This window comes from Chelativorans petroleitrophicus, assembly GCF_025398195.1.
GTDB lineage: Bacteria > Pseudomonadota > Alphaproteobacteria > Rhizobiales > Rhizobiaceae > Chelativorans > Chelativorans petroleitrophicus.
Genome location: NZ_JAODNV010000005.1, coordinates 1 through 112,602 on the forward strand (window position 1 = coordinate 1; position 112,602 = coordinate 112,602).

Genomic DNA, 112,602 nt, shown 5'->3' on the forward strand with positions numbered 1-112,602 from the left:
ACTACGCTATGCTCGAAGAGCCGGCCATGGCAGCGTGACTCAAACCAAAATGCCTCCGGCAATCCCGGCGCGGTTCAGCCCGTTGGCCGACTTTTCGAGCATCACGCTCGCCCGCGAGCCGCCGGATAGGGTGATCGGGCTGCCCGGAACAAGACCGGCCGTAAGCCGGCTTACCACATCCTGCAATTCGTACCGGTACTGATAGCCGGTCATCAGGACGAGCAGGATGAGCATCCAATAGGCGAGGTCGCGCAGGGAGTGGGACAGGCCTCGCCTTGAACCCAGAACCCCGACGACGAGCACCGACGCCCACAGGCCGAGATAAAGCAGCGAGGCGAAAGCGTTGTTCTCGATGCCGAAGACGCTGCCTGCGTCGTGATTGGCGACAAGCAGGATCAGACCGGCTCCCAGGACAGCGAGGCTGATCCAGAACAGCTGCATGGCCTCAAGACCTCTCGGTACGCTCGCGCGCCAGCCGGGCGCGGCGCGTTTCCCTGCGCGGCCGCCGCTCGACCTGGACAAGGCGCGCGGGAAGTTCCTCCATGACGGCGCGCCGCTCTGCGGGCGTCATCGTCAGCCAGGCGGCGATCTCCGCCCGCGTCCGGCCGCAGCCGAAGCAGTAGCCGGTCTTCTCGTCGACCGAGCACACGAGAATGCAGGGAGATTCGATCATCGTCATCGCGTTCCACATGGGACGGTTCGCGCTGGAACGCAAGTGCCGCATCGGGGCGGCATTGCCAGCGGCGGCAAGCACCGTTATGCCGTGAGCTCGGATGAAGCAGGTATCATGACAAGCGGTCTTCCATTCGATGATTTTCGCGCGCTGGCCGGCCGCCCGCCGCCGCCGGATGCGTCTGCGGCGGATCAGGTGCGTGCCGATCTCGCGCCCGAGGCGCTCGGCCGGATCACGGATATTGCGGCATGGTTCGCGGCAGCTACGGGGCACGTGCCCGCGCGCGTGGCGAAGCCGGTCGTGGCGTTGTTTGCCGGAACGCATGCCGTTTCCCGCCGCCTCGGCGGGGGCGACATAGGCACATTGCAGGCGAGAATCGAGGCCATCGCGGCCGGCGCTGCTCCCATCAGCAGCCTATGCGCGTCGGGCAATCTCGGCCTCAACGTGTTCGATCTGGCGCTTGAGATTCCCGTTGAAGACATCACGCAGGCCCCCGCACTCGATGAACGGGCGGCGGCCGCGACGATGGCGTTCGGGATGGAGGTTCTAACGACCGGCGCTGACCTCTTGTGCCTTGGCACCGTGGACGGCTCCGGCGACGTCTCGGCCCTTGCGCTGCTCTCAGCGCTTGGCAGCGGCAAACAGGAGGGATGGGAGGATGCCGGAGAAGCCGGGCGCGCGATCATCGCAGAGGCGTTGAGCGTCCACGCCAATCATCTGCGCGATCCGCTTGAGGCGATGCGCCGACTCGGCGGCCGCGAGATCGCGGCGATCGCAGGTGCCATCCTCGCCGCGCGCACCCAGAAGGTCGCCGTCATCCTCGACGGACTTTCCGCGACCGCCGCAGCGGCGGTGCTCCACGCGCTCGAACCGGCTGCACTTTCGCACTGCCTGCTTGCGGGCGTCACCAGCCCGTCGCACAGGCGGGCTGCCGCCCGGATCGGCCTCGAGCCCGTTCTGGATTTCGGCATACCCGGTATCGGCGCTGCCCTTGCGGCAGAACTCGTTAAGGCCGCTGGCGAAATCTCCGCCGGTGCGGCAGAGGCGCGTCTTAGGCAGACTTCTGGGCTTAGCGCTCGCACATAAATCAGGCGCGGGCGCCGCCCGCCGCGTGCGCGGTGGGCATGGCCGGCAGTTCCTCCATCACACGGGTTGCCGGAAAGGCCACGATCGCCTCCGTGCCTTCGCGCAGCTTCGATTTCAGCTCCAGTGTGCCGCCATGGAGCGCGGCAAGTCCTTGGACGATGGGCAGGCCCAGCCCCGTGCCCTGCTCGGCGTTCTTGATGGCGATTGATCCCTGACCGAAGGCCGAAAGCACCACCGGCAATTCTTCCTTCGGAATGCCGGGGCCGTCATCCTTTATGGCGAGATACTGTCCTCCGCCCGCCGTCCATCCGACGCGCACGCGTACCTCACCGCCTGATGGGCTGAACTTGATGGCGTTCGAAAGCAGGTTGAGGGTGATCTGGCGCACAGCGCGCTCGTCGGCCAGCAGCCGTGGCAGCACCGGCTCGAACTGCTGGACAAGCCGGATGTCCTTCGAGCGCAGCTTGAGCGCCATCATGCGGCAGCATTCCCGCACCACCTCGGCTAAATCGAGCGGTTCTTCGTTGAGCTGGTAGCGCCCCGCCTCGATTCGAGAGAGATCAAGAATCTCGTTGATGAGTTCGAGCAGATGCTTGCCCGATTCATGCACGTCGTTGGCGTATTCGCGATAGGTCTGGTTGTTGATCGGCCCCAGAACCTCCTTCGCCATCACTTCGGAAAAGCCGAGGATGGCGTTGAGAGGCGTGCGCAGTTCGTGGCTGATGGAGGCCAGGAATCGCGACTTCGCCAGGTTGGCTTCCTCCGCGCGCCGGCGCGCCTCGTCGGAAACCGCCTTGGCCGTCTCCAGTTCGGCAATCAGCGCGTCTTTTTCGCTGCGGTATGAGAGCAGGCTCACCGAGACCTGATTGCGGTGATGCGCCACATAGCTGAAGAAGGGCAGGGACACGACGAGAAGCACCGCAAGGATCGACTCCACGTCGAGCGGCAGAGCGGCATGGAGAACGGCATAAGTTGCCACAGGCAGGGCAAAGGTGACGATGGTCGCGCCGCGCAGCGAGGAAGCGATGACTGCGGTGGCCGCAATCGCCATCAGAAGCACGATTGCAAGGAGGGCGGGAAAATAGGCGACGCTGCAGTGAGGGCAGTCCAAGGCCACCAGATAGGCCCAGCCGATGCCGCTGAGGAAATGGAAGGCTAGGTACTGCATCTGCAGCCTTTTCGCGTCCATTTCAGCGAGCGCGAGCCTCTCCACGCGCCGGGACAAAAGGAACAGGCCGGTAAAGCTGCCTCCTATCAGGAGGGCCCAAACCAGCATGTCGGTAAGCAGGCCGAAGGCGAAGCCCGCCCCTCCGATTGCCAGAACCAGAAGCAGAATGGCAGGGGCGCTTGCAATGATCGCGCTGGCGTGAATTTTCATCATTTCTCGGTCGAAGTCGGGATTGCCGACCGTCTGGGAAAGGCGGTCGCGCGTACGCCGCACCGTGCGGATCACTTCCCGGTCGCGATGCGCCCTGGTGCGATCCACTATAAATTTGTTCACCGTCTGGCCGGTATTGAGCGACATTGCCCGCTTCACGACGTCTCTGCGATCAAGAACTTGTATGACCGAATGCTTAAGAGACCCTTCAGTCAGGTGCAGAAAAGGTCAGGACGCGTAGATAGCCGGCAAAGAAAAGGTCGTTTCCATCACATTGCCGATCTGGTGCTTGCGGTGGCGATTCTTGCGCTTCTTGCGTTGGCGACAGAGCGGCTGGACAGGGCTGCCCTGCAGCAGATCGCGGGGAGGGCCGTTGTCGCCGACGGAGACAGCCTGACGATCCTGGATGAGCGTATCCGGATTCGCGGCATCGACGCGCCGGAGCTTGCGCAGGAATGCACGAGACATGGCAATCGATATGCTTGCGGGAGGGAAGCACGGTCCGCGCTGGTGGCCCTGATCTCAGGCGAGACGGTCATCTGCACCGGCCGGGAGCGTGACCGCTACGGAAGGCTGCTGGCGCGCTGCGAGGCGGATGGGCGGGATCTCGGCCGTATGATGGTGGAAGCGGGTTGGGCGGTTGCTTATGGTGACTATGAGGATGCCGAAGTAAGAGCCAGAAGCGCGGCGAAAGGATTGTGGGCTGGCAGCTTCCAGGCGCCAAGCGACTGGCGGGCGGACAACCGGGCGCCGGAGGAAGCGCGCCACGATTGGCTTATGCGGTTGCTGGGTTTGCTGCGGCAGCTCCTTTGGGGCGGCGGCCTTTCCTGAGAGGGGGTGGTCGCTGCGAACCATGTCGTTGTGCAGCGAAGAGGAAGGTATAGGCGATGAAGCTTTATGATGGCGGCCGGGCTCCGAACCCGAGGCGTGTGCGCATTTTCCTTGCGGAGAAGGGAGTGAGCGTGCCTCTGGTGCCGGTGGATATGGGCAATCTGGAGCATCGCGGAGAAACGATCACCCGCCTCAATCCGCTGCAGCGGCTGCCCGTTCTCGAGCTTGACGACGGCACGGTGATCGCCGAAAGCGTCGCCATCTGCCGGTACTTCGAGGCGCTTCATCCTGAGCCTGCGCTCTTCGGCCGCGGCGCCCTTAGCACCGCCTGTGTGGAGATGTGGCAGCGGCGCGTGGAGTTTGGCCTCTTCATGGCGGTGGCTGCGGCTTTCCGCCACCTGCACCCGGCCATGAAGACGTGGGAAGTCCCGCAGATTCCCGAGTGGGGCGAGGCAAACAAGGTCAAGGCTCTGGAATTTCTGGCCTTTCTCGATCGCGAACTGGCCGGACGCCCGTTCATCGCGGGAGACCATTTTACCATTGCGGACATCACCGGTCTGGTTGCGGTGCAGTTCATGAAGCCTGCGCATATTGAATTGCCGCAGGACCTCGACCATGTGCGCCGCTGGTATGACGAAGTGGCCGCGCGCCCAAGTGCTTCGGCCTGAAAAGCAATCCTTGCGAATGAATTCCATGGAAGACGCGCTCGAAACCTTGCTCCGGGAGATCCGTGCCTGCCGGATTTGCATCGAAAATCCGCGCGGCAAGCCGCTGCCGCACGAGCCGCGCCCGGTGGTGGTCGCCTCGAGGGCGGCCCGAATACTCATTGCCGGCCAGGCGCCGGGAACGAGGGTCCACGCCTCGGGGTTGCCCTTCGACGACCGCTCTGGCGACCGGCTGCGCGGTTGGATGGGCGTGAGCCGTGTGGAATTCTACAACCCAGACAAATTCGCCATCGTGCCGATGGGCTTCTGCTTTCCGGGCTATGACGACAAAGGCAGCGATCTGCCTCCCCGCCGCGAATGCGCGCCGATCTGGTATGCCCGACTGATGGCCGAGATGCCGCAGATCGAGCTGGTGTTGGCGGTCGGACAATATGCCCAAGCTTGGCATCTCGGCCGCAATCGCGGCGCGAGCGTAACGGAAACCGTGCTCCAGTGGCGATCGTTTTTCGCCTCTCAAAGGAAGCCACTGGTGCTGCCCCTGCCGCATCCCTCCTGGCGCAACACGGCGTGGCTGAAGAAAAATCCGTGGTTTGAGAAGGAATTGCTGCCCGTTCTTAAACGGGAAATCCAGGCGCGGATATGACCTGGATGCCTTCTGTGTGTCCAAACACAGGAGGATCCAAGCTATTGAGGTCGCGCAATTCCGGCTGACAACCGGCTCCACTCTCCTGGAACTGCGCTCGCCTCACATAGAGCCTTTTCGACTTGCGTGAGAAAATTTTTCCTGTATAGAGCCATCATAAGCACTACGCTTGGAAAAAATTTCCTGGAGTTTTCGATGGATCGTCTCGACCGCAAGATACTGCGCCTTTTGCAGGAGAACGCCACGCTCGCCGTGGCAGATATCGCAAAGAGGGTGGGGCTTTCGACGACCCCTTGCTGGCGGCGCATCCAGAAACTTGAGGAAGAGGGGGTGATCAAGCGGCGGGTGGCGCTGCTTGATCCCGCCAAGGTCAATGCGCGAGTGACCGTCTTTGTATCGATCCGCACCAACGTCCACAGCCACGAATGGCTGCGCCGCTTCTCGGAGGTCATCAAGGAATTTCCCGAAGTCGTGGAATTCTACCGCATGAGCGGCGAGGTCGATTATCTGCTACGGGTCGTCGTTCCGGACATTGCCGCTTACGACGCCTTCTACAAGAAGCTCATCTCGAAGATCGAAATCCGCGACGTCTCCTCGGCCTTCGCCATGGAGCAGATCAAATACACGACCGAGCTTCCGCTCGACTACCTCGTCCTCGACAAGGAGCCGGCAAGCCCGGCGGCGGCATAAGCTTAAGCGCGGTCCAGCCGCATGACATGGCGGCGTGAACCCGCCATGCCAAGCTCGCGGAAGCCGCGCCGGAGGTACATCTCGCGGAAGCCCATGAAGCGGTAGCTAGGAGAATCCGGCTCCACAGGAGAGGCCTCGACCGCGCTGGCGCCTTCGGCAAAAGCATATTCCAATGCCGCGTCGAGCAGCGCGGAGGCAATGCCTTGTCGGCGGTGGGTCCGCTTGATGAAGAAGCAGACGATGGCCCAGACATTTCGCTCGGCATCGTCCTGCCAGGGAGCGAGCCGGCGCAGGCTTTCGCGCGGCGCAATGGAACACCACGCGACCGGTTTGCCGTCCAGATAGGCGAGAATGCCGACCGGCGTACCCGTCTCGACAAAGGACTTCATCGCCTGTTTCCGCTCCGTGTTGGTGGCGGATTGGCGGTTCGGCATGTCGCGCCAGGCCATGCACCAGCAATATTTCGGGCCGCCGGAGTCCTCGAACAGCGCCTCGAAATCGGGCCAGCTCTGCTTCGTCACGGGCGCGAAGCGAAGATTCGCCAAGGCCTTTCTCCGTTCCCCTATCTTTCGAGACGTGCGAGCAGCGAGGACGTGTCCCAGCGCCGTCCACCCATAGCCTGGACTTCTTTATAGAACTGGTCGACCAAGGCCGTCACCGGCAGTTTGGCGCCGTTGCGGTTGGCCTCGGCGAGGCAGATGGCCAGGTCCTTGCGCATCCAGTCGACGGCAAATCCGAAATCGTACCTGCCTTCGTTCATGGTCTTGTAGCGGTTTTCCATCTGCCAGGAGCCGGCCGCGCCCTTCGAAATGACCGAGATAACCTTCTCGATGTCGAGGCCCGCCTTCTTGGCGAAGTGGATGCCTTCCGCGAGGCCCTGGACCAGGCCGGCAATGCAGATCTGGTTGACCATCTTGGTAAGCTGGCCCGCGCCTGCGGGTCCCATCAGGCCAATGGTCCGCCCGAACGCCTCGATCACCGGTTTCGCCCGCTCGAAGGTCGCCGGATCGCCACCGCACATCACCGAGAGCACGCCGTTCTCCGCTCCCGCCTGACCGCCGGAAACCGGCGCGTCGATGAAGCCAAAGCCGCGCTTTTCCGCTTCCGCCGCAAGTTCACGCGCTATCTCCGCCGAGGCGGTGGTGTTGTCGATGAAGATGGAACCGGCCTTCATGGTCTGGAAGGCGCCGTCGGGACCGAGCGTGACGGAGCGCAGGTCATCGTCATTGCCCACGCACGAAAAAACAAAGTCCTTTCCGCTCGCGGCCTCCGCAGGGTTGGGCGCTGTCGCGCCGCCATATTCCGCCGCCCATTTCTCTGCCTTGGCGGCCGTGCGGTTGTAGACGGTAACCTCGTGGCCGCCCCGGTTCTTTAGATGCCCCGCCATGGGGTAGCCCATCACGCCAAGTCCGATGAATGCAACCTGTGCCATATGGCTCTTCCTCCTGGTTTGGGGTTCAGCGTTCAACGGCCGAGATGCCGAGTCAACCGGCGTTCGATGCGCTCGATCGCGATCCTCAGTATCTCGACCATGCCGAGATAGATCAGTGCTGCCCAGATGTAGGTCTGGAAATCGAAGGTGCCGGCATAAGCGCGCCGCGTCTCGCCCATAAGGTCGTAGACCGTGATGATGGCGACGATGGCCGAACCCTTAATCAGCAGAATCAGCTCATTGCCGTAGGGGCGCAGCGCCACCAGAAACGCCTGCGGGAGGATGATCTTGCGCAGCGTCGTCAGGCGGGAGAGACCGAGAGCTGCTGCCGCCTCCCACTGGCCGCGCCCCACGCTCGCGACTGCCCCGCGCAGGATTTCGGCCTGGTAGGCGGCGGTGTTCAGCGTGAATGCGAAGAGAGCACAGTACCAAGCCTCGCGGAAGAACCACCACAGGCCCACAGCCTCGAGCTGGGGACGGAAGGAGCCCAGCCCGTAATAGACCAGAAAGGTTTGCGCAATCAGGGGTGTGCCGCGAAAGGCGTAGACGAAGGCATAGGCAAGCCCGGAGGCGATCCTGTTTTTCGAGTTGCGGCCGATGGCGACCGGTATTGAAAGCAGCGCCCCCGCAACCATGGAGATGGCCACAAGCTGGATCGTCACCCAGAGGCCCGAAAGATAGCGCGGGACGTAGCGCCAGAAGAGATCCGGATTCCAGGACGTGACTAGAAACAGCACGATGCCCAGGCCGACGAGCCCCCACAGCACCAGAAGGGCGATTCCGGCGACGCGCGCGCGCGTCCATCGGCGGACGAGTTCTGGCGGCGGAAGCTCGCGGGCGCTCTCGGCGCTTGTAGAAAGGCTCATTGCCGCGCCCCCTCGATTGTCACGCGGCGCTCGATCGCTGACAGGACGATCGAGGAAAGGAGCGCGAGGATCAGATAGAGCAGGCAGGCGACCAAGAAGAACAGGAACGCCTCTCTGGTGACGCGCGCCGCAATGCTTGTCTGGCGAAGAATGTCGGCAAGCCCGATGACGGAGACGAGCGCCGTATCCTTGAGCAGGATCATCCACAGATTGGAAAGCCCCGGCAGCGCCAGCCGGATAAGCTGCGGCCAGATGACGAGACGCATGGTGCGGCGGTGAGAAAGGCCGATGGCGTATGCGCCTTCATACTGGCCGCGCGGGATGGCCTTGAAGGCCGAGACGAAAACCTCGCTCGCATAGGCGGAGAAAACCGCCCCGAGCGCGATCATGCCGGCCACGAAGGCATTGATTTCGATGGCGGTGTCTGCACCCGCAAGGCGCATCACCTGCCGGACGGCAATTCCCGCGCCGTAATAGACGAGGAAAAGCGTCAAGAGCTCCGGCAGGCCGCGGAAGATGGTGGTGTAGATATCGGCCGCGGCGCGCAGGTACGGATCGCCAAGCAGCTTGCCGCGGGCAATCGCATAGCCGGCCACGAGCCCGAAAGGGAGGGTGGCAAGCGCCAGGCTGACGGTGACCATCATGCCTGTGGCGATGTCGTCACCCCAGCCCTCGGGACCGAAGCTCAATATGGTCAGGACGCTTTCCATCGCGTCAGGGTCCGGCAATCGGGCGGTTCAGCTATGGAATGCGGCGGGATTTCTCCCGCCGCAGAACGATTGTGACATTCGATGTCGTTTATTCGCCATAGGCGTCGAAATCGAAATACTTGTCGTTGATCTCCTTGTATTTGCCGTTCTCGCGAAGGGCCTTGATCGCGGCATTGAAGCGCTCGCGCAGCTCATCCTCGCCCTTGCGGATGGCAATGCCGACGCCGGGGCCATGGATCTCCTCGACCGGTGTGATCGTTCCGGCCACGCGGCAGCAGGCGCCTTCTTCCGTGTTCAGCCACTCCTGGAGGACGATGATGTCATCAACCACGGCGTCGAGCCGGCCATTGCCCATGTCGAGCTGATATTCCTCGGCCGTCGGGTAAAGCCGGACTTCGCTTTCCGTATAGGTGAGTTCGGCATAGTTCGCGTGGGTGGTGGAACCCTGCGCGCCGATGGTCTTGCCGGCAAGGTCCTCCGGGGTGACGCCCTGGATGTCGGAATCCTTGGGCACCACAACTGCCGGCGGCGTGTTGTAGTACTTGTCCGTGAAATCGACCTGCTCCAGCCGTTCGGGCGTGATCGACATGGAGGCGATGATGGCATCGAACTTGCCGGCCTGCAGAGCTGGGATCATGCCATCCCAATCCTGGGTAACGAACTCGCACTCCGCCTTCATCTCCTCGCACAGTGCGCGGGCGATGTCGATGTCGAAGCCGGCGAGCTGGCCGTCGGCGGTGGTGTAGTTGAAGGGCGGATAGGCGCCCTCGGTGCCGATCCGGATCTTGGTTCCGTCCTGGGCGTGTGCCGCGCCCGCCGCAAGGGCGAGAAAAGCCGCCGAAAACAACGCCAAACGCCGTGTGGTACGCATCAATGTTCCTCTCTGTCACGTTTTCGCCCCGGCACTTTCCACTCAGGTGCGAGGGCCTGGAACGATATTCCCATTCCTGGCGATAAAATTGCAACCATAAAGGTAGCTTAGAGCGTGGATTTCAGATGGAGATATGCCGCAATGAAGCTCGCGATCGCCTCCGTATCGTCCAGGTCGAAAGCGGGAAGCAAATCGGTCACCGGATGATCGCTCGCGACGGCGACGATACCGGTCACCGTGCCTGCGAGCGGGGTCCGGTCTCTGGCCTCCAGACGGCGGCACTCGATCTTGGGATGGGGTTCGTTCTTGAAGCCCTCCACAAGGACGAGGTCACAAGGCGACAGCTTTGCGAGGATTTCAGACAGAGCCGGCTCGTCCTCACCCTCGCGTAGCTCGTGCATGAGCGCCCAACGCCGGGATGAAACCACGACCGTTTCGAAAGCACCCGCTGCGCGATGGCGGAAGGAGTCCGAGCCAGGCTGGTCCACATCGAAGCTATGATGGGCATGCTTGACCGTGGCAACGCGATATCCGCTGTCAGCGAACGTGGCCACGAGGCGCTCCATGAGCGTTGTCTTGCCGGAGTTCTTCCAGCCGGTGACGCCGAAAATCTTCATCTTGGTGCTTTCCCCGCCATCTGCTCGGCCGCCTTCAGATCGGTGGGCGTGTTGATGTTGAAAAAGGGATCCTGCCCAGCCCCGGGCGCGAAATCGACGGCTACCGCCGGGTGATGCTCGCCCGCAAAGGCCCGCATGGACGCCGCGCCTTGGTTTTGAAGGAAGGCTTCCAGCTTACCGGCGAGCGAGACCGGCCAGAGCGCGAAGGTGGGATGAACCCGGCCGCTGGAGAGCGCCTGAACAATGCTTCCGGACGCATCGGCGGCAGCCCTCAGTTTGGTCACCAGATCGCGGGGAAAGAAGGGCGTGTCGCAGGCAACCGTCGCCACATGAGTGTATCCGCGCGGCAGATCCTGTGCCCAGCGCAATGCTGCCAGCACACCGCCGAGCGGCCCCATTCCTGTCAGTGTATCGGGGATGACGGGAAGGCCGAAGCGTTCGAGACGGGCAGGATCGGTATTGGCATTGATCGCCAGTGCATCCACCTGAGGGCGCAAGTGTTCGATCACATGGGCAAGCAGCGGCTTGCCGGCGAGGGGGCGCAGGAACTTGTCACCGCCGCCCATGCGTGCCGATCGGCCTCCGGCCAGGATGACGCCTGCGATCCCGCTCATGGTCTCACCATAGAAGGTCTAAATCTCACCCGCCTTGCGTGCGACATGTATGACATAAAGCGCGGCCACGGTGGCACAAAGGGAAGATGTCAGCATCACGAAGATAAGCGGGTAGGGTCCCGACTGGGGTGTCAGCAGTGCGCCGCCGAGCACCGACAGCGCCGCGCCTCCGCCGATCTGAAGGGCGCCACCGAGGCCAGAAGCCGATCCCGCCAGATGGGGACGGACGCTGACCATGCCTGTGGTCGCGGTCGGCAGGGTCATGCCGTTGCCGAGGCCGAGCACGATCGTGGGTCCGAACAGCGAAAGAGGATGGTAGAAGCCCACCCAGAACAGGAGGGCAGACAACACCATGCCTACAACGCAGATGAGGGTTCCGGTCAGCATCATCCGGTTGATCCCCATCGCCTTCGAATAGCGGCCGGTCAGGAAATTGCCGATGGCATAGCCCAGCGAGCAGCAGGCGAAATACATTCCGTAGGCCGAGGGCGACAGGCCGAGAAGCTCCGTGGCGACATAGGGTCCGCCGCCTAGAAAGGCAAAGAAGGCACCGGCGTTGAAGCTCGCCGTGGCCGTATATCCCCAAAAGCGGCGCGATTTGAGGAGTTCGGGATAGTTCCGGAACTGCGCGGCGATGCTGGACGACCGGTGAGCGTTCGTCTCGCCAAGGTCGAAATAGACCACGAGGAAGGACAGGATGCCGAAGGCAAACAGCAGGTGGAACGTTGCCTGCCAGCCGTAAAGCTCATCGAGCAAGCCGCCTACGAATGGCCCGATCATCGGTGCCAGGGTCATTCCCATGGTGATATAGCCGATGCGGCTGGCCGCCTCGTTCGTTTCGACCGTGTCGCGCACGATAGCGCGCGACAGCACCATGCCGGAGGCTGCGAATGCCTGCAGCACGCGGAAGGCAAGCAGAACCTCTATGGTTGGCGCAAACGCGGCAGCGAGCGTCGCGAGGGTGAAGACGGCAAAGCTCGCAAGCATGACGGGCCTGCGTCCGAAGCGGTCAGAGGCGGGGCCTATGCCAAGCTGCAGCACCGCCGTAGCGGCCAGATAGCCCGATACGGTGAGTTGAACGATGGCGTAATCCGCATCGAAATAGTCGGCCATGCCTGGCAGCGAGGGCAGAAACAGGTTGCTGGCGAGAGCCGCTGTCGCGGCTGCCATCACCAGCGTGACGATATGGGGCGGTGTCGTGTTGTCGAAGGGGCGAACGGCCGTCATGTCCTGTCTATGCCTGTTTGCGGAATGCGGGGACAGCGCTTCTCCTCATGTGCCATCCGGTGCCATCCCCGGGCCGGTGCTTTCGGTGATCGGCCGTTTCTTGCCCACCACCTGCTCGCGGTAGAGCGCATAGAGGCCTGAGGCGACGACAACCGCCCCGCCGACGAGCATGGCCGCGTCGGGCACGTCGCCGAAGACGATGTAGCCCAGAATGATTGCCCAGAGCAGCCCGGTGTATCGGAACGGTGCTATGAAGGAGATGTCGCCTTCGCGCATGGCGGCGATGATGAACTGATATCCGAAGACGAGTGCAATTGCGCCAGCGGCGAGGGGCGCGGTGTCCGACAGGGTGACCGGTGTCCAACCGCCGAATGGCTGCACCAGCAGCGCACCGCAGAGCGTGACGGACACCGATGTTGCGGTCGAGACAAGGGAGGTTGGAACCGCGCGCGGTATGCGGCGAGTCGCCAGATCCCGTATGACACAAAAGACCACGGAGGCGAGTGCGCATAGCGACCAGGCGCTGAAGCCCTCGAAACCGGGACGCACGATAATGAGGATGCCGAGGAAGCCGGCGATGATTGCGCCCCAGCGGCGCCACCCGACAGGCTCGGAAAAGATCAGCGCCGCGCCCAGCGTGACGCCCAGAGGCAGCGCCTGCAGCACGGCGGTAACAATGGCGAGGGGAAGCTGGAAAAGCGCCAGCAGGAAGGTGACGGTCGCACCCACCTCACCCACAGTTCGGATCAGGACATGCTTTTGCATGAGCATTCCGGGGCGCATGGGAACGTTCTCACGTGCGGCCAGAAGAAGCAGGAGCGCCGTGGCAAAGATGCCGCGCAGGAGCATCGCCTGCCCCATGTTCATGGAGGCCGAAACGGACTTCATCAGCGTGTCATTGATCGTAAAGCCGGCCATGGCGATCGACATGAACAGCGCGCCGCGCAGATTGGGAGAGAGAGCCACTTCGATTCCGTTGCTGGATTTCGTAAGCCAGCCTTACGGTCCGCGCGACCGCAAGGCAATCGGGCCAGATCAGGGGAAAATGCTTGTCAGCCGCCCGTCACACTCATGTGGCGGGAGACAGCGGGGCGGCGCGTGCGCCGGTCGATGACGAAATCGTGCCCCTTGGGCTTGCGGGAGATCGCCTCGTCAATGGCCTGCGAGAGCAGTTCGTTGCCTTCGGAGGTGCGGAGGGGCGTGCGCAGATCGGCCGCATCCTCCTGTCCCAGGCACATGTAGAGCGTTCCCGTGCAGGTGACGCGAACACGATTGCAGCTTTCGCAGAAATTGTGGGTGAGCGGCGTGATGAAGCCCAGGCGCCCGCCGGTCTCGGCGACTTCCACATAGCGGGCGGGACCTCCGGTCTTGTAGGGGATGTCGGTGAGCGTGAAGCGGCGCTCCAGCCGCGCCCTCAGTTCGGAAAGCGGCAGATACTGGTCAGTCCGGTCGACATCGACCTCTCCCATCGGCATGGTCTCGATCACCGTCATGTCCATGCCGCGGTTATGTGCCCACAGCATCATCTCAGGGATTTCATCCTCGTTGAAGCCCCTGAGCGCCACGGTGTTGATCTTGATCTTAAGACCGGCTGCCTGCGCGGCGTCGATGCCACGCATCACCTTGTCCAGAATGCCCCAGCGGGTGATCGCCCGGAACTTTTCCGCGTCAAGCGTGTCGAGCGAGACGTTCACCCGGCGCACGCCGCAATCCGCCAGTTCGGGGGCGAAACGTTCGAGTTGTGAACCGTTCGTCGTGAGCGTCAGCTCGTCGAGGCTGCCGTTTTCCAGATGCCGCGAAAGCTGGTGTACCAGATGCATGATGTTCTTGCGCACCAGCGGCTCGCCGCCGGTGAGCCGCAGACGCCGCACGCCCTTTTCAATGAAGACCGAGCAGAGGCGGTCGAGTTCCTCCAGGCTTAGGAGATCTTTCTTGGGCAGGAAGTGCATGTCCTCGGCCATGCAGTAGACGCAACGGAAATCGCAGCGGTCCGTTACCGACACCCGCAGGTAGGTGATCGCGCGGCCGAAGGGATCGATCATGCTGGCGGTCATTTCCTATCCTTTGTCGCGCACCCCATGCTCGAAGCATGCCGGCTCCGGGCCGCATTCCGTCAAGCCCATAGCCTACCACCTGTCCATCGCGAACGGCAACGGCCGAGATCAGCGCTTTCCATCGGCCGCCGGCTAGCGTAGGTCAAGGGCGGAGGAAAAGCATGAAACCACCAAGCGAATTGCGGGTCTCGAAGGACCGGAAGCTTCTCACCGTCAGCTTCCCCGATGAGGAGCCGATGCAGATCAGTGCCGAGATGCTGCGCGTGCTGTCGCCCTCGGCGGAAGTGCAGGGTCACTCGCCCGAGCAGCGTGTGACGGTCGCGGGCAAGCGGAATGTCGCGATCTCCGAGATCGAGCCGGTCGGCAATTACGCCGTGCGCATAGTATTCGATGACGGTCATGCAACGGGACTGTACAGCTGGAGCTATCTGGCACGGCTCGGGCTCGAGGGCGAGAAGCTGTGGCAGGACTATCTGCGCGAACTGGATGAAAAAGGATTGAGTCGCGGCGCCTGATAGGAAGATGAACATAGGTAGCAAGTCGTGCATTCCGTTGGTAACGAATTGTTTACGATAAGGCGATGAAGCTTGCGATAAGCTGCCGGAGCTGGAACGCCGTCGCTTAGCGTTGGTTTACTGAATCAGTATAATTTGATCGATCGGTTGCCGGCGCACCTCCCAAGGACGCAGGCGAGAGGGGTACAGGCTCGGATCATTGTCGCACGAACCGCGGGGACAGGAAATGGCAGGAAAAATCGCAACCAGAACCGGCCTGTCGGCCCTGGCGCTTGCGGTGGCCCTTACCGGAGGAACGACTTCGGCAAATGCCGAGCAGTATCTGTTCGACAGGCTGTTTGGCCGCAACAGAGCCGCCCGGCAATATGTTGAACCGGCACCCGTGCCGCAGACCACGGGCGCCGTGCGGGTTGTGCCGAAGGTTTCTTCGCCGTCCTATTACAACTACACGCCGGAAGCGCCGGTGAAACTGGATCTGGTCAGCCTTGCCGCCGCGCTTGAAGGGGACGAGGCGAAGGAGCAGGCGGATACGGATTTCGCCCGGGCGGTCGCGCGGCTCACCGATTTCGAGTTGTTGGCGGAAAAGAAGATCGCCGCCGCCCTTGTCGACTATTACGCCGAAAATCCCAACTTCATCTGGGTGGATGAAAACGGGCCAAACGAGCGGGCGAAAGCCGTTCTTGACGTGCTTGCCGACGCTGCGGATTACGGCCTTCAGGAGACCGATTACGTGGTCAGCCCGCCGTCGCTGGACGAGCCCGGCGCCGCGGATGAGCGAATGGCAGAACTGGCCCGCTTCGAGCTTACCCTTTCGGCAAGGGCGCTACGCTATGCGCGCGATGCGCATCTGGGTCGCGTGAACCCGAACAAGCTGTCGGGCTATCACGACTTTCCGACCAAGCCCCTTGAAGAGCGCCGCGTGCTGGAAGTGCTCGCCGGAACGCCAGTCCCGGCGCGCTACCTCAAGGCCTTGCATCCGCAGAACGAGCTTTATGCCGCGCTTCGGGAAGAGCTGAAGGCTCTGCGGGCGAGCGCGGAGCGCGAGATCGTGGTGGATCCGGAAACCTTTGTGCGGCCGGGCGAGAGCCACAGCGAGTTCCCGAAGATCCTTCAGATCATCGAGCGCGATGCGGACGAGGCCTTCCTCGCCGAATACGGCGACATTCTTACGGCTCACCGCGGCAGCGAGACCTACGCGCGTGAACTGGTTCCGGTCATCAAGGCCGCCCAGAAGCTTCATGAACTCAACCCGGACGGCATTATTGGCCAGCGTACGGTCAGTGCGCTTGCCGGCGAGTCCCGCGCCGCGCGCATCGAGAAGGTGCTGCTGTCCCTAGAGCGGCTGCGCTGGCACCCGTCTCACCTGGGCAGCACTCGGGTCATGATTAACGTGCCGTCCTTCACAGCAAGCTTCATCGACAATGGCGAAGTGCGGTTGTCGATGCGTGCCGTGGTGGGCTCGCGATCAAATCAGACGAGCTTCTTTCACGACAAGATCGAATATGTCGAATACAACCCCTATTGGGGCGTGCCGCGCTCGATCCTGATCAACGAAAAGCTGCCGCAGCTTATCCGCGATCCGGGTTATCTGGACCGGGCCGGCTATGAAGTGACCGATGCGCGCGGGCGGCGTATTCCCTCCGCGGCCATCAACTGGGCAGCCTACGGATCGAATATTCCGTTCAGCGTGCGGCAGAAGCCGGGGCCGGGCAATGCGCTCGGGCAGCTAAAGATCATGTTCCCTAACAAGCATGACATCTATATGCACGACACCCCGGACAAGGGGCTGTTCGCCCGTGACATGCGCGCCTTCAGCCACGGCTGTGTGCGCCTGCAGGAGCCGCGCGCCATGGCCGCCGCTGTGCTCCGCGTCTCCGAGGAGGAGGTGGGGCGCAGAATTGCCCAGGGACGCAATTCGCGTCAGGACGTTCCGGAAGCAATTCCCGTCTATGTCGGCTACTTCACCGCATGGCCGGAACCGGACGGCAGCGGAATCTCCTATCATCCGGACGTTTACGGCCGGGATGCCCATCTCCAGGAAGCACTTCAGAAGGTGGAGAAGCTGCGAGCCCCGGGTAGCTGATGCCCTTTAGCTGTGCCAGAAGGAAGGCGTGAAGACGACCAACACAGCTAGGATTTCAAGGCGGCCAAGAAGCATGATGGCCGCCATGATCCATTGCGCATAATCGCTGAACGCCGAAAAATCGCCGGCGGTCCCGACGACGCCGCCGAAGCCCAAGCCGACGTTGCAAAGGGCGGCGAGAGCTGCCGTCAGCGACGTGACCATATCCAGATTGCCTGCAGCAAGTGCCAGGCTGCCACCGATCCAGACGATCAGGAAGGCGATGACGAACAGGACGACGGAGCGCTGCATCTCCTCGTCAACGACGCGGGCACCGTACCGCAGCGGCTGCACCGAATGCCCGTAGACCAGCTGGCGGAGGCCGTTGCGCAGCATGCGGCCAAGGATAAGGAAGCGATAGGCCTTCACGCCGCCTGAAGTCGAGCCGGAACAGCCGCCGAGAAACGTCGCGAAGAACACCGCCATCACCGCGAACGACCCCCAGCCTGCGTAATCCTCGCTGACGAAGGCTGTGGTGGTGATGATCGAGATGAAATTGAAGGCGGAACTGGTCAGCGCTTCGCCGAACGGCACGCCGTCCATAACGCGGCGGTGGATGGCCACGACGAATACGAAAGCGGCCGTATAGGCAAGGAAGAGCCGGATTTGCGGATCGCGGAGGGCATCGAGCCTGCCCCGTACGATGAAAAGGATGAGGATCGAGAAGGGCAGGGCGCCAAGGATCATGAAGATCGCGGCCACCCACAGCACGGCTGAATTGCCGAAATACCCGAATGAGGCGTCATGAGTGGAGAAGCCGCCGGTCGATACCGTCGTCATCGCGTGGTTGATCGCGTCGAAGGGGGTCATACCCGCTGCCGCATAGGCGATGGCGCACAGCACTGTCAGAAACATATAGACCGCAATGAGAGCCCGCACGAAGCTGGCCAGCCGATCGAAAGGCCGCTCCTCAATGTCAGTCGATTCGATGCGGAAATAGGAAAAGCCACCGACATTAAGCACCGGCAGGAAGAATAGGCTGAGGGCGATGACGCCGAGCCCGCCCATCCACTGCAGCAGCGACCGCCACAGCAGGATGCCCGGCGGCAGCGCGTCCAGACCGGCAATCACCGTAGCACCGGTGGTCGTCGTCGCGGAAACGGATTCGAATATGGCCGAGGACAGGTCCAGATTGAGCGAGGCCGTATAGAAGGGCAACGCGCCGATGATACTCAGCGTGGTCCATAGAAGAACCACGACGAGGAAGGCGAGCCGTGTCGAACGGAGCGGATTGCGGTCGCGGGTCGCGGCGGCGATCGTCAATGCGCCAGCGCCCGTGACGCAGGCACAGATCGCGAATACCTGCCAGTCGCTGTGGCCGTAGTAGAGGTCAACGGCCGCAGGGATCAGCATCACGCCGGCCATGTAGAGCGCGAAGATGGAGGCGACATGGACCGCCGCCCTGATGATGGAAGCGTGCACGGCTTTCGCTTTCGAGTGAATGCTGGTGACTGTCCTCTCTACCGCCTCGTGCTGGAAGGCCGCTCGGGGCGCAAGCGCGGGATCGTATCAGGATAGCCGGCTGAGCTTGTCAATCCACCTGTGCTTTTGCCCATCGCTCACACAGGGAGGCTGAAGGCTCAAAGATATTTCTGGATGCGCCGGCCGGCGGAAATGAAGGTCAGTGGGTTGACCGCGCGGCCGTTGCGGCGGACCTCGTAGTGCAGATGCGGGCCGGTCGAGCGGCCGCTGCTGCCAACTCGGCCGACAATCCCGCCCTTTTCGACGTGGGCGCCGACCTGGACCATGATCTTGCTTAAGTGCGCGTAACGGGTGGTGATGCCGTTCCCATGGTCGATCTCGACCATTCGCCCGTAGCCGCCGTTCCAGCCTGCCTTGATGACTGTGCCGCTGCCCGTCGCCCGCACGGGCGCACCGTATTCGGCCCTGAAGTCCAACCCGGAATGGTGTGCCGGGCGCCCGATAATGGGATCGCTTCGGATGCCGAAGCTGCTTGTCACCGCAGCGCCAGGGAGCGGATTGGCGATGGGAATGCGGCGCGCCGTCTGCTTGATTTTTTCCAGCCGGTCGAGCGCCTCGTCCAGCTCGCGTACCTTCTCTTCGAAGGGCAGCAGGGCGCCCACTGCAGCGAGCAGCGGACCGCCGGCGGGTTCAACGCCATAGTCCTCAGCGATCGGGATTCCCGCCGCATCGAGCGCCGCACTGATGGCTTCCGTGGTCTGATAGGCGGTTTCAGTCAGGCTGCCGATGCGCGCGAGCTGGTCTGCCTCGAGATCGTCCAGAGAGCGGTCGATGGCGGACAGAACCTGCTCCTCCGTTTCCTCCGCGGTCCCGGATTCGCCATATCCCGGACGCAGAGGCCAAGGCACCTGTGCCTTCTCCTCAGGCTGGGAATAGGCGCTTGCAACAGTGGGTAGTCCGAACTTTTCTGACGTTAGGCCCGCGCGTATCTCCGGGCGGGGCGAGGGAACCGGGATCGTCTGTTCGTCCGCTCGCAGTTCGCCAGCGCGCTCGAGCACCGGGCTCAGGCGGCTCTGCTGGCGTGTGAGCTGTTCCTGCCGTTCCACCAGCTCTGCCATTTTGCGCTGCATGAGCTGCTGCTCCAGAAGCTGTCGGCTCGTGACGCGGTCGAGTTGTGCTCTCAGCGCGGCGATCCGCTCTTCATAGGCCCGCTCCAGGCGTGCCTGGCGGACGAGCGCCGCGCTGACGATATCCTCATGCAGCGTCAAGTAGGTCGCAGCCGCCAGCGTGACGAGAAGGAAAGCAGCGGCCGCAGAGCCGGCAAGTGCGATCATCCACGGCCGCACCTTGAAATAGCGGATGTGCTCGCCCCGGGCGATGATGACGGTGGGGAGTTCCCTGCGCCTGCCGAAAACGCCTGTGTGATACGCCTGCTTCACAGTTTCGCGCCGTCCTCACCGAAATTGGCCGAAACCGATTACATACCGTTAGGGTTAACAAACGTTTTCGCCGAGAACGGTTGCTGCGCTCTGCCTATTGCTGCGGCGCGTTCCCGATCAGCGCCCTTGCCGCTTCCAATACGGCTTCGGCATGGCCGGGCACCTTCACCTTACGCCAGATTTCGGCGATGCTCCCGTCCCGTCCAAGCAAGAATGTCGTGCGCTCCACGCCCATATAGCGGCGGCCGTACATGCTTTTTTCGGTCCAGACGCCATATTCCTGCAGTGTGGTTTTTTCCGTGTCGGAGACGAGCGCGACCGTGAGCCCGTGCTTCTGCTTGAACTTGTCGTGGCTCTTCGCGCTGTCGGGCGAGATCCCGACGACCTCCACTCCGAGCGCAGCGAAATCCGGTTTCAGCTGCGAGAAGGCGACCGCCTCGGCCGTGCACCCGCTCGTGTCGTCCTTGGGATAGAAGAAGAGAACGACGGGTTTCCCTGCAAGCTGCGACAGACGCAGTGTGCCGCCTCCGTCGCGCGGCAGTTCGAAATCAGGCGCTTTCATTCCCTTCTCGAGAACGGTCATTTTCTCACCTTCCTCTTCGGTTAGTCCGGCGTTCAGTAAATTCTTGAATACTTCGGCAAGCCCCGGCCCATTCAGTGGGGACCGGTTATAATGCGGCGGCGGGATTCGTCCATGCCGGCGGCAGGCCTCGACGGGAATATCGGTGGAGCAGGGCACGCGAGAACACGAACTGGTGCGCTTCCGACGCGAGGAAATTGCCGCGTTGGACCGGTTTCCCTCGGCGCGCCGGCCGCCGCACCGCCTGTGTCGCTCGCGCATGCGCCGGCTTAGGCGCGCTCTCCTGCGCTCGTTTCTCGCGCTTGCCGCGCTCGTAATCGTGGCGAGCTGCCTTCTCTATCTGGTCGGCGTTGATGCGATCGGCAACGAGCGGCTGCGGAGGCAGGCGGAACAGGCGATCGAGCAGATTGCTGGCGTTGATGTCGACGTCACTCTGGGGCGGCTGCGTCTGGTGCCCGGCCGGACTAGCTTCTTTGCGCTGGAAATCGGCGACGTGCTGATCGCAAGGGCCGATGACGGCACGCCGATCGCCCGGGCCGGCACTCTGCATTTCGGGCTGAGGGCGATCCCGCTTCTGAACGGCCGGGTCGAGCTTGCACGGGTGGCCATGGCGGAAGCGGCTTTTTCGCCTTCAGGCCTGCCTGCGGGAGGCGGCCTTGCCGCGCTGCTTGCCGCGGGCGAAGTCATCCATCCCGATACCCTCCAGCGCGCGGTTTTTGACAGCGTTCATCGTGCTTTCGCGATGACGCGGAATGTCGGGCTCACGCGGGTCAGCCTTACCGACATCAGCCTGCTCCCCGACGATGGCGATGAGCCCCACCTCCGCATTGAAGAGCTGGAGCTTGAGCGTTCGGACGAAGCGGAAATTACCTTCGAAGGCTCCGCGCTTTATCGCGACCGCAGCGTGGTCTTCGACGGACAGGCTCAGCGGTCGGCCGATGGGGAAAGCATCGAACGCCTTGCCTTCAATCTTGCTGCACCAGAGACTGACGATTCCGCCAGCAAGGCCGGGACGGGACTCATCCGCGCGCTGGGCGCCTTCGAGCTGGCGCTGACCGGACGGGAGACGGGGAGCGAAGATCGCGGCCGGCTGGAATTGGAGGTGCGGCTTGCCAATACGCTTGTGGGTTTCGACCGCGACGAAATCCTGGTCAACAGCGCCGTTGCCCGGCTTGCCTCCAACGAGGGGGATGAGGCCTTTTCCGTCCCCGAGCTCATGCTTTCCATCGGGCGCACGCGGATCAACCTCGAAGGCAGGATCACGCCCACGGAGCCGGCGGAAAGTGCCGGCCCGGCAATCTACAGCATCGATCTCGTATCGCGCCGCTCCCTGATCGCGCCGGTCGACTCGCCAGAGCCGGCGCTGCCCTTCACCATGCGGATTGCAGGCCGTTTCGAGCCTCTGGCGAGGCGTATGGTCGCCGAGCGGATCGACATGCGCACCGCCGGAGGGGAAGTGACGGCCAGCGCGGCATTGACGATGCCCGCCGGCATGGCCCCAGGCGTTACGCTCGCCCTATATGTGGCCGATCTGCCGACCGCGCACGCCAAGCAGTTCTGGCCATGGTTTGCCGCCGCCGGAGCGCGCCGCTGGACATTGGAAAACGTCTTCGGCGGCCGCGTGCGGGAAAGCAGCCTGCGGCTGATCGTCCCTCCCGGTCGGCTTGGCAACGGGGTGCCGCTGTCGGCGGAGGAGGTCTATGGTCGCTTCAATCTGTCCGGCACGCGGTTCGACATTGCCGGGCGCCTTCCGCCGGTGCGCAACGGGGAAGGCTCCGTCGCCTTCCGCGGGACGGATGTGAGGGTCGAACTCGAATCGGGCACCATCTACATGCCGAGCGGGCGGCGTGTGGATGCCAGCGGCGGAACCCTCACCATCCATTCCGCGCATCTGAAGCCCCGCATAGGCAAGCTTTCGATCGACGTGTCCGGCGAGGCATCCGCCATTGTGGAGCTCGCCTCCTATGAGCCGATAGACGCCTCGCGCTTCCACGACCTCGCTCCGGACGACATTTCCGGCGATATGTCCGGCCACATCAACGCGGACATTCCCCTGCAAAACGGCATTCCCGCGTCGAATCTCGGCTGGAAGGTCGATCTCCGTTACACGGATCTGTCGCTTTCAAGGCCGATCGAGGGGCAGAAGATCGACGCGGCATCGGGGTCACTGCTGATCCAGCCCGACCGCGCGGAGATCGTCGCCGAGGCCGAGCTGAACGGCGTGCCCGCAAGCCTTCGCCTGCTTCAGCCGCTCGGCGGCTCAAGCGTGGAACGCGTGCGTCACGTCGAACTCAAGATGAACGATGCGGCGCGGGACAGGCTGTTCCCCGGGCTGGGGATGCTTGTCTCCGGGCCGTTCACGGTAGTCTATGACGAACTGCCCGGTGAGAGGACGAACATCACCGTCCAGCTCGACCGCGCGCGCCTGACCGTTCCTTGGATCGGCTGGCGCAAGGGGCCTGGCATTCCAGCCTCGGCCAGCTTCAAGATGGATGCGGATGGCGGGACGGTCGAACTCTCGGATTTTTCGTTACGCGGCGAAAGCTTCGCCGTGTCCGGTCTGGTGCGGCTTTCTGGTGGTCAGCTTGAGGAAGCACGCCTCGACCATGTGCGCTTCAACCGCGGCGACGATTATGCGGCCATGATCCGACGTGACGGCGTCGGCTATGCCGTTCTGGTGGAGGGCGCCTCGATCGATGCACGCGGCATCATCAAGCGGGCGCTGGAGGAAGACTCAGGATCGTCGTCCAGCGGTTCTCCCAAAGGGCAGGCGGGCAGCGTCCGGGTCGATGCCACGCTCGGCCAGGCTTATGGTTTCAACGGTGAGAGCCTGGCGCAGGTGAAGCTTTCCTATGCCTCAGGCGGCGACCGGCCCGACCGGCTGTCGGTTAGCGGGGCGGCGGACCGCTACGGCTCGATCACCCTGACCAAGAGCGTAGAAGGGGATCGCCACGTGGTGAGGGCCAGTTCCGACAATGCGGGCGCTGTCCTTCGCTTTCTCGATATCTACAAGTACATGGAAGGCGGACAGCTGAGCCTGGCACTGGAGGGCGCAAGCGACAGCGATGTGCTTTCCGGCCGCATCGACATCCGCGACTTCTGGCTGGTCAATGAGCCACGCATGAGCTCTCTGGTGGCCGCCACACCGGACGCGAGCGGGAGGGTCGATGCCACGCGCGTCGAGTTCGAGCGTGCGGGTGCCTTTCTGACGAAGGGAAGGGGAAGCCTTGCCATTGCCAATGGCGTGCTGCGCGGCCCACTGATCGGCTCGACCTTCCAGGGCACGCTTTACGACGCCAATGACAATATGGACATCACCGGCACTTTCATGCCGATCTATGGCGTCAACCGGATTTTCGGCGAGATTCCGCTGATCGGGCAAATTCTCGGCAACGGGCGTGACGGCGGCCTGATCGGCATCACCTACCGGCTTTCCGGCAAGTTCGAGGATCCGAAACTGCAGGTAAATCCAATCTCCGCCATTGCGCCCGGCTTCCTGCGGGAGCTTTTCGAATTTCGGTAAGCGGGTAAGTGCCACAGGCTCGATGCCATCCGAGCCTGTTTCTGAAACACCTCGGCAGAAGCCGCGCCGGTATCCTGTCTATTCACTTACCGGACGCAAGAGCACGTGCTTTTTGCGCCCGAAGGAAACCTTGATCACCCCTTCGGCCGTGACATCGTCCGCGCCGATGATAGCGCGGTCGTCCGTTACCGGACGGTCGTTGATGCGAATGGCGTTGTTGGCGATCGCCCGGCGCACTTCGCCATTGGATGCAGCAAGACCAGCGCGAACGACCGCGGTAAGCACGCCCAGGCCGCTTTCGACCTCGGCGCGCGGCACCTCCACGGTGGGCAGGCTTTCGGCAAGCGCGCCTTCCTCGAAGGTCTTGCGCGCGGTCTCGGCGGCGGACTCGGCAGCCTCGCGGCCATGCACGATGGCCGTCGCCTCCGTCGCCAACACCTTCTTGGCCTCGTTGATCTCCGCGCCCTTCAGCGCGGCCAGCCGGGCGATCTCGTCAAGCGGCAGCCTGGTGAAGATCTTCAGGAAGCGCTCGACGTCCTCATCCTCGGTATTGCGCCAGTACTGCCAGAAGTCATAGGGGCTGAAATGGTCCGGGTTGAGCCACACGGCTCCGCTCGCCGTCTTGCCCATCTTCGCGCCCGACGCGGTGGTGAGAAGCGGCGTCGTTAGCGCATAGAGCTGGGGCCTGCCCATGCGATGGCCGAGTTCGATGCCGTTGACGATGTTGCCCCACTGGTCGGAGCCGCCCATCTGCAGGATGCAGCCGTAGCGCCGGTTGAGCTCCACGAAATCGTAGGCCTGCAGGATCATGTAGTTGAATTCCAGGAAGGAGAGTGACTGCTCGCGGTCGAGCCTCTGCTTCACCGACTCGAAGGAGAGCATCCGGTTAACCGAGAAGTGGCGCCCCACGTCACGCAGGAACTGGACATAGTTTAGTTCGAGAAGCCAGTCCGCATTGTTGACCATGAACGCATCGGTCGGCCCGTCCCCGAAGCGCAGGATACGCCCAAAGATGCGCTGTATGCCTTCGATGTTCTTGGCGATCGTCTCGGGCGGAAGCAGCCGACGCTGCTCGTCGCGGAAGGACGGGTCGCCGATCATCGAGGTGCCGCCGCCCATCAACACGATCGGGCGGTGGCCCGTCTCCTGCAGCCAGTAGAGCATGGTGGCGGAGATAAGATTGCCGATATGCAGGCTGGTCGCCGTCGCGTCGTAGCCGACATAGCCGGTGATCGTTCCGCTTGCCGCCGCCTCATCGAGCCCTTCGGGATCGGATATCTGGTGGATGAAGCCACGCTCGGAAAGCACGCGCAGGAAATCGGACTTGAACCGTTGCATTCTCGACGATCCCGTATGGGGAACTGGCTGAAAGACGAGCGGCGTTTAACACCGCCGCCCAGGGCAGACAAGCGCGAGGAGGCTCATCTTAGCCGCTTCGGGCGCGGTTCGGCCAGCTCGCCCCTCAGCCGCCGGTCCAGATAGTCGGCGCACTCCTCGATAAGCTGGTCGGCCATGTTGCTGTAGAAATGGTTCGCGTTGGGGATCGTCTTCTGCGTGATCGTGATGCCCTTCTGCGACTGCAGCTTGTCGACAAGTGCCTGCACGTCCGCGGGCGGCGCGACTCGGTCGGCCCCGCCATGGATGATAAGCCCGGAGGAAGGGCAGGGGGCCAGGAAGGAGAAGTCGTAGATGTTGGGCTGCGGCGAGACGGAGATGAAGCCCTCGATCTCCGGCCGGCGCATGAGAAGCTGCATGCCGATCCAGGCGCCGAAGGAATAGCCCGCAACCCAGCAGCTTTTCGAATCGGGATGCAGGGACTGTACCCAGTCGAGCGCGGCGGCCGCATCCGATAGCTCGCCGGTGCCGTGATCGAAGGAACCCTGGCTTCGCCCGATGCCGCGGAAATTGAAGCGCAGCGTGGTGAATCCGCGGCTCTGGAACAGGTAGAAGAGATCGTAGATGATCTTGTTGTTCATTGTGCCGCCGAACTGCGGATGCGGATGCAGAATGAGCGCGATGGGCGCATTCTTCTCCTTCGACGGCTGATAGCGGCCTTCGAGACGGCCGGCAGGTCCGTTAAAGATCACTTCGGGCATGGTCACTCCAACTCGCTGCCGGGTCGTGCCGCCACGATCAAATCATCACGGGCGGGTCTTGACGCGGCGCAGCTGCCTCCATAGAAGCTAGTTTAGAACTGTTCAAAAGTGGGGCGGCGTGCTGCCCCTGGCGAGCCGGTAGATAGGATGGCTTGCCTTGGAAATTCAAGGAAATAACGCTGTCTGGGTCGCAATTCGCGGCAGATGGTGCAAGGACGGACATGGCAGAAGAGCGCATCTATCTGGACCATAATGCCAGCGCGCCGCTTCTCAGCGCGGCGCGTGAGGCGATGGTGGCTGCGCTCGATGCCGCCAATCCGTCCTCCGTCCATGCAGAAGGCCGGATATCCCGGCGGATCGTTGAAGCTGCGCGGCGCGATGTGGCCGAGCTTGTGGGCGCCAAGCCCGAGCACGTGGTCTTTACCTCCGGCGCGAGTGAGGCCGCCGCCACGCTCCTGTCGCCGGAATGGACCATGGGGCGGGCGCCGCTCAGGTTCGGCCGGCTTTATGTGTCGGCTGCGGAACATCCCTGCATCCTGTCTGGCGGCCGCTTTCCGGCCGATGTGGTTTACAAAATTGCGGTGAATGCCGACGGTCTCATAGACCTGGACGCTTTAGAGCGGGCGCTTGCCGGCCATGATCGGGAGCGGGGGCTTCCGCTGGTGGCGGTGCATGCGGCGAACAACGAGACCGGCGTAATCCAGCCCTTCGAGGAGATTGGCCGGATCGCTCGGACGGCGGGTGCCACAGTCATTTTGGATGCCGTGCAGGCGGCCGGACGCATTCCTCTCAATATTTCAGCAGGATATGCTGATTTCTTTATCCTATCGTCGCACAAGATCGGCGGACCCAAGGGCGTAGGTGCCATTGTCGGCGTCAGCGATCTTATGATGCCGCGTCCGCTGATTGGCGGCGGCGGGCAGGAGAAGGGGCACCGAGCCGGTACTGAGAACGTGGTGGGTATCGCCGGTTTCGGTGCTGCCGCGCGCGAGGCGGCCGCGGGCCTTGCCCATATGGACGCCGTACGCGCACGGCGCGACAGGCTGGAGACAATCATCCGCGAAGCCGTACCGGGCGCGATGATCTACGGCTGCAACGCTCCGCGCCTCCCAAATACGATCTTTTTCTCGATCCCCGGAATGAAGGCGGAGACGGCGCAGATCGCCTTCGATCTGGCGGGAATCGCGCTGTCGGCGGGCTCGGCATGTTCGTCAGGCAAGGTGGGTCCCAGCCATGTGCTCGCGGCCATGGGGTTTGGCGATCAGGTGGGAGCGCTGCGCGTTTCCATTGGGCTTTCGACGACGGATGAGGAGGTCGAAGCCTTTGCAGAGGCGCTGAAAAAGATCGCGGCAAAACGAAAGGAAAGGGCGGCCGCCGCTTGAAGCCGGCAGGTGGTGTAATGGCACGCAAGGAAAAAATGGAGTAAATGACACATATTTTCTGAGGCGCACGTGAATTCGGCATCCGTCCTCCCTAGATAGAGGGCGGCTTGCCAGTCTTGAAACGGCCGGACCTTGACTCCGGCATGAATGGAGAATGCTGATGCCTGCAGTGCAGGAGACCATCGAGCAGGTCCGCCGTATCGATGTGGACCAGTATAAGTATGGCTTTGAGACGCTGATCGAAAGCGACAAGGCACCAAAGGGGCTCAACGAGGATATCATTCGGTTCATCTCGGCCAAGAAGGGCGAGCCGGAATGGATGACCGAATGGCGTCTGGCCGCTTACCGGCGCTGGCTCACTATGGAAGAGCCGACTTGGGCGCGCGTTTCCTATCCTAAGATCGATTTTCAGGACATCCACTACTACGCCGCGCCGAAGGGCATGACCGGCCCGCGCTCACTTGACGAGGTCGATCCCGAGCTTCTGCGCACCTATGAGAAGCTCGGCATTCCGCTTCGCGAGCAGGAAATCCTCGCGGGCGTGCGCAGATCGGGCGAACCGAGCACGCTGGACGGCGATGGCGCGAGCGACAACGTCTACCAGTCTGGCCGTGTCGCGGTGGACGCGGTGTTCGACTCCGTCTCGGTCGTGACCACCTTCAAGAAGGAGCTGGCCAAGGCCGGCGTCATTTTCTGCTCGATTTCTGAAGCAATACGCGAACATCCCGAGCTCGTCCGGAAGTATCTCGGTTCTGTAGTCCCGCCCACGGACAATTTCTACGCCACCCTTAATTCGGCGGTCTTTACCGACGGCTCCTTCGTCTATGTGCCCAAGGGCGTACGCTGCCCGATGGAGCTGTCCACCTACTTCCGCATCAACGAGCGGAACACGGGGCAGTTCGAGCGCACGCTCATCATTGCCGATGAGGGCGCCTATGTCTCCTATCTGGAAGGCTGCACCGCGCCGCAGCGTGACGAGAACCAGCTTCATGCGGCCGTTGTCGAGCTGATCGCGCTTGACGATGCGGAGATCAAATATTCGACGGTCCAGAACTGGTACCCCGGCGATACGGAAGGCAAGGGCGGCGTCTACAACTTCGTCACCAAGCGGGGCGATTGCCGCGGCAGGAACTCCAAGATTTCGTGGACGCAGGTGGAAACCGGCTCCGCGATCACCTGGAAATATCCGTCCTGCCTGCTGCGTGGCGACAATTCGCGCGGTGAGTTCTACTCGATCGCCGTCTCCAACGGCCATCAGCAGATCGATTCCGGCACCAAAATGATCCATCTCGGCAAGAACACGTCGAGCCGGATCATTTCCAAGGGCATTTCTGCCGGCCGCTCCAACAACACCTATCGCGGCCAGGTCTCGATCCACCGCAAGGCCGAGAACGCGCGCAACTTCACCAACTGCGACTCGCTGCTCATCGGCAATGACTGCGGCGCCCACACGGTGCCCTACATCGAGGCCAAGAACTCGACCGCAAAAGTGGAGCACGAGGCGACCACCTCGAAGATCTCCGAGGATCAGAAGTTCTATGTGATGCAGCGCGGCATTCCGGAAGAGGAGGCGATCGCGCTCATCGTCAACGGCTTCGTCAAGGATGTCATCCAGGAACTGCCGATGGAGTTCGCTGTCGAGGCGCAGAAGCTCATTAACATCAGCCTCGAGGGCTCGGTCGGATGATCAAGCGCGTCTGGCATGGCTACACCACGCCCGACCGAGCGGACGAGTACGAACGGTTGCTGCGCAGCGAGGTGATGAAGGAGATCGAAGGCAAGAATATCCCCGGCCTTCGGCGCTTCGAGGTGCTTCGCCGCGCTCTTGAGGACGAGACAGAGTTCGTGACCATCATGGAGTTCGACTCGCTTGAAAGCGTAAAGGCCTTTGCCGGCGAGGATTATGAGGCCTGTTACGTACCCGCCGCGGCCCGTGCCGTTCTGAAACGCTTCGATCAGCGTTCGCAACACTATGAGCTGCGCGACGTGCGCAGCTACGTATGAGTTCTTACAGGAAGAAGAGATGCTCGAAATCAAGAACCTTCACGCCCGCATCGCCGAGGACGGCACGGAAATCCTGCGCGGGGTCAATCTCACGGTAAAGGCCGGCGAAGTCGCCGCCATCATGGGCCCGAACGGCTCCGGCAAGTCCACGCTGTCCTATGTGCTGGCCGGCCGCGAGGACTATGAGGTCACCGAGGGCGACATCCTCTACAACGGAGAATCCATCCTTGAGATGGACCCGGCCGAACGCGCCGCCGCCGGCATCTTCCTCGCGTTCCAATATCCGATGGAGATACCGGGCGTTGCCACGATGGAATTCCTAAAGGTGGCCATGAACGCCCAGCGCAAGGCGCGTGGCGAGGAGGAACTGAAGATTCCGGAGCTGATGAAGCGGGTGCGCGCCGCGGCCGAATCGCTCAGCATGGACATGGCCATGCTCAAGCGGCCCCTCAATGTCGGCTTTTCAGGCGGCGAGAAAAAGCGCGCCGAGATCCTGCAGATGAAGCTTCTGGAGCCGAAGCTCTGCATTCTCGACGAGACCGACTCGGGCCTCGATATCGACGCGCTGAAGATCGTGGCGGACGGGGTGAACGCGCTACGCTCGCCGGACAGGGCGATCGTCGTCATCACGCACTATCAGCGCCTGCTCGACTATATCGTGCCCGACACGGTGCATGTTCTCTATCGCGGCCGCGTGGCGACCTCCGGCGACAAGGAGCTGGCTGTCGAGCTTGAGAAGAACGGTTACGCCGGCCTCGTCGGCGAAGCGGCTTGAGGGGCTGGCGATGAATGTTCAGACACAGATAAAGCGGACGGCTGCGGAGGAAGCACTGCTTGCCGCTTTCGCAGAGCGCGGCACAAAGCTTCCGGGTGACGCTAAGGTTGCGGAGAGGCGCGAGGAAGCGGTGTTGCTGCTTCAGCGCGGCCTGCCGAACCGCAAGGTCGAGGCCTGGCACTATACGGATCTTCGCCGGCTGCTTTCGGCCGTCCCGTCCTTCGATGCGGGCGGACCTGCGGCACCGCGCGCGCCGCTGCTGGAAGGCTCCTTCGTTCTCCCCGTGTTAAACGGAGTGGCCACTCCGCCGCTGGCAATCGACGGCGTTGCGGTTTCGAAGGTCGCCGACAGGCTTGCCGATGGCAGCTTGGCCCCGCTTCTCCGGCTGGAGGGATCGGACGACACGGTCTCCGCCATTAATGCGGCCTTTGCGGCCGATGGCTTTGTGGTGGACGTTCCCGCCGGAGCCGAGGTGGCAGCGCCGATCGAGCTCCAGAACATTCAGGCCGGGGGACAGGTCCACACGCGCTTTGCCGTAACGGTGGGGGAGGGCGCGAAAGCTACGTTTGTGGAGCGGCAGGCGGGCGAGGGCGATGCGTTCGTCAGCTCCGTCAGCCACCTGCAGGTGGAAGATGATGCCGAGGTGCTCTGGCTCATCCTCCAGGAGCAGCCGGAGGGCGCAAACCATCTCGGCCGCATCAGCCTCACCATGGGCAAGCGGGCGAAAGTGACGCTCTTCGTGATGAATTCCGGCGGCAAGCTCGTGCGCCAGGAACTGCGCATCGTCGCGGAAGGCGAGGGCTCCGAGCTGCGCCTGCGTGGCGTGAACCTGTTAGCGGGTGACACGCATTGCGACGTGACCATGGTGCTCGATCATGCCGCGCCGCACACGGTCTCGACCGAGACCATCCGCAACGTGGTCACCGGCCGGGCCGAAGGGGCGTTCCAGGGGCAGATCCGTGTGGCGCGTCACGCGCAGAAGACGGACGCCAAGATGGCCTGCAACACGCTTCTCCTGTCGGATGAAGGCGGTTTCTCTGCAAAGCCGGAGCTGGAGATCTTCGCCGATGACGTGGCCTGCGGCCACGGAGCGACCGTGACGGAAATCGAGGCCGATCATCTGTTCTACCTAATGGCCCGCGGCATCGATGAAAAGACGGCGCGTGGCCTTCTGGTGAAGGCGTTCCTTGCCGAGGTGGTCGAGGAACTGGAAAATGAACAAATGGTCGACGCGCTTGAAGCCAGGCTCAACACCTGGTTCGCGGAGCACGGGTAGGCCCCTCCCATAGGCCGCGGAATATCCCGCGGCCTTCATTCCCATGTTGGGGAGATCCCGAGTAACTCGGGTGATGAAGGGGAACAGGCTGCGCTGATCGGGCGCCAGATAGGATCGGATATGGACCAGAAGCTTGAAAGCAAAACCTACGACGTCGAGGCGATCCGCCGCGATTTCCCGATCCTGGCGCGCAAGGTCCACGGCAAGCCGCTGGTCTATCTCGACAACGCCGCCTCGGCGCAGAAGCCGAAGGCTGTGATCGACGCCGTTACCCATGCCTATTCCAACGAATACGCCAATGTGCATCGCGGACTGCACTTTCTCTCCAACGCCGCGACCGAAGCCTATGAAAAGGCGAGGGAAATCACGCGGCGCTTCCTCAATGCCAAGAGCGCGGAGGAGATTGTTTTCACCAAGTCCGCGACGGAGGCGATCAACCTCGTTGCCTACAGCCACGCCATGCCGCGGATCGGCGAGGGCGACGAGATCGTGCTTTCCGTCATGGAGCACCATTCCAACATCGTGCCCTGGCATTTCCTGCGCGAGCGGCAGGGTGCGAAGCTGGTCTGGGCGCCGGTGGTGGACGATGGAAGCTTCTCCATCGAGGAATTCGAGAAGTGTCTGAGCGAGCGGACGAAGCTCGTTGCGATCACCCACATGTCGAATGTGCTGGGCACGGTAACGCCCGTCGCTGAGATCGTCCGCATCGCGCACGCCCGAGGCATTCCCGTGCTGGTGGATGGCAGCCAGGGTGCGGTGCACCTGCCGGTGGATGTGGAGGCGCTTGGCTGCGATTTCTATGTTTGCACCGGCCACAAGCTTTACGGGCCGTCGGGCATTGGCGTGCTCTACGGCAAGCGGGAGCGTCTCGAGGAGATGCGGCCTTTCCAGGGAGGCGGCGAGATGATCGAGGATGTGACGCTAGACAACGTCACCTACAACGAGCCGCCGCACCGGTTCGAGGCCGGTACCCCGCCCATCGTGCAGGCGATCGGGCTGGGTGCGGCGCTGGAATACATCATGACGGTTGGCCGCGACGTGATCGCCGCGCACGAGGCCGAGGTCTCGGCTTACGCCCACGAGCGGCTGGGACAGATCAATTCGCTGCGCATCTTCGGCACTGCGCCGGGCAAGGGTTCGATCCTGTCCTTCGAGCTTGCGGGCATCCACGCCCATGACGTGGCCATGGTCATCGACCGCTCAGGCGTTGCCGTGCGTGCCGGCACCCATTGCGCTCAGCCGCTCTTAAAGCGCTTCGGCGTGACCTCCACATGCCGCGCGTCCTTCGCCATGTATAATACGAAGGCCGAGGTGGATGTGCTCGCGGAGGCGCTTGACAAGGCGCGCAAATTCTTCGGGTGAAGCCATGGAAGAGACAAACCGGAAACCCGAACTGAACCAGGCGGAGTCAGTGGGCGAAGGCAACGCCGTCCAGAGCAGTGCCATACCGCCGGACGAACTGGCGCGTCTGACGGACGACATCATCAGCGCGCTGAAGACGGTGTACGACCCGGAGATTCCGGCCGACATCTACGAGCTCGGGCTGGTCTACAGGATCGACATCGAGGATGACCGTTCGGTGAAGATCGATATGACGCTGACGGCGCCCGGCTGTCCCGTGGCCGGCGAAATGCCCGGATGGGTGGAGAATGCCGTCAGGTCCGTGGAAGGCGTCAGCGATGTCGAAGTGAATATGGTTTTCGATCCGCCCTGGACGCCCGACCGTATGTCGGAGGAAGCTCAGGTGGCGCTCGGGTGGTATTGATTGCGCCGATGCCGGCATAGCGGATACCGAGTAGGCATTGAACGGAAAGCGTGAGAGACTAACTCCAGGTAGGACGTTTATAGCGGGCTGCTGGCCCGCTCGACGGAGAAACCGATGAGCCGATTCCAAGTCATCACCCTGACAGACGCCGCAGCCGCGCGGGTACGCGAAATCATGGCCAGCCGCGAGGGGGCCAAGGGCATTCGCGTGGGCATCAAGAAGGGTGGCTGCGCGGGAATGGAATACACCGTCGATCTTGTGACGGAGCCCGACCCGAAGGACGACCATGTGGAGCACAACGGAGCTCACGTCTATGTCGCGCCGGAGGCCACGCTGTTCCTGCTGGGCACGGAGATGGATTTCGAATCCACCCGGCTGCGCACGGGGTTCGTCTTCAACAATCCCAATCAGGCGTCCGCCTGTGGTTGCGGCGAATCGGTGGAGCTGAAGCCGGCCGATCTCAAGGCCCTGGCCGAGGCCCGGGCATAGAGGGCGGCCTGACCGGACGGCGGTCCTGAGTGGCCGCCGCTCTCTTTCCTCAGTCCGCGAAGCGGAGGCGTCCCGGCCCGTTAATGCGAGTGCGTTGCTTCGGCCACCTACAGCTCCGGCTTGCCACATGCGCATGATTGGTCTAGCGAGAGCCGCAATCCTAATTGCGCATTTTCCTCACGGCCCATGACGATTATCGATACGCGAACCCCCGATCCGAAGCGGCTCATCCCAGGCGCCACCGGCGACTGGGAGGTCATTATCGGCATGGAGATCCACGCCCAGGTCACCTCCCGTGCCAAGCTCTTCTCGGGCGCCTCCACCGAATTCGGGGCCGCGCCCAATGCCAATGTCAGCCTGGTGGACGCGGCCATGCCTGGCATGCTGCCGGTCATCAACGAGGAATGCGTCAAGCAGGCGATCCGCACCGGGCTGGGGCTGAAGGCGAAGATCAACCACCGCTCCGTCTTCGACCGTAAGAACTATTTCTACCCAGACCTGCCGCAGGGCTATCAGATTTCGCAGTACAAGCAGCCGATCGTGGGCGAGGGCGAGGTGATCGTCTCCGTCGGTCCCGCTCGGGACGGCAGCTTCGAGGAAATCAGGGTGGGCATCGAACGGTTGCATCTGGAGCAAGACGCCGGCAAGAGCCTGCACGACCAGCATCCCACCATGTCCTATGTGGACCTCAACCGTTCCGGCATCGCGCTGATGGAAATTGTCTCGAAGCCGGATTTGCGCTCGGCTGAAGAGGCAAAGGCCTTCCTGACCAAGCTAAGGACGATTCTGCGCTATCTCGGCACCTGCGACGGCAATATGGAAGAGGGCTCGCTGCGTGCCGATGTGAACGTTTCCGTGCGGCGGCCGGGCGAACCTTTCGGCACGCGCTGCGAGATCAAGAACGTCAACTCCATCCGCTTTGTGGGTCAAGCCATCGAATCGGAGGCCCGCAGGCAGATCGCGATTCTGGAGGATGGCGGGAAGGTTGAGCAGGAGACCCGCCTGTTCGACCCCAACAAGGGCGAGACACGCTCCATGCGCACCAAGGAGGAGGCGCATGACTACCGCTACTTCCCCGATCCGGACCTCGTGCCGCTCGTCTTCGATCAGGCCTATGTGGATGCGCTTGCAGCCGATCTGCCGGAGCTGCCCGACGAGAAGAAGGCGCGCTTCATGGAAAGCTTCGGGCTTTCGGAATATGATGCATCGGTGCTCGTGTCCGAAAAGGCCATTGCGGATTATTTCGAGCAGGTGGCCGCGGGCCGCGACGGCAAGGCTGCTGCGAACTGGGTCATCAACGATCTGCTCGGCGCGCTGAACAAGAACGGCAAGAGCATCGAGGAGACGCCGGTATCGCCGGATCAGCTCGGCGCCATCATCGATCTGATCAAGGACGGCACGATTTCCGGCAAGATCGCCAAGGACCTGTTCGAGATCGTCTGGAACGAGGGCGGCGACCCCACCCGGATCGTTGAAGAACGCGGCATGAAGCAGGTCACCGACACCGCGGCGATCGAGAAGGCCGTGGACGAGGTGATCGCCGCCAATCCGGACAAGGTCGAGCAGGCGAAGGCCAAGCCGACGCTCGCCGGCTGGTTCGTCGGCCAGGTGATGAAGGCGACCCAGGGCAAGGCCAATCCGCAGGCGGTCAACGCGCTCGTGAAGCAGAAGCTCGGCATCGAATGAGCGAAGCCGGCAGCGCCGTGTTGCCCGATGGCGGAAAGGTGACGATCCGGCACGCCCGGCGCGAGGACCTTCCTACCCTCGTGGCGCTTTTTGCCGCTGACTCGCTCGGCGGGCATGGCGATACCTCCGACCCGGTCGCAGCCGGCGATTATCTCGCCGCTTTTGAAGAGATCGAACGAAGCCCTAATGACAGGCTCTATGTGGCCGAGCTTGCAGGCGAGGTGGCCGGCACCTTCCAGACGACGCTGACGAGAACGCTCACTGGCCGCGGCAGCCTCAAGATGACAGTAGAGGCCGTGCAGACGCGCGCTGACCTGCGCGGGCGCGGCATTGGTGCGGCAATGATTCGCTTCGCCATCGAGGAAGCGCGCAGGGCTGGCGCGCGTCAGGTTCAGCTCATGTCCAATGCCGTGCGCGTGGACGCCCACCGGTTCTATGAGCGGCTAGGCTTTGCCAAGAGCCATGTCGGGTTCAAGCTGAAGCTTTGAGGCGACGAAAGCGCGCGGGCCCTTGCCATCCGGCCGGAGCGCGGCCATAAGGCAACCAGTTGACGATCCGCGCACCCTTGAGGAGTGCAATGAAAAAATTCCTGCTGCAGTTCTTTACCTGGTGGAACGGCCAGACGCTCGGCACGCGCTTTCACACCTGGCGCAAGGGCCAGCGCGTCGGCGAGGACGAATTCGGCAATGTCTACTATCAGGGCGGCACGGATTCGGAGGGCCGCACCCGTCGCTGGGTGATCTACAACGGCTATTCGGAAGCCTCCATGGTACCGCCCGGCTGGCACGGATGGCTGCACCACAAGGTGGATAGGCCCCCCACCGAGGAGGACTACACCCCGCGTGAGTGGCAGAAGCCGCACAAGCCCAATCTCACCGGTACGCCCGCGGCCTATCGTCCGCGCGGCTCGGTGCTCGCGAAGGAAGGACGGCCGCGGGTTACCGGCGACTACGACGCTTGGACACCCAGCTGAGAACCTTCTTTATGAAGGCTCTGGAAACTGTCCGGAACCTCATTTCTCGCCACAATCGCAAATTAGGCGCGAAGAGTTGCAGCTCGGATGAAGGAGCAGGGCGCGGAATGAGACGAGCCAGATGTTTTTCCGCAAAAGCGGTACTAGCGGTCCTTATGGCGGCTATTGCCGCGGGGGCGGCTGGCCCGGCCCAGGCCCAAACCGAACGCATCAAAAATCCGGTCGCCGAGTTCGGAGGCATCGACAAGATAACGGGCAACACCACCGTCTTCGACGTCTATATGGACGAGACGGTGCAGTTCGGCTCGCTCCAGATCACGCCGCGCGTGTGCTATTCGTCGCCCGAGACGGAGGAGCCGAAGACGGACGCCTTTGTCGAGGTGAATGAAATCACACTCGACCGGGATATCCGGAAAATCTTCAGTGGCTGGATGTTTGCCGAAAGCCCGGGCCTCAATGCGATCGAGCATGCCGTCTACGACGTGTGGCTGAAGGCCTGCAAGCAAAGCTCGGACGTCCCGCCGCCGGAGACGGACTGACCCCGCCGCTTTTCTCGCTCAAAACCGCTCAGAACTTCGCGCTTCCCTCCAGCGCCTCCGCCAGAAGCTGCTCGTAGCGGCGGCGGGGAACGTCTATGGCGCCGAAGCGCTTCAGATGCGGCGTGGTGAACTGCGTGTCGAGCAGCGTGAAGCCGCGTTCGTTCAGCCGTTCGACAAGATGCACGAGGCAGATCTTGGAAGCGTTGGGCGAGCGCGTGAACATGCTTTCGCCGAAGAAGGCGCGGCCAAGCGTGACGCCGTAGAGGCCGCCGACGAGGCGCCCCTCCTGCCATGCCTCCACCGTGTGGCAATAGCCTTGTTCGAAAAGCCGGGTGTAAGCCTCGCGGATGGGCTCGTTTATCCAGGTTTCCTGCCGGTCTGGTCCGGGTTCCGCACAGGCTGAAATCACGCCAGCGAAATCATGATCATAGCGGATTTCATAGGGTTTGCGGCGCAGAAGCTTCTTCAGGCTGCGCGGGACATGAAACTTGTCCAGCGGGATGACGCCGCGCATCTCCGGCCGCACCCAGAAGACTTCCGGGTCGTCTGCGCTTTCGGCCATTGGGAACACGCCTGTCGCATAGGCCCGCAGGAGCAAGTCCGGCGGAATGCGGAAACCAGGCGCAAATGGGCGCGTCATCGTCGTGCCCGCGAAGCAGCCGCGCTACCGGCCTTGAGCGAGATAGTTCTCCAGCCAGTGAATATCGTAGTCGCCATTGGCCACATCAATATTGCCGACCAGGTCGCGGAAAAGTGGCAAGGTCGAATTGATGCCGTCGACGACGAATTCGTCAAGCGCGCGCCGCAGTCGCATCATGCACTCGACCCGGTTGCGCCCGTGAACGATAAGCTTGCCGATCAGGCTGTCGTAATAGGGCGGGATGCGATAGCCAGAATAGACGCCCGAATCGACGCGCACGCCCAGGCCTCCTGGCGTATGGAAATGGGTGATCGTACCGGGCGAGGGCACGAAGGTGCGCGGGTCCTCCGCGTTGATGCGGCACTCGATCGCATGGCCGTGGAAACGCACCTCGTCCTGCCGCAGTGAAAGCCCGCCGCCCGAGGCGATGCGGATCTGCTCGTGGACAAGGTCGATGCCGGTGATGGCCTCCGTGACGGGATGTTCGACCTGCAGGCGCGTATTCATTTCGATGAAGTAGAACTCACCGTTCTCGTACAGGAACTCGACGGTTCCGGCGCCCGAATAGCCGAGATCGGCTACCGCGCGCGCCACGGTCTCGCCGATGCGGTTGCGCTGCTCCACATTGAGGGCGGGGGAGGTCGCCTCCTCCCACACCTTCTGATGGCGGCGCTGCAGCGAGCAGTCGCGCTCTCCCAGATGGATCGCATTGCCGGCGCCGTCGCCCATCACCTGAACTTCGATGTGCCGCGGCTTTTCCAGATATTTTTCGAGATAGACCGCATCGTCGCCGAAGGCGGCGCCCGCTTCCGCACGCGCGGTGGAAAGGGCCTGCGAAAGCTCGGTTTCACTACGGGCCACCTTCATGCCGCGTCCGCCACCGCCTGCGGATGCCTTGATGAGCACCGGATAGCCGATGTCGGCGGCGATCCTCTTAGCCTCATGCTCGTCGCGCACCGCCCCGTCGGAGCCCGGCACGACGGGAATGCCCAGACGCTTTGCAGTGCGCTTGGCCTCGATCTTGTCGCCCATGATGCGGATATGCTCGGCCGATGGGCCGATGAAGGTGATGTTATGGGCCGCAAGAATCTCCGCGAACTTGGCGTTTTCCGCCAAGAAGCCGTAACCTGGGTGGATCGCATCGGCGCCCGTGATCTCGCAGGCGGCGAGGATCTGGTGAATGTTGAGATAGCTGTCGCGGGAAGGTGGCGGGCCGATGCACACGCTCTCGTCGGCAAGCCGCACATGCATGGCGTCCGCATCGGCGGTCGAGTGGACCGCGACGGTCTGAATGCCGAGCTCCTTGCAGGCGCGCAGGATTCTGAGCGCGATCTCGCCGCGATTGGCGATCAGGATCTTCTGGAACATCGCCCGTCCTACTCGATGATGACCAGAGGCTCGCCATATTCGACCGGCTGCGCATCCTGGAACAGGATCGCCTTGACGACGCCGGCATATGGTGAGGGAATCTGGTTCATCGTCTTCATCGCTTCGATGATGAGCAATGTCTGACCCTTCTCCACGGTCTGACCCACTTCGATGAAGGGATCTGCACCAGGGGCAGGGGCGCGATAGGCTGTGCCAACCATGGGCGAGGAGACGGCGTTCTTGGTAAGGTCCGGCGTCTCGGCAGTGCTTTCCTGCGCGGTTGATCGTGCCGGTTGCGTCTCGACGGCAGCGGGCGCAGCAAGCTGGGGAGCCGGGACGGTGGCCTGAACCACGGGCGACTGGCGCGCGACCCTTATGCGAAACCCGTCCTCCACCTCGACTTCGATCTCGGTGAGCCGGGTCTCATCGAGAATGCTCGCCAGATCCCGGATGAGCTGTTGGTCAAAGTCGTTCTTTTTTATTGCCATGTTCTTCCGTCCTGCCTCGCCCCGGTAAAACTGCTCAAGCGCGCGCTGCCAGCGCCTCCAGCGCCAGCATGTAGCCGATCGGGCCGAGGCCGCATATCATACCCTTTGCGACCGGCGCTATCATGGATTGATGTCGAAACGGTTCACGGGCGTGGATATTTGAAAGGTGAACCTCGATGACAGGAAGCGGGCTTACCGCGCGTATCGCATCATGAAGCGCGATGGAGGTATGGCCATAGGCGCCGGGATTGATGACGATGCCGGCCGCACCCTTTTCACCCGCTTCGTGAATCCAGTCGACCAGAACGCCCTCGTGGTTGGACTGACGGAACTCGATGGCGACGCCAAGCACCTCGGCCCGCGCGCGGCAGTCGGCCTCCACGTCGGCCAGGGCTTTGCCGCCATAGATGCCAGGCTCGCGCTTTCCGAGCATGTTCAGGTTCGGACCGTTCAGCACATAGATCGTCTTCGTCATCGCATTTCCCTGCGGACCCGCTTTGCGCCTTCTATAGTCGGCTTGCCACCTGTCGGAAAGGGCGCAGCCGTCCAAAATCGAGGCAGGAAGCTTAACGGCGTCGCTATTGACGTGCGCTCTCGATCTTCTCGCTCAGATGATCCTTGCCGAGCGCCCCGAAGACTACCTCCTGGCCGATGACATAAGAGGGCGTTCCGGTGATCTGCAGCCGGTCGGCAAGCTCGTAAGTCTTACGGAACGCGGCTTCGATCTCGGGATCGCGCATACGCTCGCGCAACTGGGCTTCATCAGCCCCGAGTTCCAGCGCGATCTTCATCGCGCTTTCGCCGTCCGCCCGGCCTCCGCCGCCCAGGAGCTTGCGGTGGAACTCGCCGTATTTCTCCGGTATCAGTTCGCGGAATGCCATCGAGACCACATGCGCTTCATGGGATTCAGGCCCCAGAATGGGGAACTCCTTGAGCACGAAGCGTAGGTTCGGGTCGCTCTGCACCAGCGCTTCCATGTCGGAGAGCGCCCGTCTGCAGTAGCCGCAATTGTAGTCGAAGAACTCCACCACCGTGACGTCGCCGTCGGGGTTGCCAATCACGCCGTCATACTCGCTGTTGAAGATGAGGTCCGCCGACTCCGCTATCGCCTGGCGGCTTGCGGCAGCCTGCTGCTCGCGCATCTTCTGTTCGAGTGCCGTCTGCATCTCGATCAGGATTTCCGGGTTCGCGAGCAGATAGTCGTGCACGATGGCCTCGATCTCGGCGCGGTTCGTGGCCGCGGTTGCCTCGCTCTGACGCTCGCTCGCAGTGGACAGGCCGGCTGCTGCGAGACCGGAAGCAGCGAGGGCCGATACGGCCCCCGCAACGATCAAAATCTTCTTCATGGGGTTGTTCCTTGCCAAATCGGCCCGCTGCCACTTTTTCGCTTCATCCCGGTCTTGTGCACCCCGGGAGGGAGGGGATCAAGCTTCTCATCCGCGCGGCGCCCGGAAGTCGATGATGTCTTGCGCACGCAACCATTCCGGCGAGCCGCGCTTCAGCTTCGTCTGCGCCCGCGCGGCGAACATCTTCGCGTCGCGATAGGCGCCCGCGTGAAAATAGCCCTCGGCGGTGGCGAGCTCCGCGGCGCCGATATCGCCAAGCTGCCCATAGGCCTGGGCGAGGAAACGGTAGCCATTGACGTATTCCGGTTCGCGCGCGAGGCCGTTCTTGAGTTCGGCCGCCGCTTTCCGCACCAGATCGGGCTGCCCGGTTGCAAGTAGCGCCTGCCCATAGCCCACCCGCAGGAGACCGGAGGACGAAGGGGAAAGGCTGATCGCTTTCGCATAAGCCTCCGCCGCCTCGCGCGGGCGGTTTGCCTTTATCAGGGCCTCGCCGCGCAATTCATGGAAGTAGGGGTTGGATGGCTGGGCGGCGATCAGCCGGTCGATCCTGTTGAGCGCGTCGCGCGGGTTGCCGTGAAGATAGCTCAGGATCGCCTGTCCATAAAGCGCCGGAAGGCCATTCGGATCGTTGCGGAAAAGGCGGTCGACAGCGTTGCGGCCGGCCGTATAGGCGGCAATCTTCGCCCGCATCAGATCGTGGCGGAGCTGCAGGGCAGGCGGATCGCGGCGACTGTAGTGAGGGCTTTGCTCAACAAGGACCTTCAGATTGGCAATGCGGTCGCGCGGCATCGGATGGCTGAGCTGGTACGGGTCGGTGTTGACGCCCGCCAGCGCCAGGCTGCCCGCCATGCGCTCGAAGGTTTCCAGCATGCCGCGTCCGGACTGGCCGGTGCGTTCGAGATACTCGATTGCCGAGCGGTCGGCGGTAATCTCCTCGGTGCGCTGGTAGCCCAGCAGGCTGCGTCTTGCCGCTTCGGCACCGCCGGCAGCAAGCCCGGCGCCCGCGCCGCCTAGGCCTCCAATGTCGGCCGCCGCCCCGGCGGCAGCGGCACCCACCCCAAGCAGCGCAGCCACCACCGCCATGGTCTGCGCGCGGGCGATCTGTTCGCGCAGCCGGTGCTGGTGCCCGCCGGCGATGTGGCCGGCCTCGTGGGCGATGACGCCGATGATCTGATTGGGCGTCTCCGCCGTCATCAGCGCGCCCGTGTGGATGAATATGCGTCGACCCGCCACGAAGGCGTTGAAGTTGTGATCGTTGACAAGCACGATCTCGATTCCGGAGCGCGAAAGGCCTGCGGCCTGGAGAATGGGCGCGGCATATTCAGCGACCAGCGCCTCAATCTCGGCGTCGCGCACCACCGGCATCCGGCCCTGCGCTTGCGCGGCCGGTATGGCGGCGGAAAGCCCGTAAGCGAAAGCAAAAAACGCGGCAAAGACGCGTGGAAGAAACGGTGCACGGCGGTCGAACATCATCATGGGTGGATTGGTAGGCGAGCTTCATGGCGATGAAAAGGCGTCTGTTGCCCACCTTCACCGGCTTTTGATGCACAGGAATGCCTTTGGGACCCTATCCTCCTCTTGACGCGGACGATTGTGCCGACCACAAGAACAGAGGGTTCGATCCGGCCATCGGGGCCGGACGATGCTGACGGGGACCAATATGGACGGGTGATTTGCGGCCTATGTGATTGCCGCAAGGGGAGTGCTTTGGCAGCCGCAATACCGCTGCCTTTCTTTCTGCCTGTCTTGATCTCCATTTCCGGATGAGGCGCATGCATCGCGAGGAACAAGGCTCGGACTTTCTTAATCCTGACCGGCTCTTTCCGCAGGGGCCTGCGCTCAGTATTGCGCGAGAGCTCTATGAGAGCGTGGCAAACCTGCCCATCGTCAGCCCGCACGGGCACACCGATCCGGCCTGGTTCGCGGAAAACCGGCCGTTTACCGATGCCGCGGCGCTGTTCCTGACGCCGGATCATTACGTGCTCAGAATGCTGCAGAGCCAGGGCATCTCCTACGACCGGCTGGGAGTACCGCGCAAGGACGGCCGCCCTGTGGCGGAGGGCAGGGAAGCCTGGCGTCTCTTTGCCGCCAACTACCACCTGTTCGCCGGTACGCCGTCGCGCATGTGGATCGATCACTCGCTCAACTTCGCCTTTGGCCTCACCGAGCCGCTCTCGGCGCAAAATGCGGATGCCCTATACGATCTTATCAACAAGCGCCTTGCCGATCCCGATCTTCTTCCGCTTGCCGTGCTCGACCGGGCCAATGTGGAGGTGATCGCCACCACCGAATTTGCGCTGGATCCTCTTACGCATCACCGCGCTCTGAAGGAGAAGGGTCTGATCGGTCGTATCCGCACTACTTACCGGCCGGACGACGTAACGGATCCGGATGTGCCCGGTTTTCGCGAAAACATCGTACGGCTTGCCGAGATAACGGGGGAGGATACGGCCCGCTGGGAGGGGCTGATCGAGGCGCATAGGAAGCGTAGGGCCGCTTTCCGCGAGATGGGGGCGGTCGCTACGGACCATGGCGTGCCGAGCGCAGCCACGGCAGACCTTCCGGCCGCCGACAAGCAGAAGCTGCTCGATGACGCGCTTGCAGGGCGGCTCGATGCGGCAGGCAGGGAGCTCTTTCGAGCGCAGATGCTGACGGAAATGGCCGGCCTGTCGGCGGAGGACGGCATGGTGATGCAGATCCATGCCGGCTCGCGGCGCAATACTGACCCGGTGCTGATGGCCGAGCGCGGTCCCAACCTGGGCGCCGACATTCCCATGCGCACCGACTTCGTGAACGGTCTGTCGCCGCTGCTTTCGCGTTACGGAAATGCTGAAAACTTCCGGCTAATCCTCTTTACCCTGGACGAAAGCACCTATGCGCGGGAGCTGGCGCCCATGGCGGGTTACTGGTCGAGCCTGCGCATCGGCCCGCCCTGGTGGTTCCACGACAGCTCCAATGGAATCCGGCGCTATCTGGATCAGGTTGTGGAGACGGCGGGCTTCTATAATCTCGCCGGTTTCAACGATGATACGCGCGCCCTCCTGTCCATCCCCGCACGCCATGACCTGTGGCGCCGCGAGGTCTGCCGCTTTCTCGCTCTTCTGGTTGCCGAGCACCGGCTGTCGAAAGCGAGCGCGAGGGAGATCGCCGCATATCTGAGCTATCAGGCCGCGAAGGATGCCTACAAACTGTGACGAACAGAGAAGTAGCTTGAGGAACCCTTGGCCCCAAAATTCTCCAATTCTCACGTACCAATTCTAATGTACTAACGTAGAAGAGCAGGAGGTTTTCCAAAAACCGCACACAATGCCAGTATGAAACCAATAAACCAGTGGGAGGAACATTGAGCCGCGAGTGGACCTGTGAAGGATGCGGCGTTCGGAGCAAAGAGCGAAAGATTGACGAACTAAGATGGATCAGGATCACGATCACACCTCGTGAGGGGAGGCCCATACAGGACGCGGAATACGAACTTTGCCCGAACTGCCAGCTCCGCCTTCTGGAATTCCTGAACCCCACGAACTGGTTGGTTCATGATGAGCACGACCGGGAATGATGTGCCTTCCTTGAGATCATTCAGGTTTTCATGACGCTGAAATGATCCAAGTTTTGTTTTTCGCAATTCCGGGCGGAAATCCGGTGCTTTCTTTCCGGGAATTGCTCCTCAAACGACGTACAAAGCGTGTGCGCGTTATGGCGTTCCGGGGCTTTTATTCGGGCGATATATATCCCTTGCCTGGAGCCTTTCGACCGCCTCATCCGCCTCTTTTTCGTCAAATCCTGCCAGAGGCAGGCCGTCAATTTTGACGACGGCGCCGCTGCCTGTGTCGTAGACCTCCCACAAGCCGTTTTTATCCTGCCTTTGTCGTAGCCGTTCGCCATGGCAGCGTCAGATAGGGCGCGCCGCTCTTGCGGCCCGCCGGGCGTGCTGAGCGCTTCGCTGTCTACAGAAGCGATTCGCGCTGCAGCGCGCGGGCGAGATTCGCCACGTCCGGCACCGCGATCCCGAAGATGGTACGCAGAACGGTTTCGATCTCCTCGACCGAGGCGAGGTCCCGTGGGGCGTCGCTTACGTCGCCATAGACATTGAGGCGGGCGTTCAAGAGCGCATAGCGCCCATTCCGGACTGGGCGGGCGGCGATCAGCGAATTCCGGAAATGCGATGCGGGACTATGGGCGAGGTAGTAGTTGGTTATCTCGTAATCGACCTGAAACTGCTCCTCCAGCCCGAAGCGGTAGAGCGTCCGCCATTTTCCGCCCGCAAGCGCGAGCATGCGGAAGCCGTCGCCGTCGCCGTCGAGACGGAACGTTTCGTGAGGGGTTTCCTGAAGAAGGCCGGGCTGAAGACGCAATGGTGCGGTTAGTGTCAGCCCTCCAAATCCCACATCCGCAATCCATGCGCCATTGGGGAAGTCTATCCGCAGCAGCATGTGGGTGCGCGGGGTCAGCGCATCCTCCGGCCGGTTCCAGAGCACACGGGCGGCAAGGCCCGTCACCCTGAAGCCCAATGCGCGCAGCACGGCCATGAAAAGCAGGTTTTGCTCGAAGCAATAGCCGCCTCTTTTTCCCCAAACGAGCTTTTCCTGCAGCGCGGCCAGATCGAGCTTGACGGGCCGGTGCAGAAACGGATCGAGATTTTCGAACGGAATGGCGAGCGGATGGTGGAGATGCAGGGCTTTCAGGGTAGCCAGTGTCGGCTCGCGCGGCCCGTCATAACCGATGCGGAGGAAATAGCTTTCAATGTCGAGCGCCGGCGCGGCCTGTTCCATGCGTTTCTCCCTTCCGCCATGCGAGCTTTAAAGATGTGTGAGAGACGGCGAGATCGCAAGGCGACACGCGGTGCCGTGTATCCAATGGGATCAATCCGGAGATAGTGGAAGCGGGCCATCCGTCTTCACCGCACGCATGGAAAAATTCGACTTTATGTCCTCCACCATCGGAAGTTCGAGCAGAACGTTGGTCAGAAGCGCCTCGTAAGCAGCCAGATCTGGCACGACGATCTCGGCGATGAAGTCCGGCGCGCCCGAAACCATGTGACAGGAAACCACTTCCGGTATGGCCTCCAGTGCCTTTTGCAGCGCGTCGGCGTTGGCGCGCGTGTGCCTGTCCACCTTGATCTCGGTAAAGATCGTAAGCCCCAGGGAAACGGCCCGGCGGTCGAGCACGGCGCGATAGCCCTTGATAATGCCCTCTTCCTCCAGGCGCTTTATGCGACGCAGGCAGGGCGAGGGCGAAAGCCCCACACGATCGGCAAGCTCGACATTCGTAAGCCGTCCGTCCTCCTGAAGGATGCGCAAAATGCGCCGGTCGATTGGCATTTTGTAGCTGAACGGGCAGCTACACAAGCAATCTTCGCAAGGACATGCTCCGGCTGTCTGTTGAATCATGGCGTCTACCCAAGGAGGGAGGACGTTATGTCTACGGAATTGTGGTTGACCTTCATCATCGCTTCGCTGCCGGTGCATTTTTCTCCCGGGCCGAACAACGTTCTTGCCTTCTCACGCTCGTTGACGCATGGCTACAAAGCAGCGCACCTCGCATCGCTCGGGCGTTACCCTGCCTATCTCCTCATCTTTCTTGCGGCAGGCTCCGGTCTCAGCCTTCTCCTTGCGGCTTCGCCGGTCGCCTTTGCGTCACTGAAATGGGGCGGCGCGCTTTATCTTGCCTGGGCGGGCTATCGACTTCTGCGCTCGGCAGGAACGGAAATGGGAATCGGGAAGGGACCGCGCCGCGAACCGCTCAGCCTCTACCAGTTCATGCGTGCGGAATTTCTGGTCGCCATCATGAATCCGAAGGCGATTCTCTTCGCCACTGCCTTTTACGCCCAATTCGTCACGCCCGGTCAGGCGGGTTTCGCGCGGCAGTTCGCGCAAATGGTGGCGGTCTCTCTCACGCTCGAATGGATTGCCGCGGGATGCTTCTGCCTGCTCGGCGCCGGCATGGCGGGAGCGGCTCAGCGCACCGGGCTTCTTGCTTGGATCACGCGCGGGCTCGGCGCGATTCTAGTCGGTTTCGGCCTGCTCTTGGCTGCCTCCTGAGGTGGGCGGCCGGAACAAAGGCAGCATCAACCATGCGCGGCCTTACGCAACGCCCTTGCGCAGGCACGAGGCTGCATCCTATATCGGCAATGCACGGTATGGATACCTTGCGCCCCTAAAGGACGCGAACTGAACGAAAAGGTAACCCTTCAATGGCCAATCCCGTCGAGACCGCGATGAACCTTGTGCCGATGGTCGTCGAGCAGACGAACCGCGGCGAACGCGCCTATGACATCTTCTCGCGGCTCCTCAAGGAGCGGATCATCTTCATCACCGGCCCGGTGGAAGACGGCATGGCCTCTCTGGTCTGTGCCCAGCTTCTGTTCCTGGAGGCCGAGAATCCGAAGAAGGAGATCGCGCTCTACATCAATTCGCCCGGCGGAATCGTGACGAGCGGCATGGCCATTTACGACACCATGCAGTTCATCAAGCCGCCCGTCTCCACGCTCTGCATCGGCCAGGCCGCTTCGATGGGCTCGCTGCTTCTGACCGCCGGCGCCAAGGGCATGCGCTTTGCCACGCCCAATGCGCGCATCATGGTGCACCAGCCTTCCGGCGGCTTCCAGGGCCAGGCCTCGGATATCGAGCGTCACGCCCAGGACATCATCAAGCTGAAGCGGCGGCTGAACGAAATCTATGTGAAGCACACTGGACGCGATTACGACACGATCGAGCGTACGCTTGACCGTGACCATTTCATGAATGCCGAGGAGGCGAGGGAGTTCGGCCTAATAGATAAGGTCATTACCTCGCGGGAGGCCCTTGAGGGGCCGGCGACCACCTAGCCAGCGCGACTCCGCCCGGCAGCGGAACGAAATTAGCTGGGCGCAGTACTACTTCCGCCGAAATTTCCTGTTTCCTAAGCGCTGGCAAGTGCCTAGGTTAAGCCTATGTTGAGTATCGGCGCCTTAGGCTCTCGAGGGGATTCGATGACACGCTTTCCGATTTGTATTTCGTACGGAAAGCGGGTTATGGAGCATAGCGGCGGGGATGCATGTATCCTTGCTCGCTCGTCCGGCGTGATAAAAGCGTCGGTGGTACTGAAAGGACGTGAGATATGAGCAAGATCAGCAACAGCGGCGGCGATTCCAAGAACACGCTGTACTGCTCCTTCTGCGGCAAGAGCCAGCATGAGGTGCGCAAGCTGATCGCAGGCCCGACCGTCTTCATTTGTGATGAATGCGTCGAGCTGTGCATGGACATCATCCGCGAGGAGAACAAGTCCTCTATGGTGAAGTCGCGCGAGGGCGTTCCGACCCCGCAGGAGATCATGAAGGTTCTGGACGATTACGTGATCGGCCAGAACTACGCTAAGCGCGTTCTCTCGGTGGCCGTACACAACCATTACAAGCGGCTCGCCCACGCGGGCAAGAACACCGATGTGGAACTCGCCAAATCCAACATCCTGCTGATCGGGCCGACGGGCTGCGGCAAGACGTTGCTTGCCCAGACGCTGGCGCGCATCATCGACGTGCCCTTCACCATGGCGGACGCCACCACGCTGACGGAGGCGGGCTATGTGGGCGAGGATGTGGAAAACATCATCCTCAAGCTTCTGCAGGCGGCCGACTACAACGTCGAGCGGGCGCAGCGCGGTATCGTCTATATCGACGAGATCGACAAGATTTCGCGCAAGTCCGACAATCCCTCGATCACACGTGACGTCTCAGGCGAGGGTGTGCAGCAGGCACTGCTAAAGATCATGGAAGGCACGATTGCATCCGTGCCGCCCCAGGGCGGGCGCAAGCATCCGCAGCAGGAGTTCCTGCAGGTCGACACGTCCTCGATCCTCTTCATCTGTGGCGGCGCCTTCGCTGGGCTGGAAAAGATCATCTCCGATCGTGGCCGCAAGACCTCCATAGGCTTCGGCGCGAATGTGTCTGCGCCTGAAGACCGCCGCGCCGGTGAGCTCTTGCGTCAGGTGGAGCCGGAGGATCTGCTGAAGTTCGGTCTCATCCCCGAATTCGTCGGCCGTCTGCCGGTGCTGGCGACGCTGGAAGATCTCGACGAGGACGCGCTGGTACAGATTCTGACGGAGCCCAAGAATGCGCTCGTCAAACAGTATCAGCGCCTGTTCGAGATGGAGAATGTGGAGCTTACCTTCCACGAGAACGCGCTGAGGGCGATTGCCAAGCGGGCCATCGAGCGGAAGACGGGTGCGCGCGGTTTGCGCTCCATCATGGAGGCGATCCTGCTCGACACCATGTTCGAACTGCCGGCGCTTGAGGGGGTGCAGGAGGTCGTCATCTCCGACGAGGTGGTGGCCGGCAATGCGAGGCCCCTTTACATCTACGCCGAGCGCGAGAAGGAAAAAGGCAGCGTCAGCGCGTGAGCGGAGCCAGAGGCGAGCGGAAAGGCGATATAGCGATGCCGAGCGTCGCATTGCGAGTGGTCCGCCCGCTGAATCGCGCCCTTGATATTGGCAGCCATCGCCTCCACTTAAGGAGCAAGCGGTGGCGGTTTCGTTTCCCGGAATTGGTGTTGCAGATGGCAAGCCTTCAGGGGCGAAACGTGGCCTTCCAATTGTGATCTCCGCGGCCCCGGTGCTATGCGGCTGCGGCTTGAAAGGCACAAAAAATGACAGAAGCAAACAAGACTTCCGGCGAAATGCTGTTTCCGGTGTTGCCTCTGCGCGACATCGTGGTGTTTCCGCACATGATCGTGCCTCTGTTCGTGGGGCGCGAGAAGTCGATCAGAGCGCTGGAAGAGGTGATGAGCGCCGAAAAGCAGGTGCTGCTGGCGACTCAGATGAATGCGGCTGATGACGATCCGGAGCCCAGCGCGATTTACGACGTCGGCACGGTTGCGAACGTCCTGCAGCTGCTGAAGCTGCCCGACGGCACGGTCAAGGTGCTTGTCGAGGGCGCGGCCCGCGCGAAGATCACCGGCTTCACAGGGCGCGAGGACTTCCATGAGGCGAATGCCACGATCCTTCATGCGCCGAGCGAGGACCGGATCGAGATCGAGGCGCTGGCGCGCTCCGTCATCGCCGACTTCGAGAACTATGTGAAGCTCAACAAAAAGATTTCGCCCGAGGTTGTGGGCGCGGTGAGCCAGATCGAGGATTACGCCAAGCTCGCTGACACTGTCGCTTCGCATCTGGCGATCAAGATCCCCGAGAAGCAGGAGATGCTGGCCACGCTCTCGGTGCGCGAGCGCCTGGAAAAGGCCATGGGCTTCATGGAGGCCGAGATCTCCGTGCTCCAGGTGGAGAAGCGCATCCGCTCGCGCGTCAAGCGCCAGATGGAGAAGACGCAGCGCGAGTACTATCTGAATGAGCAGATGAAGGCCATTCAGAAGGAACTCGGCGAGGGGGAGGATGGCCGCAACGAGATCACGGAGCTCGAGGAGCGCATCAAGAAGACGAAGCTCTCCAAGGAGGCGCGCGAGAAGGCGGAAGCCGAGCTGAAGAAGCTGCAGACCATGTCGCCTATGTCTGCGGAGGCGACCGTGGTGCGCAACTATCTCGACTGGCTGCTGTCCATCCCTTGGAAGAACAATTCCAAGGTGCGCATCGACCTGTCCTATGCCGAGGAGGTGCTCGACGCCGACCATTACGGTCTGGAAAAGGTCAAGGAGCGCATCATCGAGTATCTGGCGGTCCAGAGCCGGCAGAAGAAGATCAAGGGTCCCATCCTGTGCCTTGTTGGCCCTCCTGGAGTCGGCAAGACGTCGCTCGGCAAGTCGATCGCGCGCGCTACGGGCCGCGAGTTCGTGCGCATGGCGCTGGGCGGCGTGCGGGATGAGGCGGAGATCCGCGGCCACCGGCGTACCTATATCGGCTCGATGCCCGGCAAGGTGATCCAGTCGATGCGAAAGGCCAAGAAGTCCAATCCGCTCTTCCTGCTCGACGAGATCGACAAGATGGGCATGGACTTCCGCGGCGATCCCTCGTCGGCGCTGCTTGAGGTGCTCGATCCGGAGCAGAACTCGACCTTCATGGATCACTACCTCGAGGTCGAATACGACCTGTCGAGCGTGATGTTCGTGACGACGGCGAATACGCTGAACATTCCGCCGGCCCTGATGGACCGGATGGAGATCATCCGTATCGCCGGCTACACGGAAGACGAGAAGGTCGAGATCGCCAAGCGGCATCTCCTGCCCAAGGCCGTGCGCGAACATGCCTTGAAGCCCGGCGAGTTCTCGGTATCCGACGGCGCACTGCAGACCATCATCCGCACCTACACGCGGGAGGCCGGCGTGCGTAACCTTGAGCGTGAGCTGATGAAACTGGCGCGCAAGGCCGTCACCGAGATCCTGAAGACGGGCAAGGAGAGTGTCGAGATCACCGAGGAGAACCTGTCCCAGTATCTCGGCGTGCCGCGGTTCCGCTTTGGCCAGGCCGAGGGCGAGGATCAGGTGGGCGTGGTCACAGGCCTTGCCTGGACGGAGGTTGGCGGCGAGCTGCTGACCATCGAGGGTGTCATGATGCCCGGCAAGGGCAAGATGACGGTCACCGGCAACCTGCGTGATGTGATGAAGGAATCGATCTCTGCGGCGGCATCCTATGTCCGCTCTCGCGCTGTCGATTTCGGAATCGAGCCGCCCATCTTCGACAAGAAGGACATCCACGTGCACGTGCCGGAAGGCGCGACGCCCAAGGATGGACCTTCGGCCGGCGTGGCCATGGTGACGGCGATCGTCTCCGTGATGACCGGCATCCCGGTGCGCAAGGACATCGCCATGACGGGCGAGATCACGCTGCGCGGACGGGTGCTGCCGATCGGTGGCCTGAAGGAAAAGCTGCTCGCGGCGCTTCGCGGCGGCATCAAGAAGGTGCTGATCCCGGAAGAAAACGCCAAGGATCTGGCCGATATTCCAGAGAACGTGAAGAACGGTCTGGAGATCGTCCCGGTCAGCCGTGTCGGCGAGGTTCTGGAGCACGCGCTCGTGCGCAAGCCGGAACCCATTGAATGGGTGGAACCGGTTGGAACTCCCGCCAAGGTAGAGGTGGGCGAGGAAGCGGGGCAGCAGACCGTCGCCCATTGAACCGGTCCTGAAGGCACCAGAATGCGAGCCGGCCTATTTTGGGCCGGCTTTTTTTACTGAAAACCGCGGAAAACCGCGCTTTTTCCCTTGTCATGTCGCATTTCGCACTTGGTGAGCCATAAACTTCTTCATAGACTGCAAACTCGCCGGTTGAGTCGCTATCCGGCGGTAATCAGGAAGGGGTTTGTTGTTTATGAACAAGAACGAACTAGTCTCCGCCGTTGCCGACAAGGCCAACCTTTCCAAGGGGGATGCTCAGTCGGCAGTGGACGCGGTCTTCTCCGTCATCACCGAAGAGCTGAAGAAGGGCGGCGACGTTCGGCTCGTCGGCTTTGGCAATTTCAGCGTGTCGCGGCGCGAAGCCTCCACTGGCCGCAACCCGCAGACCGGTGCGGAGGTGAAGATTCCGGCGCGGAACGTGCCCAAGTTCTCGGCGGGTAAGGGCCTCAAGGACGCCGTCAACTGACGCGCAAAGCAATCGCTTTACGAGGAGAAGAGCCGGGCCAGTCCCGGCTTTTCAGTTTTTTGGGTGCCCGCCATCCACCATCATCCCGGAAGCGGCGCAGCGGTTTTCCGGAACCAGTAGCGCCATTGCCTTCTGGGTTCCGGTTCTCGCTCCGCCGGCGGGGATGACGTAAGAAGGCCGCCGGCTCCATCCCGCTTTAATCACCGACAGCCACGCCCTCGCGTCGCGGGTCGGCGCCGCCTTGAAGGCCGTCCGGCGTGATGGCGACACCGTGCAGGCCTGAGTTCAGTTCCGTAACACGTGTCTCGAAACCGAGCGCCTGCAGGTCGTCGGCTAGCTCCTCTGCCGGTGTGCCGGCTTCCAGATCGTAAGTGCCGAACCGGTTGGAAAGATGCGGCAGGGAAACCGCCTGCTGCATGTCCATCTTCCAGTCCACGAGCGCGATGATGGCGTTGGCGACATAGGGGATGATGTTGCTGCCGCCGGGCGAGCCCAGCGCGAAGACGGGTTTACCCTCTTTCAGGATAATCGTCGGTGACATGGACGAGCGCGGGCGTTTGCCGGGCTCGACACGATTGGCCACCGCCTCACCGCCGTTTTGGGGCGAGAAGGCGAAGTCCGTGAGCTGGTTGTTGAGCAGGAAGCCCGCCGCCATCTGCCGCGAGCCGAAGCCGCTTTCGATCGAGGTGGTCATGGAGGCGATGTTGCCTTCTTCGTCGACGATGACGAAGTGGCTGGTGGAGGGAAGCTCCGGAGCGATGCCGGGGAGGCGGAACTCGGCCTTGTCCCATGGCGGCGTTCCCGCCTTCACTTCCTCCGCCGGCAGAGCCGTAGTCCGGCGGATGAGGGCGGCGCGCTCCTCCAGATAGCTGGCGTTCAGCAGCCCCTGCGGCATGGAGACGAAATCGCTGTCGGCCATGTACATATCGCGGTCCGCAAAGGCCAGCCGTGTGGCCTCGCCAATGATGCGCCAGCTTTCCGGGTCGTCAGGGCCGAGTGCGGCGAGATTGAAGTGGGAAACCATGCCGAGGATTTGCCCGATGGTGAGGGCGCCGGAGGAGGGTGGCCCCATTCCGCACACATCAAGCCCGCGATAGGGTACGCAAACGGCGGGCCGCTGCTTTACTTCGTAGGATGCAAGGTCCTCCAGTGACAGAAGGCCCGGGTTGGTCGGATGGTTGCGCACCGCCTCCACGATCTTTTGCGCAATGTCGCCGGTATAAAAGGCGTCCGCGCCCTCTTGGGCAATGGTGCGCAGGGTGGCTGCATAATCCGGGTTCTTCAGAATCGTGCCCGCGGCAATCGGCTCGCCGGATTCATCATAGAAATAGGCGCGCGCGGCAGGCTCCTGGTCCAGCTTGCCTCGGTCGTCGGCGATTTGCGTGTGAAGCCTCGGGGAGACCTCGAAGCCCGCTTCCGCAAGTTCGATGGCGGACTCGAACAGATCTGCCCATTCGTGCTTTCCATAGCGCTGGTGTACCGCTTCCATTAGCCGCACGACACCCGGCGTGCCCACCGACCGGCCGCCGATCACGGCGTCGAAGAAAGCCATGGGTTCGCCGTCTTCAAGAAAGAGGTCGTCCGAAGCGGCCATGGGCGCGGTTTCCCGCCCGTCGAAGGTAGTGATCTCACCCGTCTGCGCATCGTACCAGACGAGGAAGGCGCCGCCGCCAAGCCCGGAAGATTGCGGCTCCACCAAGCCAAGCACGGTCTGGACCGCGACCAGCGCGTCGGCCGCGCTGCCGCCCTGGCGCAGCACGTCGAGCCCTGCCTGCGCTGCAAGCGGATTGGCAGCCACGACCATTTGTTTGCTGGCTGAAACCAGCTCCTTTTCTTCCACGCCGCTGGCGATCTCCGGGGCGACCGTGTCGGAAGCCTGCTGCGTGAAAGCGGGCGTTGAAAGGAAGAGCGCCAGCATCAATGCGCCGGCGGCACCTCGCCGATGTGCCAAAACCATCTAAAGTACTCCTTCCAATAGCCCCCCCTGAAACATATTGGCCGGCCCGAAAACCTCCTCAAAGGCCTGCTTCAGTTCCACATCGAAATCCTCGAGTGTCACCGGCAGGCCGAGATCCACCAGGCTCGTGACGCCAAAGCCGGAGACACCGCACGGCACGATTCCGGAAAAATGCGATAGCTCCGGTTCCACATTCACCGCGATGCCATGAAAGCTCACCCACCGGCGTAGGCGGATGCCGATCGCGGCAATCTTGTCTTCCATGGGTGCGCCGTCAGGAAGTGGCGCCTTGTCCGGTCGCACCACCCAGACGCCGACACGCCCCTCGCGCCGTTCGCCCTTCACATTAAAGCGGGCGAGCGCGCGGATGATCCATTCCTCGAGCGCGCGCACAAAGGCGCGCACGTCCTCGCGGCGGCGCTTCAGATCCAACATGACATAGGCGACGCGCTGCCCGGGCCCGTGATAGGTGTATTCGCCGCCGCGCCCGGTCTTGTAGACGGGAAAACGGTCCGGCTGGAGCAGGTCGCGCGGGTCGGCGTTCGTGCCGGCCGTGTAGAGGGGCGGGTGCTCGACCAGCCAGACCAGTTCGTCCGCCGTCCCGGCACGAATCGCGTCGGCGCGCGCTTCCATGACGGACAGGGCTGCATCATAGGGTGTCAGGCCTTTTTCGATCCGCCACTGCACCGGAGGAAACCCGTCCTGCGGAAAAAAGGTGGAAGCTGGGGTTATCTGGTTCATGCCGCTGTGCGATCGATTCTGATTAGAGGGAGGAAGGATCCGCAAAGACCAGCCGCGGATGGGTATCTCGGCAGCGTTCTCCCAAGCAGTTAAGTGTGCCATCACACTTATAGCACCTGTTCGCACTTGTGAGCATCACTGGGGTCGCAAAGGACTGATGCACGCGCGACGGCGGGAAGCCCGCACCAACAGACCAGGGCTCAATTGTGCGCAATCACTTGGGGATTCACAGCGGCTTGAACGAGTCTCCGCGCCGCGTAAAATGCCGGCCGGATGCCAATGGCAACAAGGAAACGGGCATGACACTGCGCCAGCTTTTTGGAGGTGCCATCGGTTTCGTGGCAGCGATGCTGGTGGCGGATTTTCTTTTCGGAATCCTACCTACGCCTGAGGAAACACTGGCCCTCGCCGTCAGCGTTGGCATCGGGCTTCTGGTTCAGAACGTGGTTTAGGCTGCGCTCCGGCCGGCGCGGGATGAAGCGCAAATCTTTGCGCGAATTCACCCGTCGGCGGTCTTGTTTCGCGGCAGGCGATTTGCTACATGCCCCCTGCCGGATCGAGCCGGCCCTTCGTTACGAGCGGTCGTGGCGGAATTGGTAGACGCGCAGCGTTGAGGTCGCTGTGGGGCAACCCGTGGAAGTTCGAGTCTTCTCGACCGCACCAAACCCTTGAAATCCTACTTTATTTTCAATGTAGGGTGTCCCTCTTCAGAAGGCCGTGGGACACATAACCGTCCCCAAGGCGCTAACGCCCATTATCGAACGCAACCCGCGTGGCAATAAACCCTTGCGACTCATCCGCCCGCGGGCTTTTTATCGCTGCGGCGGGTGTGCGCACCGCGCGTTTGCGAAGCGATCGCTATAAGCTATTGAAACTGCGCATCGTGCCTCCCGAAAATCGATTCAGATTTTTGGGGGATACTGTAGAGGTGGCATTCGCCGCCACGTCGACGCAAGGAGAGCGCCTTGAGCGAGCCGGAGACCGAAGCGCATGACAGCGGCCCGGCCGAAGCGCCGGAGCGCGGCATCTATGACGAGGACGGCGTGATTTCGCCGGATTTTCTCGCTCGCGTCGGCGCAGCCATAGCCGACGGTGACACCGCCGCCCTCAAGCAGGGTGTGGCCTCGCTGCACCAGTCGGAAATCGGCGATCTTCTGGAAGCACTCCAGCCGGAGCAGCGCCGGGCGCTCGTCCGGCTCATGGGCGCGGAGTTCGATTTCACGGCGCTGACGGAGGTGGACGAGGCGATTCGCCTCGACATCGTGGAAAGCCTGCCCAACGAGCAGATTGCCGAGGCCGTTCAGCAGCTCGATTCGGACGACGCCGTCTACATCCTTGAAGACCTCGATCCCGAGGATCAGGAGGAAATCCTAGCTCAGCTTCCCTTCACCGAGCGCGTGCGCCTGCGCCGCTCGCTCGGGTATCCGGAAGAGACGGCCGGCCGGCGCATGCAGACGGAGTTCGTCGCTGTCCCGCCTTTTTGGACCGTGGGCCAGACGATCGACTACATGCGCGAAGACCGGAACCTGCCCGATTCCTTCTCGCAGATTTTCGTCATCGACCCCACGTTTCGGCTGGTGGGCGCCGTCGATCTCGACCGGATCCTGCGCACGCAGCGCTCGGTCAAGATCGAAGACATCATGCACGAGACGCGACACGCGATTCCCGCCACGATGGACCAGGAGGAGGCCGCACGAATATTCGAGCAGTACGACCTGCTCTCGGCCGCTGTTGTGGACGAAAACGATCGGCTGGTGGGCGTGCTCACCATCGATGACGTGGTGGATGTCATCACGCAGGAAGCGGAAGAAGACCTCCTGCGCATGGGCGGCGTGGGCGACGAGGAACTGTCCGATTCGGTGCTGGCGGCGGGGCGTTCCCGCGTCCCGTGGCTGATGGTAAACCTCATAACCGCCTTTCTTGCCGCCTCCGTCATCAGCCTGTTCGACGCGACCATCGAGCAGGTGGTGGCGCTCGCTGTGCTCATGCCCATCGTCGCGGGCATGGGGGGCAATGCGGGATCGCAGACCATGACCGTGACGGTGCGGGCGCTCGCCACCGGCGATCTCGGCGCTCACAATGCCTGGCGCATCATCCGCCGCGAGATCGGCGTGGGGCTGCTGAATGGCGTCGTCTTCGCCACCCTGATCGGCCTCATCGCCGGCACCTGGTTCGACAGCGTCACCATTGGGGGAATCATCGCTGCGGCCATGATCATCAATATGTTCGTGGCCGCGCTTGCCGGAATCCTTATCCCGCTGCTCCTAAACCGTCTGGGTATCGACCCGGCGGTCGCTTCCTCTGTCTTCCTGACGACCATTACGGACGTGGTCGGCTTCTTCGCCTTCCTCGGCCTCGCCACCTGGTGGTTCGGGCTTCTTTGATCGGCTGTCAGACCGTTGCCGAGGCGAGGCGGCGCGAGCGCAGCAGAATCGTGAACATCACCGCCGCATTGAGCACGTTCCAGGCTATGCCGTTGAGGAACGCAGCCCGATACGAGCCCGTGAGATCGTAGATAAAGCCCGACATCCAGCCGCCCACCGCCATGCCAATAATGGTCGCCATCACGACGATACCGACCCGCTGCCCCGCTTCGCGCGCGGGCAAGTATTCGCGTATGATGATGGCGTAGCAGGGAACGATGCCGCCCTGCGCCAGGCCGAACACTAGCGAGACGATGTAAAGCGACGCGAGCCCGTCGAAGGGGATGTACAGGGCGAGTGACAGGCCCTGCAGCACCGAGCCGATGAGAAGCGTACGCACGCCGCCGATGACGTCGGCGACCATGCCCGAGGCAAGCCGGCTGACGATGCCGCCCGCTAGCATCAGCGACAGCATCTCCGCGCCGCGCGCAACCCCGTATCCCAAATCGACGCAATAGGCGACGATGTGCACCTGCGGCATGGACATGGCCACGCAGCAGGCAAGGCCCGCCACGACCAGCAGCCCTTGCAGAACGGCAGGCGAGAATGGGCTCGCGCCCCGCCCGGGGCGGGAGCCGTTGACCCGGCCTGCCGCCGCACTCGAAGCCTCGGGCGGATCCGCCTGCAGCATGAATGTCAGGGGCAGGATCATCACGATGCAGACGATTGCGATGACGACGAACGCCAGGCGCCAGCTCCCGCTCTCGAGAATGAGCTTGATGACGGTTGGCCAGACCACGCCGGCCAGATAATTGCCGCTGGCGACCGCCGCCACGGCGATGCCGCGGCGCCGTTCGAACCAGTGCGAGATGTCGGCAATCAAGGGACCGAAGGTGGCCGAAGCCCCGAGCCCCACCAGCCCCTGGAGTATCGTGAACTGCCAGATGGACTGGGAAAGCGCGCAGAGCGCGAAGCCCGCTGCGAGTGCCACGCCCGCAAGCGCCACGGGCAAGGCGATTCCAAACCGGTCCACATAGCGACCGATGACAACGTTGCCCAAGGCAAAGCCGATCATGGCCGACGTGTAGGGCAGGGACGCCTGGGCGCGTTCCACCGCGAAATCAGCCTGCACGTAGGGCAAGACGACGATGAAGGCCCACATGCCCACGCTGCCCACAGTGGCGAGCGCCACGCACAATCCGAGGCGCAGCCAGGAATAAAGGTCGTCCGGCCGGCGCTCACCGGCTTCAGGCATGGGCGTGAGCATAGCTTCTTCCGCTTTTTGACGCGCCCAGCGTTACCGGGCTGGGAGGTAGTTGCAATAGAGCCAAGGGCCGACTATCGGCTGTCCTACGGGGTTCAATCCTCCACCTCCGGCCGCAGGCGTTTGCCGCGGCCGAAGGTATAGCCGGTCTCCACCGCCTGCCGGCCGTATTTTTCGCGCAAGGCGTCGATGGCGCCTTCGGCAAGAGCGCGCTTGTACGACAGGCGGTCAACGAGATCCGGCGGGTCGGCCAATGCCGCATCCGTAAGATCACTGACGCCGATCCCGATGAGGCGGAACATCGTGCCGTCCGCTTCGCGCTTCAGCATGTCGAAGCCTGCCGAGAAGATCCGGTCGGCAAGCCGGGTGGGATTGGCCAGTTGCCTGCTGCGCGTGCGGATGCGGAAATCGGCCGTCTTCAGCTTGAGCACAACCGTGCGCCCGCCTATGCCCGCCTTCTTCAGGCGTGCCGAAACGCGCTCGCTCAGTGCCCGCAGGATCGGCAGGAGATCATCAACACGGGAAAGATCGCGGTCGAAGGTGGTTTCGGACGAGACGCTCTTGGCTTCCCCGCGCGGCTCCACTTTCCTATCGTCCTGGCCGCGGGAGAGCCGGTAAAGCCGGTCGCCCATCGTGCCGTAGCGGCGCATGAGATCGGCACGCTCCATGTGCTGAAGCTGGCCGATGGTGTGGATGCCGTCTGCGGAAAGTGTGGCGGCGAAGGTCTTCCCCACGCCCCAGATTGCCGTGACGGGCTGCTCGGCCAGAAAAGTCAACGCGTCCGCCCGCCCGATGACGGAAAAGCCGCGCGGCTTTTGAAGGTCGGAGGCCACCTTGGCCAGGAACTTGCAATAGGAAAGACCGATGGAAACCGTAATCCCGATTTCCTCCTCCACCTGCCGGGCAAATCGGGCGAGCACCATGGCAGGCGACGCTCCATGCAGGCGCTCGGTGCCCGAGAGGTCGAGAAAGGCCTCGTCAATGGAAAGCGGCTCGACCAGCGGCGTGAGCGCCAGCATCATGGCGCGGACCTCCCGGCCCACGCGCGCATATTTCTCCATGTCCGGCTTGATGACGATGGCCTCGGGACAGGCTTGGAGCGCCTTGAACATCGGCATGGCCGAGCGCACCCCCTTGATCCGGGCGATGTAGCAGGCGGTGGAAACAACGCCGCGCTTGCCGCCGCCGATGATGACCGGCTTGTCGCGCAACTCGGGATTGTCGCGCTTCTCCACCGCCGCGTAGAAGGCGTCGCAGTCGATATGGGCAAGGGAAAGCGTCTCCAGTTCCGGGTGGCGCAGAACTCGCGGGCTGCCGCACGCTCGGCAGCGCCGCTCGCCCGGTCCGGTGCGGTAGAGGCAGTCGCGGCAGATGCCTGGCACAGCGGCGTTGACGACCATGTCGATTTATCTGGAACGCATAGGGAACAGCAGCATATGGCATCCCGCGCGCGCCGACAAGAAAAGCGAGAGGACGACTCTGCGCTGGTCTCCTATGGCTGGATATCCCAATCCTCCTGGCCGAAGGGGAGCGCCCTGTGCGCGGCTGCGATCTCCTGCGGCGCAAGACCGCTCGCCTGGGTGAAGGCCATCAGCGTCGGCTCGTGGGCGAGCAGAAATTGCAGCACACCGGCGAGAAATCCGGGCTCCCGCGCAGCCTGCCTGATCTGGCCCGCGTCAATCCCCGTTATCGCCAGAAAGCGGGGCAGAAGCTCCGGGTCGCCGGCAATGAAGGAAAGCGCCTGGATGGCGATGGTTTCGGCGTCATCCCTCCCCATGGTGGCTGCTCCCGGTGTTGCGTCCGTAACGATGATGGTGCCATAAGGACGGTATAAAGAGTTCGCAAGCACGCAAGGGCAATGCCTTCAATTTGAAGGGAAGAATTTCCCTTTTCGTAAGGCAGATCGTGCCAAGAGAGCCTGAAGCGAAATAGCTGAAGTGCTTGGTCACACGTCACGACAGCGCTGAACGGTGCGGGGTGCCATGCCGAAAAAGGTCATGATCGTCGAGGACAACGAGCTCAACATGAAGCTCTTCCGCGACCTTATTGAGGCCAGCGGTTATGAGACTGTGCGCACGCGCAACGGTCTTCAGGCGCTCGAACTTGCGCGCGACCATCGCCCCGACCTCATCCTCATGGACATTCAGCTTCCGGAAGTTTCGGGGCTCGAGGTCACCAAGTGGCTGAAGCAGGATGACGAGCTGCATACGATTCCGGTTATCGCCGTCACCGCCTTCGCCATGAAGGGAGACGAGGAGCGCATCCGCCAGGGCGGCTGCGAGGCCTATATCTCGAAACCGATCTCGGTCCCGAGCTTTATCGAAACGATCAAATCCTATCTCGGTGACGCGTAATGGTCCGTAGGGGGCGACCAGGGAGGGACCGTCGGCCATGACTGCGCGCATTCTCGTGGTCGACGACGTTCCCGCCAATCTTAAGCTGCTCGAGGCGCGCCTTCTGGCGGAATATTACGACGTGGTAACCGCGCGCTCGGGGCCGGATGCCATCGAAATCTGCGAGGTGAGCAGGGTCGATGTGGTCCTCCTCGACGTGATGATGCCGGGCATGGACGGCTTTGAGGTGTGCCGGCGCCTCAAGGCCGATCCCTCCACCACGCATATTCCGGTCATCATGATCACGGCGCTGGACCAACCGGCCGACCGCGTGCGAGGGCTCGAAGCCGGGGCGGATGACTTTCTCACCAAGCCGGTAAAGGACCTGCAACTGCTTACGCGGGTCAAGAGCCTGGCGCGGCTGAAGGCGCTGACCGACGAATTGCGCCTTCGCGCTGCCACGACGCGGAATATTGGCATCGAGCAGCTGCTGCAGCAGAAGATTGGTGACACTGACGAGAGGCCGAGCGTGCTGCTCGTGGAGGAAGACGAGGCCTCCGGAGCACAGATCAAACGCATTCTGCGCGGCCACTTCGAGGTGGAGGTCGCCGCCGATCCGCAAGCCGCGCTTCAGCGTGCCGCCGGCGGGGCATTTGAATGCGTCATCGTCTCCACTCGGTCGTCCAGATACGATCCGCTTCGGCTGTGCGCGCAGTTGAGAGCTCTGGAGCGTGCGCATCTCGTGCCCATCATCCTTCTCGCGGACGAGCAGGACGAGGAGTATGTGATCCGGGGGCTGGAGCTCGCAGTGAACGACTATGTGCTGCGGCCAGTAGAACGCCAGGAGCTGGTTGCGCGTCTGCGCACGCAGATCCGCCGCAAACGCTACAATGACGGGCTGCGCTCCAGCGTCGCGCGCACGGTGGAGATGGCCGTTACCGATCCGCTGACCGGCCTGCACAATCGCCGCTATCTCGACAGCCATCTTCAGACCCTTTTCGACCGGGCAGTGGCCCGCCGGCGGCCTCTGTCCGTCATGTTTGCCGACGTGGACCGCTTTAAGGCCATCAACGATACCTTGGGGCATGACGCGGGAGACGCGGTGCTCAAGGAGTTCGCCGGCCGGCTGCGCAGGAACCTGCGCGGGATCGATCTTGTCTGCCGCTATGGTGGCGAGGAGTTCGTCATCGTCATGCCGGAGACCGAACTTGCCATCGCCGAGAAGGTCGCTGAGCGCGTCCGGCGGCAGATCGCGGAAAGCCCGTTCCACATTGGGGAGGGCCGCCCACCGATTTCGATCACAGCCAGTCTGGGAGTGGCTGCAAGGCGCGAGGGTGAAGATACCGTCAGGGCTCTGATAAAGCGCGCCGACATGGCCCTCTATGAAGCCAAGACCCGCGGGCGGAATCGCGTCGTTGCCCCCGCAGCCTGACCTAGGCGGGTGGCGGTCGATCACGAAATTTACCTTAATGTTAAATTGTCCATCCGGGATGGTTAAGTAAGTATTGATTTTCGAGGCCAGTTGCGCGAGTGTCGCAACCGGTGGTGGACGGAACTTACGAGGCTAAGAGGTTCCGTATCCCCGATACCCCATGATGCTCAGGTCCGCCGCATCTCCTGGGTCGTGGGGTTGGCCGGTTGGCGCTGGCGTTATGTGGCCTCCTCGTACCGCTGCCAGATAGCCGACCGGCCCCCGAAATCTCAAAAGCATAATTCACACTGTGGCGCTGCCTCTTACTGCGGGCAGCGCTTTTTCGCGTGATCGGATTGGAAAAGGGGCCGGCTTTTTGCCGCGGGGAGCCGGATGCCTGAGGCACCAGCAAAAACGGCGCCTCGAAAGGCGCCGCGAGACACGCATTGTGAATGCGGGGGAAGGTTACTTGATCTTCGCTTCCCGAAACTCGACATGCTTGCGCGCAACGGGATCGTATTTGCGCTTGGTCATCTTCTCCGTCATCGTGCGGCTGTTCTTCTTGGTGACGTAAAAGAAGCCGGTGTCGGCCGTCGACAGGAGCTTGATCTTGATGGTCGTGGCCTTGGCCATGGGCGTGCGTCCGTATCTGCGGTTGGATGGGCGAGCCTGGCAGCAGCGATCGCAACAGGCGCGCGAAAACTCGCGCGAGACATAAAGACAATACCTGGAATGTCAAGCCCGTGTCCGGGTTCAGGACATATGAGGTGGCAACTTCGCCGCGCTCCGGCCGCTATAGCATCTCCCTGCGAAACCTGCCGCCGCGCGTGAAGTAGAAGGGCACGGGCTCGCCAGGCGAAAGCGTGGGATCTCTCTGAAGCCGCTTGCCGAGCTCTTCGAGGACCCTGCGCGTAATGGCGGCGACGTTGAGGCGCAGCGCCTCCGTGATTGGCAGCCAGGCGATGCCCTCCAGCTCTTCGGTGGGCGGACTCGGAAGTTCGACGGCAACCTCATCCCGGCGAGCAGCGAGGAAGCGGGTGTCAAAGCGGCGCACGTTCCCTGGCGGCGTGATCGCGCGGGCAATATAGCGCAGGCCGTCAAGAGCAGGCTGAATGCCATGCTTGGCGAAGCCCTGCCATTGCGGGCTTCTTGTCGCAAAGTCAGCCTTGCGGCCGACAAGAAGGCCGGCTTCCTCGTAGGTTTCCCGCAGCGCGGAAAGGGCGATCGCCCTGGCCCTGGCCCGCGCCGCGCGGGCACGTCCATCTCTGGCGCTGCCGGCGATCCTCGCCGCCTCCGCCGGATGGAGGTCGCTTGCAACAGTAATGCGGCTGTCGGAGGGATCGGTGCGTCCGCCGGGAAAGACGAAGCGTCCAGGCATGAAGGCGTGCCGCGCATGCCGCCTTCCCATCAGGACGAAAGGCTCGCCGCCGCGCCAGTCGATCAGGATGAGCGTGGCAGAGTCGCGTGGCCTGACAGGGGCAGGGGATGCGGCGTTGTGCCTCCTCCCTTCGGGCGTAGCCGTTTCCCCGTGCTCCAGCCTCTCGGCTTCCGCCATGATCTCAAAGCTCGGGGTGGGAATCGAGCATGTCTTTCTCGCCGCCGAAGCCATGCATCCTGAGCGCCCATTGCAGCCCCACCACCGCGCCTTTGACGGGGCCAATAAGCGCGAGCGAAAGGACAAGGGTAGCTGGCGCCCAGATAACGAGATGTGCCCATGTCGGCCAGTCGGTGACCGCTTGCACGGTCATGAACGCGCTGACGACGATGTGCCCCACAATGACGATCACAAGATAGGCCGGCAGGTCGTCCGCGCGGTGATGGTGCATCTCCTCGCCGCATTCCTGGCAGCACTCGACCGTCTTGAGAAAGGCACGAAAGAGCCGACCGCGGCCGCAACAGGGGCAATGGCCGAAGAAACCGCGCCGCGTGGATTCATACACCGACCTCGGCTCCGCTTCGCTTGCTTTGCCGCCGCCGAAAACTCTTTGCTCCATCACCGTCTCCTGCCCCTGCCGGGCGACCGTTCCTTGCCTCTCGATGCACGCGCGATACTGCGCCTGGTCTTGTGCAGCGATCGCGTCGAGCCTGGCAGGCGATTCGGATCGCTCATCATTTCGAAGCGCATGGCTCCCGCAAGCGGAGCCACTTCGACCAGCCGCACCTCCACGGCATCGCCAAGCTGGTAGCCTCCCCCGCTTCTTTGCCCAACCAGCGCATGCCGGACTTCATCGAAGTGGTAGTAATCGTCGCCGAGCGAGGAAATGGGAACGAATCCATCAGCCCCGAATTCCGGTAGCAGAACGAACAGGCCGGCCTTGGTCACGCCGGAAATACGGGCGGAAAATTCCTCTCCCGTGCGACCCGCCAAATGCTCCGCTACCAGGCGGTCAACGGTCTCGCGCTCGGCCGCCATAGCGCGCCTCTCGGTGGCCGAGATGAGAGCGGAAATCTCCTCCAGCCGCTCGGCATCCTGCGGGCGCAGCCCGTCTTCCCCGAAACCCTTCGCAGAAATCAGCGCGCGATGAATGATGAGATCCGCATAACGCCGGATCGGTGAGGTGAAGTGGGCATAGCGGCGCAGGTTCAGGCCGAAATGCCCGATATTCTCCGGCGCATAGATGGCCTGGCTCTGCGAGCGCAGAACCACCTCATTGACCAGCTGCTCGTGCTCGGTGCCGGCCACGCGCGCGAGGATGCCATTGAACTGGGAAGGCCTCAACGCCGCCCCGCGAGCAAGCGAAATCCCGAGTGACGCCAGGAATTCTCGCAAGGCTTCCTGTTTGGCGAGAGAGGGGGCATCATGCACGCGGTAGACCACTGGCTGGCGGGCGGCTTCGAGCGTTTCGGCGGCGGCGACATTCGCCTGGATCATGAACTCTTCTATCAGCCTGTGGGCGTCCAGACGGGGCGGCACGATGACGCGGTCGACGGTGCCGTCTGGCTTGAGCAGGATTTTGCGTTCCGGCAGGTCGAGTTCTAATGGCTCGCGCGCGCTCCGGCCGCGTCCGAGCACGGCGTAGGCATCCCACAAGGGGCGCAGCACCGTATCCAGAAGCGGCTTCGCCTTTTCATCCGGTCTGCCGTCGATCGCCGCCTGCGCCTGCTCGTAGGAAAGGCGCGCGGCGGAACGCATCATCACCCGATGGAAGGAGTGGCCGATTTTCCGCCCTTGCGCCGAAAAGCGCATGCGGACGGCGAGGGCAGGGCGGTCTTCACCTTCGCGCAACGAGCATAGATCGTTCGAAATGCGCTCGGGCAGCATCGGCACCACGCGGTCCGGGAAATAGACGGAATTGCCACGCCTAAGCGCCTCTCGGTCGAGCGCGGAGTCGGAACGGACATAGTAGGCGACATCGGCGATGGCGACGGTGACGATCACGCCGCCCGGGTTTTTCTCGTCCTCGTCCGGCTCGGCGAACACGGCGTCATCGTGGTCCTTAGCGTCCGGCGGATCGATGGTGACGAGCGGCAGGTTACGCCAATCCTCGCGGCCGTTCATGCTGGCCGGTTTTGCTGCTTCCGCTTCCTTGAGCACGCTTTCCGGGAAGATATGCGGGATTTCATGGGCGTGGATGGCGATCAGCGAAACCGCCTTCTCCGTAGCGATGGAGCCCACCACCTCCAGAACCTTCGCGCGCGGCAGGCCGTAGCGGCTCTCCGAGACCTGTTCGACCTCGACCAGATCGCCCTCGCGCGCCTCGCCGCGGAAAGCCGCGTCCACGATAAGCTCTGGCTGACGCCTCTCAACGGGTTCGATCCGGAAAGAACCGTCCGCCATTTCACGGAAAACGCCGAGAACGGCCCGCCTTCGCTTCTCGAAGACTTTGATCACCCGGCCGCTATAGGCAGGACCTTTCTCGTCTTCTCCATTCGGGAACACGCGGGCAAGCACCCGGTCGCCAATGCCCGCGGCGGGCGTGCGGCCAGCCCTCTGCCTGCGGATCGCCACCAGAGGAACGGGGCCGCCGTCCTCGCCGTCAAATTCAGCGGGACGGGCAAGAAGGCCGCCCTCCGCATCGCGTGAGAAGATGTCGAGAACGACCACGTGGGGCAGGGCACCCGGGCGCAGAAGCCTGCGGCGCTTCTTTTTGAGCAGCCCCTCGTCCTGAAGCTCGCGCAGCATGTCCTTGAGCCAGATGCGGTCGCTGCCCTTCAGCCCGAACGCCTTGGCGATCTCGCGCTTGCCCGCGCGGTCCGGATTCTCGGCGATAAAGCGCAGGAGATCGTCGCGCGAAGGCAGGCGGGAAGCCCTGCCGCCACCCGCCTGCACGCGGTTGGGATTCCTGCGGGCCAAATTCAGCTCCTGGCTTTGCCTCGTCCTGATTTCTTGCCGGTCTTTCCAGCCTTGGCAGCAATCAACTCCAGCGCCTCCTCACGGGTCAGCGACATCGGGTCCTTGCCCTTCGGAAGCGTGGCGTTGATCTTGCCGACATTCACATAGGGGCCGTAGCGACCGTCCCGAACGGTAATGACGCCGCCGTCGGGATGTTCCCCGAGTTCCTTGAGTGCGGCGGGCGTGGCACGGGCGCGCGGTCCCTTCGCCTTCTTCTCTGCGAGCAGCGAAACAGCCCGGTTAAGCCCGATGGAAAAGACATCATCCACCGATTCAAGATTGGCATAGGTACCGTCATGCAGCAGGAAGGGGCCGTAGCGGCCGATGCCGGCGGAAATCATCTTGCCGGTTTCAGGATGGGGGCCCACATCCCGCGGCAGCGACAGGAGCGCTATGGCGCGTTCGCGGTCGATGCTGTCCGGCGTCCATCCCTTGGGCAGGCTCGCGCGCTTGGCCTCCTTGCCTTCGCCGCGCTGCACATAGGGGCCGAAGCGGCCGGAGCGCAGCGTGATCTCCTCGCCGGTGAAGGGGTCCGTGCCGAGCACCTTGTGGCCGTCCAATCCTGCTTCGGCATCGCCACTTTCCGCTCCGTTTTCGCCAAGCTGGCGCGTGTAGCCGCATTCGGGATAGTTGGAGCAGCCGACGAAGGCGCCGTAGCGGCCAAGCTTCAGCGACAGCCGGCCCGCCCCGCATCTAGGGCAGAGGCGGGGATCGCCGCCATCCTCACGCGGCGGGAAAAGCAGGGGCGCAAGCTCCTCGTTGAGCGCTTCCAGCACGTCGGTGACGCGCAGGCCCTTTATGTCGTTGACCGCGCCAGAGAACTCGGTCCAGAAGTCGCGCAGAACGTCCTTCCAGGCAAGCTTGCCGTCCGAAATCTCGTCCAGCTTTTCCTCAAGGTCGGCCGTGAAGTCGTACTCCACATAACGTCGGAAGAAATTCTCAAGGAATGCAGTAACGACGCGACCCTTGGCCTGCGGCACGAGACGGCGCTTTTCGATGGTTACATAATCGCGGTCTTCGAGCGTCTTCAGGATTGCGGTGTAGGTGGAGGGTCGGCCGATGCCAAGCTCCTCCAGCTTCTTGATGAGCGTTGCCTCCGTGTAACGCGGCGGCGGCTCCGTCGTATGCTTCGTTACATTGATCGCCCTACGGGCGAGCGTCTCGCCGGAATTGATCTCGGGGAGGCGAGTGTCTTCACCGTCTTCGCTGTCGTCCTCCTTCACCTCCGTGTAGGCTGCGAGGAAACCGTCGAAGCGGATCACCGAGCCGACGGCCCTGAGCACAGCCTTGCGGTCGGCCCCGGCAGCCTCGATCTCCACCGTGGTGCGCTCGATCTCGGCGGCCGCCATTTGGCTGGCGATGGCGCGCTTCCAGATCATCTCGTAGAGGCGCGCCTGGTCCGGATCGAGATATTTGCGCACCTCGTCGGGTGTGCGCGAGAAGTCGGTCGGACGGATGGCCTCATGCGCTTCCTGAGCGTTCTTCGCCTTGCTCGAATAGTAGCGCGGCTTGTCCGGCAGATAGCGGTCGCCAAATGTCCGGGCGACGGCTTGGCGCGCCTGTTCGAGCGCCTCCGGCGCCATCTGCACGCCGTCCGTTCGCATATAGGTGATGAGGCCGGTAGTCTCGCCGCCGATATCCACGCCCTCGTAGAGGCGCTGGGCGATCTGCATGGTGCGCGATCCGGAAAAGCCCAGCCGCGAGGATGCCGCCTGCTGCAGGGTGGAGGTAATGAACGGCGGCGCGGGGTTGCGGCGCGTCGGCTTCGCCTCAACCGACAAAACGCGATAGGAGGCGCCTTCGAGCAGCGCCTTGATGCTGTCGGCCTCTTCCTGGCTCTTGACGTCGAGCTTCTGAAGCTTTCGGCCGTCGAGTTCAGTAAGGCGCGCCTCGAAGGTTTCGCCGCGCGGCGTGTCGAGAAGGGCTGCGACGAGCCAGTAATCCTGGCGCACGAAACGTTCGATCTCGGCCTCGCGGTCGCAGACCAGCCGCAACGCGACGGATTGCACCCGGCCGGCCGAACGGGCGCCTGGGAGCTTGCGCCAAAGCACGGGCGAAAGCGTGAAGCCCACGAGATAGTCGAGCGCGCGGCGCGCGAGATAGGCATCGACCAGCGAGGCGTCGATCTCGCGCGGCGACTTCATGGCCTCCAGCACGGCGTTCTTGGTAATAGCGTTGAAGGTCACGCGGCGCACGGGCTTGTCCTTCAGCGCCCGCTTCTGGCGCAGCACCTCCAGCACGTGCCAGGAGATCGCCTCGCCCTCACGATCGGGGTCGGTGGCAAGAATCAGGCCGTCGGCCTCTTTGACGGCCTTGGCGATTTCGTTCAGGCGCTTGGCCGATGCGCTGTCGGTGCTCCAGGACATGGCAAAGTCCTCGTCCGGCCGCACGGAGCCGTCCTTGGCCGGCAGGTCACGCACATGGCCGAAGGAGGCGAGAACCTTGTAGTCCTTGCCCAGATATTTGTTGATTGTTTTCGCCTTGGGCGGCGACTCGACGATGACGACATCCATTGACTGACGGTACCTTGGTTAAGTGGCGGGACATGCGTGGCCCCTGCGCGATGCCGGCCAGCACGTGACATGGCTGCGCTTTCCCTTGCGGTCAAGGCCTCATGCGAATCTGTTGTCCGGTGCCGCCAGCAATTTTTGGTTGTATTGGCAAAATTTCTACATTTATTTGTATATAAGTTTGGTATATGGTCGCCTCCGGGTCCCAAGGAGAAAGGGCATTTAGGGGCAGGCGACAGGCGGGCATGGCGGCCCGGTGAGGCGACCGGTGGCAGCCGGGGGCGGATGCCCCATTGCTAGAGGGCAACGGGGAACAAGCCGCATGGGCCAAATGAAGGATCAGATCGGGCGAAACGAAACAATCGACTATATACGCGCAATGCTTGAGCAGCTCTATCCGATGGCGAAGACGCAAGGCTGTGAGATGCTCGCCTATCTGATCGAAATGGCCTGCATCGAGGCCAGCGACATGGCATACGTGGCCGCCAGCGCCGCTTCAGATGCTACCCATGACAAGAGAAACAGCGCCGCCTGAGTGGCGCTCGAGACGTCCGGCAAGATCAAGCTCCAGCAGAATGAGCGCCACTTGAGCGGGATGCAGACCGGTGTGCCGGATGATTTCGTCGGTGCTGACAGGGGTTGGGCCGAGTGCTTCCAGCACCTTGGCACGATCGTCATCTCCCGGGGCAGGGGTTGTCATGTCCACCTCCGAGGGTTCCTGCGCAAAATTGTCCGGCAGTTGCGGCCGGCCCACCAGTGGCGCGACCGCCTGAAGGATATCGCTCGCTTCGGTAACCAGCGTAGCGCCTTCCTTCAGGAGCCTGTTCGTACCGGCCGCGCGCGGATCGAGCGGCGAACCCGGCACGGCAAAGACCAGCCTGCCCATCTCCGCCGCCAGCCGCGCGCTGATCAGCGAGCCGGAGCGGGTTGCCGCCTCCACCACCAGAAGGCCGTAGGCAAGGCCCGCGACGATACGGTTGCGGCGCGGAAAGTCCTTCGCGCGCGGTGTCCAGCCGAAAGGCATTTCCGAAACCGCAACCCCGCGTTCGACGATTTCGGCAAGCAGCGGCTCGTTCTCCGGGGGATAGGGGCGGTCGAGCCCGCCCGCAAAAACGGCAATGGTCCCGGTCTCGAGGCTGCCCTGATGCGCGGCGGCGTCGATGCCCCGGGCAAGCCCCGAGGCGATGACATAGCCTTCCTGTCCCAGTTCCCTCGCCAGCTTTCGGGCCATCTTAACGCCGGCGAGCGAGGCATTGCGCGCGCCAACGATCGCGAGCGCGGGCCGGCAAAGAAGATCGAGGTTGCCCATCGCGGCAATCAGGGGCGGCGGATAGTCGGCACGTGCGAGCAGGGGCGGATAATACTCCTCGCCCAAGGCGATGAAGCGGGCGCCCATGCTGCTCGCCGCCTCGAGCTCGGCGTCGATGTCTTCCTCGGAGGGAATTCGGATGTGTCGTGCCCCGCCTCTGCGCGCAAGCTCAGGCAATTCGGCAAGTGCCGCCTCGGCGGAACCGAAGCGGTTGATAAGCTGACGGAAGCTTGCAGGCCCCACATTCTCCGTACGGATGAGACGCAGCCAGGCGCGACGCTGACGGTCGTCGAGCTGAAGGCCCCTGCTCATCCGTTGACCCCGATACGGGATTCCTTGCCCTGTATCAGCCTGCCGATATTTGCTCTGTGTGAAAAGAACACCAACACGCTCATAAGCAGGAAAAGCAGGGCCACCTGGCTGTAGCCCATGACGTAGAGCGCAATCGGCACGCAAACGGCGGCTGTTAGTGCGGCCAGCGACGAATACCGGCTGATGAACGCGACCAGGAGCCAGACGGCGGCGAAAAGCAGGGCGCCAGGCCAGGCGAGCGCTAGAAGCACGCCCAGATAGGTCGCCACGCCCTTGCCGCCCTTAAAGCCGAGCCAGACGGGGAAAAGATGGCCCAGAAAGGCCCCGAGGCCGGCGGCGGCCGCATAGTCCTGCCCATAGCGGCCGGCCAGAAGCACCACCACCGTGCCCTTGAGCGCGTCTAAGAGAAGCGTGAGCGCGGCAAGCCCCTTTCTGCCTGTGCGGAGCACATTGGTCGCGCCGATGTTTCCGGAGCCGATCCGCCGCACGTCGCCGAGCCCAGCCATTCGGGTAAGCACGAGGCCGGAGGGAAACGAGCCGAAAAGATAACCGATGGCGAGCGCGACAAGGAGGTAGGGCAGGATAGCCGGCCAGCTTGTCATGTCCATGGGCGATCGATCTCCCGCAAGATCAGGCTGAGAATACTGTGCGGCCTGCAACCATGGTTTGCAAGACCCTGCCTTGCATGCGGGCACCCTCAAAGGCCGTATTCTTCGACAGTGAGCGGATATCCGCCTCGCGCACGATCCAGGGCGCTTCGAGATCAACCACAATCAGGTCGGCCGGAGCGCTGGGCCGTAGCGTGCCTCCCGGCAGACCGAAGAGCCGTGCCGGAGCGGTGGACAGGGCTTCCACCAGTCGCAACAGCGGCACATCCCCGGAGTGATAGAGCCTGAGTGCGGCGGCAAGCAGCGTCTCCAGCCCAATCGCACCGGCGGCGGCTTCCTCGAAGGGCAGGCGCTTGGTGTCCACGTCCTGCGGATCGTGCGAGGAAACGATGATGTCGACGGTGCCTTCCTTCAGCGCCTCGACCATGGCGAGCCGGTCTTCCTCCGCGCGAAGCGGCGGCGAGAGCCGGAAGAAGGTGCGATATTCCCCGACATCGTTCTCGTTAAGGCAGAGGTGATTGATGCTGATCCCTGCGGTAACCTGGATTCCCTCCTCTTTCGCGCGCCGTACGGCCTCGGCCGACATGGCGGTGGAGATCTCGGCGGCGTGGTAGCGCGCGCCCGTAAGGCGCGCCAGCATCAGGTCGCGCTGGAGCGGAATGGCCTCCGCCTCGCGCGGAATGCCGGGCAGACCAAGCCAGCTCGCCAGCAGTCCCTCGTTCATGACGCCCCGGGAGGTGAGGTCGGGATCCTGCGTCGCATGGGCGACGACGAGCCCCATGTCGCGCGCATAGGTGAGCGCGCGCCGCATCGTAAGGGCGCTGGCAAGCGTCCGCCGACCCTGCGTCAGGGCCACGGCGCCTGCCGCCCGCAGGAGGCCGAACTCGCTGAGCTCGTCACCCTGCAGCCCTTTGGTGATCGCGGCGGCGGGATAGATGTTGACACAGGCGGTCTCACGTGCCGTGCGCAACACGAACTCTACCAGCGCGACATCGTCGATAACGGGCGCCGTGTCGGGCATCATGATGAAGGAGGTGATTCCGCCCGCCGCCGCCGCGTGGCTCGCCGAGGCGATCGTCTCGCGATGCTCGGCGCCCGGCTCACCGACGAAGACCCGGGCATCGACAAGCCCGGGCAGGATGGCCTTGCCCGCGCAGTCGACAACCGTTGCGCCGTCCGGCACGCCCTGGCCCAGCGCATTGCCACCGGCCGCGCGGATGGTCCCGTTTTCCACGATGACCGTGCCGATCTCATCGATGGCGCGCGAGGGATCGACGATGCGGGCGTTCTGAAAAACGGTCGCGCTCATGCGGCATCCTCGTTCCGGCGCGGGTCCAGCAATGCCTCCATCACCGCCATGCGCACGGCCACGCCCATTTCCACCTGTTCCTGGATAACGCTGCGCGGGCCGTCCGCCACATCGGAAGCGATCTCGATGCCGCGGTTCATGGGGCCGGGATGCATCACGAGCGCATCCTCCTTCGCGGCTTTCAGCTTCTCCGCATCGAGGCCGAAGAAGCGGAAATATTCGCGGGTGGAGGGCACGAAGGAGCCGGCCATGCGCTCACGCTGAAGCCGCAGCATCATGACGACGTCAGCACCTTTGAGCCCTTCCGCCATGGAGGTGAAGGATTCGGCCCCCATGCGCTCGATGCCTGAAGGGAGCAGCGTGGACGGGGCGATCACCCGGACACGCGCGCCCAGGGCATTGAGAAGGATAATGTTGGAGCGCGCTACCCGCGAATGCAGGATATCGCCGCAAATGGCGATAACAAGGCCGCCGATCCGCCCCTTTTCCCTGCGGATTGTCAGTGCATCGAGCAGTGCCTGCGTCGGGTGCTCATGCGCGCCATCGCCCGCGTTGACGACAGAACAGGTCACCTTCTGTGCCAGAAGGGCAGCGGCGCCCGCCGCCGAATGGCGGATGACCAGAATGTCGGGGCGCATGGCGTTGAGCGTTATCGCCGTGTCGAGCAGCGTCTCGCCCTTTTTGGCGGACGAGCTTGCCACCGACATGTTCATGACATCGGCGCCGAGGCGCTTGCCAGCCAGTTCGAAGGAGGATTGAGTGCGCGTCGAGGCTTCGTAGAAGAGGTTGATCTGCGTGCGCCCGCGCAGCGTGTTCCTCTTCTTTTCGGATTGCCGGGAAATGGCCACGGCAGCATCGGCCCGGTCGAGCAGTAGCTCGATGTCGGCCGGCGATAGGCCTTTGATGCCAAGCAGATGGCGGTGCGGAAAAAGGGGAAAGGCCGGCGCGTCGGTCATCTCGGATCGCTGCTATAGGCGGCTGCGATGATCTCCGCAAGCGTGCAAAAGCCTGTGCGTGGTTTCTCCCCGGCCATTTTCCTTCGAGAGGCAAAGCGGTTAAGTTCGTCGTACATAATGTGTATCCCATACAAGACGGGGCAACCGCCGATCTTCCGGCAGTGCGGCCGAAGCCGCAAGGGCAGAGGAAATCCTTCAGTGGATCAGGAGGTTCTGAATCAGTCTCCCCCCATCAGCGGGACCAGCGCGTGGCGGTCCGACCCGCTGCTGATCCAGCTCGGTGAGGCCTTCTCCGAGTCCGTGCGCAAGGAGATGGAGGTGCTGGGGCGCTTCGTGCGCGCGCAGGAGGCTCTGGAACTGGCGCGCCTGGCCAATACCCAGGTGCCGGTGCTGAAAACGCACGACCGCTACGGCCGGCGGGTGGACATAGTCGAATTTCATCCTGCCTATCACGCTTTGATGCGCCGCTCCGCAGGGGCGGGGCTCCATTCCTCCATCTGGGAGGATGGCGCGGACGAAAAGGGGCAGCGCCATCAGATAAGAGCCATGCGCTTTTATCTGATGGCGCAACTGGAATGCGGCCATTTGTGCCCACTTACTATGACGAATGCGGCGCTGGCGGCGCTGATGGTCTCGCCCAACCTTTTCCGCGCATGGGCGCCGCGTGTGATCTCCCGCAAATACGATCACACGAATCGCCCGGCTGCCCAGAAGCCCGGCGTCACCTTCGGCATGGGCATGACGGAAAAGCAGGGCGGCACGGATGTACGCGCCAATACGACTTATGCCGAGTCAGCGGGGGACGGGCTTTACCGCATCACCGGGCACAAATGGTTCCTCTCCGCGCCGATGAGTGACGCATTTCTGGTTCTGGCACAGGCGAAGGATGGCCTTTCCTGCTTCCTCGTCCCCCGGCTCCGCGATGACGGGTCCGCAAACGGCCTTCTCCTCCAGCGCCTGAAGGACAAGCTCGGCAACCGGTCCAACGCCTCTTCCGAGGCCGAATTCCATGGGGCGCTGGGCTATCTGGTCGGCGAGCCCGGAGCCGGCATTCGCACCATCATGGACATGGTGACGCTCACGCGGCTCGATTGCGCCGTTGCCTCCGCCGGGTTGATGCGGGCGGCACTTGCCGAGGCGGTGCATCACACGCGCCACCGCAAGGTCTTCGGCAAGGCGCTTGTGGAACAGCCGCTGATGGGCCGCGTGCTGGCTGACCTCGCCCTTGATGTTGCCGCGGCCACGGCGCTCGCCTTCCGGCTTGCCCGTGCTTTCGACGTGGCCGCTGCAGATCGCGCCGAGGCGGCCTATGCGCGCGTGATGACGCCGGTGACGAAATACTGGGTATGCAAGATCGCGCCTGCCATCATCTATGAAGCCATGGAGTGCCTGGGTGGCAACGGTTATGTGGAGGATTGGCCGCTTGCCCGCTACTATCGAGAGGCTCCGGTGAATGCGATCTGGGAGGGCTCGGGCAACGTAATGGCCCTCGATGTCCTGCGCGTTCTGTCGCGCAACGGCGCTCTGTTCGAGGCGGTGCTGGAAGGCATCGGCGGCGATCTCGGCAAGAGCGGCGGCAGGACGGTCGAGGTGCTCAGGGCGGCGATGCGCGTCTGCGAGAGCGACGAGGGGGCGGCGCGCATACTCGTAGAGCAGCTGGCGCTGGCGGCAGCCGCCGCCGAACTCAGACGCTTGGGCGCCGGACGGGTTGCTGATGCCTTCATCGAGACGCGCCTTGCCGGTCAATGGCGCGCCACCTATGGCATGCTCGACGCCCGTCACGATGCCACAGCCATCATCGACGTGCTCTATCCGGAAGCGCTCTGAGGGCCACTGCCTGCCCGCCCGCAATTAAGGTTAACGCAAGCCTGCAGTTGCGCGCCGGTCGCGGCGGAGCCACTTTGGATGTGCCCACGGAAGGGACGAAGGGAGGTGCCGTGCGCTACATCCTGTTTTTCTGGGCGTTGCCGCTCGGGTTCTTCTGGGGCTGGTACTACCTTTCGCTCATGGATGTTGGCGAGCGCATGCTGACGCGCGAGGCGAACCGTCTCGTCTTCGAGTTCTACGGCAATATCCTCGGGATTGAGCCTGCGACCCTCCCGGCACTCATGGCGCAGGGCTGCCTGATCGACAGCCTCATCATCTTCGCCTTCTTCGCATTCCGCCAGAGAAGGGCTGTTTGCAAGCGGCTTGCCGAACGCGGCTACCGGTGGATGTGGGCCCGCAGCGCCTGAAGCCTGTCCAGCGCGCCCTGTAGAATAAAGGCGGCTGCTGACGAATCGATGCGCTCCGCGCGCTTCTTGCGCGAAACGTCCATCTCGATCAGCATACGTTCGGCAGCCACCGTGGAAAGCCGCTCGTCCCAGAAGGCGAACAGTAGGTTCGTCTTCGGCATGAGATTGCGCACGAAAGCGCGGGTGGATTGCGCGCGCGGCCCCTCTGTGCCATCCATGTTGACCGGAAGCCCGACGATCACACCGCCAGCGTTCTCGTGAGACAGAAGACGCAGCAACGCCTCCGCGTCCTCAGAGAACTTGCTGCGCTTGATCACCGTCCGCGGGACGGCGAAGGAGAGTCCGAGATCGGAGATCGCCACGCCGATGGTCTTCGTCCCGAGATCGATGCCCGCCAGCGGCCGGCCCACCGGGCGCTTTTCCTCCAGCTCTTCGATCGAAACCACACTCAACGGGTCAATCCACCTTGGACAGTGTTGCCAGCCGTTCTATCCTTCACTCAACGGTCGGACAATCGAGGAGTGTTTGAATGAAAATAACCTGGTACGGACATTCTGCCTTCCGGATCGAGGCTGGCAATGCCAGAATCCTCATCGATCCGTTTCTTTCTGGAAATCCCACCTGGAACGGCGGATGGGAAGGACCCGCCGAAGGTATCACGCACGTGTTGCTCACGCACGGCCATAGCGATCATGTCGGCGATGCCCTCGATATCCTGAAAAAGACCGGCGCCATGCTGGTCGCCAATGCCGAAATCTGCACCTATTTTTCGGACAAGGGGATCGAGAAGGTGAATCCCGGCAACCACGGCGGAACGGTGGATTGCGGCGGCTTCACAACCACCTTCGTCAATGCGCTCCATTCCTCCTCGCTCACCCAGGAAGGCGGCGCAAATGTCTATCTGGGCAATCCGCTCGGACTGGTCCTGCACTTCCCGGACGACAAGACGCTCTATCACATGGGCGACACCGATATTTTCGGCGACATGGCGCTTATTCAGGAGCTGCACCAGCCGCAGATCGGCATCGTGCCAATCGGTGACCGCTTCACCATGGGCGGCGCAGTGGCCGCGCTTGCTTGCCGGCGCTATTTCAGCTTCGAGACCGTCATTCCGTGCCACTACGGAACCTTCCCGCTGCTCGACCAGACGGCCGACAAGTTCGTGAAGGGCCTGAAAGGAACGGAAATAAAGGTCGTTGTGCCCGAGCGCGGCAGCCCGGTGGAACTCTAGCCGGGCGGCCGCGATCGCTGTTGCGTAGGGCGCCGGGCGCGACTATAGCCACCAGCGTTGCTGCCAAGGAAGGAAAGCGATGTCCGTTGACACCGAGACCGTACGGCGCGTGGCAAAACTCGCCCGGATTGCCGTGGAGGAGGAAGACCTCGAGCGTATGGCCGGGGAGCTCAATGCCATCCTCGGCTTTGTCGAGCAGTTGAATGAGGTGGACGTATCCGGCGTCGAGCCCATGACCTCGGTGATCCCCATTGCCATGAAGATGCGGTCGGACGAGGTTACCGACGGGGGAAAGGCGGACGATATCGTCGCCAACGCGCCGCAGAGCGGCGAGAACTTCTTCCTCGTGCCGAAGGTGGTGGAGTAGGGCATGCCCATCGCCATCGCCGCGGAAACACCGCTGCAGGACGACGTACGCGCGCTGATTGCGGAACTGAACAAGGAGCTTTTGGCGCTGACGCCGCCCGAGTTCTGCTTTCACATGACGTCGGAACAGATGGCAACGCCCGCCACGACGCTGTTCGTGGCGCGTGATGAGGGCCAGGCTGTGGCCTGCGGCGCGCTGCACCGTCATGAAGGCGGCGTCGGCGAGGTGAAGCGCATGTATACCCGTCCTTCCCATCGCGGGCGCGGCACCGGCGGCATGATCATTGCCCATATCGAGGCGCTTGCGCGTCAAGAGGGTTTGACGAAGCTGGTGCTGGAGACCGGCGACCGGCATCCCGCCGCTTGGGCCGTCTACGAGCGCGCGGGCTTCACCCGCTGCGGCCCCGTGCTCGATTATCCGGACTCCCAATGGTCCGTCTTCTACGAAAAGAACCTTACCGCCCAGCCGGCTGTTGCTTGAACGGACGATTTCATGACCGAACTGACCAAACTCACAATCTCCGAAATCCGGGCCAAGCTGGGTGCCAGGGAATTTACGGCGCTCGAACTGACCGAGGCCTATCTTTCCGCCATCGAGGCGGCGAACAAAAAGCTTAACGCCTATGTGACGGTCACCGCCGACAAGGCGCGCGAGATGGCCAAGGCATCGGACGCGCGCATCATGCAGGGTGAGGCGCGGCCGCTGGAGGGCGTGCCGCTCGGCATCAAGGACCTGTTCGCGACCGAGGGGGTACACACCCAGGCCTGCAGCCATATCCTCGACGGCTTCAAGCCGCGCTACGAATCCACCGTCACCGCCAATCTTTGGGCGGACGGGGCCGTCATGCTCGGCAAGCTGAACATGGACGAGTTCGCCATGGGCTCGTCCAACGAGACGTCCTATTACGGTCCGGTGGTGAACCCGTGGCGCGAGGAGGGCGGCAACAAGGATCTCGTGCCCGGCGGTTCCTCGGGCGGCTCGGCCGCAGCGGTAGCCGCATGGCTCTGCGCCGGCGCCACGGCCACGGACACGGGCGGCTCCATCCGCCAACCTGCAGCCTTTACCGCGACCGTCGGGATCAAGCCCACCTATGGGCGCTGCTCGCGCTGGGGCATCGTCGCCTTCGCCTCGTCACTCGACCAGGCGGGGCCGATTGCCCGTGACGTGCGGGATGCGGCGATCCTGCTCAAATCCATGGCCTCGGTCGATCCGAAGGATACGACCTCGGTAGACCGGCCGGTGCCGGACTACGAGACGGCGGTCGGCCAGTCTGTCAAGGGGCTGAAGATCGGCATTCCGAAGGAATACCGCGTCGACGGCATGCCCGCCGAGATCGAAGCGCTGTGGCAGAAGGGCATCGAATGGATGCGCGAGGCGGGGGCCGAGATCGTGGACATCTCGCTGCCGCACACCAAATACGCTTTGCCGGCCTATTACATCGTCGCGCCGGCGGAGGCCTCCTCCAACCTCGCCCGCTATGACGGCGTGCGCTATGGGCTGCGCGTGCCCGGCCGCGACATCACGGAAATGTACGAGAAGACGCGCGCCGCAGGCTTCGGCCGGGAAGTGAAGCGTCGCGTGATGATTGGCACCTATGTCCTGTCGGCCGGCTATTACGATGCCTATTATCTGCGCGCGCAGAAGGTGCGGACCCTCATCAAGCGCGATTTCGAGCAGGTGTTCGAGGCGGGTGTTGACGCGATACTCACACCTGCGACGCCGTCCGCCGCCTTCGGCATCGCCGACCAGGAGATGAATGAGGACCCGGTGAAAATGTATCTGAACGACATCTTCACCGTCACCGTGAACATGGCGGGCCTGCCGGGTATTGCCGTGCCCGCCGGTCTCGACTCCAGGGGGCTGCCGCTCGGCCTGCAGCTCATCGGCAGGCCTTTCGATGAGGAGATGTTGTTCCGGACGGCCTATGTCATCGAACAGGCTGCGGGCCGCTTCGAGCCGCGGCGCTGGTGGTAGTCCCGCGCAGGCGGGTTAGTGAGCCCCATTCCTGCCATAATCCCTGAAATTTCGTAACCGGCGCCTTTCAGCTAACCCCTTGGAAATGTTAACTGATCGCTTAAATTTAACCGACTTAAACGCTTATTTGCCTGTTTCCTGCCGCTTTTTCTGTTGCCACGGGACCGGTGTAGGGCTATTCGGGCTGCCGCGACGGGCTTATGACAAAGTCATCGCACAGCGCAATGAAACACGAGAATTCCATGGACGATACCGTTCAGAAGTCGTGCTGGGGCGTTGCCGTCAAGGCAAGCCTCGGTCTCGCCGGCATCATCCTGCTGGCCTGGCTTTTTGCCGGAGGTGACGCGGTCACGGTAATCGCAGCAAGCTGAAAAGCACGTTGGTTCTGACAGAAGAGGGGTGCGGCCGAATGGCCGCGCCCCCTTTGTTTTTGCCTCTTGTTTTGCCCTTGTGATGTCGCTCCCTGACACGCATATGAGGCGTATCATGCGCATTGCTGCGATAAATCGCAGCTGGAGTTGATCATGTTCCTGTCCGTGTTCGATCTTTTCAAGATCGGCATCGGTCCCTCGAGCTCCCACACGATGGGGCCGATGGTGGCGGCCGAGCGTTTCCTGCGCGAGATCGCGGAAGGGGAGTGGCCGCGCCCGGCCGGAGCGGCCGTTTCGCGCCTTTCTGTAAGCCTGCACGGCTCGCTGGCCTTTACCGGTGTTGGCCACGCCACCGACCGGGCGGTAATTCTCGGCCTCCAGGGGCTTACGCCGGCCAGCGTCGATCCGGACACGGCGGACGAAGTCCTCCACAAGATTAGGCAGGAGAAGCGGCTGTCGCCGCCGGGTCATCCCGGGTACCGGTTCGACCCGGAGACTGACCTCGTCTTCGATCGCAAGGTCACTCTTCCCGGACATACGAACGGCATGGCCTTCAGCGCCTTCGACGCCGATGACCGGCTGCTCTTGAGGCGAATCTACTATTCGGTGGGCGGCGGCTTTGTAGTTTCTGAGGAGGAAGTGCAGACGCTCAAGGAGCGTGAAAGCCCAGCCGTTGACCGCAGCGTGCCCTACCCGTTTGCCAATGCTCGCGAGATGCTGGACATGGCTGCGCAAAGCGGTCTTTCGATTACGCAGATGAAGAGGGCGAACGAGCTCGTCTACAGAAGCGAGGCAGAGCTCGATGCGGGGCTTGATCGCATCTGGGAAGCGATGAACGCCTGCATTGATCGGGGGCTCAGGCAGGAGGGCGTGATGCCGGGCGGGCTCAAGGTGCGCCGCCGCGCGCGCCAGCTCCACGAAAAGCTTCAGGAGGAGTGGCGCAACAACCGCCCGAACCCGCTCGCCGCCAACGACTGGCTTTCCGTCTATGCCATGGCCGTCAACGAGGAGAATGCCGCCGGGGGGCGTGTGGTCACAGCGCCCACCAACGGAGCCGCGGGTGTCGTGCCTGCGGTGCTGCGCTACTGGCAGAAGTTCCACGTGGATGCGAACCGCAAGGGCATCCGGGATTTCCTTCTCACGGCGGCCGCGGTGGGCGGCATCATCAAGCACAACGCTTCCATCTCCGGCGCCGAGGTGGGTTGCCAAGGCGAGGTGGGCTCGGCTTCCGCAATGGCTGCGGCCGGGCTCGCTGCGGTTCTCGGCGGCACGCCCGAGCAGGTAGAAAATGCTGCCGAGATCGCGCTAGAGCACCATCTCGGCATGACCTGCGATCCCGTCGCAGGCCTCGTGCAGGTGCCCTGCATCGAGCGCAATGCGCTGGGTGCGGTGAAGGCAGTCACGGCAGCCTCCTTGGCGGTCAAGGGCGACGGCAAGCATTTCGTCTCGCTCGACGCGGCGGTCGAGACCATGCGCCAGACCGGCCTCGACATGAACGAACGCTATAAGGAAACGAGCCTCGGTGGCCTCGCGGTGAACGTGGTGGAGTGTTGAAGCGCAAGCGGCCGCGCTTGTGGATGATTCGGCAAGGCCTTTCCTCAGCCGTAGAGGCAGCCTAGAAACGGTCCATGGCACTTCATTTGATAAAGCTCTGCGTCGGTTGCGAAAGCCCGGAGGATCTGGAGTCCTGGATTGCCAACCGGCTTGAGGAAAAGCGGAGACGCGGAGAGCCGGTCGAGCAGCATCACGTCACCCGCATGATCCCCAAGCAGATCGAGGAATTGCTGGATGGCGGCTCCCTCTATTGGGTGATCAAGGGCATGCTCCAGTGCCGGCAGCGGCTCCTCGACATCCACCCCTTCATGGACGAGGAGGGCGTTTCGCGCTGCCGGCTCGTGCTTGAGCCGACGGTGATCCGCACGGAGTGGCAGCCGCGCCGCCCCTTCCAGGGCTGGCGCTACCTCAAGCCGGAGGATGCGCCCCCCGATCTGAGCATGGGATCGGACGCGGCTGGATTGCCGGATCATCTGCGCCGGGAGCTGACGGAGCTTGGCCTTCTCTAGCTTTTCGTGCGGGCTTGCCAGAGGCCGTCCGGAAGCACATCTTCTGATTATGAAAGACAAGAGGGCGCCGGTCGACGCCGGGAGGAGGGCAGATGTTTCCACACCCCGCTCCGATGTGGGGGTGGTGGAAGCTTTCGTGCGCCAGGCGCGCGCACTGGCGCAGGCGCGAAAGGAAAGCGGGCGTCTGATCCTCGCGCTCGATGCCACCATGAGCCGCCAGCCTACCTGGGATCTTGCCTGCGAAATCCAGGCCGAGATGTTCGATGCCGTGGGCAGGACAGGGCGGCTCGACGTGCAGCTTGTCTACTATCGGGGCTTCGGCGAGTGCGCCGCTTCCCGCTTCGTCAGCGATACTGCGGCACTGAAGCGGCTGATGACGCGAATCGAGTGCCGGGGCGGGAGAACGCAGATCGGCAAGGTCCTTTCGCACGGCCTTAAGGAGAATGCGCGCGGCCGCGTGAATGCGCTCGTCTTCATCGGGGATGCGGTGGAAGAGAGCGTCGATGAGCTGGCGCAGCGCGCGGGCGAGTTGGGCCTCAAAGGCATTCCGGTTTTCCTGTTTCAGGAGGGGAGGGACCCCGCAGCCACGAGAGCCTTCCGCGAAATCGCACGGCTGTCGCACGGTGCATGGTTCCGCTTCGACCGGGCATCGGCCGGCACGCTGGCGAAATTGCTGGGCGCGGTGGCCGTCTATGCAACCGGCGGTCTGCCGGCGCTCGAGGCGCGCGGCCGGGCGGAAGATCACCTCATGATCGAGCATCTGAGCGGCCGCAAGAGATGACGTATCTGATTGCGCTTCTCGCAATCCTGCTTCTTCTCGCGCTCGCAGCCTTCGCTTTCACGCAGGCAAGCCCAGCACGTATCGCCTCCGCCGTGCGGCTGACGGGTCCCGCTCTCCTGGGGCTTGCGGGCGTGGTGCTGCTTCTTGCCGGCAGGGCGGCTCTGGGCGGCGTGCTCCTTTCCGGCGCTGCTGCCTGGCTCAGTTCAGGCAGATTCCGGAGTGCCCCAAAGCCCTCACCCGGTCAGAAGTCGAGTGTCCGCTCCGCCGCGCTGGAAATGGAACTCGACCACGATACGGGTGCCCTTTCAGGCGTTGTACTGGCGGGGCGGTACGAGGGAAGGGCGCTTGCGGGGATGAGCCTGAAAGAGCTTCTCGGTCTGCGGCGGGAACTCGCGGGCGATGGCGAGAGCCTGCAGCTACTTGAAGCTTATCTTGATAGCCGCTTTCCCCTCTGGCGTGAAAGCACGGACGCGCACGAGAACGCGCGGGAGCGAAGCGCGCCACGTTCGGGCGCCATGTCCAAGGAGGAGGCTTACCAGGTCCTTGGTCTTGAAGCGGGAGCGGCCCCGGCGGAGATCCGCAAGGCTCATCGCCGCCTGATGCAGCGCCTGCACCCCGATATGGGAGGTTCGGCCTTTCTGGCCGCGCGCATCAACGAAGCGCGTGATGTTCTCCTGTCGGATCACCGCTAGTCCCCTGTCGCCATACTCGGGTTCTGCCACCCTTGCCGTCAGTTCTGGACGGCGTAGCAGTCGACGTTCTGCTTCTTGAGCAAGGCGCAGGCATCCCAGGCCGCCGTCTTGCTCTCGAAGCCGCCGAAGCGGGCGCGGTGATAGATCTGACCCTTCAGCTCAAAGGTCTCTGTGAAGGGTATGGCGTTGGCTAGAATGCCGGGGGCCTGAGCCGCAGTGCGCTCCAGCACACGGCGCGCATCCTGCTGCGTCGGAGTCGAGGCCACCTGAATGACCCAGCCGCTGACGGGCGTGGACGCGGTCGGGAGCGGGTCATAATCGCCTTCACCGGAAAGAGCTTCCGCCAGCGCCACTTTCGCAGCGACGGTATCCTCCTGCGCATAGGCCGTAACCGGAAGCTCGGGGCGGGCAGGCGGCAGCGGCGCATTGGCCGGCAGGTCGATGGCGGCCGCTCTGACGGGCTGCGTAGACGGACCCTTGGCGATCAGATAGTTATCCGCTCCGGTCGAGGCTTTGGGCAAGTAACGCTGGATGAGTTCCGCCATATGCGCATCGCGTGAGCGCGCGGTCTTGCCCCCCATCACGACGGCGACGATGCTCCTGCCGCCCGTAGCCACCGAAGTGACGAGGTTGAAACCGGAAGCGCGGATATAGCCGGTCTTGATGCCGTCAACGCCCTTCACGCGGCCGAGCAGATTGTTGTGGTTGCCGATCTTCCGGCCGGCATAGGTGAAGGAGCGCGTGGAGAAGTAGTCGTAATACTGCGGAAAATGATCGCGCAGCGCGATACCCAGCCGCGCCATGTCGCGCGCCGTGGTCTTCTGCTCGCTGTTCGGCAGACCGTGAGCGTTGCGGAATGTGGTCGATGTCATGCCGAGCTGGCGGGCCTTGTTCGTCATCATACGGGCGAAATTCGCCTCTGAACCGCCCAGCGTCTCGGCCACCGCCGTGGCCACATCGTTTGCGGACTTGGTGACGAGCGCTAGGATCGCCTGTTCCACGGTGATGCTCTTGCCCGCCGGAACCCCCAGTTTCGTCGGGGGTTCGGCGGCGGCGTTGCGCGAAAAGGTGATGGGCGAATTCTTGGACAGACGGCCGGATTCAAGCGCCTCGAAAATGAGGTAGAGCGTCATCATTTTCGTGAGCGAAGCCGGATAACGCGGCGCATCGGCGTGATCCTCGTAAAGCACCTTGCCCGTCTTCGCATCGACCACAATGCCTGCATACTTCGGATTGGCCGAGGCCGACGCTGCTGTCGCCGAGAGGATCGCCGCTGCCGTGAACAACGCGACGGCAAGCTGGAGGAGTTGACCTGTTGGCTTGGTGAAAACCGCTAATGCCCGACGCACAACCACACCCATGACCATCGATTATTGCTCTCGCAGGCAAAGGCGCCTGCAAACCGTTATCGATGAGCCTAGGGTGGGTGGCGTTACCAATTCGTTATGGTTTGGTAACGCTTGATGGAAAAATTCGGATTCGCGGTGCATTTGACACAGATTTTACAGGACGGGTACGCAACAGGCGGCAAACGCGGCGTGAGGGATCAAGCCCCTTCAACAACGGTGAAGCCCTCGAAGAGAGGCGGGCCTTTGTAGAGATTCTTGTTCTGTCCGGCGTTTCTATGCGCCTTACGGAAGTTTTCCGACCTTGTCCATGCGGCGAAGTCATCCTCTGTCTTCCAGAGCGTGTGCGAGGCATAGAGCGTATAGCCCTCCTCGGCATTGCGCGGACCGCGCAGAAGATGGAAACCGACAAAGCCCGGCATTTCGGCCAGACTGGAATCCCGGTTCTTCCAGAGCGCCTCGAAGGCCTCTTCGGACCCCGCGGCGACCTTGAAGCGATTCATCGCAATGAACATGCTCGTCCTCCTGACTGACTGCACATGGGTGCCGCTCTGCCGCTACCGCAGGGAAGAGCGGGGGCGAAAACGGACGACACTGCCGGGAATCTCCCCATCAAGCCGCGCTTGCGGATGGGGCCCCGACACTCTGTTGTCGTGAATCACGGCGAGATTGAGATGGCGTGCGGCGCTTTGTTCCGAACGGGCGAACAGGTCTCGCAGCTGGGGCCTGAGGCCGTCTCCGCGCATCTCGGCGAGTTCATGAAGCTTTAGCATCCCATTCCTCTCGGGCATAAATTATTCTTGGGTTATCGGACGAAGGCGAGCGGCACGGTGAATGGCCAGGATGAACGGCCTGCCTCCTTCGGAATGGCGGGGAAGGGCGCGGCCCGCTGCACTGTTTCAACAGCCGCGCGATCGAGCACCGGATAGCCCGAGCTCGCCACAACGCGAATGCTACTGACAGCTCCGCTTTCGGCGACGACGAAGGAGACGCGCACCTCGCCCGTAATTCTGTCCCTCTGCGCCTCACGGGGATAGCGCAGCACGCGCCTCAGCTTGGCGACCACCTTGCCGGGATAGTTCGACAGGGCCGCGTTTCCCGACTGGTTTGTACTGCCTAGGCCACGGCGACCCGCGCCGGCGCGGGCTCCATCGGCGGCTCCGCGCTTTGCATCATGGCTGTCCCGGCCACCGGAATCGGCTGGCCGTTGTGTCTGCCGGCGTCGGGCTGGAGGCTGCGCGGCCTGCCTGTGCGCCTGAACCGCCTTTGCTTCCGCAGTTTCATTTCTCCTGGGCGGTTCGTAATGCGGGCGCGGAGTGGGCCGCGGTACGTCCAACATCGCTATGGCTTCTTCGGCGGTCTCGATCGGCGCCAGCGGCTCGATCGCGGCGGTTTCGGGCTCTGCGGGCGTGTTCGTCGCCGCTTCGGCGGGCTCGATCCGCTCCGGCTCCGTCAGTTCCGCCCGCTGGGAAACTTCGGGTGAGAGGGGGGCGGCGGGCGGAACGGGCGCCTGTTCGATCGGCAGGGAGGATGCGGCCTCAACAGGCTCGGTCGCCGTATCACGCGCAATCGGTTCGATTGACGCTGCAGGGAAGGTTACAGGCTCCACAGGTTCTGAAGACGCGCCAGCGGCGGAAAGGTCCATAAAAGCGCTGCCAAGAAGGACGATCTCGCCGCCCTGACGGCCCGCGATCTGCACGTCCGGCTCTCCCGGGAGCATGAAGACGGCGGCTCCCGCATGCAGGACGCAGGAAAGCACGAGTGCCGAGCCCCACTCCCAAGGCCGCTTCATCATTCCGTGCTGCGCTCCGTGATGATGCTAACCTTGTCCGCACCGGATTCGCGCAGCGCGCGGACGATATCTATCAGTCGTACCGCGGGCAGCTCGCGATCCGCCGCGAGCTTCACTTCGATGCCTTCCGTTTCCCCACCCTGCGCTTTCAAGCTTGCCACATAGGAGGCCGGATCGACCGTGCGACCGCCCTCGCGCAACTCGCCCTCGCTGGTGACGAACAGGGTATGGGGCAGTTCCGTCTGCTCCGCCATCACCGTTTCGATCAGGCGGATTTCGGCCTCCATCGGCGGCGCCAGCGTACCCGCGATCAGGAAGAAGATCAGCATCAGGAAGACCACATTGATCAGCGCGATGGTGCCCTCGCGCTGGCGCGGGGGTAGGGGGCGAGATAGGCGCAGCATGTCACCTCGCAACCGTTACCGAAAGGCCTGTTCCGTCGCGAATGCGTTCAAGAGCGCTCACCAATGCCTGCGAGGTGACGCCGTCGCGCACCACGAGCACGGCCTTTGCGGCACCTGCATCCTGAAGGCGCTTCAGCTCCGGCAGAGCTTCCTCGTGGGTGAAGGGCAGGCCGTTTATCTGCCACCGGTCGGATGCAAGGCGGATGAGGATGTCGGGCGCCTGAACAGCCGCGTGGGCCGATGCCGCTCCAGCTGAGATCTCCACTTTGGCAAATCGCGTGAACGTGGCGGACAGCATGAAAAAGAGCAAGAGCAGAAAGATGATGTCGATGAGCGACGTAAGCGAAAGCGGCCGCCGCCTACGGACGGGAAGATCAATGCGCATGGCCGATCTCCAAGGTGGCCTCCCTTATGACCCTGTCCGCCTGTGGCCGGCCATGGAACGCGTTGTGGCTGAGAACGGCGCTGGTCATGGTCTCGATCGCCACGCGTTCGTTCTCCACCACCGTTTCGAACCACGTCAGCACCAGCGATACTGGCATGGCCACCGCAAGGCCTGCGGCAGTGGTGAGCAGCGCGACCCAGATGCCGCCCGCAAGCAGCGACGGGTCCACGGCGTTGCCCGCCACCTGAAGCTCGCGGAAGGCTTCGATCATGCCCAGCACCGTGCCGAACAGGCCTAGCTGCGGCGCAATCTGAACCACCGCGTCAAGAGCGCGGAAGCCACGCTGCAGACCGTGCAGACGGGAAAGGGCAATGCGCGCCACCTCGTCCTCGATGGCTTCCTTGGACACGGTGCGCGGCGCGGCAAGCCGCATCGCCGCCGAAAGCGCGCTCCCCACCGGCGAACGGTCAGCCTCGAGAATGCCCCGCGCCTCGGTATAGCCGTTGTGGAACCAGGCATGGAGTGCTCGCTCCGCCCGGCGGTGCCGACCCACCTGTTCGCGCCAAAACTGCGCGAACTTCAGGAGGATGAGCGCCAGCGCAAAGACCGACAGAAGCAGGATCACGGCAACCACCGTGCCGCCCAGATCGATGAAGGTGACGATGGCGTCAACCACTCCCTGAAGCATCGTGCTCATCCTTTGCTGGCTTGGCTTGCTGCTACTTGCCGAAATCAATGTCCGTGCGTGTCGTGGCCTTGAGGCTGTCCATGCAGAGGCCAGCCTCCACGCCGTCACAGACGGCGCCGCCATTGACGAGAATACGCCCGAGCTGGTCGCATTCCACGTCCGGCAGATCGAACTGACGCACCCGCGTTTCCCCGTCGGGCAGTTCCCTGAAGTTGAGGACCGTGAGCCGCTCGACCAGGCCTTCCGAGTTGAACAGGACCACCTCATAGGCGGCGTGCGTGATGTCCTCTCCCAGCCGGTTTGTCGCGACGAAGGTCAGCCGGCACGTGCCCTCGACGGGTGCGAGGCTGTTGAGTTCGATGGAGAGGGAAGGCTCTTCACCTTCCTGGGCAGTGGCATGCACGGTGCACGCCAGCAGCATTGCCGCAAGCCAGCCTGTGGACCGCCGGGTCATGGTCAGCCTCCGAAGCGAAGCGTCGCACCAACCTTCACCGACAGGCCGGGCTGGCTGAAAACCCCGTCGGATGTGTCGACCAGCGGGACGACGTATTCTTCATCGAAGAGGTTGTCGATGCGGAAGTCGAACCGCAGATTCTCCGTCGCCTGATAGTTGGCGTAAATGTTCACTAGCGTGTAGTTCTCCGCGAAGGTCGATCCCTCAGGCGCCTCGTTGAATTGCACTTCGCCCCCGATGGTGAGACGTTCCTCCAGGAAGCGCATGCCGAGATCGGCGGTGATGCTGGTGGACGGAATGGTGGAAAGCGCGGTCCGGGTGCCGTCCTGCTGGATTTCATGCCCGTCAATGACCGACAGGCTCAGCCCGCCGAAAAACCGGCCGGCGTCATAGTAGCCCTCGAGCTCGAAGCCGTCGATTTCGGCGGCATACACATTCTGATACTGGAAGCAGGGCGGACATCCGGGTGCGCCAAACACCATCTGGGTCGTGATGAAATCTTCCACATTGGTATGGAAATAGGCCGCCTTGAGCCGCAAGTCGTCGTCGACGTGCAGCAGGCCGCTTTGGGAATAATTCAGGCCGGCTTCCCAAGTCTTGCCGGTCTCGGGCCTGAGGCTGGGATTAGGCAGGAAGCGAAAAGAAAAAGCGCTAGGGTGAATGCCGCTGATGAAGGCTTCCGAGATATTTGGCGCTCGGTATCCTTCCGCGTAGGAGCCGTAGACCTGCAACCCCGCGAGCAGTCCATCGCGGAAGGGCGATACCCCGACGCTGATGCGTGGTGAAATGCGATCGCCGGAGCTTTCGTCCGATGCCTTCAGTTCGTAGGCGTCGTACCGCAGCCCGGCCACAATCTCCAGCCAATCATAGGTGAGCTTGTCCTGGAGATAGGCGCCCCATAACGTGCGCTCGCCATTGGGATTGAAGAGATCAGGGCTTCCGGCCTCGTCCGAGGTGAAGTCATCATACACCCAGTCGCCGCCAACGGTGAGTTCGTGCTCAACGGGGCCAGTCTCAAAGTATGACGTGTTCCAGATGTCGAAGCTCGACGTACGAAGATCATAGTCGGTCGGCACACCAGCTTCAGTTTCCGTAAGGCCCATTGAGTTGAACGAGCCCTTCACATTGAGGTTGAGCCACTTCTCTTCCTCATCCGTGATCTTGAACTCCCCGGTGAATTTCTGGTCCTTAAGCTCGTTGTCCGTCTCGTCGTCGCCGGACCACTCGTTCTGCGATCCAGTCCATCCAAGGTTCAGTTCGCTGAGGTCGGTCGGTCGGAAAGTTCCCTTGATATGGCCGCTCAGCACGTCGAAGCCGGAATAGTCCACGATGTTGCCGGCGCCATCTTCATAGTTTCCGTAGTCGCGCCAGACGATGTTGCCGAGGATCGAGGCGCTATCAGTGAAGCGGTATGCGCCCGTTGCGCTCGTGGTCCAGCCGGAGCCGTTCGATTCATAGCGCGCCGTGGTCGAGAGCGCGTAGGTTTCATCTTCGTGCAGAAAGTCCTCGGCGGTCTTGGTCTGAAAATAGACCACGCCGCCGATGGCGCCGGAGCCGAAGGTGTTGGCGCTGGGCCCGCGGATGACATCGACCTGCTTGAGAAGCACGGGGTCGATCCAGAACGCCCGTGGGGTCTCATGGCCGGCCTTGTGAAAATTCTGACGCGCGCCGTCGACAATCACGGAAACGCGGCCGGCATCTTGAAGCCCGCGAATGTTGACATTGCTGACGGACGGCCGCCCGTCGGAATAGATGCTGACGCCTGGAATGCCGAACAGGAGATCGTTTGGCGTGGTTGCCACACGCTGCTCCAGACGCTCCTCTCCTATATGGCTGATGGAGGCCATAGTCTCGATCGGCGTCTCGTCCGTGCGGCTGACAACCGTGATTCTGTCAAGCAGCGTCGTGCCTGTGGGTTGCGCCTGATTCTGGGCCTCCTGTGCGGAAAGCCCCTGAACAGAAGAGATGGTCAGAACGGCCGCGCCGCCAAGCGCGGCCCTCATATGGCGAGCGGGAAGCCCTTTCATGCAAAACCCCAGATTTTCCGGCGTTATGCTGGCTGGCCTTGAAGTCGGGCTTGCTGGCTTGCCGCGCCCCCGCGGGCGAAGTTGAGTGAATTAGTCCGGTATTGCGCTTCCTAATTAACTTGATTATTGGTGTCAACAAATCAGATCGCAATCACGACGCCGCCCAGCCAGCCATGTTGCCAGCCAGGCGCCAACGGAGGGCATCGGACGTGAACACACATCTCTCCTCGGGCTCTTCAAACCCGGTGCGGGAAACGGGAGACCGTGACCGCTTCGGCGAAGGGCCTGCCGTGCGCACCGTCACCAGCGAGGAGCTTTTCCGGGGCACCACCGAGATTGCCATCAAACATGCAGGCGCATTCTACCGCCTGAGGATCACCAAACAGGGCAAGCTCATTCTCAACAAGTGAGGCGAGGGGACCATGACCGTCGAAGCGAAACTGGCGCCTGAGGATATCCGCAGGAAGCGCGCCGAAAATCCCAAGATGCGCGAGCGGGATCTTGCGCGCGTTCTCGGCATTTCGGAGGCGGAGTTGGTAGCCGCGCATTGCGGTTCTGGCGCCGTCCGGATCGAGCCTCGCGTGGCAGATTTTCTTACCGGCATGGAGGCGGTGGGAACCGTGATGGCGCTGACGCGCAACGAAAGCGCGGTGCACGAAAAGATAGGCGTCTATGAGAAGGCGTCCGTATCCGTCTCCAGCGGCAACGCCGTCGTGCTCGGGGACGAAATCGATCTCAGGATCTTCCCCTCGCGCTGGGCGCATGCCTTCGCGGTGGAGAAACGCGATGGCGAGGAGGTACGCCACAGCCTGCAGTTCTTCGACCAATCGGGCGATGCTGTCCACAAGGTGCATCTGCGCCCTGAATCCAATCTGCAGGCCTACAGAAAGCTGGTGGAAGAGCTGGCCGCTTCCGACCAGACGCCCGGCGTCAGCGTAAGCGAGATAAAGCCTGGCGAGGCCGCGCAGGAAGGTGGGCAGGCGGTTGCCGATACTCTGCGGGAGCGCTGGAGCGCCATGCAGGACGTGCATCAGTTTGTCGGTATCCTGCGGGCGCTCAAGCTTTCGCGCCAGCAGGCGGTGCGCATGATCGGCGAGGAATTCGCCTGGCAGATCGATGCGGGCTCTTTGCTGATAATGATGGAGCAGGTGGTGAACAGCCGCATCCCCATCATGTGCTTCGTGGGCAGCCGGGGCTGCATACAGATTCACTCCGGACCGATCGCAAACGTCAAGTCGATGGGCCCATGGCTTAATGTGATGGACCCGACATTCCACCTGCATCTGCGGCTCGACCACATCGCGGAGGTCTGGGCGGTGCGCAAGCCGAATTCTGACGGCCATGTCACCTCGCTGGAGGCTTATGACGCGGCGGGTCATCTCATCATCCAATTCTTCGGCAAGAGGCATGAGGGCGAAGACGAGCGCTCCGACTGGCGCACGCTCATGGAGGGCCTTCCCCGCCTGCCGCGGGCCACAGCGGCATAGGACTCCGATGCTACGAAAATTGAACCTCGGAAGCTTCCTGCTGGCCGCCCTTTTTCTGTCCGTACCGGTGAGGGCTGCATACGATCTGCCCGAACCTTTTGAGGACGCCTCTCGCCTTGTCACGATCGGCGGCTCGCTCACCGAGATCGTCTATGCCCTGGGCGAGGAGGAGCGGCTGATCGCACGGGATACGACCAGCGACTTTCCGCCGGAGGCTGCCGAATTGCCTGATATCGGCTACATGCGCCAGCTTGCCCCGGAAGGCGTTCTCTCCGTGGCCCCGAGCGCCATCCTCGCGCTGGAAGGCAGCGGGCCGCCCGAAACGATGAACGTGCTTGTAAAAGCGAGCGTACCTCTGGTGCTGGTGCCGGAAAAGTTTGATCGCGACGGCATCCTGACGAAGATCCGCTATGTCGGCGCCGCGCTTGGGCAGAACGGAAAGGCAGAAAGTCTTGCTGCTCAGGTGGCGAGCGAGATCGCGGCGGCGGAGGGTCTGACCGAGCGTATAGCCGAGCGCAAGCGCGTGCTTTTCATTCTGAGCCTGCAGGGCGGCCGGATTCTCGCCTCAGGCACGGACACGGCCGCGGACGGTATCATCAGCATGGCCGGCGGGCTCAACGCGATGGACGCGTTCTCCGGCTACAAGCCCGTATCCGATGAGGCGATCATCGAGGCGCAGCCGGATGTCATCCTGATGATGGATCGCGGCGGCGATCTCGACATAAGTGATGCTGAGCTGTTCTCGAACGTGGCCATCGCCGCCACGCCCGCCGGACAAAGGCGCGCGGTCATTCGCATGGATGGAAGCTATCTGCTTGGCTTTGGTCCACGCACGGCCGGAGCCGTTCGGGAACTCGCCGCCGCTCTCTATGGGCCTCTGGCAGTGAAGTGAGCATGCTGTCTGCGCGAACGATCCTCTTCCGGCGCTTGGAAGCCGTGCCTGAGGGTGACCGCTCGGCGCGGGCGCGGCTAGCGCTTCTGGTGCTTGCGGCCATGCTTGTCGTCGTCGCAAGCCTCAGCGTAGCCACCGGTGCTTCCGATGCCTCGCTGACAGCGGTGGTCAAATGGTGGCTGGGGCTGGTGCCGGAAGACACTCTGTCCCAGCGCGACCGGATTGTTATTCAGGAAATCCGTCTGCCACGAACGGCACTCGGCATCCTTGTGGGAGCGGCGCTGGCCGTCTCGGGAGCGCTGATGCAGGGCCTGTTCCGCAATCCGCTTGCCGATCCGGGAATTGTCGGCGTCTCCGCGGGCGCCGGGCTGGGCGCAATTGCGGTGATCGTGCTCGGCGGCACCGTGCTCGGTCCCGTGGTGTCGCTGTTCGGCATCTATGCCCTGCCGCTTGCGGCCTTCAGCGGCGGGCTGGCCACCACCCTGCTTCTTTATCGTGTCGCCACGCGGCGCGGCCAGACCTCGATCGCCACCATGCTGCTTGCCGGCATTGCTCTGGCGGCGCTTTCCGGTGCGCTGTCCGGAATCCTTGTCTATCTCGCGGATGACCGGCAGCTGCGCGATCTCACCTTCTGGGCGCTCGGCTCGCTCGGCGGCGCCACCTGGACGAAAATCCTTGCGGCCGGGCCGGTCATCGCTCTCGCGTTCGTGGCTACTCCTTTACTTGCGCGCGGCCTCGATGCCCTGGCTCTGGGCGAGGCTTCCGCGCGCCATTTGGGCGTTCCGGTCCAACGCCTCAAGGCAGCCGCCATTCTCTCGGTAGCGGCGGCGACAGGCGCCTCCGTCGCCGTCTCGGGCGGCATCGGCTTCATCGGAATCGTGGTGCCGCATCTGTTGCGGCTGATAATCGGCCCGGACCATCGCTTCCTGCTGCCGGCCTCGGCGCTTCTGGGCGCAAGCCTGCTTCTGCTTGCCGATTCCGTCAGCCGCACGATCGTCCCGCCGGCGGAGCTGCCCATCGGCATCGTCACGGCGGTCTTCGGTGCGCCCTTCTTCCTGTGGGTGCTTCTGCGCCGCCGCGGCGTTCTCGATCTGTGAGCAGAATTCATGATCGAAGCCAGCAGCCTCACCGTCTCCATCGGCCACAAGCTCATCCTGAGCGGCGTGGACTTTGCCGCCCGGCCCGGCGAGGTGACCGCCGTGGTGGGTCCAAACGGCTCGGGAAAATCGACGCTGATCAAGGCGCTTTCAGGCGATCTGCCCTATGGCGGCAGCATTACACTCAACGGGCGGGAGCTCTCTTCGATGCGGCCTGCCGAAGCGGCGGCGCTGCGCGCCGTGCTGCCGCAGGCGGCAAGCCTGTCCTTTCCCTACACGGTGCGCGAAGTGGTTCGGCTCGGGATTCTCGGCGGGCACTCCGGAACGCTTCCCCACCAGGAGCAGAGCCTACCGGAGCGCGCATTAGCCAGGGTCGATCTGGCGGGATTTGCCGGCCGCTATTACCAGGAGCTTTCAGGAGGCGAGCAGCAGCGTGTACAGTTGGCGCGCGTGCTTTGCCAGGTCTGGAAGCCGGTGCTTGACGGCCAGCCGCGCTATCTGCTTCTTGACGAGCCCGTTTCGAGCCTCGACATCAAGCATCAGCTTCTTGTGATGCGGATCGCCCGCGCTTTTGCCGGGGAGGGCGGCGGCGTGATTGCCGTTCTGCACGATCTGAACCTGATGGCCGCCTGCGCCGATCGCGCCGTAGTCATGAAGAACGGCCGTGCCGTGGCAGCCGGAACGCCGGCGGACGTGATGCGGAACGGGTTGTTGTCCGATGTGTTCGATTGCGCGCTGAAAGTGGGCGTCGTGCCTCAAGGCGCAACGCCTTTCGTGCTGCCTCAGACCGCGGAAGAGTAGGGGTCTGCTGTGAGCAATTCCGGGAAAGTTTCAGCCGGTCCGACTAAGTGACCGTAGCGGGAATTTCCGGCAACGCCTCGATGCCGAGCAGGTCGCGCATGTTGGGCCGCGCATCCACGATGTCGCGGATGGAGTAGGAAGAAAGCACCTCGAAGAAGGCGCCCAGCGCCTCGCGAAGGGCTTGGTTGAGACCGCAGCTGTCAACGAGCGGACAGTCCGAATCCGCCTCGAAGCACTCCGCCATGGTAAAGTTGTCTTCCGTGACGCGAATGACGTCGAAGAGGCTTATCTCCTCGGCGGGCTTGGCGAGCCGCACACCGCCATTGCGGCCGCGCACGGTCTGCACAAGCCCGGCTTCCACCAGCGGCTGAAGGATTTTGAACAGGAACAGATCGGACAGCGAATAGGCCTTTGCGATATCCGGAATGCGGCTCAGACGTCCCTCGTTGGCCGCACAATACATGAGGATGCGGATCGCATAGTTCGTTTGCCGGGTCAGACGCATGGCGGTCCTTTCGCATTCCCGGTTGCGACGGAACCGGGCTCCGCTCTCAATATGGACTAAAGATTAGAACAATTCCAGAGAGCAGTCATAAAAACTTGATCTTTGTAATCAGCAAAGGTGATGACGCATCGCGCTGGCCACACTGCTGGCGCCCCAGCACACCGGAGATCGCCAAGATTGCCAGCCGCTATGACTGATTGAAGGCTTCGCGCAGGACCTCAAACGGCGCAAGCGCGCCATGCACCTGAATCACCGCCGCTGCGACGCGGTGGGCGCGGCGGACGGCCGCCTCTGGAGCATCGCCCGCGAGCCGGGCGGCGAGATACGCGCCATTGAAGGAATCGCCCGCGCCGGTGGTGTCGACCGGGTTTGCGACCGGTTCCGCTCCGATCACCGATTCCTTTCCGTCCGCGAAGAGGACCACCGGGTCGGAACCGTTCTTGACGACCACTTCGCCGACGCCGGCATCCCGCATGCGGCGCACGGTGGCTTGCGGGTCGGCATCGCCATAAAGAGATTCTTCGTCAGGGAAGGTGGGCAATGCGATGTCGCACAACGCAAGCGCCTTGTCGAACGCCGCACGCGCGGCGTCCTCCGCGGTCCAAAGCCGCGACCGGTAATTGGGATCGAAGGCAATACGGCTGCCCGATTGGCGCGCTTCCCGGATCGTCGCGAACAGCGTCTTGCGCGCGTCCTCCTCGAGAATTGCCAAAGTTATCCCGGAAAAATAGATAAGTCGCCGGTTTTCCAGACTTTTTTTCAGTGCGGCCTTGTCGTCGGCAAGCAGGCGCGCGGCGGAATCGGCCCGCCAATAGGTGAACGAGCGTTCGGCCCCCGTCAACGTGATCGCATAAAGCCCGGGCCTTCGTCCGGGGATGACCGGGCTTGCAGCCGTTCCGATGCCGTTTTCCGCAAAGAATGCCTTTTGCTGAACGGAGAAGGGATCGTCCCCGAAGGCGCTTACATAGTCGGCCGGCATGGATTCAGGTGTGAGCGCCCGAATGGCCCAAAGCGTGTTGAAGGTGTCGCCGGCATAGCCGAGGCGCCAGTTGCTGTTCTTCCCGCCGGAAAGCTCCAGCATGCACTCGCCGATCGACACTACGCCGCCCTTCCTCATACTCTAGCCCTCTGTAATGGAACAGCCGCGCATAGCACGTTGCAGGAAGCTGGCCAACGGCATTCGCCATCGTGTGAGGGGCGTGTTACGTTCGCGTTCAATTCCGGCCAGACGTTTCCTGCTGGCAAGTGTCGGATTCCGCTTCGCTCGGGCGTCCTTTGGGCGTTGACACCCCGGAAAGTTGCGGTGGTTGCGGGGGCGCAGGCGTCAAAGATTGAAGGACGAAACCATGCCGAAAATGATCTTTCTGAACCTTCCGGTGAAGGACCTTGCTGCCTCGATTCGTTTCTACGAAGCCATTGGTTGCCAGAAGAACGAGCAGTTCAGTGACGAGAACGCTGCCTCTATGGTCTGGTCCGACACAATCGTCTTCCAACTGCTGACGCACGAGTACTTCTCAACCTTCACCAGTAAACCGATTGCCGATGCCCATGAGCGCACTGGCATGCTGATTGCCCTTTCGCGCGACAGCCGCGCCGCGGTGGACGAGATCACCGAGGCTGCGGCGGCTGCGGGAGGCAGAGCCGATGTCAGCGAGCGTCAGGAACTGGGCTTCATGTATGTCCGTACCTTCGCGGACCCCGACGGCCACATCTTCGAGCCGATGTGGATGGACATGAGCGCAGCCTCGGGCGCCTCAGAAGGCTAGGCTTAGACCTCACCGGTCCTTCACCGTCTCCATGGCGACGAAGGTCGAGGTGTGCGAGACATGCGGCAGGCTTGAAATCTTCTCGCCCAGGACGCGGCGGTAGGCTGCGATATCCTTCGTACGGACCTTCAGGAGGTAATCGAAGCTCGCCGCGATCATGTGGCATTCCTCGATCTCGGGAATGTCCCCTACTGCCCTGTTGAAGGCCTCCAGAGCGGCGGAACGCGTGTCGGATAGTGTAACCTGTACGAAGGCGACGTGGCCTTCGCCCAGGCGGTCATGGTCGATGATGGCGGCATAGCCCCGGATATAACCATCCTCTTCCAGACGCTTCAGCCGCGTCTGCACCGGCGTCTTGGTCAGGCCGACGCGGCGGCCAAGCTCGGCGGCGGACAGCCGGCCGTTTTTCGCCAGAGTGTCCAGGATTTTGCGGTCGATACGGTCCAATCGATCTGACACAGCGCTGATTCTACGATTTACGATGATCTTTGGAGGAATATTTCAGCCAGTTTTGCCTAACAACAGCGCCACTTCAGACCGCCCCGACAATTCCCATATGGTATGAAGTGTACCGTCCCGAAAGGCAAGCGGAGGCTCCGATGTCCGTGCCCGATCTGCGTTCCTTACGCGACGAGATCCGGAAGCACTATCTGGCAGACGAAGCCGCATCATTGACACGGCTGATCGATCTGGCAGGCCTGTCACTGCCCCGCCGTGAAGCGATCAGCGCGCATGCGGCCGAGCTTGTCAGGGCCGTGCGGACCGGATCGGACCGGCATCTGATGGAGTCCTTTCTCGCCGAATACGGCCTCTCCACCGCCGAAGGCGTGGCGCTCATGTGCCTGGCCGAGGCGCTGCTTCGGGTACCCGACGCCGAGACGGTAGACGATCTCATCCGCGACAAGATTGCCCCGCACGACTGGTCGGCCCATTCGGGCGAATCCGCCTCCATTCTCGTCAACGCCTCCACTTGGGCGCTGATGCTGACCGGGCGGGTGCTCGACGATTCCGGGGAAGGCGTCGAAGCGACCCTGCGCGCCATGGTCCGCCGTCTCGGCGAGCCCGTCATCCGAGCGGCCGTTGCCGCTGCGATGCGCGAAATGGGCGAACAGTTCGTACTCGGCCGCACTATCGGCGAGGCGCTGCGGCGAGGGCGGGACAAGACCGCCAAGGGGTACACCTACTCCTATGACATGCTTGGCGAGGCCGCGCGCACCAGCGCGGACGCGGAGCGCTATTTCGAGGCCTACCGAAAGGCGATTGCTGCGCTCAAGGGAGAGGCCAGGAGCGACGACATCCGCCTGAATCCGGGCATATCCGTCAAGCTGTCGGCGCTGCATCCGCGTTATGAAGCCACTCAGCGCGAGAACATGCTGCCGGACATGGCGGAACGGTTGCTCACGCTAGCGCGGGAGGCGAGTGTCGCGCGCATGGGCCTCAATATCGATGCAGAGGAGGCCGACCGGCTAGACCTCTCACTCGATGTGATTGAAAAGGTGCTGTCTGACCGCTCGCTTGAAGGCTGGGATGGGTTCGGCGTGGTCGTACAGGCCTATGGCCAGCGCGCCCCTTACGTGCTCGATTGGCTCTACGCGCTCGCCCGGAAACTGGACCGGAGGATCATGGTCCGCCTCGTCAAGGGCGCCTATTGGGACACGGAGATCAAGCGGGCGCAGGTGATGGGCCTTGCAGGCTATCCCGTCTTCACGCGCAAGGTGAATACGGACGTTTCCTACATTGCCTGCGCGCGCAAGATTCTTTCCATGACGGACCGCATCTATCCGCAATTCGCCACCCACAACGCCCACACGGTGGCCGCCGTTCTCTCATTGGCCGAGAACCGTGATGCGTTCGAGTTTCAGCGCCTTCACGGCATGGGCGAGGCGCTGCATGAAATCGTCCGCCGACGTGAGGGTACGCGCTGCCGCATCTATGCCCCGGTCGGCGCGCATGAGGATCTGCTTGCCTATCTGGTGCGCCGGCTCCTGGAAAACGGCGCCAACTCCTCTTTCGTGCACCAGATCGTCGACGAGGAGGTGAGCGCGGAGGAGATCGCGCGCGATCCCTTCCTGGCGGCGGAAGCCAATGAGGAGGCCGCTAATCCCGCCATCGTGCGGCCGGCGGACATTTTCGGCCCGCAGCGGAAGAATTCAAAAGGTTTCGACCTTACCGACCCCGTGACCCTGGCCGCTATAGAGGAAGCTCGAAAGCCTTTCCTCCCACCGTACCGTTGGCAGGCGGCACCTGTCACACGGGCGAAGGGCAAGGGAAAGGCGCGCGAGGTGCTCAACCCGGCCCACACCGGCGAGGTGGTGGGTACGGTGATCGATGCCTCCGCCGAGCAGGTGAGGGAAGCTGTCTCCCTCGCGGCTGCGGCACAGCCTGCCTGGGCTGCCCGCCCTGTGACCAAACGGGCGGACATTCTGCGCCGCATCGCGGATCTCTATGAGGAACACTACGGGGAATTCTTCGCACTCACCGCTCGCGAGGCAGGCAAAAACGTGGCCGACAGCGTGGCGGAGCTGCGCGAGGCGGTGGACTTCCTGCGCTACTATGCGGATATGGCTCCGCGCGCAGAGGCCGATACCGAGGCGCGCGGCGTGATCGCCTGCATCTCGCCGTGGAACTTTCCGCTCGCTATCTTCACCGGGCAGATCGCTGCGGCTCTGGTCACCGGCAATGCCGTCGTGGCGAAGCCTGCCGAGCAAACCTGCCTGATCGCCGCCCGCGCGGTTGCCCTCATGCACGAGGCAGGGGTCCCACGGGACGTGCTTCATCTCCTGCCGGGTGACGGCCCCGCTGTAGGTCAGCCGCTGACGGCCGATCCGCGCATTGCGGGCGTCTGCTTCACCGGCTCCACGGAAGTTGCCCGCCTCATCGAGCGCCAGCTTGCCGAAACGGCCGCACCGGACGCCATGCTGATTGCCGAGACCGGCGGCATCAACGCCATGATCGTCGACTCCACCGCGCTGCCGGAGCAGGCCGTACGCGACATTCTGGCATCTGCCTTTCAGAGCGCAGGTCAGCGCTGCTCGGCACTGCGCGTGCTCTATGTGCAAAAGGATGTGGAGGCACGCATGGTGACGATGCTGCAGGGTGCCATGCAGGCGCTCACCGTGGGCAACCCGTGGCGGCTCTCCACCGATGTGGGCCCCGTCATCGATGATGAGGCGATGGCGGGCATCACCCGCTATTGCCGCGAGATGGAAGAAAAGGGCCGCCTTATCGCCAAGACGCAAGCGCCCGAGGGCGGCCGGTTCGTACCGCCCGCCGCCTTTCGGGTGAGCGGCATCGATGAGGTGGAGCGCGAGGTCTTCGGCCCCGTCTTGCATGTGGCAACCTTCGAGGCAGAGGATTTGCCGAAAGTCATTTCCGAAGTCAATGGAAAGGGTTACGGGCTGACCTTCGGGCTCCACACGCGGATTGACGCGCGCGTGCAGGAGGTGCTCGACCAAGTCCGCGCGGGCAACATCTATGTCAACCGCAATCAGATCGGCGCAGTGGTCGGCTCGCAGCCCTTTGGCGGGCGGGGGCTTTCCGGCACCGGACCCAAGGCCGGCGGACCGCTCTATCTCCGCCGCTTCCGCCGCAGCGCCAGCGGAGCCGAGGAGCGGCCAGCGGATGGCCCCGCGATCGGTGCGGAGACGCTTGCAGGCTTGATGCCTGATGCCGCAGGCTGGGCTAAGCGTGCCGACCGCATTGTCGCTCTGCGGGAGGCTTTGCGCGGACGCTGGCCGGACGCGCTTGCCGCCGCGGCTGCGCTCGATCATGGGCCGGTGGACCTGCCTGGGCCGACGGGTGAAGCCAACGCCTACGCGCTTTTGCCGCGCGGCCGCGTTCTGTGTCTTGGCGCAGGAAGAGATGCGCTTGCCGCGCAGGTGATCCAGGCTCTCGCCGCAGGCAACGCGGTCTTGGCGGTCGGCGCAAATGCGCAAGCCACGCTGCAGCCGCTGCTTGGCAGGGGCTTTCCCCTAGCGGCCGGGGATGGAACGCTCCTGCCGGAGGCATTGCAGGAACTTGATATCGATCTCGTCGCGGCCAGCGGCGCGCTCGACTGGATGGCCGCCTTGCGGCGTGCGCTGGCGAAGCGCGAGGGGGCGATCGTACCGCTCGTGAGCGAGCTTCTCTATCCCGCCGCTTATGTGCATGAGCGCGCTGTGTGCGTGGACACCACCGCCGCAGGCGGCAATGCGAGCCTGATGGCGACAGCCTAGCTTCTCACTTAAGCCGTGTTGAGGCCCAGCCTGCGCGATGGGGCTTTAGCATTGCCCGCCGGAATGACGGCGGGCACTGGACAGGGCGTGCGCCATGCCCCACATATGCGCCGTGGGGTTTCCGGTTGGTCTGCCCCTCCGGTAAGGCGTCCTTTGTGTCAAGGCGAGCGGACCAGGCTTTGCCGAAATTTTTGACCGCCGCGCTCGCGCAATCCGTATTGTCAGCACGACAGAAGGGCTTAAAATCATCTCCAGGTTACCTACATGTTGCAGCCCGATGGGTGCGCAACGAAAATGGGAATGTCGAAGATCGGCGAGAGTGAAATGCCAGGCGACGCTTTGCGGATGAGCCGTGGGGACGACGAGGGCAACAACACCGGGCGCGGCACAGCAGTCATCACGCGCACCAGGACAAAGACCAGGAAGCCGAGCCTGTATCGCGTACTGTTATTGAACGACGACTACACGCCGATGGAGTTTGTCGTTCACGTTCTGGAGCGGTTCTTCCAGAAGGACCATGAGACCGCGACCAAAATCATGTGGCACGTCCACAATCATGGCGTCGGCGAGTGCGGCGTCTACACGTTCGAAGTGGCCGAGACCAAGGTGGCTCAGGTCATGGATTTTGCCCGTCAGCATCAGCACCCGTTGCAATGCGTGATGGAGAAGAAATGAGGGATTGAATGCCGGCTTTCTCGCAGGGCCTGGAACGTGCGCTTCACCAGGCGCTGACCTATGCCAATGAACGCCACCATGAATATGCTACGCTGGAGCATCTTCTCCTGGCGCTCATCGATGACAATGACGCGGCCGCAGTCATGCGGGCGTGCAATGTCGACCTCGACGAGCTGAGGCGCACCGTCACCGACTATATCGACAACGAGCTGGACAACCTCGTCACCGGTTATGACGAGGATTCAAAGCCCACCGCTGGCTTCCAGCGTGTGATCCAGCGCGCTGTCATCCATGTGCAGTCGTCCGGCCGGGAAGAGGTATCTGGCGCCAACGTGCTCGTGGCCATTTTTGCCGAGCGCGAAAGCCACGCCGCCTACTTCCTGCAAGAACAGCAGATGACCCGCTATGACGCGGTCAACTATATCAGCCACGGCATCGCCAAGCGGCCGGGCGCCAGCGAGACGCGCACTCCACGCGGCGCTGACGAGGATCAGGCCGGTGCGGCAGGCGCGGAAACGGAAGAGGGCAGCAAGAAGAAGCAGCAGCAGGACGCGCTGTCTGCCTACTGCGTCAATCTGAACGCCAAGGCGAGGGCAGGGCGGATCGATCCGCTGATTGGCCGCGAGGCGGAAATCAACAGGACCATCCAGGTTCTGTGCCGGCGTTCGAAGAACAACCCGCTTTATGTGGGCGATCCCGGCGTGGGCAAGACGGCCATTGCCGAGGGGCTCGCCAAGCGCATTGTCGATGGCGAGGTTCCCGACGTGCTGGCCGATGCCACCATCTTCGCCCTAGACATGGGCACGCTGCTTGCCGGAACGCGCTATCGCGGCGATTTCGAGGAACGTCTGAAGCAGGTCGTCAAGGAGCTCGAGGATTTCCCGGGTGCCATCCTGTTCATCGACGAGATCCATACAGTGATCGGCGCGGGCGCCACCTCCGGCGGCGCCATGGATGCCTCGAACCTGCTCAAGCCAGCGCTCTCTTCGGGCGCGATCCGTTGCATTGGTTCAACCACTTATAAAGAGTTCCGGCAGTTCTTCGAGAAGGACCGCGCGCTGGTGCGCCGGTTCCAGAAGATCGACGTCAACGAGCCGAGCGTGGCGGACGCGGTGGAGATCATGAAGGGGCTGAAGCCCTATTTCGAGAACTTCCACCGGGTGCGTTACACCAATGAGGCGATAAAGGCGGCGGTGGAGCTGTCTGCGCGCTACATCAACGATCGCAAGCTGCCCGACAAGGCGATCGACGTAATCGACGAGACGGGCGCCTCGCAGAAGCTTCTGCCTGAATCCAAGCGGCGCAAGACGATCACCGTCAAGGAGATCGAGGCCACCATCGCCACCATGGCCCGCATCCCGCCGAAGACCGTATCGGCGGATGACGAGAAAGTGCTCGCGGGTCTCGAGGCCGAGCTGAAGCGCGTGGTCTATGGTCAGGACAAGGCGATCGAGGCCCTTGCCTCGGCGATCAAGCTGGCCCGCGCAGGCTTGCGCGAACCGGAGAAGCCGATCGGCTCCTACCTGTTCTCCGGTCCCACGGGCGTGGGCAAGACCGAGGTCGCGCGGCAGCTTGCCACTTCGCTGGGTGTCGAGCTGCTGCGCTTCGACATGTCCGAATACATGGAGCGGCACACCGTCTCCCGCCTGATCGGCGCGCCTCCCGGTTATGTGGGCTTCGACCAGGGCGGCTTGCTGACCGATGGCGTCGATCAGCACCCGCACTGCGTGCTGCTTCTGGATGAGATCGAGAAGGCACATCCGGACCTGTTCAACATCCTGTTGCAGGTCATGGACCATGGCAAGCTGACCGACCACAACGGCAAGCGCATCGACTTCCGCAACGTCATCCTCATCATGACGACCAATGCGGGCGCGGCGGATCTGGCGAAGCCGGCGATCGGCTTCGGCTCGTCCAGACGCGAAGGCGACGACATGGAGGCGATCAACCGGCTGTTCTCGCCCGAGTTCCGCAACCGGCTCGACGCGATCATTCCCTTCGCTCCGCTCCCGGAGCCGGTGGTCCATCAGGTGGTGCAGAAATTCGTCATGCAGCTCGAGGCGCAGCTTGCCGAGCGCCGGGTTACCTTCGATCTGTCGGAGGAGGCCGTCGCCTGGCTTGCCGCGAAGGGCTATGACGAGCGCATGGGCGCCCGCCCGCTGGGCCGCGTCATTCAGGAGCACATCAAGAAGCCGCTCGCCGAGGAGGTGCTGTTCGGCAAGCTGAAGCGCGGTGGCACGGTGAAGGTGACGGTCGAGACGAACGAAGCGGGCGAGACCGGGCTGAAGCTCGAAACGATCCCTGACGACGCGCCAGTGAAGCCGAAACGCGAAACGCCGTCTTCAAGCAAGCCCACGGCAAAGCGCAGTGCGCCGCGCAAGGCAAAGTCAAAGGCGGCGAAGCAACCGCCAGCACTGCGGGAGCCCCCGAAGCGCAGTCTCGTTCCGCAGCTGCCGCGCAAGAATTAGGCAATCTGCGCAGACTACTCAGGAAGGCGCGAGTCTATAGACCCGCGCCTTCCTGTTTTCTGGCTGTAAGAATTTCCGCCATAACGCCACCAGAAAAGCTGCCGAACGTCTTCGCAGGACGGCGCCGGCTGTGCTATCCGGCGGCGTCATGGATGATCGGAAGACAGAGCCGGTGGTGCGCGGCAGCGAGCGGATATTATGGTTCGGACGCGGTGTCCGTGCCGCCTTCTCCGTTCCCGGCCTGATCCTGGCGAGCGCCTTCGTCGGGTTTGCGGGACTGGCGCGCGACGCAGGGCTGACGCTGGCGCAGACCGTCTTCATGACGGGCGTGATGTGGGCCTTGCCGGGCAAGGTGGTGCTGGTGGGGTCGATCATCGCCGGCAACGGTCTTCTGCCTACCGGTATAGCCGTGGCCCTCTCCTCGGTTCGGCTTGGGCCCATGGTCGTTGCCCTGATGCCGGAGCTGCGCGGCCCGCGAACGCCGGCCTGGGTGCTCTACGCGCTTTCTCATTTCGTCGCCGTCACCTCATGGGTGCTCGCCATGGAGCAGCTGCGGTATGTGCCGCGGCCGATGCGCACCACCTACTATGCCGGGCTTGGCGGAATGCTGTTGGCCGGTACCATGGTTGTGGTGGCGATCGTCTTCCTGGTGGCGGCGCGATTGCCCTCGGAGCTGTCGGCGGCGCTCTTCTTTTTGACGCCGATGTACTTTCTCACATCCCTCTGGGGCTCGGCGCGGGAACGGGCCGGCCATGTGGCCATGGTGTTCGGCCTCGCTCTCGGACCGCTCTTTCACGTGCTCGTTCCCGATTTTGATCTCCTTGCCACTGGGCTGGTTGCGGGAAGCGCCGCCTTCGTCTTGCATATTTTGCGTAAGCGGAGCGGCCGGGCGTGAGCTTTTCAGCGATCGAGGCCTGGTGGTGGCCCTATCTGTTCATTCTGGTGGCAGGCTGGCTGGCGACCGACTTCTGGCGCTTTCTGGGCGTGTATCTGGGCGGGCGGATCTCTGAGGATTCCGAACTACTGGTGTTCGTACGCTCGATCGCGACGGCTCTCGTCGCCGCGGTGATAGCCAATCTCGTGGTTTTCCCGAATGGGGCGCTCGCGGCTGTGCCGCTGTTTTTCAGGATTTTGGCCGCGCTCATCGGCTTTCTGGCCTATCTCGCCTTCGGCAAACGCGTTATCGTTGGCATCGCGATCGGCGAAATTGCACTCGGTGCGGGCATGTTGCTGACACAGGGATGATATAGCCATGCCAGCGTTCAATGATCTTCCACTGCTCTCTTCAGGATAAGAGTTTTCGGCTCTCCAAACCAGAAGCAAGCGTAACCGAACTGACTCAGTCCCGGCTCGCGACCGCCAGAAGTGATATCCGTCTATGAGTAAGCCATTGCCGATCAAGCAGCGCGATCTGTCCGCCTCGATTGAATTTGCACGGGAGCTGATCGGATGCGGAGCGCTTCTCGTTTTTATTTCAGCCGTATGGACCGAATGGGATGCTTACAGGTACGTGGCCTGTGTATGTTTGATCCCGGCCGCGATAAGGTATTTTCGCGATGAGTTTAGCAGGCCGGATGGGATTCGCGGCGGCTATATGGGGCTGCTCTGCTTGGGGTGGGGGATCTACGTCGCTCTGAGATTTGTCTTCGACTTTATGGTGTACCCGGAACAAGGGATTGGGACTTCGGAAGGCATCTACCTGTTTCCCTTCCTTTACCCTTTATCAGGTTTCGCCCTTCTGGCGTATATTCGCAGACCTTGGACTGCAGTCTCCGCATTCATCCTCATCAGCTTCGTGGCCGTTCTGTTTTCAGCTGATTTTGCCGCGATCGCAGAAGGGCGCCGCGCCAGTTTTGTCCTTCACGACAACCCGATTCATGCGGCTATCGCCAATGGTATTATGGTGCTTTGCATATTATCCTTTGCAAGCTACCTCCTGCGCGCGCAGAACCTGCAACTCGAGCTGAGGATCGGCTACGCATTTATTGCAGCTGCGGTCTTTCTCGTTGGCTTGATCAATATCTATGCCCTTAGATCCAAGGGTGTCTGGCTATCGCTGGCTGTCGCGCTTCCTGTTCAGCTCTTTCTCATCGTGGCCATCCATGGTGCTGCCAGACGAGTGCTCATCTTGATGGCGGGCATCGTCTTTATTGCGGCCGTGATTGGCACTTTCCTCGCTTGGGATGGCATTCGGGTTGTGGCCGGGGATACGGCACGGGCTGCCGCGCAAATAATCTCGGACATGTCCGGGGGCGCGGGCCTGCTTGAAAGCATGGATCGTGCGATTCAGGACTCTTCAACCCCGGCCAGTTTCCGTGAACGCCTGATGCTTTGGGCCAGCGCCATTTTGATTTGGATGAAAGAGCCGATCTTTGGCCAAGGCGTCACCTGGCTTTACGCGTGGCAAACGCGCACTTATCCGGACACTGCATTCAATCTACTCCACAATGGCTATTTGGAGATCGCTATCCGCTATGGAATCGTGGGTCTCGCCTTCTACGCGGCACTCTTCATCTGGGCGATCAGACAGGTCTGGCGCGCCAAACGCGAAGGTCTAATCGATCCTGCAGCCCTACACGCCTATCTCGGCGTGCTCCTCTTCTTCTGCATGACCATCCTGACCAACTCGAATGTCCGCCTTGCGCTGGGTGAATCCTATATGTGGTTCTCGGCAGCCTTCGGCTTCTATTGCTTCTATCGTCTCCAGAGGAGCGGTTTCGTCAAAGCGCGGACATGGCTATAGAGGGCGAACTCCGCCCTCAACCTGCATACGCGTAGACGGCGCGGCGCAGATAGTCCTGCCCGCGGAAGAGAGCCGTGGGCAGGCGCATCAACAAGGGCAGCTTTGTCTGACTGTAGCCGGCGGGGGAGATCGTGGAAGCCGATTTGGCACCACGCAGGAGAGGGGCCTTCGTCGTCAGAACGCTTTCCCCATGCGCCCAGCCGCGCTCAAGGGCAATGTCATAGGGCAAGAACATCGGCAGCAAGGCGGTACGCAACGTCCTGGCGGAGGAAAGCGAGACGAGATAGCCCATTGCTGAGCCGAGCGGTCCGTGAATGCAGCGGCCGACTACGTCTCCCGCTTCGGTCTTCGCTTTGGCCACGAAGCCTTTGATGCGGTGGTTGTAGAGCTTCACGACACCGGGGGCGGGATCGAGTCGTGCCAAAGCCTCGATGCGCGGTACGAGATCGGCGAGGAAATCCGCATCATCCTCCAGGATGACGGCGAAGGGCCAGCCGGCCTCGATGACACGATCAAGCGCGCGCATATGGCTCATATAGCACCCGTATTCCCCCCCTATTGGGTACCGTCCATGCCAGAGACGAAATCTTCTCGCGTCAAAATCCTTCCAGTCGGCAGGATCGATCGCATTGCCATCTACAGCCGGCACGCGTTCAGGCACAAATCCCGCAGCAGCCGCGCGGGCCTGTAACGCTTCCCATCGGTCCCGCGAACGGTCCAGGTTGATGACAAGAACGGGAATCTGCACGGAGCGCCCGCCTCAAGCCTTCAGCGCATCGCGGATTTTCTGTGCGTTCTGCGCCAACACCTCTTGGTCTTCCATCTCGCCGGTGTGCGGGCGCAGCGGCACGCCCTCGAAGCGGGGGATGACATGGACATGCAGGTGAAACACGACCTGCCCGCCGGCCTGCTCGTTGAACTGATGGATCGTTACGCCCTGAGCATCGAACGCCTTCATGGAGGCGCGGGCCACCTTCCTGACGGTTCGCATCACCGCGGCGAGCGTCTCATCGTCAACGTCAAGAATGTTGCGCACGGGGCTCTTGGGGATGACAAGACAGTGCCCCTTGCCGCGCGGCATGATGTCCATGAAGGCGAGCGTCTGGTCGTCCTCATAGATCTTGTGCGCGGGCAGCTCGCCGCGCAGGATCTTGGCAAACGGGTTTTGCTCGTCATAGGCGCTGGTCGCCATCTCGGTCTCCTCAGTTGGTCCGGGTCAACCTTTGTGACCTGTCGCAGGCGCGGTCAAGCCCACCGCCGCCGCTCATGGGCCCTTCCTGTAAGGTGCATGTTCGGCCAGCATCTCGCCTATGGCCGCCACGTCGCGGCGCTCTCGTTCCAGATAGTCGGCGACGGCGCGCCTCAGGCCTGCATGGGCGATGTAGTGGGCCGAGCAGGTGGTGACCGGCAGATAGCCGCGCGCAAGCTTGTGCTCGCCTTGCGCGCCTGCCTCCACGCGCTTGAGCCCCTTGGCGATCGCGAATTCGATGGCCTGATGGTAGCACACTTCGAAGTGCAGAAAGGGGTGGTGCTCGATGCAACCCCAATTGCGGCCATAAAGCGCATCGGAACCGATGAAATTGATGGCGCCGGCAATGTAGCGCCCGCCGCGTCTCGCCATCACGAGCAGGATGTCCTCGGCCATCGTCTCCCCGATCAGGGAGAAGAACTGGCGGTTGAGATAAGGCCGCCCCCATTTGCGGCTGCCGGTGTCCATATAGAAGGCGAAGAAGTCATCCCACACCGCCTCCGTCAGGTCCGAGCCCGTGAGCCAGTCGATCTCAATGCCCGCTTCCAGCGCGGCGCGCCGCTCCTTCCTCAGCGCCTTGCGCTTGCGCGAAGCGAGCGTGCCGAGAAATTCGTCATACGAGGCGTAGCCTTCATTGAAGAAGTGGAACTGCTGGTCGGTGCGTCTCAGGAAGCCGGCATTCTCGAGAGCGGCCATGTCTTCGGGCAGCACAAAGGTCACGTGCACGGAGGAGATGCCCAACCGGTCCGCGAACGTGCGGAGCCCTTCGGCAAGGGCGGAGCGCACGGCTTCCGGCCGTGCGTTGCGGCTTACCAGGAGGCGCGGGCCCGTTGCAGGCGTGAAAGGCACAGAGACCTGAAGCTTGGGATAGTAGCGCCCGCCGGCGCGTTCGAAGGCGTCGGCCCAGCCATGGTCGAAAACGTACTCGCCTTGGCTGTGGGATTTCAGGTAGCACGGAACCGCGCCGAGCAGCGTCCCGTCGGCGCTCTCCAGCCGCAGATGCTGACCGAGCCAGCCCGTCTTGCCGGTGGCGCAGCCGCTGTCTTCCAGTGCCTTCAGGAAGGCACGGGAGACGAAAGGATTATAGGGCTCCGAGCCTTCCCGCGTGGTGCCGGAAAGGCTCGCCCATTCCTCGGGCGTGAAGGTGTCGAGGCTCTGCGCCACGGTGAGCGTTGCCGCCCCCTCGCTCTGCATGTCGCCTCCTGTCCTCATTGCGCTGAAACGTAGGTGAAGTGAAACGTTTCGTCACTCCGCCGGCGGCTCGAATCCTTCAAATGTCATCTGGTCGGCGTAGCGGAATGTGCGCTCCACGCCTTCCTCATTGCATACGGTCCAGCTGATGACGGGCATCGACAGCCGCTCGCGCAGGAAGGTTACAAAGGGATTGGGAAGATCATCCACGCAGTAGGAGGCGAAGCTGATCCCGTTGGCAAGCATCGAAAAATGCGCCTCTATAGCCGCTACGGAACGTCCCTCCGCCGTCAACCCCACCGGAATTTCGGCCGCGATCTTGCCGAGCTCCCTGATGATCCAGTGGTCGAAGGACATGAGAGCCACCTGCCCCGTATATCCTGAAAGGCAGGAGAGCGTCGCCTCCGCAAGGCCCGAATCGTGCCCTGCGATGCCTTTCAGTTCGATGACGACCGGAACCCGTCCGGCGATCACCTCCAAAGCTTGGGCGAGGGTGGGGATACGCTCCTCCGTGCCGCCCACCTTCAGGCTTGTGAGCTCAGCGGAGGTCCGCTGCCAGATCATGCCGTCCACGCCCGTAAGCCGGTCCAAGCATACGTCGTGGAAGATGATAGGTACGCCATCGGCGGAAAGCCGTACGTCGCATTCGATGGCATAGCCGCGCTCGGCTGCGGCCTCGAAGGCTGCAAGCGTGTTCTCCCATCGTACCCTGTTCATGTCATGAAATCCGCGATGGGCGATGGGGCGTGCTTTGAGCCAGGAGATGTCAACCATAGGATCCTCAGGCAATTTCGATCATGGCTTCGATTTCGACCGGCGCGTTCATGGGAAGCGCGGCTGTACCGACCGCCGAACGCGCGTGGCGGCCCCTGTCGCCGAGAGCGGCCACCAGGAAGTCCGACGCGCCATTGGCTACAAGGTGCTGCTCGGTGAAATCCGGCGTCGAGGCGACGAAGACGGTGATCTTGACGATGCGGCGGATGCGCTCCAGATCGCCGAGCGCAGCGCGGGCCTGCGCCAGCACATTGACGGCACACCATTTGGCCGCAAGCTTGCCGGCCTCCGTGCCCAGTTCCCGTCCCAACAGTCCCATGGCCATCAGCTTGCCGTCCTTTATCGGAAGCTGTCCGGAGGTGACGAGCAATCCCTCCGTTTCAACGGCGGGAACGTAGTTGGCCACGGCGGCCGCCGGAGTTGTTGGCAGTTCCACGCCAAGCTCCAGAAGCCGCTTCTCGATCGTATTACCCATTAATCCTACCTCGCTACCTTGCACGAGCGCCTCTGTTTTGCCACGAGCGAACTTCATCCGTGACTGACATGCGCGATGCGAATACAACGTTCCTAACCGGAGATCGCCTAATGCGCCTGCCGCGCGTCTTTCTCGCCTTCCTTCCCGCCATGGGCATCGCCGCTGCCGGCACGGCGGAGGCCCGAACCCTTCTGCCGCATCGCGCGGTGTACGATCTAGCGCTCGCGGAGGCCGAGGACACCTCAGACATTGACCAGCTTACCGGTCGCTGGGTATTCGAATTCTCCGGTTCCGCCTGTCAAGGCTATACCTTGAAATCCCGCATTGTCATGCGCTTTGACATGAGCGGCACCTTGCGCATTGTCGACCAGCAGGTGACGAGCTTCGAGGATGGGGCGGGCGAGACCTTCCGCTTCGTCACCAAATCCTTCATCGACCAGGATCTCGATTCGGAGGTGGCGGGCACAGCGCGCACCGGGCCTTCGGGCACCGTGGTCGAATACGACAAGCCTGAGCAGGTCAAGCGTTCGTTCGCGCCGGCGCTCTTTCCCACGGCGCAGCTCCGCGAATTGCTGGACAGGGCGGAGGCCGGCGAACGCTTTTACGAAACTGCCATCTTCGACGGAACGGAATTCACGAATGATGCGGTTTATGTCTCGGTGGTGGTGGGTGCGCCCCAGCCTGTAGGCCAGAACGATCCGGAAAGGAAGGTTCTAGGCGAGCTTACGGATGACCGTTTCCGGCCGGTGACTGCCGCCTACTTCGACGGCGAGGAGACTGATGGCGAGGAGACCAGCGACTACAATGTCAGCTTCAAGCTCCATGAAAGCGGCATCCAGCGCGACATGCTGATCCGTTACGCCGATTATTCCATGACGGCCAAACTGACCGATCTTGCTATCTTCGATACCGACACGGATTGCGAAAACGAAGAGGGGCAATAACTCGTCCTGAGCGGCGCCCGTGCGGTCAAATCGAACCCAGGCCTTGCAATTTCAGGCACGTGCCTCTATATGCGCGCCCATTCCACACGCGGACCATGGGTTCCAGTCCGGGAGACATCCGGGCTGACGCCTCCGGTGGCGCAATGCGCCTGACGGTCCGCGGAGGTTCAACCGGAAAGGAAAATAGGATGGCTCTGCCTGATTTCAGCATGCGTCAGCTTCTTGAGGCTGGCGTTCACTTCGGACACCAGACACATCGCTGGAACCCGAAGATGGCTCCCTACATCTTCGGCTCGCGCAACAACATCCACATCATAGACCTGAGCCAGACGGTGCCGCTTCTGCACCAGGCCCTGAAGGCCGTTTCCGATACGGTGGCTCGCGGCGGCCGCGTGCTTTTCGTGGGCACGAAGCGCCAGGCCTCCGAGATCGTGGCCGACTCGGCCAAGCGCTGCGCGCAGTACTATGTGAACGCGCGCTGGCTGGGCGGCATGCTGACGAACTGGAAAACCATCTCCAATTCGATCCAGCGTCTGCGCCGTCTGGATGAGATGCTTGCCGGCGACACGCAGGGCCTCACCAAGAAGGAGCGGCTCAACCTGGAGCGCGAGCGCGACAAGCTGGAGCGTGCCTTGGGCGGCATTCGCGACATGGGCTCGACGCCGGACATGATGTTCGTCATCGACACCAACAAGGAAGCGATTGCGGTGCAGGAAGCGCGCCGGCTTGGCATTCCGGTGGTCGCCATTCTCGACTCGAACTGCGATCCAGATGTGGTCGATTACCCGATCCCGGGCAATGATGATGCCGCGCGCGCCATTTCGC

At 62.7% G+C, this 112,602-nt stretch carries 113 protein-coding genes and 1 tRNA gene (1 of these 114 only partly in view); 57 read left to right on the forward strand and 57 right to left on the reverse strand.

What is annotated here, in order from left to right:
* Positions 1-39: 39 nt before the first annotated feature.
* Both NYR54_RS03440 and NYR54_RS03445 read right to left on the reverse strand, forming a co-directional pair.
* A complete protein-coding gene (locus NYR54_RS03440) occupies positions 40-441 on the reverse strand; it encodes a hypothetical protein (protein WP_261514081.1) in 402 nt (133 codons plus the stop codon).
* A 4-nt stretch (positions 442-445) separates the two neighbouring features.
* The gene (locus NYR54_RS03445) at positions 446-679 is read right to left on the reverse strand and encodes a DUF1289 domain-containing protein (RefSeq protein ID WP_261514082.1); all 234 of its coding nucleotides are present in this window, start codon (positions 677-679) and stop codon (positions 446-448) included.
* Between the two features lie 108 nt (positions 680-787).
* Between NYR54_RS03445 and NYR54_RS03450 the strand changes: the two genes are divergently transcribed.
* Positions 788-1,759: a nicotinate-nucleotide--dimethylbenzimidazole phosphoribosyltransferase gene (locus NYR54_RS03450; protein WP_261514084.1), complete on the forward strand. Its 972-nt coding sequence runs from the start codon at positions 788-790 to the stop codon at positions 1,757-1,759.
* Position 1,760: 1 nt separating this feature from the next.
* On the opposite strand, the gene NYR54_RS03455 is transcribed toward NYR54_RS03450, so the two are convergent.
* On the reverse strand, positions 1,761-3,284 hold the full coding sequence (locus NYR54_RS03455) for a sensor histidine kinase (RefSeq protein ID WP_261514086.1): 1,524 nt from the start codon (positions 3,282-3,284) through the stop codon (positions 1,761-1,763).
* Positions 3,285-3,431: 147 nt separating this feature from the next.
* Between NYR54_RS03455 and NYR54_RS03460 the strand changes: the two genes are divergently transcribed.
* The 4 genes from NYR54_RS03460 (at position 3,432) to NYR54_RS03475 (ending at position 5,966) form a co-directional block, all read left to right on the forward strand.
* A complete protein-coding gene (locus tag NYR54_RS03460) occupies positions 3,432-3,968 on the forward strand; it encodes a thermonuclease family protein (protein WP_261514089.1) in 537 nt (178 codons plus the stop codon).
* Positions 3,969-4,024: 56 nt separating this feature from the next.
* Positions 4,025-4,636: a glutathione S-transferase family protein gene (locus NYR54_RS03465; RefSeq protein ID WP_261514090.1), complete on the forward strand. Its 612-nt coding sequence runs from the start codon at positions 4,025-4,027 to the stop codon at positions 4,634-4,636.
* Positions 4,637-4,661: 25 nt separating this feature from the next.
* Positions 4,662-5,276 (forward strand): uracil-DNA glycosylase family protein, encoded by a 615-nt coding sequence (locus NYR54_RS03470; RefSeq protein ID WP_261514091.1) that lies wholly within the window; start codon positions 4,662-4,664, stop codon positions 5,274-5,276.
* 195 nt (positions 5,277-5,471) lie between these two features.
* The gene (locus NYR54_RS03475; RefSeq protein ID WP_261514092.1) at positions 5,472-5,966 is read left to right on the forward strand and encodes an Lrp/AsnC family transcriptional regulator; all 495 of its coding nucleotides are present in this window, start codon (positions 5,472-5,474) and stop codon (positions 5,964-5,966) included.
* Positions 5,967-5,968: 2 nt separating this feature from the next.
* Here the strand turns inward: NYR54_RS03475 and NYR54_RS03480 are convergent, their stop codons facing one another.
* The 10 genes from NYR54_RS03480 to moaA all read right to left on the reverse strand — a co-directional run bounded on the left by NYR54_RS03480 (position 5,969) and on the right by moaA (position 14,357).
* Positions 5,969-6,511 (reverse strand): GNAT family N-acetyltransferase, encoded by a 543-nt coding sequence (locus NYR54_RS03480; protein ID WP_261514094.1) that lies wholly within the window; start codon positions 6,509-6,511, stop codon positions 5,969-5,971.
* Positions 6,512-6,528: 17 nt separating this feature from the next.
* Entirely contained in the window at positions 6,529-7,398 is an 870-nt protein-coding gene (locus tag NYR54_RS03485) for an NAD(P)-dependent oxidoreductase (protein ID WP_261514096.1), read from the reverse strand.
* Positions 7,399-7,430: 32 nt separating this feature from the next.
* On the reverse strand, positions 7,431-8,264 hold the full coding sequence (locus NYR54_RS03490; RefSeq protein WP_261514098.1) for an ABC transporter permease: 834 nt from the start codon (positions 8,262-8,264) through the stop codon (positions 7,431-7,433).
* Positions 8,261-8,974 (reverse strand): ABC transporter permease, encoded by a 714-nt coding sequence (locus NYR54_RS03495; RefSeq protein WP_261514099.1) that lies wholly within the window; start codon positions 8,972-8,974, stop codon positions 8,261-8,263. The genes NYR54_RS03490 and NYR54_RS03495 overlap by 4 nt, the downstream gene beginning before the upstream one ends.
* Before the next feature lie 88 nt (positions 8,975-9,062).
* Entirely contained in the window at positions 9,063-9,845 is a 783-nt protein-coding gene (locus NYR54_RS03500) for an ABC transporter substrate-binding protein (protein ID WP_261514100.1), read from the reverse strand.
* A 107-nt stretch (positions 9,846-9,952) separates the two neighbouring features.
* Positions 9,953-10,462, reverse strand: a complete 510-nt coding sequence (gene mobB / locus NYR54_RS03505) for a molybdopterin-guanine dinucleotide biosynthesis protein B (RefSeq protein WP_261514102.1) — start codon at positions 10,460-10,462, stop codon at positions 9,953-9,955.
* Positions 10,459-11,076 carry a molybdenum cofactor guanylyltransferase MobA gene (gene mobA, locus NYR54_RS03510; RefSeq protein WP_261514104.1) on the reverse strand — a complete coding sequence of 206 codons (618 nt, stop codon included), beginning with the start codon at positions 11,074-11,076 and terminating at the stop codon, positions 10,459-10,461. The genes mobB and mobA overlap by 4 nt, the downstream gene beginning before the upstream one ends.
* A gap of 18 nt (positions 11,077-11,094) precedes the next feature.
* On the reverse strand, positions 11,095-12,303 hold the full coding sequence (locus NYR54_RS03515) for a multidrug effflux MFS transporter (RefSeq protein ID WP_261514106.1): 1,209 nt from the start codon (positions 12,301-12,303) through the stop codon (positions 11,095-11,097).
* A 45-nt stretch (positions 12,304-12,348) separates the two neighbouring features.
* On the reverse strand, positions 12,349-13,269 hold the full coding sequence (locus NYR54_RS03520; protein ID WP_261514108.1) for a DMT family transporter: 921 nt from the start codon (positions 13,267-13,269) through the stop codon (positions 12,349-12,351).
* Between the two features lie 86 nt (positions 13,270-13,355).
* A complete protein-coding gene (gene moaA / locus NYR54_RS03525) occupies positions 13,356-14,357 on the reverse strand; it encodes a GTP 3',8-cyclase MoaA (RefSeq protein ID WP_261514109.1) in 1,002 nt (333 codons plus the stop codon).
* 161 nt (positions 14,358-14,518) lie between these two features.
* Between moaA and NYR54_RS03530 the strand changes: the two genes are divergently transcribed.
* Both NYR54_RS03530 and NYR54_RS03535 read left to right on the forward strand, forming a co-directional pair.
* Complete coding sequence (locus tag NYR54_RS03530; protein WP_261514110.1) at positions 14,519-14,872, forward strand: gamma-butyrobetaine hydroxylase family protein; 354 nt, start codon at positions 14,519-14,521, stop codon at positions 14,870-14,872.
* Between the two features lie 226 nt (positions 14,873-15,098).
* Positions 15,099-16,955 (forward strand): L,D-transpeptidase family protein, encoded by a 1,857-nt coding sequence (locus tag NYR54_RS03535; RefSeq protein WP_261514111.1) that lies wholly within the window; start codon positions 15,099-15,101, stop codon positions 16,953-16,955.
* Positions 16,956-16,961: 6 nt separating this feature from the next.
* Here the strand turns inward: NYR54_RS03535 and NYR54_RS03540 are convergent, their stop codons facing one another.
* The 3 genes from NYR54_RS03540 to NYR54_RS03550 form a co-directional block, all read right to left on the reverse strand.
* The gene (locus NYR54_RS03540; RefSeq protein WP_261514112.1) at positions 16,962-18,416 is read right to left on the reverse strand and encodes a TrkH family potassium uptake protein; all 1,455 of its coding nucleotides are present in this window, start codon (positions 18,414-18,416) and stop codon (positions 16,962-16,964) included.
* A 158-nt stretch (positions 18,417-18,574) separates the two neighbouring features.
* The gene (locus NYR54_RS03545; protein WP_261514114.1) at positions 18,575-19,855 is read right to left on the reverse strand and encodes a M23 family metallopeptidase; all 1,281 of its coding nucleotides are present in this window, start codon (positions 19,853-19,855) and stop codon (positions 18,575-18,577) included.
* 94 nt (positions 19,856-19,949) lie between these two features.
* Positions 19,950-20,438: a peroxiredoxin gene (locus tag NYR54_RS03550; protein WP_261514115.1), complete on the reverse strand. Its 489-nt coding sequence runs from the start codon at positions 20,436-20,438 to the stop codon at positions 19,950-19,952.
* A 142-nt stretch (positions 20,439-20,580) separates the two neighbouring features.
* Here NYR54_RS03550 and NYR54_RS19260 point away from each other — a divergent pair, with 142 nt between their 5' ends.
* Positions 20,581-23,958: a DUF3971 domain-containing protein gene (locus NYR54_RS19260; RefSeq protein WP_261514117.1), complete on the forward strand. Its 3,378-nt coding sequence runs from the start codon at positions 20,581-20,583 to the stop codon at positions 23,956-23,958.
* A 78-nt stretch (positions 23,959-24,036) separates the two neighbouring features.
* On the opposite strand, the gene tyrS is transcribed toward NYR54_RS19260, so the two are convergent.
* Both tyrS and NYR54_RS03565 read right to left on the reverse strand, forming a co-directional pair.
* The gene (gene tyrS / locus NYR54_RS03560) at positions 24,037-25,296 is read right to left on the reverse strand and encodes a tyrosine--tRNA ligase (RefSeq protein WP_261514118.1); all 1,260 of its coding nucleotides are present in this window, start codon (positions 25,294-25,296) and stop codon (positions 24,037-24,039) included.
* An 83-nt stretch (positions 25,297-25,379) separates the two neighbouring features.
* On the reverse strand, positions 25,380-26,054 hold the full coding sequence (locus tag NYR54_RS03565) for an alpha/beta hydrolase (RefSeq protein WP_261514119.1): 675 nt from the start codon (positions 26,052-26,054) through the stop codon (positions 25,380-25,382).
* A 221-nt stretch (positions 26,055-26,275) separates the two neighbouring features.
* On the opposite strand from NYR54_RS03565, the gene NYR54_RS03570 reads away from it, so the two are divergent.
* The 12 genes from NYR54_RS03570 (at position 26,276) to NYR54_RS03625 (ending at position 36,943) form a co-directional block, all read left to right on the forward strand.
* Positions 26,276-27,436: a cysteine desulfurase family protein gene (locus tag NYR54_RS03570; protein ID WP_261514121.1), complete on the forward strand. Its 1,161-nt coding sequence runs from the start codon at positions 26,276-26,278 to the stop codon at positions 27,434-27,436.
* Between the two features lie 160 nt (positions 27,437-27,596).
* Positions 27,597-29,123 carry a Fe-S cluster assembly protein SufB gene (gene sufB / locus NYR54_RS03575; protein WP_261514122.1) on the forward strand — a complete coding sequence of 509 codons (1,527 nt, stop codon included), beginning with the start codon at positions 27,597-27,599 and terminating at the stop codon, positions 29,121-29,123.
* A complete protein-coding gene (locus tag NYR54_RS03580; protein ID WP_261514123.1) occupies positions 29,120-29,440 on the forward strand; it encodes an antibiotic biosynthesis monooxygenase family protein in 321 nt (106 codons plus the stop codon). The genes sufB and NYR54_RS03580 overlap by 4 nt, the downstream gene beginning before the upstream one ends.
* 19 nt (positions 29,441-29,459) lie before the next feature.
* Entirely contained in the window at positions 29,460-30,215 is a 756-nt protein-coding gene (gene sufC, locus NYR54_RS03585; protein WP_261514124.1) for a Fe-S cluster assembly ATPase SufC, read from the forward strand.
* A gap of 10 nt (positions 30,216-30,225) precedes the next feature.
* Entirely contained in the window at positions 30,226-31,491 is a 1,266-nt protein-coding gene (gene sufD, locus NYR54_RS03590; protein WP_261514127.1) for a Fe-S cluster assembly protein SufD, read from the forward strand.
* Positions 31,492-31,611: 120 nt separating this feature from the next.
* Positions 31,612-32,853 (forward strand): cysteine desulfurase, encoded by a 1,242-nt coding sequence (locus NYR54_RS03595; protein WP_261514128.1) that lies wholly within the window; start codon positions 31,612-31,614, stop codon positions 32,851-32,853.
* Between the two features lie 4 nt (positions 32,854-32,857).
* Entirely contained in the window at positions 32,858-33,256 is a 399-nt protein-coding gene (locus NYR54_RS03600) for an SUF system Fe-S cluster assembly protein (RefSeq protein WP_261514129.1), read from the forward strand.
* Positions 33,257-33,370: 114 nt separating this feature from the next.
* A complete protein-coding gene (gene sufA, locus NYR54_RS03605) occupies positions 33,371-33,745 on the forward strand; it encodes a Fe-S cluster assembly scaffold SufA (RefSeq protein WP_261514130.1) in 375 nt (124 codons plus the stop codon).
* Positions 33,746-33,931: 186 nt separating this feature from the next.
* On the forward strand, positions 33,932-35,431 hold the full coding sequence (gene gatB / locus NYR54_RS03610; RefSeq protein ID WP_261514131.1) for an Asp-tRNA(Asn)/Glu-tRNA(Gln) amidotransferase subunit GatB: 1,500 nt from the start codon (positions 33,932-33,934) through the stop codon (positions 35,429-35,431).
* Complete coding sequence (locus NYR54_RS03615; RefSeq protein ID WP_261514132.1) at positions 35,428-35,919, forward strand: GNAT family N-acetyltransferase; 492 nt, start codon at positions 35,428-35,430, stop codon at positions 35,917-35,919. The genes gatB and NYR54_RS03615 overlap by 4 nt, the downstream gene beginning before the upstream one ends.
* Before the next feature lie 89 nt (positions 35,920-36,008).
* Positions 36,009-36,404: an NADH:ubiquinone oxidoreductase subunit NDUFA12 gene (locus NYR54_RS03620; RefSeq protein WP_261514133.1), complete on the forward strand. Its 396-nt coding sequence runs from the start codon at positions 36,009-36,011 to the stop codon at positions 36,402-36,404.
* Between the two features lie 107 nt (positions 36,405-36,511).
* Positions 36,512-36,943, forward strand: a complete 432-nt coding sequence (locus NYR54_RS03625) for a DUF2155 domain-containing protein (protein ID WP_423738559.1) — start codon at positions 36,512-36,514, stop codon at positions 36,941-36,943.
* A 28-nt stretch (positions 36,944-36,971) separates the two neighbouring features.
* Here the strand turns inward: NYR54_RS03625 and aat are convergent, their stop codons facing one another.
* The 6 genes from aat to NYR54_RS03655 all read right to left on the reverse strand — a co-directional run bounded on the left by aat (position 36,972) and on the right by NYR54_RS03655 (position 42,255).
* Complete coding sequence (aat, locus tag NYR54_RS03630) at positions 36,972-37,583, reverse strand: leucyl/phenylalanyl-tRNA--protein transferase (protein WP_261514134.1); 612 nt, start codon at positions 37,581-37,583, stop codon at positions 36,972-36,974.
* A 24-nt stretch (positions 37,584-37,607) separates the two neighbouring features.
* The gene (gene accC, locus NYR54_RS03635) at positions 37,608-38,951 is read right to left on the reverse strand and encodes an acetyl-CoA carboxylase biotin carboxylase subunit (RefSeq protein WP_261514135.1); all 1,344 of its coding nucleotides are present in this window, start codon (positions 38,949-38,951) and stop codon (positions 37,608-37,610) included.
* A gap of 8 nt (positions 38,952-38,959) precedes the next feature.
* Complete coding sequence (accB, locus tag NYR54_RS03640; protein WP_261514136.1) at positions 38,960-39,439, reverse strand: acetyl-CoA carboxylase biotin carboxyl carrier protein; 480 nt, start codon at positions 39,437-39,439, stop codon at positions 38,960-38,962.
* Between the two features lie 34 nt (positions 39,440-39,473).
* On the reverse strand, positions 39,474-39,914 hold the full coding sequence (gene aroQ / locus NYR54_RS03645; RefSeq protein ID WP_261514137.1) for a type II 3-dehydroquinate dehydratase: 441 nt from the start codon (positions 39,912-39,914) through the stop codon (positions 39,474-39,476).
* 103 nt (positions 39,915-40,017) lie between these two features.
* Entirely contained in the window at positions 40,018-40,785 is a 768-nt protein-coding gene (locus tag NYR54_RS03650; RefSeq protein ID WP_261514138.1) for a DsbA family protein, read from the reverse strand.
* Between the two features lie 87 nt (positions 40,786-40,872).
* A complete protein-coding gene (locus NYR54_RS03655) occupies positions 40,873-42,255 on the reverse strand; it encodes a M48 family metalloprotease (RefSeq protein ID WP_423738566.1) in 1,383 nt (460 codons plus the stop codon).
* 302 nt (positions 42,256-42,557) lie between these two features.
* On the opposite strand from NYR54_RS03655, the gene uxaC reads away from it, so the two are divergent.
* A complete protein-coding gene (gene uxaC, locus NYR54_RS03660; protein ID WP_261514139.1) occupies positions 42,558-43,979 on the forward strand; it encodes a glucuronate isomerase in 1,422 nt (473 codons plus the stop codon).
* A 750-nt stretch (positions 43,980-44,729) separates the two neighbouring features.
* Here uxaC and NYR54_RS03665 read toward each other — a convergent pair.
* On the reverse strand, positions 44,730-45,554 hold the full coding sequence (locus tag NYR54_RS03665) for an arylamine N-acetyltransferase family protein (protein WP_261514140.1): 825 nt from the start codon (positions 45,552-45,554) through the stop codon (positions 44,730-44,732).
* A 90-nt stretch (positions 45,555-45,644) separates the two neighbouring features.
* Positions 45,645-46,103 carry an Lrp/AsnC family transcriptional regulator gene (locus NYR54_RS03670; protein WP_261514141.1) on the reverse strand — a complete coding sequence of 153 codons (459 nt, stop codon included), beginning with the start codon at positions 46,101-46,103 and terminating at the stop codon, positions 45,645-45,647.
* Positions 46,104-46,199: 96 nt separating this feature from the next.
* Between NYR54_RS03670 and NYR54_RS03675 the strand changes: the two genes are divergently transcribed.
* The 5 genes from NYR54_RS03675 to hupB all read left to right on the forward strand — a co-directional run bounded on the left by NYR54_RS03675 (position 46,200) and on the right by hupB (position 52,281).
* Positions 46,200-46,823, forward strand: a complete 624-nt coding sequence (locus NYR54_RS03675) for a LysE family translocator (RefSeq protein ID WP_261514142.1) — start codon at positions 46,200-46,202, stop codon at positions 46,821-46,823.
* Positions 46,824-46,975: 152 nt separating this feature from the next.
* A complete protein-coding gene (clpP, locus tag NYR54_RS03680) occupies positions 46,976-47,608 on the forward strand; it encodes an ATP-dependent Clp endopeptidase proteolytic subunit ClpP (protein WP_261514146.1) in 633 nt (210 codons plus the stop codon).
* 272 nt (positions 47,609-47,880) lie between these two features.
* The gene (gene clpX / locus NYR54_RS03685; protein WP_261514148.1) at positions 47,881-49,155 is read left to right on the forward strand and encodes an ATP-dependent Clp protease ATP-binding subunit ClpX; all 1,275 of its coding nucleotides are present in this window, start codon (positions 47,881-47,883) and stop codon (positions 49,153-49,155) included.
* Between the two features lie 245 nt (positions 49,156-49,400).
* A complete protein-coding gene (gene lon, locus NYR54_RS03690) occupies positions 49,401-51,815 on the forward strand; it encodes an endopeptidase La (RefSeq protein WP_261514149.1) in 2,415 nt (804 codons plus the stop codon).
* A gap of 193 nt (positions 51,816-52,008) precedes the next feature.
* Positions 52,009-52,281: a DNA-binding protein HupB gene (gene hupB, locus NYR54_RS03695; protein ID WP_261514150.1), complete on the forward strand. Its 273-nt coding sequence runs from the start codon at positions 52,009-52,011 to the stop codon at positions 52,279-52,281.
* 196 nt (positions 52,282-52,477) lie between these two features.
* Here the strand turns inward: hupB and ggt are convergent, their stop codons facing one another.
* Entirely contained in the window at positions 52,478-54,238 is a 1,761-nt protein-coding gene (gene ggt, locus NYR54_RS03700) for a gamma-glutamyltransferase (protein ID WP_261514152.1), read from the reverse strand.
* A complete protein-coding gene (gene lipB, locus NYR54_RS03705) occupies positions 54,239-54,979 on the reverse strand; it encodes a lipoyl(octanoyl) transferase LipB (RefSeq protein ID WP_261514153.1) in 741 nt (246 codons plus the stop codon).
* A gap of 299 nt (positions 54,980-55,278) precedes the next feature.
* Here lipB and NYR54_RS03710 point away from each other — a divergent pair, with 299 nt between their 5' ends.
* The 3 genes from NYR54_RS03710 (at position 55,279) to mgtE (ending at position 57,363) form a co-directional block, all read left to right on the forward strand.
* Positions 55,279-55,431, forward strand: a complete 153-nt coding sequence (locus tag NYR54_RS03710; RefSeq protein ID WP_261514154.1) for a hypothetical protein — start codon at positions 55,279-55,281, stop codon at positions 55,429-55,431.
* Between the two features lie 126 nt (positions 55,432-55,557).
* Positions 55,558-55,642: transfer RNA gene (locus tag NYR54_RS03715), tRNA-Leu, on the forward strand.
* Between the two features lie 302 nt (positions 55,643-55,944).
* The gene (gene mgtE / locus NYR54_RS03720) at positions 55,945-57,363 is read left to right on the forward strand and encodes a magnesium transporter (protein ID WP_261514155.1); all 1,419 of its coding nucleotides are present in this window, start codon (positions 55,945-55,947) and stop codon (positions 57,361-57,363) included.
* A gap of 7 nt (positions 57,364-57,370) precedes the next feature.
* Here the strand turns inward: mgtE and NYR54_RS03725 are convergent, their stop codons facing one another.
* From NYR54_RS03725 to NYR54_RS03735, 3 genes are all read right to left on the reverse strand, one after another.
* On the reverse strand, positions 57,371-58,609 hold the full coding sequence (locus tag NYR54_RS03725; RefSeq protein WP_261514156.1) for an MFS transporter: 1,239 nt from the start codon (positions 58,607-58,609) through the stop codon (positions 57,371-57,373).
* Positions 58,610-58,701: 92 nt separating this feature from the next.
* Positions 58,702-60,006, reverse strand: coding sequence for a DNA polymerase IV (locus tag NYR54_RS03730; protein ID WP_261514158.1), 1,305 nt, complete (start codon positions 60,004-60,006; stop codon positions 58,702-58,704).
* Positions 60,007-60,098: 92 nt separating this feature from the next.
* Complete coding sequence (locus NYR54_RS03735) at positions 60,099-60,383, reverse strand: DUF3572 domain-containing protein (RefSeq protein WP_261514162.1); 285 nt, start codon at positions 60,381-60,383, stop codon at positions 60,099-60,101.
* Between the two features lie 205 nt (positions 60,384-60,588).
* Here NYR54_RS03735 and NYR54_RS03740 point away from each other — a divergent pair, with 205 nt between their 5' ends.
* Positions 60,589-60,960, forward strand: a complete 372-nt coding sequence (locus NYR54_RS03740) for a response regulator (RefSeq protein WP_261514164.1) — start codon at positions 60,589-60,591, stop codon at positions 60,958-60,960.
* 37 nt (positions 60,961-60,997) lie between these two features.
* The gene (locus NYR54_RS03745; protein WP_261514165.1) at positions 60,998-62,371 is read left to right on the forward strand and encodes a PleD family two-component system response regulator; all 1,374 of its coding nucleotides are present in this window, start codon (positions 60,998-61,000) and stop codon (positions 62,369-62,371) included.
* 444 nt (positions 62,372-62,815) lie between these two features.
* Here NYR54_RS03745 and rpmG read toward each other — a convergent pair whose 3' ends face one another.
* The 5 genes from rpmG to topA form a co-directional block, all read right to left on the reverse strand.
* Positions 62,816-62,983 (reverse strand): 50S ribosomal protein L33, encoded by a 168-nt coding sequence (rpmG, locus tag NYR54_RS03750; RefSeq protein WP_261514167.1) that lies wholly within the window; start codon positions 62,981-62,983, stop codon positions 62,816-62,818.
* 160 nt (positions 62,984-63,143) lie between these two features.
* Positions 63,144-63,905, reverse strand: coding sequence for an NUDIX hydrolase (locus NYR54_RS03755; RefSeq protein WP_261514168.1), 762 nt, complete (start codon positions 63,903-63,905; stop codon positions 63,144-63,146).
* 4 nt (positions 63,906-63,909) lie between these two features.
* Positions 63,910-64,344, reverse strand: a complete 435-nt coding sequence (locus tag NYR54_RS03760) for a DUF983 domain-containing protein (protein ID WP_261514169.1) — start codon at positions 64,342-64,344, stop codon at positions 63,910-63,912.
* Entirely contained in the window at positions 64,344-66,644 is a 2,301-nt protein-coding gene (gene rnr, locus NYR54_RS03765; RefSeq protein WP_261514172.1) for a ribonuclease R, read from the reverse strand. Before rnr ends, NYR54_RS03760 begins: the two co-directional genes overlap by 1 nt.
* 2 nt (positions 66,645-66,646) lie before the next feature.
* Positions 66,647-69,196, reverse strand: coding sequence for a type I DNA topoisomerase (gene topA, locus NYR54_RS03770; RefSeq protein WP_261514173.1), 2,550 nt, complete (start codon positions 69,194-69,196; stop codon positions 66,647-66,649).
* A 319-nt stretch (positions 69,197-69,515) separates the two neighbouring features.
* Between topA and NYR54_RS03775 the strand changes: the two genes are divergently transcribed.
* Entirely contained in the window at positions 69,516-69,728 is a 213-nt protein-coding gene (locus NYR54_RS03775) for a hypothetical protein (protein ID WP_261514174.1), read from the forward strand.
* Here the strand turns inward: NYR54_RS03775 and dprA are convergent.
* The 4 genes from dprA to NYR54_RS03795 are packed head-to-tail and all read right to left on the reverse strand — an operon-like array spanning position 69,690 to position 73,687.
* Positions 69,690-70,814 (reverse strand): DNA-processing protein DprA, encoded by a 1,125-nt coding sequence (gene dprA / locus NYR54_RS03780; protein WP_261514175.1) that lies wholly within the window; start codon positions 70,812-70,814, stop codon positions 69,690-69,692. The two genes, NYR54_RS03775 and dprA, sit on opposite strands and share 39 nt — an antisense overlap.
* The gene (gene plsY / locus NYR54_RS03785) at positions 70,811-71,422 is read right to left on the reverse strand and encodes a glycerol-3-phosphate 1-O-acyltransferase PlsY (RefSeq protein ID WP_261514177.1); all 612 of its coding nucleotides are present in this window, start codon (positions 71,420-71,422) and stop codon (positions 70,811-70,813) included. Before plsY ends, dprA begins: the two co-directional genes overlap by 4 nt.
* Before the next feature lie 22 nt (positions 71,423-71,444).
* Entirely contained in the window at positions 71,445-72,731 is a 1,287-nt protein-coding gene (locus NYR54_RS03790) for a dihydroorotase (RefSeq protein ID WP_261514178.1), read from the reverse strand.
* A complete protein-coding gene (locus NYR54_RS03795) occupies positions 72,728-73,687 on the reverse strand; it encodes an aspartate carbamoyltransferase catalytic subunit (RefSeq protein ID WP_261514179.1) in 960 nt (319 codons plus the stop codon). The genes NYR54_RS03790 and NYR54_RS03795 overlap by 4 nt, the downstream gene beginning before the upstream one ends.
* 198 nt (positions 73,688-73,885) lie before the next feature.
* On the opposite strand from NYR54_RS03795, the gene NYR54_RS03800 reads away from it, so the two are divergent.
* Both NYR54_RS03800 and NYR54_RS03805 read left to right on the forward strand, forming a co-directional pair.
* Positions 73,886-75,514 carry an acyl-CoA dehydrogenase family protein gene (locus NYR54_RS03800; RefSeq protein WP_261514180.1) on the forward strand — a complete coding sequence of 543 codons (1,629 nt, stop codon included), beginning with the start codon at positions 73,886-73,888 and terminating at the stop codon, positions 75,512-75,514.
* An 80-nt stretch (positions 75,515-75,594) separates the two neighbouring features.
* Complete coding sequence (locus tag NYR54_RS03805; RefSeq protein WP_261514457.1) at positions 75,595-75,921, forward strand: DUF6105 family protein; 327 nt, start codon at positions 75,595-75,597, stop codon at positions 75,919-75,921.
* On the opposite strand, the gene ruvX is transcribed toward NYR54_RS03805, so the two are convergent.
* Positions 75,891-76,373 (reverse strand): Holliday junction resolvase RuvX, encoded by a 483-nt coding sequence (ruvX, locus tag NYR54_RS03810; RefSeq protein WP_261514181.1) that lies wholly within the window; start codon positions 76,371-76,373, stop codon positions 75,891-75,893. The two genes, NYR54_RS03805 and ruvX, sit on opposite strands and share 31 nt — an antisense overlap.
* A 77-nt stretch (positions 76,374-76,450) precedes the next feature.
* Here ruvX and NYR54_RS03815 point away from each other — a divergent pair, with 77 nt between their 5' ends.
* The 9 genes from NYR54_RS03815 to NYR54_RS03855 all read left to right on the forward strand — a co-directional run bounded on the left by NYR54_RS03815 (position 76,451) and on the right by NYR54_RS03855 (position 83,400).
* Positions 76,451-77,152 (forward strand): metal-dependent hydrolase, encoded by a 702-nt coding sequence (locus NYR54_RS03815; RefSeq protein ID WP_261514183.1) that lies wholly within the window; start codon positions 76,451-76,453, stop codon positions 77,150-77,152.
* A 79-nt stretch (positions 77,153-77,231) separates the two neighbouring features.
* Positions 77,232-77,519, forward strand: coding sequence for an Asp-tRNA(Asn)/Glu-tRNA(Gln) amidotransferase subunit GatC (gatC, locus tag NYR54_RS03820; RefSeq protein ID WP_261514184.1), 288 nt, complete (start codon positions 77,232-77,234; stop codon positions 77,517-77,519).
* A 3-nt stretch (positions 77,520-77,522) separates the two neighbouring features.
* Positions 77,523-77,999, forward strand: coding sequence for a GNAT family N-acetyltransferase (locus tag NYR54_RS03825; RefSeq protein WP_261514185.1), 477 nt, complete (start codon positions 77,523-77,525; stop codon positions 77,997-77,999).
* Positions 78,000-78,011: 12 nt separating this feature from the next.
* Complete coding sequence (gatA, locus tag NYR54_RS03830; protein WP_261514187.1) at positions 78,012-79,493, forward strand: Asp-tRNA(Asn)/Glu-tRNA(Gln) amidotransferase subunit GatA; 1,482 nt, start codon at positions 78,012-78,014, stop codon at positions 79,491-79,493.
* A 242-nt stretch (positions 79,494-79,735) separates the two neighbouring features.
* Positions 79,736-79,864: a hypothetical protein gene (locus tag NYR54_RS03835; protein WP_261514188.1), complete on the forward strand. Its 129-nt coding sequence runs from the start codon at positions 79,736-79,738 to the stop codon at positions 79,862-79,864.
* Positions 79,865-80,017: 153 nt separating this feature from the next.
* On the forward strand, positions 80,018-81,418 hold the full coding sequence (locus tag NYR54_RS03840; RefSeq protein ID WP_261514189.1) for an L-serine ammonia-lyase: 1,401 nt from the start codon (positions 80,018-80,020) through the stop codon (positions 81,416-81,418).
* A gap of 74 nt (positions 81,419-81,492) precedes the next feature.
* Entirely contained in the window at positions 81,493-81,927 is a 435-nt protein-coding gene (locus tag NYR54_RS03845) for a DUF1489 family protein (protein WP_261514191.1), read from the forward strand.
* A gap of 49 nt (positions 81,928-81,976) precedes the next feature.
* Positions 81,977-82,708 carry a VWA domain-containing protein gene (locus NYR54_RS03850; RefSeq protein WP_261514192.1) on the forward strand — a complete coding sequence of 244 codons (732 nt, stop codon included), beginning with the start codon at positions 81,977-81,979 and terminating at the stop codon, positions 82,706-82,708.
* Positions 82,705-83,400: a DnaJ domain-containing protein gene (locus NYR54_RS03855; protein WP_261514193.1), complete on the forward strand. Its 696-nt coding sequence runs from the start codon at positions 82,705-82,707 to the stop codon at positions 83,398-83,400. Before NYR54_RS03850 ends, NYR54_RS03855 begins: the two co-directional genes overlap by 4 nt.
* Positions 83,401-83,438: 38 nt before the next feature.
* Here NYR54_RS03855 and NYR54_RS03860 read toward each other — a convergent pair whose 3' ends face one another.
* The 8 genes from NYR54_RS03860 to NYR54_RS03895 all read right to left on the reverse strand — a co-directional run bounded on the left by NYR54_RS03860 (position 83,439) and on the right by NYR54_RS03895 (position 90,496).
* On the reverse strand, positions 83,439-84,761 hold the full coding sequence (locus tag NYR54_RS03860; protein WP_423738567.1) for an SPOR domain-containing protein: 1,323 nt from the start codon (positions 84,759-84,761) through the stop codon (positions 83,439-83,441).
* A gap of 185 nt (positions 84,762-84,946) precedes the next feature.
* A complete protein-coding gene (gene hmuQ, locus NYR54_RS03865) occupies positions 84,947-85,261 on the reverse strand; it encodes a heme-degrading protein HmuQ (RefSeq protein WP_261514195.1) in 315 nt (104 codons plus the stop codon).
* A 290-nt stretch (positions 85,262-85,551) separates the two neighbouring features.
* Positions 85,552-86,541 (reverse strand): TonB family protein, encoded by a 990-nt coding sequence (locus tag NYR54_RS03870; RefSeq protein WP_261514196.1) that lies wholly within the window; start codon positions 86,539-86,541, stop codon positions 85,552-85,554.
* Entirely contained in the window at positions 86,538-86,942 is a 405-nt protein-coding gene (locus NYR54_RS03875) for an ExbD/TolR family protein (RefSeq protein WP_261514197.1), read from the reverse strand. The genes NYR54_RS03870 and NYR54_RS03875 overlap by 4 nt, the downstream gene beginning before the upstream one ends.
* 1 nt (position 86,943) lies before the next feature.
* The gene (locus NYR54_RS03880) at positions 86,944-87,327 is read right to left on the reverse strand and encodes a biopolymer transporter ExbD (RefSeq protein ID WP_261514198.1); all 384 of its coding nucleotides are present in this window, start codon (positions 87,325-87,327) and stop codon (positions 86,944-86,946) included.
* Positions 87,317-88,015, reverse strand: coding sequence for a MotA/TolQ/ExbB proton channel family protein (locus NYR54_RS03885; protein WP_261514199.1), 699 nt, complete (start codon positions 88,013-88,015; stop codon positions 87,317-87,319). Before NYR54_RS03885 ends, NYR54_RS03880 begins: the two co-directional genes overlap by 11 nt.
* Before the next feature lie 31 nt (positions 88,016-88,046).
* Entirely contained in the window at positions 88,047-88,469 is a 423-nt protein-coding gene (locus NYR54_RS03890; protein WP_261514200.1) for a hypothetical protein, read from the reverse strand.
* A gap of 2 nt (positions 88,470-88,471) precedes the next feature.
* A complete protein-coding gene (locus NYR54_RS03895) occupies positions 88,472-90,496 on the reverse strand; it encodes a TonB-dependent receptor domain-containing protein (RefSeq protein ID WP_261514201.1) in 2,025 nt (674 codons plus the stop codon).
* Between the two features lie 209 nt (positions 90,497-90,705).
* Between NYR54_RS03895 and hemP the strand changes: the two genes are divergently transcribed.
* From hemP to NYR54_RS03920, 5 genes are read left to right on the forward strand one after another with little or no spacing between them, the layout of a single operon-like run.
* Positions 90,706-90,906: a hemin uptake protein HemP gene (hemP, locus tag NYR54_RS03900; protein ID WP_423738560.1), complete on the forward strand. Its 201-nt coding sequence runs from the start codon at positions 90,706-90,708 to the stop codon at positions 90,904-90,906.
* 12 nt (positions 90,907-90,918) lie between these two features.
* Positions 90,919-91,983 (forward strand): hemin-degrading factor, encoded by a 1,065-nt coding sequence (locus NYR54_RS03905; RefSeq protein ID WP_261514203.1) that lies wholly within the window; start codon positions 90,919-90,921, stop codon positions 91,981-91,983.
* Positions 91,984-91,990: 7 nt separating this feature from the next.
* A complete protein-coding gene (locus NYR54_RS03910) occupies positions 91,991-92,875 on the forward strand; it encodes a heme/hemin ABC transporter substrate-binding protein (RefSeq protein WP_261514204.1) in 885 nt (294 codons plus the stop codon).
* 2 nt (positions 92,876-92,877) lie between these two features.
* A complete protein-coding gene (locus tag NYR54_RS03915; protein ID WP_261514205.1) occupies positions 92,878-93,972 on the forward strand; it encodes a FecCD family ABC transporter permease in 1,095 nt (364 codons plus the stop codon).
* Positions 93,973-93,981: 9 nt separating this feature from the next.
* Positions 93,982-94,773 (forward strand): heme ABC transporter ATP-binding protein, encoded by a 792-nt coding sequence (locus NYR54_RS03920; RefSeq protein ID WP_261514206.1) that lies wholly within the window; start codon positions 93,982-93,984, stop codon positions 94,771-94,773.
* Positions 94,774-94,816: 43 nt separating this feature from the next.
* On the opposite strand, the gene rirA is transcribed toward NYR54_RS03920, so the two are convergent.
* Together rirA and NYR54_RS03930 are read right to left on the reverse strand one after the other, a co-directional pair.
* Positions 94,817-95,278, reverse strand: a complete 462-nt coding sequence (gene rirA / locus NYR54_RS03925; protein ID WP_261514209.1) for an iron-responsive transcriptional regulator RirA — start codon at positions 95,276-95,278, stop codon at positions 94,817-94,819.
* Between the two features lie 187 nt (positions 95,279-95,465).
* Complete coding sequence (locus NYR54_RS03930) at positions 95,466-96,395, reverse strand: sugar kinase (RefSeq protein WP_261514210.1); 930 nt, start codon at positions 96,393-96,395, stop codon at positions 95,466-95,468.
* Between the two features lie 229 nt (positions 96,396-96,624).
* On the opposite strand from NYR54_RS03930, the gene NYR54_RS03935 reads away from it, so the two are divergent.
* Positions 96,625-97,044, forward strand: coding sequence for a VOC family protein (locus tag NYR54_RS03935; protein ID WP_261514211.1), 420 nt, complete (start codon positions 96,625-96,627; stop codon positions 97,042-97,044).
* A 9-nt stretch (positions 97,045-97,053) separates the two neighbouring features.
* Here NYR54_RS03935 and NYR54_RS03940 read toward each other — a convergent pair whose 3' ends face one another.
* Positions 97,054-97,503, reverse strand: coding sequence for an Lrp/AsnC family transcriptional regulator (locus NYR54_RS03940; protein WP_261514212.1), 450 nt, complete (start codon positions 97,501-97,503; stop codon positions 97,054-97,056).
* Positions 97,504-97,643: 140 nt separating this feature from the next.
* Between NYR54_RS03940 and putA the strand changes: the two genes are divergently transcribed.
* From putA to NYR54_RS03970, 6 genes are all read left to right on the forward strand, one after another.
* Positions 97,644-101,258, forward strand: a complete 3,615-nt coding sequence (gene putA / locus NYR54_RS03945) for a bifunctional proline dehydrogenase/L-glutamate gamma-semialdehyde dehydrogenase PutA (RefSeq protein WP_261514213.1) — start codon at positions 97,644-97,646, stop codon at positions 101,256-101,258.
* 345 nt (positions 101,259-101,603) lie between these two features.
* Complete coding sequence (gene clpS, locus NYR54_RS03950) at positions 101,604-101,933, forward strand: ATP-dependent Clp protease adapter ClpS (RefSeq protein ID WP_261514460.1); 330 nt, start codon at positions 101,604-101,606, stop codon at positions 101,931-101,933.
* An 8-nt stretch (positions 101,934-101,941) separates the two neighbouring features.
* Positions 101,942-104,401: an ATP-dependent Clp protease ATP-binding subunit ClpA gene (gene clpA / locus NYR54_RS03955; protein ID WP_261514214.1), complete on the forward strand. Its 2,460-nt coding sequence runs from the start codon at positions 101,942-101,944 to the stop codon at positions 104,399-104,401.
* Positions 104,402-104,549: 148 nt separating this feature from the next.
* On the forward strand, positions 104,550-105,296 hold the full coding sequence (locus NYR54_RS03960) for an AzlC family ABC transporter permease (RefSeq protein ID WP_261514215.1): 747 nt from the start codon (positions 104,550-104,552) through the stop codon (positions 105,294-105,296).
* Entirely contained in the window at positions 105,293-105,646 is a 354-nt protein-coding gene (locus NYR54_RS03965) for an AzlD domain-containing protein (RefSeq protein ID WP_261514216.1), read from the forward strand. Before NYR54_RS03960 ends, NYR54_RS03965 begins: the two co-directional genes overlap by 4 nt.
* Positions 105,647-105,791: 145 nt before the next feature.
* Positions 105,792-107,144, forward strand: coding sequence for an O-antigen ligase family protein (locus NYR54_RS03970; protein ID WP_261514218.1), 1,353 nt, complete (start codon positions 105,792-105,794; stop codon positions 107,142-107,144).
* Between the two features lie 16 nt (positions 107,145-107,160).
* Here the strand turns inward: NYR54_RS03970 and NYR54_RS03975 are convergent, their stop codons facing one another.
* The 5 genes from NYR54_RS03975 to NYR54_RS03995 all read right to left on the reverse strand — a co-directional run bounded on the left by NYR54_RS03975 (position 107,161) and on the right by NYR54_RS03995 (position 110,833).
* Complete coding sequence (locus NYR54_RS03975) at positions 107,161-107,892, reverse strand: glycosyltransferase family 25 protein (protein WP_261514220.1); 732 nt, start codon at positions 107,890-107,892, stop codon at positions 107,161-107,163.
* A gap of 12 nt (positions 107,893-107,904) precedes the next feature.
* Complete coding sequence (locus tag NYR54_RS03980) at positions 107,905-108,336, reverse strand: HIT family protein (protein ID WP_261514221.1); 432 nt, start codon at positions 108,334-108,336, stop codon at positions 107,905-107,907.
* Between the two features lie 72 nt (positions 108,337-108,408).
* Positions 108,409-109,587: a GNAT family N-acetyltransferase gene (locus tag NYR54_RS03985; protein WP_423738561.1), complete on the reverse strand. Its 1,179-nt coding sequence runs from the start codon at positions 109,585-109,587 to the stop codon at positions 108,409-108,411.
* 51 nt (positions 109,588-109,638) lie between these two features.
* A complete protein-coding gene (locus NYR54_RS03990; protein WP_261514223.1) occupies positions 109,639-110,358 on the reverse strand; it encodes a glycerophosphodiester phosphodiesterase in 720 nt (239 codons plus the stop codon).
* 7 nt (positions 110,359-110,365) lie between these two features.
* Positions 110,366-110,833 carry a RidA family protein gene (locus NYR54_RS03995; RefSeq protein WP_261514224.1) on the reverse strand — a complete coding sequence of 156 codons (468 nt, stop codon included), beginning with the start codon at positions 110,831-110,833 and terminating at the stop codon, positions 110,366-110,368.
* 110 nt (positions 110,834-110,943) lie between these two features.
* On the opposite strand from NYR54_RS03995, the gene NYR54_RS04000 reads away from it, so the two are divergent.
* Together NYR54_RS04000 and rpsB are read left to right on the forward strand one after the other, a co-directional pair.
* On the forward strand, positions 110,944-111,777 hold the full coding sequence (locus NYR54_RS04000; RefSeq protein WP_261514225.1) for an EipB family protein: 834 nt from the start codon (positions 110,944-110,946) through the stop codon (positions 111,775-111,777).
* A gap of 188 nt (positions 111,778-111,965) precedes the next feature.
* Positions 111,966-112,602, forward strand: partial view of a 30S ribosomal protein S2 gene (rpsB, locus tag NYR54_RS04005; RefSeq protein ID WP_261514226.1) — the 5' portion only. It continues 182 nt past the right edge of the window; only the first 637 of its 819 coding nucleotides appear in the window; the start codon lies at positions 111,966-111,968; its stop codon lies beyond the right edge, outside the window.

Coding starts and splice junctions, on each gene's coding strand:
- NYR54_RS03440 (WP_261514081.1), bottom strand. CDS start 441: ATGCAGCTGTTCTGGATCAGCCTCGCTGTCCTGGGAGCCGGTCTGATC.
- NYR54_RS03445 (WP_261514082.1), bottom strand. CDS start 679: ATGACGATGATCGAATCTCCCTGCATTCTCGTGTGCTCGGTCGACGAG.
- NYR54_RS03450 (WP_261514084.1), top strand. CDS start 788: ATGACAAGCGGTCTTCCATTCGATGATTTTCGCGCGCTGGCCGGCCGC.
- NYR54_RS03455 (WP_261514086.1), bottom strand. CDS start 3,284: ATGTCGCTCAATACCGGCCAGACGGTGAACAAATTTATAGTGGATCGC.
- NYR54_RS03465 (WP_261514090.1), top strand. CDS start 4,025: ATGAAGCTTTATGATGGCGGCCGGGCTCCGAACCCGAGGCGTGTGCGC.
- NYR54_RS03470 (WP_261514091.1), top strand. CDS start 4,662: ATGGAAGACGCGCTCGAAACCTTGCTCCGGGAGATCCGTGCCTGCCGG.
- NYR54_RS03475 (WP_261514092.1), top strand. CDS start 5,472: ATGGATCGTCTCGACCGCAAGATACTGCGCCTTTTGCAGGAGAACGCC.
- NYR54_RS03485 (WP_261514096.1), bottom strand. CDS start 7,398: ATGGCACAGGTTGCATTCATCGGACTTGGCGTGATGGGCTACCCCATG.
- NYR54_RS03490 (WP_261514098.1), bottom strand. CDS start 8,264: ATGAGCCTTTCTACAAGCGCCGAGAGCGCCCGCGAGCTTCCGCCGCCA.
- NYR54_RS03495 (WP_261514099.1), bottom strand. CDS start 8,974: ATGGAAAGCGTCCTGACCATATTGAGCTTCGGTCCCGAGGGCTGGGGT.
- NYR54_RS03500 (WP_261514100.1), bottom strand. CDS start 9,845: ATGCGTACCACACGGCGTTTGGCGTTGTTTTCGGCGGCTTTTCTCGCC.
- mobB (WP_261514102.1), bottom strand. CDS start 10,462: ATGAAGATTTTCGGCGTCACCGGCTGGAAGAACTCCGGCAAGACAACG.
- mobA (WP_261514104.1), bottom strand. CDS start 11,076: ATGAGCGGGATCGCAGGCGTCATCCTGGCCGGAGGCCGATCGGCACGC.
- NYR54_RS03515 (WP_261514106.1), bottom strand. CDS start 12,303: ATGACGGCCGTTCGCCCCTTCGACAACACGACACCGCCCCATATCGTC.
- moaA (WP_261514109.1), bottom strand. CDS start 14,357: ATGACCGCCAGCATGATCGATCCCTTCGGCCGCGCGATCACCTACCTG.
- NYR54_RS03530 (WP_261514110.1), top strand. CDS start 14,519: ATGAAACCACCAAGCGAATTGCGGGTCTCGAAGGACCGGAAGCTTCTC.
- NYR54_RS03535 (WP_261514111.1), top strand. CDS start 15,099: ATGGCAGGAAAAATCGCAACCAGAACCGGCCTGTCGGCCCTGGCGCTT.
- NYR54_RS03550 (WP_261514115.1), bottom strand. CDS start 20,438: ATGACCGTTCTCGAGAAGGGAATGAAAGCGCCTGATTTCGAACTGCCG.
- tyrS (WP_261514118.1), bottom strand. CDS start 25,296: ATGCAACGGTTCAAGTCCGATTTCCTGCGCGTGCTTTCCGAGCGTGGC.
- NYR54_RS03565 (WP_261514119.1), bottom strand. CDS start 26,054: ATGCCCGAAGTGATCTTTAACGGACCTGCCGGCCGTCTCGAAGGCCGC.
- NYR54_RS03570 (WP_261514121.1), top strand. CDS start 26,276: ATGGCAGAAGAGCGCATCTATCTGGACCATAATGCCAGCGCGCCGCTT.
- sufB (WP_261514122.1), top strand. CDS start 27,597: ATGCCTGCAGTGCAGGAGACCATCGAGCAGGTCCGCCGTATCGATGTG.
- NYR54_RS03580 (WP_261514123.1), top strand. CDS start 29,120: ATGATCAAGCGCGTCTGGCATGGCTACACCACGCCCGACCGAGCGGAC.
- sufC (WP_261514124.1), top strand. CDS start 29,460: ATGCTCGAAATCAAGAACCTTCACGCCCGCATCGCCGAGGACGGCACG.
- sufD (WP_261514127.1), top strand. CDS start 30,226: ATGAATGTTCAGACACAGATAAAGCGGACGGCTGCGGAGGAAGCACTG.
- NYR54_RS03595 (WP_261514128.1), top strand. CDS start 31,612: ATGGACCAGAAGCTTGAAAGCAAAACCTACGACGTCGAGGCGATCCGC.
- NYR54_RS03600 (WP_261514129.1), top strand. CDS start 32,858: ATGGAAGAGACAAACCGGAAACCCGAACTGAACCAGGCGGAGTCAGTG.
- sufA (WP_261514130.1), top strand. CDS start 33,371: ATGAGCCGATTCCAAGTCATCACCCTGACAGACGCCGCAGCCGCGCGG.
- gatB (WP_261514131.1), top strand. CDS start 33,932: ATGACGATTATCGATACGCGAACCCCCGATCCGAAGCGGCTCATCCCA.
- NYR54_RS03615 (WP_261514132.1), top strand. CDS start 35,428: ATGAGCGAAGCCGGCAGCGCCGTGTTGCCCGATGGCGGAAAGGTGACG.
- NYR54_RS03620 (WP_261514133.1), top strand. CDS start 36,009: ATGAAAAAATTCCTGCTGCAGTTCTTTACCTGGTGGAACGGCCAGACG.
- NYR54_RS03625 (WP_423738559.1), top strand. CDS start 36,512: ATGAGACGAGCCAGATGTTTTTCCGCAAAAGCGGTACTAGCGGTCCTT.
- aat (WP_261514134.1), bottom strand. CDS start 37,583: ATGACGCGCCCATTTGCGCCTGGTTTCCGCATTCCGCCGGACTTGCTC.
- accC (WP_261514135.1), bottom strand. CDS start 38,951: ATGTTCCAGAAGATCCTGATCGCCAATCGCGGCGAGATCGCGCTCAGA.
- accB (WP_261514136.1), bottom strand. CDS start 39,439: ATGGCAATAAAAAAGAACGACTTTGACCAACAGCTCATCCGGGATCTG.
- aroQ (WP_261514137.1), bottom strand. CDS start 39,914: ATGACGAAGACGATCTATGTGCTGAACGGTCCGAACCTGAACATGCTC.
- NYR54_RS03650 (WP_261514138.1), bottom strand. CDS start 40,785: ATGAAGAAGATTTTGATCGTTGCGGGGGCCGTATCGGCCCTCGCTGCT.
- NYR54_RS03655 (WP_423738566.1), bottom strand. CDS start 42,255: ATGTTCGACCGCCGTGCACCGTTTCTTCCACGCGTCTTTGCCGCGTTT.
- uxaC (WP_261514139.1), top strand. CDS start 42,558: ATGCATCGCGAGGAACAAGGCTCGGACTTTCTTAATCCTGACCGGCTC.
- NYR54_RS03665 (WP_261514140.1), bottom strand. CDS start 45,554: ATGGAACAGGCCGCGCCGGCGCTCGACATTGAAAGCTATTTCCTCCGC.
- NYR54_RS03670 (WP_261514141.1), bottom strand. CDS start 46,103: ATGCCAATCGACCGGCGCATTTTGCGCATCCTTCAGGAGGACGGACGG.
- NYR54_RS03675 (WP_261514142.1), top strand. CDS start 46,200: ATGTCTACGGAATTGTGGTTGACCTTCATCATCGCTTCGCTGCCGGTG.
- clpP (WP_261514146.1), top strand. CDS start 46,976: ATGGCCAATCCCGTCGAGACCGCGATGAACCTTGTGCCGATGGTCGTC.
- clpX (WP_261514148.1), top strand. CDS start 47,881: ATGAGCAAGATCAGCAACAGCGGCGGCGATTCCAAGAACACGCTGTAC.
- lon (WP_261514149.1), top strand. CDS start 49,401: ATGACAGAAGCAAACAAGACTTCCGGCGAAATGCTGTTTCCGGTGTTG.
- hupB (WP_261514150.1), top strand. CDS start 52,009: ATGAACAAGAACGAACTAGTCTCCGCCGTTGCCGACAAGGCCAACCTT.
- ggt (WP_261514152.1), bottom strand. CDS start 54,238: ATGGTTTTGGCACATCGGCGAGGTGCCGCCGGCGCATTGATGCTGGCG.
- lipB (WP_261514153.1), bottom strand. CDS start 54,979: ATGAACCAGATAACCCCAGCTTCCACCTTTTTTCCGCAGGACGGGTTT.
- NYR54_RS03710 (WP_261514154.1), top strand. CDS start 55,279: ATGACACTGCGCCAGCTTTTTGGAGGTGCCATCGGTTTCGTGGCAGCG.
- NYR54_RS03725 (WP_261514156.1), bottom strand. CDS start 58,609: ATGCTCACGCCCATGCCTGAAGCCGGTGAGCGCCGGCCGGACGACCTT.
- NYR54_RS03730 (WP_261514158.1), bottom strand. CDS start 60,006: ATGGTCGTCAACGCCGCTGTGCCAGGCATCTGCCGCGACTGCCTCTAC.
- NYR54_RS03735 (WP_261514162.1), bottom strand. CDS start 60,383: ATGGGGAGGGATGACGCCGAAACCATCGCCATCCAGGCGCTTTCCTTC.
- NYR54_RS03740 (WP_261514164.1), top strand. CDS start 60,589: ATGCCGAAAAAGGTCATGATCGTCGAGGACAACGAGCTCAACATGAAG.
- NYR54_RS03745 (WP_261514165.1), top strand. CDS start 60,998: ATGACTGCGCGCATTCTCGTGGTCGACGACGTTCCCGCCAATCTTAAG.
- rpmG (WP_261514167.1), bottom strand. CDS start 62,983: ATGGCCAAGGCCACGACCATCAAGATCAAGCTCCTGTCGACGGCCGAC.
- NYR54_RS03755 (WP_261514168.1), bottom strand. CDS start 63,905: ATGGCGGAAGCCGAGAGGCTGGAGCACGGGGAAACGGCTACGCCCGAA.
- NYR54_RS03760 (WP_261514169.1), bottom strand. CDS start 64,344: ATGGAGCAAAGAGTTTTCGGCGGCGGCAAAGCAAGCGAAGCGGAGCCG.
- topA (WP_261514173.1), bottom strand. CDS start 69,196: ATGGATGTCGTCATCGTCGAGTCGCCGCCCAAGGCGAAAACAATCAAC.
- NYR54_RS03775 (WP_261514174.1), top strand. CDS start 69,516: ATGGGCCAAATGAAGGATCAGATCGGGCGAAACGAAACAATCGACTAT.
- dprA (WP_261514175.1), bottom strand. CDS start 70,814: ATGAGCAGGGGCCTTCAGCTCGACGACCGTCAGCGTCGCGCCTGGCTG.
- plsY (WP_261514177.1), bottom strand. CDS start 71,422: ATGGACATGACAAGCTGGCCGGCTATCCTGCCCTACCTCCTTGTCGCG.
- NYR54_RS03790 (WP_261514178.1), bottom strand. CDS start 72,731: ATGAGCGCGACCGTTTTTCAGAACGCCCGCATCGTCGATCCCTCGCGC.
- NYR54_RS03795 (WP_261514179.1), bottom strand. CDS start 73,687: ATGACCGACGCGCCGGCCTTTCCCCTTTTTCCGCACCGCCATCTGCTT.
- NYR54_RS03815 (WP_261514183.1), top strand. CDS start 76,451: ATGAAAATAACCTGGTACGGACATTCTGCCTTCCGGATCGAGGCTGGC.
- gatC (WP_261514184.1), top strand. CDS start 77,232: ATGTCCGTTGACACCGAGACCGTACGGCGCGTGGCAAAACTCGCCCGG.
- NYR54_RS03825 (WP_261514185.1), top strand. CDS start 77,523: ATGCCCATCGCCATCGCCGCGGAAACACCGCTGCAGGACGACGTACGC.
- gatA (WP_261514187.1), top strand. CDS start 78,012: ATGACCGAACTGACCAAACTCACAATCTCCGAAATCCGGGCCAAGCTG.
- NYR54_RS03835 (WP_261514188.1), top strand. CDS start 79,736: ATGGACGATACCGTTCAGAAGTCGTGCTGGGGCGTTGCCGTCAAGGCA.
- NYR54_RS03840 (WP_261514189.1), top strand. CDS start 80,018: ATGTTCCTGTCCGTGTTCGATCTTTTCAAGATCGGCATCGGTCCCTCG.
- NYR54_RS03845 (WP_261514191.1), top strand. CDS start 81,493: ATGGCACTTCATTTGATAAAGCTCTGCGTCGGTTGCGAAAGCCCGGAG.
- NYR54_RS03850 (WP_261514192.1), top strand. CDS start 81,977: ATGAAAGACAAGAGGGCGCCGGTCGACGCCGGGAGGAGGGCAGATGTT.
- NYR54_RS03855 (WP_261514193.1), top strand. CDS start 82,705: ATGACGTATCTGATTGCGCTTCTCGCAATCCTGCTTCTTCTCGCGCTC.
- NYR54_RS03860 (WP_423738567.1), bottom strand. CDS start 84,761: ATGGGTGTGGTTGTGCGTCGGGCATTAGCGGTTTTCACCAAGCCAACA.
- hmuQ (WP_261514195.1), bottom strand. CDS start 85,261: ATGTTCATTGCGATGAATCGCTTCAAGGTCGCCGCGGGGTCCGAAGAG.
- NYR54_RS03870 (WP_261514196.1), bottom strand. CDS start 86,541: ATGATGAAGCGGCCTTGGGAGTGGGGCTCGGCACTCGTGCTTTCCTGC.
- NYR54_RS03875 (WP_261514197.1), bottom strand. CDS start 86,942: ATGCTGCGCCTATCTCGCCCCCTACCCCCGCGCCAGCGCGAGGGCACC.
- NYR54_RS03880 (WP_261514198.1), bottom strand. CDS start 87,327: ATGCGCATTGATCTTCCCGTCCGTAGGCGGCGGCCGCTTTCGCTTACG.
- NYR54_RS03885 (WP_261514199.1), bottom strand. CDS start 88,015: ATGCTTCAGGGAGTGGTTGACGCCATCGTCACCTTCATCGATCTGGGC.
- NYR54_RS03890 (WP_261514200.1), bottom strand. CDS start 88,469: ATGACCCGGCGGTCCACAGGCTGGCTTGCGGCAATGCTGCTGGCGTGC.
- NYR54_RS03895 (WP_261514201.1), bottom strand. CDS start 90,496: ATGAAAGGGCTTCCCGCTCGCCATATGAGGGCCGCGCTTGGCGGCGCG.
- NYR54_RS03905 (WP_261514203.1), top strand. CDS start 90,919: ATGACCGTCGAAGCGAAACTGGCGCCTGAGGATATCCGCAGGAAGCGC.
- NYR54_RS03910 (WP_261514204.1), top strand. CDS start 91,991: ATGCTACGAAAATTGAACCTCGGAAGCTTCCTGCTGGCCGCCCTTTTT.
- NYR54_RS03915 (WP_261514205.1), top strand. CDS start 92,878: ATGCTGTCTGCGCGAACGATCCTCTTCCGGCGCTTGGAAGCCGTGCCT.
- NYR54_RS03920 (WP_261514206.1), top strand. CDS start 93,982: ATGATCGAAGCCAGCAGCCTCACCGTCTCCATCGGCCACAAGCTCATC.
- rirA (WP_261514209.1), bottom strand. CDS start 95,278: ATGCGTCTGACCCGGCAAACGAACTATGCGATCCGCATCCTCATGTAT.
- NYR54_RS03930 (WP_261514210.1), bottom strand. CDS start 96,395: ATGAGGAAGGGCGGCGTAGTGTCGATCGGCGAGTGCATGCTGGAGCTT.
- NYR54_RS03935 (WP_261514211.1), top strand. CDS start 96,625: ATGCCGAAAATGATCTTTCTGAACCTTCCGGTGAAGGACCTTGCTGCC.
- putA (WP_261514213.1), top strand. CDS start 97,644: ATGTCCGTGCCCGATCTGCGTTCCTTACGCGACGAGATCCGGAAGCAC.
- clpS (WP_261514460.1), top strand. CDS start 101,604: ATGAGCCGTGGGGACGACGAGGGCAACAACACCGGGCGCGGCACAGCA.
- clpA (WP_261514214.1), top strand. CDS start 101,942: ATGCCGGCTTTCTCGCAGGGCCTGGAACGTGCGCTTCACCAGGCGCTG.
- NYR54_RS03960 (WP_261514215.1), top strand. CDS start 104,550: ATGGATGATCGGAAGACAGAGCCGGTGGTGCGCGGCAGCGAGCGGATA.
- NYR54_RS03980 (WP_261514221.1), bottom strand. CDS start 108,336: ATGGCGACCAGCGCCTATGACGAGCAAAACCCGTTTGCCAAGATCCTG.
- NYR54_RS03985 (WP_423738561.1), bottom strand. CDS start 109,587: ATGCAGAGCGAGGGGGCGGCAACGCTCACCGTGGCGCAGAGCCTCGAC.
- NYR54_RS03990 (WP_261514223.1), bottom strand. CDS start 110,358: ATGGTTGACATCTCCTGGCTCAAAGCACGCCCCATCGCCCATCGCGGA.
- NYR54_RS03995 (WP_261514224.1), bottom strand. CDS start 110,833: ATGGGTAATACGATCGAGAAGCGGCTTCTGGAGCTTGGCGTGGAACTG.
- NYR54_RS04000 (WP_261514225.1), top strand. CDS start 110,944: ATGCGCCTGCCGCGCGTCTTTCTCGCCTTCCTTCCCGCCATGGGCATC.